This window comes from Pyxidicoccus trucidator (genome assembly GCF_010894435.1).
In the GTDB taxonomy this organism is placed as follows: domain Bacteria; phylum Myxococcota; class Myxococcia; order Myxococcales; family Myxococcaceae; genus Myxococcus; species Myxococcus trucidator.
Map to the genome: position 1 here is coordinate 115,343 of NZ_JAAIXZ010000003.1, position 115,343 is coordinate 230,685.

Below are 115,343 nucleotides of genomic sequence, written 5' to 3' on the forward strand. Positions count from 1 at the left end.
GCCTGGCGGCATCAAGTCCGTGCGCGGGGGCATGACGTCGGACCAGGTGGTGGCCCTGCTGGGGCGCCCGATTACCCTGGAGCGCGCTGACGACGGGGCGGAGTGCTACCGCTACGGCCAGCCCAACTTCATCAACCCGCAGTTCCTCATCTACAAGGTCTGCTACGAGGGCGGAAAGCTGCGGGACGTGACGCAGCACAAGTTCTCCGCCTGGTCGGTGGACCCGGAGACGGGCACCTTCGCGGCGCCCGAGGATGGGGCTCCGGCGGCCTCGCCTTCGCAGGGCGGGTAGCGCGGGCCCGAAGTGGCGCGCTCGCGCGCTACCGGCAGTCCGAATCCGCCGCATCCGCCATGCCGTCCGCGTCGTTGTCCGCGCCATCCGCGCAGCGCTCTGCCTCCGTGGCCGCGGCCTCGCTGACGTGCAGCGTGTAGCGGATGGGTGTGTCCTGGTCGGGGTGGGCCATGCCGTCCACCACCACCAGCACCGTCTGCCCCTGCTCCAGCGTCACCTTCACCGCGGGCGAGGCACGGGCATTCGCACCCGGGTTGGACGCGCAGCCCAGCTCCGTGCCCCGGCAGCCGGTGAGCACGTAGAGCGCGTTGCCCCAGCCTCCGGGAGAGGTGTCGAAGACGAAGGTGCCCGCGCGAGGCGCCGTCCACAGGTGCGCGCGGTCCTGCTGCAGCAGCGCGCCGCAGGTGCCCTGGAAGCCATCTCCGCTGCCCGCCGTCTCACCATGGAAGGTGACGGGGAGCGCGCTGCCCAGGTCATGGTGCGCGCAGCCCCGGCCGCCACAGCCCGGCGCCTCGTGGCAGTCCGTGTCCGCGCAGTCCACCCAGCGGTCGCCGTCATTGTCCATGTCGTCGAAGCAGGCACTCGCCTCGCTCGCGCGCAGCTCGTCGATGTGCAGCTCGAAGTGGCCCGCGCTGAAGCGGTCTCCGCTCGCCGAGTCCACCACCACCAGCACCGCCTGCCCCTGCGTCAGCGGCACCGTCACCCGCGCGCCGCCGCCGTAGCTGATGCCGTCCGTGGCGCACGCCAGCTCCGCGCCGCCGCACCCGTCGCGCCGCACCGACACCAGTGAGCGCAGCGCCGAGCGCGCCGTGTCGAAGGTGAAGGTGCCGCTCCTCGGCGCCGTCCAGCGAAAGCCCCGGTCCGGCGCGGGCCGCCCTCCGCACGACGCCACGTGGTCATCCCCCGCGTACGCCGTGGAGCCCTTCACCTTCACCGGCAGCGCGCTGCCCAAATCCCTGTCCACGCACACGGGGGCCGTCGCCGCGCAGACGTTGGGCACGCCGGCCGCGCCGCAGGACTCGGGCGCCGTGCAGGTGCCACAGCCCAGCGTCCCGCCGCACCCGTCCGGCACGGGCCCGCAGTTCTTCCCCAGCAGGCCACAGGTGTACGGCCGGCACGCGGGGGCACCGCAGACATTGGGCGCTCCGCCACCGCCGCACGTCCGGCCCACCGCGCACGTGCCGCAGTCTAGCTCGCCACCGCACCCGTCCGGCACGGTGCCGCAGTCCTTCCCCCGCGCCTCGCACGTCGTCGGAGTGCAGGGCGGCAGGCCACACACGCCCGGCTCTCCTCCACCGCCGCACGTCTCGGGCGCGGTGCACGCGCCGCACTCGAGCACTCCGCCGCACCCATCCGGCACCGGGCCGCAGCCCTTCCCCAGGGACTCACAGGTGGCCGGCGTGCACGCACCCCCGCCGCACACGTTGGGCTCGCCGCCCCCGCCACACGTCTGCCCCTCCGCGCAGGTGCCACACCCGAGCAGTCCGCCGCAGCCATCCGGCAGGCTGCCGCAGTCCTTGCCGAGAGACTCACAGGTGGCCGGGGTGCACGCACCGCTGCCGCAGACGTTGGGCACCGCGTCGCCGCCGCACGTCTGTCCTTCCGGGCACGCGCCGCAGTCGAGCATCCCCCCGCACCCGTCCGACATCGGCCCGCAGTTCTTTCCCCGCGCCGCGCACGTCACCGGCCCGCAGGCGCCCGCGCCGCACACGTTGGGCAGGCCTCCACCGCCGCACGTCTCTCCCCAGTCGCAGGTGCCACACTCCAGCGTCCCGCCGCACCCGTCCGGCACGGTGCCGCAGTCCTTCGCCAGCGACTCGCAGGTGTCGGGCACGCAGTGGGGCTGGCCGCAGAGGTTGGGGGTGCCGCCGCCTCCGCACGTCTCGGGCGCGGCACACGTCCCGCAGGCGAGCAGCCCCCCGCACCCGTCGGGCACCTGGCCGCAGTCGCTCCCCAGCGCCTCGCACGTCGTGGCCACGCAGCGCCCGACGTCGCACACGTTGTGCCGCCCACCGCCGCCGCACGTCTCACCGGCGGGGCAGGTGCCGCAGTCCAGCGTGCCGCCGCAGCCGTCGAGGGCGATGCCGCAGTCCATCTCCTGCGACGCGCACGTCATCGGCTGGCAGTCGGACGTCCGCCGCGCGTCCAGCCGCTCCGGTGAAGGCGTCGTGTCGGTACACGCGACCCATAGCGCCAGGAGACACACCTGGCACCCCGCCCACAGCCACCCCTCGCCTCGCATGTCCGCCCGCCGCACCGTGTCCCGCCGCCCGCGTCACAACGTGGTGTCGCGCCCTGTCCCTGCCCAGCGGAGCCCCGCCCGTGCGCGCGCCTTCTGGCGCCCGGTGGACAGTCGGGCAGCCCGGTTCCCGACGGAGCCCCTCCCGGCCGCACGGCTGGTCCGCGGTGCCGTGTCCCTCCACCTTGCCCGGGCAGGGCCAGGGGTGGCGTGAGCCAGGGGGGGCGGAGTGGGGCGTCCGTGGACGTTCGCGCGGCGGGTCGGCGCCGGCTTCATCGCCTCGTTGCTGGTGGCGCTCGTGCTGGCGGGGACGTCGGTGGTGGCGCTGATGTCCGTGCGCACCAGCAACAAGGCGCGCATCCTGGACCTCTCCATGGACCTGCTGGAGGTGGAGCGGCTGCGCCGGGCCTTCAGCGACAAGGTCTCCAGCGGGCGGGGCTATGCGCTGTCGAGGGACCCGCTCTTCGCGCAGGACATGTCGGTGTCGCGCCAGCGCTTCATCGCCACGTACGAGCGGCTGAAGCCCCGGCTCGAGAGCGAGCCCGTGGCCACGCTGCTGGAGTCCGCCATCCACGCGGAGCTGGAGCACGAGGACGCCGTGCGCGCCCTGGAGACGGCCGACGTCACCGGCGTCAGCCGCGCGCGGCTGGAGAAGATTTTCGAGACCCGCGTGAGGGATACCCGCCAGCGCACCTACGATGCGCTGCAGCTGCTCGCGGAGCGCAGCGAGGAGCGGCTGGCGCTGGGCATCCAGGGGGCGGTGGAGGCGGACCGGCGGGTGCTCGCGCTCGTCCTCCTGGCGGCGGGGCTGGGGCTGACGGTGGCGGGGGTGCTGGCCTGGGTGCTGACGCGGCGGCTGCGGCCGCTCCAGCAGGAGGCCGAGGCCAGCGCGAGGCGCTTCCAGTTCCTGGTGGAGGGCGTGCAGGACTACGGCATCGACCTGCTGGACACGCAGGGCCGCGTGGCGAGCTGGAACCCGGGCGCGGAGCGCATGACGGGCTACCACGAGAGCGAGGTGCTGGGGCGCCCGGACTCCCTCTTCTACCCGCCCGAGGCGGTGGCGGCGGGAGTGCCGGAGAGGGATTTGGAGCGGGCGCGGCGGGACGGGCGGCTGCGCGTGGAGGGGTGGCGCGTGCGCAAGGACGGCACGCAGTTCCTGGCGGAGGTCGCCATCACCGCGCTGCATGACGAGCACGGCGGGCCGCAGGGCTTCGCCACGGTGTGGCGAGACATCACCGAGCGCCGCAGGGCCGAGCGCACGCAGCGGCTGCTCGCGGAGGCCGGGCGTCTGTTCCACCAGTTCCTGGACCCGGACCTGACGGTGGCGGAGCTGGCCCGGATGATGGTCCCCGAGGTGGCGGACGCGTGCGTCCTGTATCTGATGGAACCCTCGGGAGAGCTTCGGCCCCGGGCGGCGAAGCACTCGGTACCGGAGCGGGAGCCGTGGGTCTGGGAGATGTTGCGCCGCTACCCGCCATCGTCCGAGGAGCCCTATGGCATCTGGCAGGTGCTGCGCACGGGGCGCTCGGAGCTGGTGAGCGACGTGTCCCCCGAGGCGCTGGCAAACAGGGCCTCGGACCCGGGGCACCTGGCGTTGATGGAGAAGGTGGGCGTCCGCTCGTACCTGGCGGTACCGCTGCGGGTGGGGCAGGAGATGCGGGGGGTGTTCGTCCTGGTGTCGTCCACGTGGGACCGGCGGCTGACGCTGACGGACCAGGTGTTCGTGGAGGAGCTGGCGGGACGGGCGGCGCTCGCGCTGGACAACGCGAGGCTGTTCCGCGAGGCGCAGGAGGCGGTGGAGCTCATCGGCGTGGCGGCCCACGATTTGGGCAACCCGCTGAACACGCTGCAGTTCCTGCTGCGCAAGCTGCACCGGACGGACCTGTCGGAGGCGAGCCGGGAGAAGGTGCGCGAGGGGCTGGGCACCGCGCTGAAGCAGACGCAGCGGCTGGGGCAGCTGCTGCACAACCTGCTGGACTTGTCGCGGCTGTCGTCCGGGAAGCTGGTGCTGGACGTGGCGCCGGTGGACCTGGCCGAGCTGACGCACGAGGTGGTGGAGCGCTTCGCCGAGCAGGCGGACGAGGCGGGCTGCAAGCTGATGTTCGACGCGGAGCTGGGGCTGGTGGGGCGGTGGGACCGGATACGGCTGGACCGGGTGGTGACGAACCTCCTCTCCAACGCGCTGAAGTTCGGCAAGGGGCACCCCGTGGAGGTGCACGTGGAGCGCCTGGGCGCGCTGCGGGCGCGGCTGCAGGTGAAGGACCAGGGCGAGGGCATTGCCCCGGAGTCCCAGCGGCGCATCTTCGACCGCTTCGAGCGCGAGCCCTCCGCCAGCAAGCACGTGGGCTTCGGCCTGGGGCTCTACATCGTGCGGCAGCTGGTGGAGGCGCACGGCGGGCTCGTCCGCGTGGACAGCGCGCCCGGCGAGGGCGCCGTCTTCACGGTGGAGCTGCCGCTGATGCACCTGGGCGCGGAGGTGGAGCCCCCGGGCGCGGTGCCGCCCGCGTGAGCCACGGGGGGACTCACGCGTGCAGCGTGGGCTCCGTCGCGGGCGAGAGGAAGCTGCGCAGCGGGGACTCGCTGGGGGCCTTCTCGAGCTCCTCGAGCAGCTCGAACTCCAGCGAGTCATGCGCGCAGAACACGGTGACTTCGCGGCCGTGGCGCCGCACCAGCTCGCGCAGCCGGCGCAGGTTGTGCCAGCGCAGGTACCCGTCCGTCTGCATGAGCTTCTGGTAGATGCGCAGGCCCGGCGTGCAGCGGTAGCGGTCCGGGTCCAGCTCCCCGTGGTAGAAGTACGCGTCGCCGGCATGCAGCAACCAGCCGCTGTCCGACTGGATGGCCACGCCCGCGTGCCCCAGCGTGTGCCCCACCAGCGGCACCAGCAGGATTTCCGGCGGCAGGCCCTTCATGTCGCGCACGCACTCGAAGCCGAACCAGCGGTCTCCCGCGCCGTCCGGGGTGGGGTACGTCACCCAGTTCTCCTCGTGAATCCACTGCAAGGGGCGGAAGCGCCCCCGGTCCAGCGCAGTGGCCTGCGCGGTGGCCTGGAGGTACTCGTCCGCGAGCAGGTGCACCCGCGCGTGCGGGAAGTCGTCGAGCCCGCCGGCATGGTCGAAGTCGAGGTGGGTGAGGACGATGTCGCGCACGTCCTCGGGCTTGAAGCCGAGCCGCTCGATTTGCCGGATGGCCGTCGACTCCTCGGCCAGCTGGGGCCGGCAGAGCACGTCGAGGAACACGGGGGCCAGGCGCTCGCGCGGGTGGAGGACGTCCTGCAGGCCGAAGCCCGTGTCCACGAGGATGAGGCCGCGCGAGCCCTCCACCAGCAGGCAGTGACACGTGAGTGCCGCCGGCCCGATGAAGCCCTTCCGCCCGTCCATCAGCCGGCGTCCAGGCGGGCACATGGTGGTGCAGTTCAGGTGGTGGATGCGCATCGCTCCCGCTCCTCGGCGTGGGGCCCGGGTGGGGCCGCTCGGAGCAAAGGTGCGCTGTGAGGGGCTGGTGAGGAATCCACCGACACGGGGCGCGTGGGTGCTCGCCTGCTCGGGTGACGCCCGGGCGACGGTGGATTCGCCTGGGGTTGCGCGGGCTTAGAGGCGCTGGAGCTGCTCGACGGTCCGCTCGCCGCGGGTGTTGCCGGTGTTGAGGGTGGAGGCGGGCTCGAAGAGGAGCACGTGGACCTCCTCCTCGGCGACGGGGCGGTGCTCGACGCCGCGGGGGATGATGATGAACTCGCCCGGCTTCACGTCCACGGTGCGGTCCTTCAGCTCCATGCGGAGGTGGCCCTGGAGGACGAGGAACAGCTCGTCCTCGGCTTCGTGGTGGTGCCAGACGAAGGGGCCCTGGAGCTTCACCACCTTCACCTGCTGGCCGTTCAGCTCTCCGACGATTCGGGGCGACCAGTGCTCGGAGAAGAGGGCGAGCTTCTCCGCGAGGTTGACCTTGTCCACGGTGGGCGGTGCGGCGGGCTCTGGCGCGGCGGCCGTGTTGTCCGAGCCCTCGGCGCGGCGGCGGGAGTCCCAGCGCGGAGGCCGGACGACGGTGACGGTGGAGCTCCGGGGAGGCGTGCTCATGCCGGGTTCGTCTCCTGGTGGGGCGTTGCCGCAATGGCTCGCGCCAGGGCTGCCCCTTGGATTGTCTGTCTTTTGCTCAGGATAATCCCGCACGTCAGGGTTGTGGAGCGGGAAGCGGTCGAATACCGGACGGATGTGCCGGGTCGCCGCGCCCGGACTCAGTCCGGGAAGAACATCGGGTCTCTCGTGGTGACGAACGAGGTGATGGCGTTGGCCACCTCGTGGGCGAGCCCGGTGAACTGCACGCCCACGCCGGGCATCAGCTCCGGGGTGCGGGCATTGGACTCGCGCACCCAGCGCACCACGCCGGTAACCTTCATGGGCCGGCCGCCGGGCAGCGTGAAGTCCAGCTCCACCTGCGTGCCGCGCGCCACCGGCTCCACCGTGGCGATGAAGACGCCGCCCTCGCTGATGTCCATCGAGAAGCCGGTGAAGAAGTTCGAGTCGCTGCGCATGTCGATGGACGTGTGCATCCGCACCCGCCCGTTGCGCCGGGCTTCCAGCGCCTCCGCGGACTCCGCGGCCCTCGCCGCCGGCATGGGAGCCGCCGGCATGGGAGCCCCCTGCGCCTTCGCGGTGCCCGCCGCCCGGGCCTGCTCGGCCTGACGCGCTCGCGCCGCCTCCTGCTGCGCCCGCGCCGTGGCCTCCTGCTTCGCGCGGACTCGGGCCGCCGCCGCCTCGACGTGGTGCTTCACCACCGTCTCCGCGTCGGCCACCGTGCGAGCCACCTGCGCGGCCCGCTCCTGGTGCGCCCGCAGCGCGGCCTGCATCTCCTGCCCCGCCTTGCGCCGGGCATCCAGCGCCGCCAGGCGGGCCGCCAGGGCCTTCTCGCGCGGCGCGTCCACGTCCAGCCCGGGCACCCCGGTCTCCTGGAGCAGGGCCGCCTGTTGCTCCAGCGTCGGGGCCGCGTCGGGGCCGGCCTGGACGCGCTCCAGCGCGGCGCGCGTTTGAGTCAGCCGGGTGGCGAGCGCGGACGCCTCGGCGGTGGCGCGGGCGAGCTGCTCGGCGAGCCGGGCCTCATGGGCGGACAGCTCAGTCTCGGCGCGAGTCAGCTCCGCCTCGCGGGAAGGCCCCGGAGGTGGACGGGCAGCAGGGGACGGCGAGGTCATTCTCGGAGACTCCAAGGCCGCGCACTGTAGCGCCCCCGGGTCGCCCCCACGAGTCCCACGTACCCTCCCCCGCGTTCAACCACCCTCGAAAAGGGAGCGGGCAGGCGTCGTAAGCCCCCGGATTCCCGGGGCTTACAGCGCCCACCTCAGTCCGCGCCCTTGATGCAGGCCACGGGCTTGAGGCGGTGGGCCACCTTGGCGAGCCCGGCCATCTCCACCGTCTCCAGCACGTCGTCCAGGTTCTTGTAGCAGGGCCCGGACTCGTCGAGCGGGGTGGTGCGGGTGTTGAGGAGGATGCCCGCCTCGGCCATGCGCTTGTCGGTGACGTCCTGCTTCAGCACGCGCCGGGCCTCGCCGCGCGACAGGCGGCGGCCGGAGCCGTGGTTCACCGAGTAGATGGACTTCTCCGCACCGGACTCCGCGAAGAGGATGGCGCTGCCCGTCTCCATGGAGCCGGGGATGAGGATGGGGTGGCCCGTCTTCTCCCACGGGGTGCGCTTGAGCGCGGGGTGGTTGGCGGGGAAGGCGCGCGTGGCGCCCTTGCGCGCGACGAACTTCCCGGCCTCCTTCTGGATGAGGTTGTGGGAGATTTCGTAATAGACGCTGGCGGTGCCGCCGAAGACCTCCTCGAGCGCGGCGCACACGGCCTCGCCGATGATGAGCCGGTTGGCCACGGCGAAGTTGGCGGCCATGTTGTGGAGGTTCCAGTACTCGCGGCCCAGGGCGCTCTCCGCGTCCAGCCAGACGAAGTCCTCGCTGTGGCGCTTGAGGCCGAGCTGCGCGGCGCCCTCCACGAAGAAGTGCTTGGCGATGTTCCACCCGAAGCCGCGGCTGCCGGTGTGGAGCATCACCCAGACGCGCCCGTCCTGGTCCACCTGCATCTCGGTGAAGTGGTTGCCGCCGCCCAGGCTGCCCAACTGGTCCCTCTTGCCGAAGGCGCGCTCGGGGATGTCCACCCGGTCGTCCTCGACGGGGATGAAGTCGCGCTCCGTAATCGAGGAGCCGCGGCCCAGGGCCTTGGCGCCGTGGCGCACGACCTCGGAGAAGGTGCGGTCCGTCACCTTGCGCTGCTTCTGGACGCGGCTGGCGCCCACGCCGACGGCGATGCGCTTCGTCACCTCGTCAATCCAGCGGCGGCGCAGCGCGGGGTCGGCGACGTCCTCGGCCATGAGGGACGTCTGCAACTGCACCATGCCGCAGCCGATGTCGTAGCCGGCGGCGGTGGGCAGGAGGATGCCGTCCGTCTCGACGACGGTGCCGATGGGCACGCCGTAGCCCACGTGACAGTCGGGCGTGACGGCGACGCGGGTGACGCCCGGGAAGGACGCGGCGTTGACCACCTGGTCGAACACGGCGTCCTCCAGGCCGGGCGCCTCGGGGCCCTCGCCCCAGAGCAGCTTGTCGGACAGGAACAGGTCCGCGTCGACCTTCATGCTCTTGGTCTTCGGCAGGACGTAGTGGCCCTCGGAGGCCTTTTCGAGATGTTGCTTCCAGCTCATGGCTTGAATCCCCCCGATAGGGGTGAACACGCGGCAGTGACGGGAGCGTCCGAAGGAGGCTGACCGGCAGCACCCGAAAACCCGGTCCGAAACGAGGATGCTGGGAGAGCAGGCGGGAAGGCGAGCGATTTCGCGGGGCTCCAGAGCCGCCACGAAGCAGGGCGGACCCTCCACGAAGCCGTGCACGGACGCGTCAGCCGAGCCCCGCACGGGCCACGGATGTTGCCGCGACGACGTCGATGTCCCACCTTGGGATGAGACGGGCAGCGCGCCCGCGCGTGGAGCCGGCCGAGCGAGAGTCGGCTCGCGTGCGAAGGACGCGATTCCGATCGCCGTGGGACTTGCGGTGTTCCGCCCTCATTCCCATCCATTGCTCAGCATCCAGGTAGGGGGTTGGGCGATGGGCTTTCTTGGTGGGGTTTTCCTGGCGGTGGCGCTGAACACGGCGCCGGTGGAACAGAATCAGTCGCAGGCGGAGCAGAAGCCGGAGCTGGTGGCGGCCCCGGTGTTCAATCCGTCCATCTGCGCGAAGAAGCGCGTGGACCCCTGCGGATGCCACCACGTGTACGGCATCCGGCACTGCCACCCGAATCGGAAGGGTGAGCACTGCGAGGCTCCGGTGAAGGCACAACTGCCCGCCGAGAGCACCCAGGCCCCGGAGCCGGCGAAGACCGAGGCTCCCAAGCAGAAGAAGCAGATCGACCCGAAGAAGTCCGTGTCGATGTAGGCCCACGGGCGCGCCTTGGAAGGCAAGGCGCGCCCCGCGAAGGAACGCGTCGACCTCGCGCGCGAGCAGGTCCGGCGCTGTTCGGTGACTTCCTGGCACAGCTCCTCGCCGAGGTGTCGTGAGGCTCGGTGCGTGACGGACGTCAGGCTCGCGAAGGAACCATCGTTCCAGCGGGCATGCGCCCCGGGGGCGAAGGTGGAAGGAACCGTCGTTCCAGCCGTCACCCGTCAGGGCGGAGTCCGCGCAGTCTCTTCCCGTGTCATGAGACTCAGTGCGTGACGGAGGTCGGGCCCGTGGAACGCGGCTCGGAGGCGTACGCCGCGCCAGGCTGTTGCTCGACGGGCAAGGGGAGCGTCTCCGCGCGGCTCACCTCCAGCGGGCTGTCCGAGCGGATGATGACCCAGCGCGCCTGCGGTGACACCCGGAGCGCCACGGCATTCGGACCCAGGCGGCGCAGCTCGGGACGGTACGGCATCGTCTGTGTGGGCGTGCGCGCGTCTCCGCCAGAGGCAGTGGCCGCATGAGGCATGGGCACCATCGTCAGTGAGGTCGCACCGGAGCTCACGGCCTGTCCGGGCATGGCCACGCCGCGAAGAGGGGGTGCTCCAGCGGGGCGGCCCGATGGGGGCACCGGCGCCATCGTGGCACCAGCGGGCCGAGCGGAGTGCGGCACCGGCGCCATCGTGGCACCAGCGGGCCGAGCGGCGTGTAGAACGGGTGCCATCGTCGCGCCAGTGGGCCGTCCCGCCGAAGGCAGCGGCGGAATCGCCCCAGCGGGCCGTGCAGGGAGCACTCCCGCGGGCCGCGCAGCCGAAGGCACGGGCGCCATCGTGGCCCCGGTGGGGCGCGCGGACGCAGACCCCGTTCGCGCGAGAGGAAGGTTCGGAGGCACCGGCGTCTCGCTGATGAGCTGTCCCTGAACGACCGGAACGAGGCTCGGGAACTCACGTGCCGTGCGTCCCGGAGTCACCGGCTGCGTCAGCGGAATCGGTGCCATCGTCCGCCCGGAAGTGCGCAGCGCGTCCAGGTTCACCGGGGTGATGGTGGGCACGATGGAGGGAAGCGGCCCAGGCACCGGCGTCGCCTCGGCCGCGCGAAGGACATACGGAGGCGGCGGCGGAGGCGGCGCGGCCTGGCCTGGTGGGGCTCGCGGCGTCGTGGAGCCCGCGCCTTGCGCGGAGGCGGCACCGGGCCGCTCGAAGAAGCCAGTGGCGCCGCTGTAGAGCCGCGCGTCCTCCAGCGCGGTGGAGGGCGTGGCCTGGTACCCCATCCGCGCGAGGTCCGCGTGAATCTGCGGGTCCCTCGGGTCGAGCTCGAGCGCGGCGCGCAGCGCACCCCGTGCGCGCGACTCGCAGCCCTCCGCCAGCAGCAGCTCCGCGGCGGCCCGGTACGAGCCGATGGCCGACTGACGGTCCCCCGCGCGGCGACAGGCCTCCGCGTGGCGCACGCGGACGTTCGGGTCCTTCGGGGCCAGCCGGAGGATGCGCTCATAGGTCTCCGCGCACTGGGCGTAGCGGCCTCGAGCGAAGAGGGCGTGCGCGGCTTCCTTCAGCTCCCTCAACTTCATCAGCTCCCGCTCGCCCATCTCCCTGCCCCCATTGCCATTTCGAGCAGCAGGAAGCAGGGCGCGTGCCGCTGGGTGCAGGGCCGCTGAAAGGTCCAATGTCTGGCGGAATCTCCACCTGTGGCCGCAGTCGCCTGTCACACATCGCGCAGCGCTCACGCCCGAAGTGCGAGCCGGCACGCCCCCCGGTCCGCCCCACCCGTTGCCGGACCCTGTAGAAATGGGGAAGGGCGCTGTAACAAGGAAAGTCCCCGTGGCGGCCCGAGGGTCGGGTTCGCTCCAGACCGAGGCGTGCATGCAAACGCGGCAGAGCCTGTCGCTCCTGTTCATTCCGTACCTGCGTCCCGACTCGCGGGCGTATGCGGACATGCCCGACCTGGAGGACGTGCTGGCGTCGCTGTACGCCTCGGGCCGACAGGCCTGGCCCACGGTGCCGCTGTCCGAGGAAGGCTTCCTGCGCCACCTCGCCGAGCGACTGGCACCGGAACGCACGCTCGCGGAGGTCCACGCGGCGGACCTGTACCTGGCCTGTGCGTGTGCGCGAGGCGTGCCGTCCGCGCACGCCGCGCTGGAGCGTCACGTCCTGCCGAAGACGGCCGCGTCGGTGGCGAGGGTGCGTGGCGCGGGAGTGGAGTCGGCGGAGGTGCTCCAGCGCCTGCGCGAGCGGCTCCTGGTGTCGGAGGGAGGCCGCCCGCCGCGAGTGGCGGATTACGAGGGAGGCGGGCCGCTCGTGGCGTGGCTGCGAGCCGCGGCGGTGCGCACGGCCCTCAACCTCCAGCGGGCGGAAGGCCGCAGGGCGAGGCTGGAGGAGGACGCGGAGGCGGGGCCGCTGGCGGAAGTGGCGGGAGCGGATGTCGAGCTGGGCTACCTGCGCCAGCGCCACCGTGAGGACTTCCAGGCAGCGTTCTCCGAGGCGCTCGCGGCGCTGCCCGCGCGGGAGCGCACGGCACTGCGCCTGCACGTGGTGGAGGGGCTGAGCCTGGAGCGCATCGGCACCATGTACCGCACGCACAAGTCCACCGTGTCGCGCTGGGTGTCACGGGCTCGGGAGGAGGTGCTGGCCGGAGCGCGCCAGCGGCTGGCGGAGCGGCTCCGGCTGTCCTCGGGCGAGCTGCACAGCCTGATGCGCGCGGTGGACGGTGAGCTGGACCTGAGCCTGCCCTCGTTGCTGCGCGAGCCCGGGTAGCCGCGGGGCGGGAAACTATTTTCGAGCCCGCGTGCAACACCGCGAGGTGGCCGGTGTCACCCCGATGAAGGCGGAAGCACATCCCCATCCAGGAGGACACACCCATGCGGTACGGCCTTGGCATCACCCTGTTCGCGCTGGCACTGGCCAGCATGCCCGCGAGGGCGGAGGAGCGCATCGAGCTGAAGGTGGGCGAGCAGCGACTCCTCACGGTGGGAGCGCTGACCCGCCTCGCGCTCGGGGAGATGGAGTTCGCGGAGGTGCGGACGGTGGGCACCACGCAGGTGGAGGTGACGGGGTTGGCACCCGGGAGCACGAAGCTGCTCGTGTGGAAGCGCTCGGGAGAGCGGGTGGACTACACGCTGGAGGTGACGGGCGAGGCGGCGAAGGCGCCCGGGGTCGTCTCTCCTCCGGAAGAGACGGTGACGCTGAAGAAGGGAGCCACGCGCGACGTGCACGTGAAGGGGCTGATGCGTGTCGCGGTGGGAGACCCCAAGGTGGCCGACATCTCCGTGAGCGGGACGGACGTGGTGCGAGTCACCGCGAGCAAGGTCGGGGAGACGACGCTGCTCGTGTGGAGCGGAGACGGCAAGGAGCGCCGCGCGTATCGCATCACCGTGAAGGAGTGATTCACGACGGGGAGGCGTCGGGCCGGCGAGCCTTCCTGAGAACCGGGAGGAGCGCGGGCCCGGCTCCGCCCCGCGCCTTTCCGCCACCCGCCGAGGCCGCGATGGCGCGATGCACGCCATGAAGCCACGGCTCCGCCCCGCGCCTTTCCGCCACCTGACGGGACTGCGATGATGCAAGGCACTCCATGACCCCTCCGCCCCGCCCCGAGCACGGTGCATGCCCGGATGAGAACGTGCTCGCGAGCTTCGCCACGGGTGCGTTGCCCGCCACCGTTGTGCCCAAGGTGGAAGCCCACCTGGACGGCTGCGCGGACTGCCGGGAGCTGGTGGGCGCGGTGGCGGCCGAGTCCTCCGTGCCCGATACACGCTGTGCCGACGCACCCACGCGGCTGGACACCGGAGTGCCAACACTCACCGAGGCCGGAACGGAGCCCGTGCTCCCGGAGGGGACACGCCTGGGCCCCTACGTGCTGCGCGAGCTGCTGGGCGCGGGAGGCATGGGCGTGGTGTACGCGGCCGAGGACCCGAAGCTGGGGCGTCGCGTGGCGCTCAAGCTGCTGCGTCCGCTGCGAGACGGCGCGGAGGGCGAGGGCCGCGAGCGACTGCTGCGCGAGGCCCAGGCCATGGCGCGCCTGTCCCATCCCAACGTGCTGCCCGTCTTCGAGCTGGGCACGGCGGACGGGAGGGACTTCCTGGCCATGGAGTGGGTGGAGGGAACGACGCTGGGAGGCTGGCTGCGAGCCCGCGAGCGCCCCTGGCGCGAGGTGCTGGAGCTGTTCCTCGCGGCGGGAGCGGGGCTGGCCGCGGCGCACCGTGCCGGGCTGGTGCATCGCGACTTCAAGCCCGCCAACGTGCTCGTCGGCTTGGACGGCCGCCCGCGAGTCACCGACTTCGGGCTCGCGAGGCACGGCATGTCGGACCGCGCCCTCGCGGCAACGCCTGCCGTCTCCAACGAGCCCGCGCTCACCCGGGCCGGAGCGGTGGCGGGCACGCCCGCGTACATGTCTCCCGAGCAGCGCGCGGGTCGTCCCGTGGACGCACGCAGCGACCAGTACAGCTTCTGCGTCGCGCTCCACGAGGCCCTCCACGGTGAGCGCCCCTCCGGACCTGAGGGCCGCGCCCGAGGCGCCACCGTCACTTCCTCTCGGATACCGAAGCACGTCCGAGCCGCACTGGCCCGAGGGCTCGCGGCGGCACCGGAGGACCGGTTCCCCTCGATGGACGGGTTGCTCGCGGCGCTCTCGCGCCCAAGACGCTCTCCCTTCCCGGCGGTCTCCCTCCGGCTCGCGGTAGCCCTGCTGCTCCTGGGCACCGGACTCGTGGTCTCGCTCTGGCGCCAGGTCGCACCCGAGCCTCCCGTCACGGCGCCACGGGTGTCCACGGAGGCGCCGGGGAAGGAAGCCCCGGGCAATCAGCTCATCGAGCTGCGAGTGGCGGAGGTGCGTGAGGTTCGTGTTCCCCAGCTCGAGCGCATTGCCGTGGGAGCCCTGGGCGTCGTGGAGGTCCACGCGGGCTCGGAGGGAATGCGACTGACGGCGCTCGCTCACGGGACGACGCACCTGGTGGCGTGGTCCCGGAACGGCGAGCGCCGTCTCTACACCGTGTCGGTCACCTCGCTCTGAGCGGGTGCCAGCTCAGCGGCTCGGCGGAGTCGGGCGGGCCTGGCGCGGCTTCTCCTGGCCCAGCAGGCGATAGGCCTCATCGCGGTGCTTCTTCAGCGTGGGCAGCAGGCCGTCGAGCTGACCCTTCAGCTCGGCGTTGCTGGCGAACTGCTGCTGGCCGGCCATCACCTTGGCGATGTCCGAGTCATGGTGGCCCACCATGTGCGCGAGGAAGGCGCGGTCGAAGGCGGGGCCCTGGAGCGACTGGAGCTTCGCCATCGCGGCATCCGAGGCGTTCCGCATCGTCTTCTTGAAGTCGGTGTCCACCTTCGGCTCGCCGAGCTCGATGTTCTTCGTCGTCGCGTACGTCATGACCTTCTGGTCCGCGGCCTGGTGGTCCTTCACGAGCCGCGCGCCGAAGTCCTTCACGCCCTTCGAGACGCCCTTCTGCTGCGCGAGCTGGCCGAGCTGCACCTCCATCTGGTTGGCGCGGTGGAGCATCTCCAGATAGGCCTTCTCGTCGGTGGGAATGGGGAGCAGGCCCTGGTCCATCAGCTTCGCGCCCGCCGCGTCGGGCTGAGCACCTTGCGCCTGCATCCCGGAGCCACCCGTGCCCTGCACGCCGCCCGTGGCGTCCTTCACCCCTTCGCCCTGGTCGATGGCCTCCGCCTCGCCCATGCGGAACATGCCCTGGGTGTCATCCGTCCCGTTCTGCGTCCCGGTCTCCTTCTGTCCGCTACGCTCCTCCGAGGGCTGCTGCTCGTCGTCCTGCGCGACAGCCGAGCCACCCACTGCCAGCGAGCCCACCAGCATCCATCCCATCCATCGCTTCATTGCCTGCCTCCTTCAGTCAGAAAGTCCCGACGGGAAGGTGGAGACGGTGAAGCCCCCGAGGCCAGGGGAGGGCGGGCGGCGGAGCAGGCGTTCCCAGCCAGGAGCGCCGAGCGACATGGCGAGGCCCGGAGGACGGAGCGCCGGAGCGCCATCCCTCGTGGGAGTCATCGCGAACGAAGGTGCGCCGGCTTCCCGGCGTGCGTCAGTCGCTCGGGTTGTGGCGTTGCTTCTTGCGGACGGCGAGGGTGCCGAAGAAGCCCAGCGCGAACAGCCCCGCCATGACCTGGACGCCGAGGCCGTGGGACTCGACGGCTTCGACGAGGTCGGCGACGAGCTTGACCAGCCCTCCGCTCATGGCGAGGGCCTCACGGCTCCGCGAGGAGGAACAGCGCGTGCGCGCTGGTGATGGGGCGGGTGCGGTCTTCCTGCCAGGCCTCCACGCGCACGTTGGCGACGCGCCGGCCCTGGCGGGTGATGAGGGCCTTGGCGAAGGTGTCCTGCGCCTTGCCCGAGCGCAGGAAGTCCACGGTGAGGGAGATGATTTTCGGCACGCGCTCCGTCTCCGTCTGGAGGAGGAGCTCGAAGACGGCGGCGGACTCCAGCAGCGCGCCCAGGGTGCCGCCGTGCAGTGCCGGCAGCATGCTGTTGCCGATGAGCTTGGGCGTGTACGTCATCCGGCAGAGCATCTCTCCGGCGACGTCCTCCACGCCGATGCCCAGGTACCGCGTGTAGGGGATGGCGTCGGTGAGCTTGCGGTACTCGCGCGTCTTGCGCACCTGGCGCACCAGGTCGGCGAGGGGCAGCGGGTTCGGTTTCGTGTCGCTCATGGCCGTCAGCCTTCCGTGCTCATGAAGGTGCCCTGCGCGGAGGCCACCGGATTGCTCTTGTCACCCTGGTGCACGAGCGCCCGGACGAAGGCGACCTGTCGGGTGAGCCGGTAGCACTCGGCCACGGAGATGAGGGAGATGCCGGGGCGCGCGGGGCGCAGGTAGTCGATGCGCAGGTCCAGGGTGACGAGCGGCGCGAAGCGGCCCATCTTCAGGAACACGGCGGAGCCGCAAGAGGCGTCGATGAGCGTGGTGACGGCGCCGCCGGCCAGCACGCCCGTCTCCGGGTTGCCGACGAGGAAGTCCGCGTAGGGCAGCTCGACGGTGGCCTCGGCGGGGCCGATGTCCACCAGCTTCAGACCGAGCGCGTGGTTGTGCGGCACGACGTCCGTGTAGAACACCGAGCAGCGTTCCAGACGCCCTGCCTTGTCCTCGGGAAGCGTGAAGTCCGACATGGGCCAGCGATAGCAGAATCAAGGACGCATGGCGCGCTGCGTCTTACCGGACCCCCGGAGGTGAACGCTCGCGGGCTCGCGAGTGTCCACCCGTCCCACACGGCCCGTGCCGTCCGCTTCGCTCACCGTCCGCGAGCCCGTGGCAACGTCGCGGATTCCCGGTTTCCTTCCGGAGTCGAAAGAGCGCCACAGGGCCTGCGCCCGCCTGCCCACGGCCTGGGTCCCCGCAGCTCGGGCGAGCCACGAGGCCCCTCACCCGCTCCTCATCGGGAGGGGGCGTCAGGCCGCGGGGCTGGGAGGGCCCGAGTCCGCGGCACTCCGTGCTCTCGCTGACAGCAGGAACAGCCCAAGGCCGAGCATGATGGCCACGTCCGCGACGTTGAAGACGCCGGTGCGCACGGGGCCCACGCCGACAATGATGAAGTCCACCACGCGCCCGTCGTTCAGCACGCGGTCCAACCAGTTGCTCAGCCCCCCGCCGACGCCCAGCGCGAGCGCGAGGGAGTGGAGACGCCCGAGCCTGCCGCTCGTCACGAGATAGACGAGCATCCCGAGCAGCAACGCCCCGACTCCCGCCGTGAGCAGCCAGAACCGCGCGGGGCCCGCGAGCCCTCCAAAGAGGCTCAGGAACGCGCCAGGGTTCTCCGCGTAGCTGAGCCGGAGGAGCCCGCCCAGGAAGGACTGGCCCGGCTCTCCCCGGAGCCCGGAGATGGCCAGCTGCTTCGTGGCCTGGTCACAGCCCACGGTTCCGGCGAGGACCAGCGAGATGAGCGTCAGTCGATACCAGGGACTCATGGGCAGTCTCATGAGGTCGAAGACTATCACCTCGCCGCGTTCCGGCGCTGGCCCGAGCCGCGCGCTACGCCGCGACGGTGGGTGTCACCCCGAGCTGCCTCCACGCCTCCGCGAGCGACTGGCCGATGGGCTCCATCACCGAGTCATCGGACCAGTAGAAGGGGTGCACCAGCGGAGTCCACGAGAACAGCGGCCCGGCGAGGCGCACGGCGTGGTCCTTCACGGCCTCGCGGTACGCGGCGCTGAGCGGCTGGAGCGGCCACGCGAAGACGTCATCGTCGTCGTGGAAGTTGATCCACTCGCCGCCCAGGCCGGGGTGGTGGCGCTCCAGCTCCGGTGCGGGGACGTGGACGGGCTTGTCCAGCTCGGCGCGCGGGTAGCGCAGGCTCCACAGCGCCATCGGCGTGCCCAGCGTGTAGAAGCGGCTGAGCGTCTCGCCGCGCTCCAGCGGTGAGTTGCCCTGCGCCGCGGCCACCGTCGTCTCGATGATGTCGCGCCCGTGCAGCCGCTGCGCCTGCAAGTCGTAGAAGTAGTTGCTCGCGATGACGCTGCCCAGGCTGTGCGAGATGACGCACAGGGGCGCGGTGTCTCCGGCCCGGGCGCGCAGCCGGCCGAGCGCCTCGGCGACCTTCCGGTGGATGCCCGTGTACACGTCCGGGTCGGACGGGTTGCTCTGGTAGGCGATGATGTCGCCCACGAAGTGCACCACCAGCCAGCGCAGGCCGGGGTAGTGCAGGTCCATGCCGCGCACGGACGGCCGCATCATGCGGAGCATCAGCGGCACCAGCGCGGACTCGCGGCCCTGGTTCACCGCGCGCACGCCGTCGTAGAGGGACTTCCAGTAGCCCTCCGCGTCGGGAGTGCCCTGCCGGGCGAGGAAGTCCTTCTCGGCGCCCTCCAGCACGGAGGCCCAGTTCACGGTCTCCACCACCAGTGCGTCCTCGGGCGCGGAGCGGACGGACGCGCCGAAGTGTTCGTGGAGCTTGTGAAGGGCGGTATCGAAGAGACCCGGGTCATCCACTTCGATGCCATGGATGACGAGGACGGCGAGCTTCTTCATGGCCGGACCTCCCGGCCAGGGAATGGGCCGGTGGCCCGGACGGCGCTGCCTGGCTGCATGGTGTTCCCCCCTGGGTACACGCGTCGCTTGCTGGGCGGAGTGACGCGAGGCCCGCTGTGACGGCCGGGCCGCCCGTCGCTTCACCCACGGCGAACGCTACATCTTCAGGAACACGCCCGCCCGCCTGCCTGTTCACGGCCGGCAGTCACCGGCCCCGCGGGGCCGGTTAGTCTCACCTACCTGACACACCCCCGCCTTTCCCGAGGACTCCTGGTGAACCGACTCATCTCCGCCCTCTGTGCGGCGCTGCTCCTGCCCGGCGCACTGCTGGCCGCGCAGCCCACGACGCCTCCTCCGGCCCCCCGGCAGGACCAACCCCCGCCGCCGCCACAGCAGAAGCAGAAGGATGACGCCGCGCGCGAGGCCGCCCGCGCCGCCGAGGTGGACGCCGGCACCCCCGCTGCCACCGCCGAGGCCGACAAGGACGCGGCGAAGGAGGGCAAGGACAAGGACGCGTGGAAGGTGGACGCGCCGGGCTTCCCCGCCGCCCAGGTGAGCATCGACGTCACCGAGGGCACGTGGATGAACGTGGACATCAGCCCGGGTGGGGACGAGCTCGTCTTCGACCTGCTGGGCGACCTCTACACGCTGCCCATCGGTGGCGGCGAGGCGAAGCCGCTGACGTCCGGCGTCGCGTGGGACATGCAGCCGCGCTACAGCCCGGACGGGAAGTCCATTGCCTTCACCAGTGACCGCGGCGGCGGCGACAACATCTGGGTGGTGAAGCGGAGCGGTGGGGAAGCGCAGGCGGTGACGCAGGAGAAGTTCCGCCTGCTCAACAGCCCCGCGTGGAGCCCGGACGGCAACTTCATCGTCGCGCGCAAGCACTTCACCGCGCGCCGCTCGCTGGGCGCGGGCGAGGTGTGGATGTACCACCGCTCCGGCGGTGACGGCGTGCAGCTCACCGAGCGCGGCAACGACCAGAAGGATTTGGGCGAGCCCGCGTTCTCCCCCGACGGCCGCTACGTCTACTTCAGCCAGGACGTCACGCCGGGGAAGACGTTCGAATACAACAAGGACCCCAACGGGGAGATCTACGCAATCCAACGGCTGGACCTGGAGACGAAGGAAATCGACCCCTTCGTCACCGGCCCGGGGGGCTCCATCCGCCCCACGCCTTCGAGAGACGGGACGCAGCTCGCGTTCATCCGCCGCGTGCGCAACAAGAGCGTCCTCTACGTCACCGACGTGGCCTCGGGCGCCGAGCGCCCGCTGTATGACGGGCTCGACCGCGACATGCAGGAGACGTGGGCCATCCACGGCGTGTACCCGAGCATGGCGTGGGTGCCGGGCAACAAGTCGATTGTCTTCTGGGCGGGCGGCAAGCTGCAGCGCATCGACGTGGCGTCGAAGAAGGTGACGCCCATTCCCTTCCACGTGAAGGACACGCGCACGGTGTTCCAGGCGGTGCGCACGCCGCAGTCAGTAATGCCCGAGCGCTTCCAGCCGAAGATGCTGCGCTGGGTGCAGGTGTCTCCGGACGGGAAGCGCGTGGTGTACCAGGCGCTGGGCAAGCTCTACGTGAAGGAGCTGCCGGCCGGCACGCCGAAGCGGCTGACGAAGCAGGAGGACCACTTTGAGTTCTACCCGTCGTTCTCCCGCGACGGGCAGTCCATCGTCTACACGACGTGGGACGACGAGAAGCTGGGCAGCATCCGCGTGGTGTCGGCGAAGGGCGGCGAGGGCAAGGTGCTGACGTCGAAGCCGGGCTACTACGTGGAGCCCACTCTGAGCCCGGACGGTAGGGCGCTCGTGTACCGCGCGTCGGGGGATGGCTACCTGATGCCCGGGCAGTGGAGCCGGGAGACGGGCCTGTTCGTCATGCCGGTGGCGGGAGGCACGCCGAAGCGGCTGTCGCGCGACGGCGAGCAGCCGCACTTCGGCGCGCGCGTGGACCGCGTGTACTTCCTGCACGTGGAGTCGAAGGAGAAGGAGGACGTGCGCTCGCTGAAGAGCGTGGCGCTGGACGGCAGCCAGGAGCGCACGCACCTGACGAGCGCGGAGGCGACGGAGCTGCACGTGTCTCCGGACGAGCAGTGGGTGGCGTTCCGGGAGAACTTCAACGCGTTCCTGATGCCCTTCCCCCGTGGGGCGAAGGCGGCGTCGGTGGGGCCGGAGGCGAAGGCGCTGCCGGTGGCGAAGGTGACGAAGGACGCGGGCGAGTACCTGCACTGGTCCGGCGACAGCAAGCGCCTGCACTGGGCGCTGGGGCCTGAGCTCTTCACGCGCGAGCTGAAGGACAGCTTCCGCTTCATCGACGGCGCGCCGGAGAAGCTGCCCACGGCGCCGGAGAAGGGCGTGGACCTCTCGTTCCAGGTGAAGTCGGACGTGCCGGAAGGCACCCTGGCGCTGGTGGGCGGGCGCGTCATCACCATGAAGGGTGACGAAGTCCTGGAGCAGGGCGTGGTGGTGGTGCGGGGCAACCGCATCGTCGCGGTGGGGCCGGTGGGGAAGGTGCAGGTGCCGGCCGGAGCGAAGGTGGTGGACGTGAAGGGCAAGACGCTGATGCCGGGCCTGGTGGACGTGCACTGGCACGGCGCCATGGGCGTGGACGGGCTGATGCCGGAGCAGAGCTGGGTGCATGCGGCGTCGCTGGCGTTCGGCGTGACGACGCTGCATGACCCGTCCAACTCCTCGGAGCAGGTGTTCGCCGCGAGCGAGCTGGGGAAGACGGGCGCGCTGCTCGCGCCGCGCATCTTCTCCACGGGGACGATTCTCTACGGAGCGTCGGGAGCGGGCTACAAGGCGCCGATTGAGTCGGTGGACGACGCGCGCTCACACATGCGGCGGATGAAGGCCATCGGCGCGTTCAGCGTGAAGAGCTACAACCAGCCGCGCAGAGACCAGCGGCAGAAGGTGCTCCAGGCGGCGCGCGAGCTGGGGATGCTGGTGGTGCCGGAGGGTGGCTCGTTGCTCCAGCACAACCTGAGCATGGTGGTGGACGGGCACACGGGCGTGGAGCACGCGATTCCGGTGGCGCGCATCTACGCGGACGTGAAGCAGCTCTGGGGGAGCACGGGCACGGGCTACACGCCGACGCTGGGCGTGGCGTACGGCGGCAACTGGGGTGAGAACTACTGGTACCAGAAGACGAACGTCTGGGAGGACGAGCGGCTGTTGTCCTTCGTGCCCCGGCGGGTGGTGGACGGGCGGAGCCGTCGCCGCGAGCAGGTGCCGGACGACGAGTTCAACCACATCGACGCGGCGAAGGTGGCGCGGGAGCTGAATGACGCGGGCGTGAGCATCCAGCTGGGGGCGCACGGCCAGCGCGAGGGGCTCGCGGCGCACTGGGAGCTGTGGATGTTCGGCCAGGGCGGGATGAAGCCGTTGCAGGCGCTGCGCGCGGGGACGCTGAATGGCGCGCGGTACCTGGGGATGGACAGGGAAGTGGGCTCGCTCGAGGCGGGGAAGCTGGCGGACCTCATCGTCCTGGACAAGAACCCGCTGGAGCAGCTCCAGAACAGCCGCACGGTGCGCTACACGATGGTGAACGGGCACCTGTACGACGCGGCCACGCTCAACGAGGTGGGGACGCGGCAGCGCCAGCGCGCGAAGTTCTTCTTCGAGAAGGACGGCAACGAAGGCTGGAGCCCGAAGGCCACGGCGCATACGCACACGCACGAGTGCGACTGAGCAGCACGTGAAGGACGGGGCCTCCTGGCGCGTGCGTCAGGCGGTCCCTGCTCGGTGGACGTAGGGCCGGCCGGTGGGCGCCCCGGGCACTGTGGACGGCCGGGGCACTGCTCCGTCACACGCCCGCGCGCCGATACATGAGGTCGGTGCGCAGCGCGTACTTGATGCCTGCGGTGACCTCCGCGCCTTCGTGAAGCAGGTGGTGATTGAAGAGCAGGGCGGTGCCCATGCTCGGCGTCACGGAGTACCCGAGCGCGAAGAAGTTCGTCGCGCCTCCATGCGGGCAGTCATTCAGATACACCATGAAGGTGAGCAGGCTGCGCTCATCGCTGTGTCGCACGAAGGCGCCGTCGAAGTGCGGAGCGAAGTACTGGCCCGCCTCGTAGCGATAGCAGCGGAGCCGCTCGTTCGCCCCGCACGCCACCCACTCGCGCTCGAGCCGGTGCGGCACGTGCGGTGAGATGCGCTCGAACAACGTGGCCGCCAGCGCGACGTCGTCGAACATCACCCGGGTGTTGTTGCGGATGTCGGGCCGCATCACGAAGCCCTTTGCCGTGGTGATGGGCGCCGCCGTCGGCCCCTCGCTCTCGATTCGCTCAACCAGCGCGCGGCACTCCTCCGCGCTGAGCAGGTTGGCGACGGTGATGAGGAGCGGGTTGCCTGTATCCAGCTCCTCATCGGGATTCGGAAGGATGGTCATCGCTCAGGGCTTCGAGACCGCCGAAGCCGAGCCTCCGCACTTCGCCTGGTAGCTCTGGAGCCGCTCCTTCAGCACCGTGCGCATCGAGTCCGAGGCCTTCTCGTGCAGCATGTCCATGGCGCGCCGCTGCAGCCCCAGCGCCTCCGGGCAGCGGTCCAGCTGGAACAGCAGCGCCGCGTGCGTGTCCAGGATGGCCGAGTCCCCCGGCGCCAGCGCCACCGCCTTCTGCGCCGCCGCGAGCCCCTTCGCCGGCTCGTGCACCTGGACGTAGTGCCACGCCAAACTGTTCAGGATGTTCGCATCGTGCGGCAGCAGCTCCGCCGCCCGCTTCCGCGCCTCCTCCGCCTCCTTCACCTCGCCCTTCGGCCCCAGCTGGTCCGCCAGCAAGTCCCACGCGCGGCCATTGTCCGGGTTCGCCTTCACCACCGCCCGCACCGCATCCAGTGACACCGCTTCCTTGTCCAGCTGCGTCGCCAGAATCGTGGCGTTGACGTTGTTCGGCCCTTCCTTGAGTCCCTGCGCCACCTCGCGCTTCGCGTGCTCCAGCCGCTGCTCGCGCTTCAGCTCACCCGGCGCCCGCAGGTACAGCATCGCCCGGACGGCGTGCACGTCCGCGGCCTCCATCGGCCGCACGTCCACCTTCGTGGGCACCGGCGGCAGCGGCAGGGTGAAGACGCTGCCGCGCCCGCTCGTGACGTACGTGCGCAGCTCGCCCGCCAGGTCCTGCACGCCCCGGAACGAAGCCTCCCACGCCTTCTTCGGGTCCTCCGCGTTGGCCAGCCGCGTCTGGAAGTCCTCCATGCGCTCCGTGTGGACGTTGTACAGGTAGTGCACCCACAGCCACGAGGACGCGTAGTGCCGCTGCTGCTCGCTCTGGCTCAGCAGGCCCCGCTGGTCCCACGCCCACAGCTCGTCGATGTCCAGCCAGCCGTGCGCCTTCACGTAGCCCAGGTTCCACCCGTTCACCCGGCCCAGCACCACCTCGTTGGTGCTCGGCTTGATGTGAATCGTCTCCAGGTACTGCGCCAGTCCCTCCGCCACCCACCGGGGCTGGCGCAGCAGCACGAAGTTGCTCAGGTAGTGCGCCAGCTCGTGCGTCTGCAGGCGCAGGTCCGGCGAGTCCTCCAGCACATAGCCATTGCCGCCCATCACCAGCAGCGGGCCGCGCTCGGTGGTGCCCGCGAAGCCGGCCGCGTGGCCCTGGGTGAACTCGGACAGCTCGTTCAGGTTGCGCAGGAGGATGACCTCCACGGTGCCGGGCGGGTCGAAGTCCGCGCCCCAGGACAGCAGCAGCGCGCGCCGGTGCTTCTCCAGCTCCAGCGCCGTGGTCGTCGCGGCCTCGGGGGACAGGTTCGTCTGGATGCGGAAGTGGGTGCTCTGGACCTCGGACCAGGGCCGCCCGCCCTCCTGGGGGCACAGGGCCCGAGTCCCCGCGCAGCCCGTGGCAGCCACCAATGACAGACACACCAGTGCCATCTGCAATTTCATGCGCGGCGTTCTTGCACGGATGCATGGGCCTTGAACAGAGGCCATCGGTCGCAATCCAAAACACCCCGCGGGCCCGGGAAGCCAGGGTTACACTGACGCCATGCCCGTCCACATCGTCGAGGGAGACCTGCTCGCACAGCCGGTGGAGGCCATCGTCAATGCGTGGAACCGCAACATCATCCCCTGGTGGCTGCTGCTGCCGCAGGGCGTCTCCGGGGCTATCAAGCGCCAGGCGGGGCTGGCCCCGTTCCGCGAGCTGGCGCGGGTGGGGCCGATGCCGCTCGGCACGGCGGTGGTGACCTCGGCCGGCCGGCTCACCTACAAGGCCATCATCCACGTGGCCGGCATCAACATGCTGTGGCGCGCGTCGGAGCGCTCCATCCAGGACTCCGTCCGCAATGCCCTGGCCCGCGCCCGGGAGCGGAGCTTCGCCTCCCTGGCATTCCCTCTCATCGGCGCCGGCTCGGGCGGCTTCAACGAAGCGCGGGCGCTGGAGGTGATGCGCCACGTCCTGGACGCCGAGGTCGGCGCCCTGGAGGTGCGCGTGGTCCGCTTCCGGCCCGGCTGACTGCCCGCCCTCCCGGCCCCGCCCTCCAATCGAGCCATGGAAATCACGTATGCTCCCGGAGCGCGGCCCCGCCGCCCGGGAGACATCGTTTGAGTGATACATCCGCCCCCCCGTCACGCCTTGTGACGCTGCGCCCCTCCGTCCACCGTCCGAGCCGCCGCCTCCGCGCCAGGGCCACCCTGTGCGGCGCCTGGCTCGCCCTGGGCCTGGGCCTCGCGGGCTGTCCCGCGGACCCGGAGGGGCCGGAGCTTCCCTTCGAGGTGGGCACGGGTCGCATGTTCACTCCGCTGGAGGAGGGCGACACGGTGGAGCTCATCCAGGGCGGCCAGGGCGGCCAGCATGTCTTCGTGTCCATGCGCGCCTGGGATTTGACGAACATCCGCGCCCGGGTGGAGATGTCCATGGAGCGCACCTCGGACGGCGAGCGGGTGTCGTCCCCGTACAGCGTCGACCTGCGCTTCACCCAGAGCGCCCAGGAGGGCGCGCCTGCCCTGCTGGAGGGCCTGCTGCTGCTGGTGCCCGACCCGGCGGAGGCCGTGGACCGCGAGGTCCGCCTCACCGCGTCCTTCGAGTCCGAAGGCGGCGAGCACGGCACCGACACGCGCACCGTCCACCTCCAGTGGGCCTCCGAGCTGCAACAGCCGTAGCCACTGGCCTCCTCTCCACCCCCCGAACTGAACCCGCGACCCCGCAGGAGCCGCTTCATGCCGCAGCACCTCTTCGCTTCCTCTCCGCCCCGGGCCCGCGTGCTCCTATCCCTGCTGCTGGGGGCGCTGCTCACCGGCTGCCCGGACGACCCCGAGCCCGAGCCCACGCCGGACCCCATCCCCTGGGCCGCCGTGGCGCGGACCCGGCCGGAGGCGCTGCTCTCCATCTCCGGCCGCTCGGCGACGGACGTGTGGGCGGTGGGCGCGGACCGGGGCCGGGGGCCCACGGTGCTGCACTTCGACGGGAGCGCCTGGAGCGAGCTGGCCACCGGCCTGCGCGGTGACTTGTGGTGGGTGCACGCCTTCCGGGACGGCCCGGTGCTGATGGCCGGAGGCAGCGCCACCATCCTCCGTTACGAGAATGGCGCCTTCACCCGCATGCGCACGCCGGGCCTGGCGCGGCACACGGTGTATGGCGTGTGGGGCTCGCGCCCGGATGACGTGTACGCCGTGGGCAGCGTGGCGGGCCGCAGCGGCTTCGTCTGGCACTACGACGGCACGGCGTGGAGTGAGCTGTCCCTGCCGCTCGCGGCCCTGCCGCGCACGGTTGACGGAGACATCCCCGGCTTCTTCAAGGTGTGGGGCACTGGCGGTGACGTGTACGTGGTGGGCGCGCAGGGCGTGGTGATGCGCTCGCGCGGGGGCGGCGCCTTCGCGGTGGTGCCCACGGGCACCACCAGCCGCCTCTTCACGGTGCACGGCGGCGGCGGCACGGTGGTGGTGGTGGGCGGCGAGGGCCAGGGCGAAATCCTGGAGCTGGACGAGGCGGCAGGCCGCTTCGTGAGCCGCGCTCCCGAGGGCTGCCCGCTGCTGCAAGGGGTGTCCATCTCCGGGGACGGCAGCGGCTGGGCCTCGGGCTCCCGGGGTGAGCTGTACCAGCGCGCGGGTGGACGGTGGACGCGCGTGGAGCAGGACGCTCCGGTGCAGGTGGAGTCGCTGCACGCGACGTGGACGGACCCCGAGGGCGGGGTGTGGGCGGTGGGTGGCAACGTGCTATCGGGCACGCTGGACTCCGGCGTGCTGCTGCACCGGGGCGTGGAAGTGGCCCTGGTGCCCGAGGTGGTCGTCACGCCTCCGGCCCCCGCCACCTGTCCCGCGGCGGCGGTGGACCCGAAGCAGACGGGCACCATCGCCCGCCGGTGGAACGAGCAGATTCTGGGCGCCATCCGCCGCGACGTCCCCCGGCCGACGGTGCACGCGCGCAACCTGTACCACCTGTCCGCGGCCATGTGGGACGCGTGGGCCGCGTATGACGCGACGGCGGACGGCGTCTTCCTGCGTGAGAAGCACACCGCCACGGACGTGGCGGCGGCGCGCGCGGAGGCCGTCAGCTACGCCGCCTATCGCGTGCTCGCGCACCGCTACACCAAGGCCATTGGCGGGCCCACCTCCGCGGCGTGCTTCCGTGCCTTCATGGAGCGGCTGGGCTACGCGCCGGACGACACCGTCACCACGGGCGACAGCGCGCGCGCGCTGGGCAACCGCATCGGCCAGGCCATCATCGACGCGGGCGCGGCCGACGGGGCCAACGAGCAGAACGACTACAAGGACACCACGGGCTTCACGTTCGTCAACACGCCGCTGGTGGTGGACTCGCCGACGCTGACGTTGGAGAACCCCTCCGTGTGGCAGCCGCTCAACCTGGCGGTGTCCGTCACGCAGAACGGCATCATCACCTCCTCGGGTGTGCAGGGCTACATCGGCGCGCACTGGCGCCAGGTGACGCCGTTCGCCCTCACGCGGCCGCAGGGCGGAGGCATCTACCTGGACCCGGGCGCGCCGCCGGTGTTCGGCGCGGAGCTGCGCGCGCACGCGGTGGAGATTCTGCGCAAGGAGAGCTGGCTGGGCAGTGAAGAGCTGATGGACACGTCGCCCGGCATCGGCGGCCTGGGCAACAACAGCCTGGGCACCAACGACGGCAACGGCCACCCCGTCAACCCCATCACCGGCCAGCCCTACGTGCCCCAGCTCGTGAAGCGCGGCGACTTCGGGCGCGTGCTGGCGGAGTTCTGGGCGGACGGCCCCAAGTCCGAGACGCCGCCGGGGCACTGGAACGTGCTCGCCAACGCCGTGTCGGACACGCCCGGCTACTCGCGGCGCCTGTTCGGCGCGGGCGCCGAGGTGGACCCGCTGGAGTGGGACGTGAAGGTGTACCTCGCGCTCAACGGCGCCGAGCATGACGCGGCCATCGTCGCCTGGGAGGTGAAGCGCGAGTTCCTCGGCGCGCGGCCCCTCACCCTCATCCGGTACATGGGCAAGCTGGGCCAGTCCACGGAGCCCGGTGGCCCGTCGTACCACGCGGACGGCCTGCCGCTGGTGTCGGGGCTCATCGAGGTGGTGACGGCGGAGAGCTCCGCGCCGGGCCAGCGGCACGCGCACCTGGCCCGCTTCCTGGGACAGGTGGTGGTGCACGCGTGGCGGGGTGAGCCGGGAGACCGCCGCAACGAGGTGGGAGGCTCCGGGTGGATTCGCGCGGTGGAGTGGATGCCCTACCAGCTGCGCACCTTCGTGACGCCCGCCTTCCCGGGCTTCATCTCCGGACACAGCACCTTCAGCCGCGCCGGCGCCGAGGTGCTCGCCGGCATCACCGGCAGCGCGTACTTCCCCGGCGGCCTGGGCGAGTTCGTCGCGGGCCGCGACGCCTACCTCACCTTCGAGCGCGGCCCGTCCACCGACGTGCGCCTGCAGTGGGCCACGTACTACGACGCCGCGGACCAGGCCGGGCAGTCCCGGCTGTGGGGCGGCATCCACGTGACGCCGGATGACTTCGTCGGCCGCCGGCTGGGCAGCACGGTGGGGCAGACGGCCACGGCCCGGGCGCGGCGCTTCTTCGAGGGCACCGAGGTCCCCTGAAAAAGCAAAGGGCCCCGGCGGTGAAGCCGGGGCCCTCGGGTGCTTCAAGTCACTTCGAGACTAGACGGGGTTGCCGCAGAGGCACGTCCAGCTGCCGTTCGGCTCGCGCTCGGAGTCGCAGTAGTTGCCCGCGTCGTCGATACAGATGGGCGCGGGCTTCTGGATGCCCTCGCTGCCCTCCGAGCCCGCCATGAACGGGAACATGGTGATGCCCTTGGCATAGTCCGAGGGCGCCTTGCCCGTCTGGGACGCCGCTTCGACCAGCAGCGCGTCCAGGCTCATCACCCGGCTGCTCGGGCAGATGATGGTGATGGCGTTGAGGTCCAGGCCCTTCTCCACGCGGAAGCCCAGGTTGCTGTTCCGCATGTCCACCGTCACCTTGCCGTCCGGCGAGCCCGCCACCATCTCACCGATGGAGACCACCTCGCGGCCGTCCATGGTGACTTCCGGGGGCTGCTCGGTCGACTCGGTGCCACCACAGGCGATGAGGCCGACGCACGCAGCGGCCAGGGCGAGGTGCTTGAACATGCTGTTTCTCCAGTCCCCTTCACAGGGGGTGATACACGAAGGGGTGTCTCACTTATCTTTCAGGGAAGGATAAGAAAGCAAGACCGTGGGGCGGGAAACTCCCGCTCGCGTGGGAACCTGTCCACCACCGTGCGCGGCGCCTGAGACGCGGCGGGCCTTGGCGGTGAAGCCGGGGCCCGGATGACTCAGGCCATGTAGGCCCTACTCCTTGGATTCGCCGCCGAGGATGCGCGGCGCCGTCGCGCGGTGGAACCCCTCGTAAGGCTTGGAGGCGGTGGACTCGTCGAGCGGGTAGATCTTCGTGTTGCAGGACGCGCCACCGTCAATCTTGATGACGTCCCCGGTAATGAAGGCGGCGGCGTCGGTGAGCAGGAAGACGATGGCGGCGCTCACCTCGGACTCGGTGGCGAGCCGCTGGAGGGGCACCTCCTTCTTGAGGAGGGGGATGAGCGCCTTGACGCCCTCGTCCTGGTAGCTGTCCATCCCACTCGAGGCCACCCAGCCGGGGGCCACGGCGTTGACGCGCACGGCGGAGGCGGCCCACTCGACGGCGGCCGTCTGGGTGAGGTTGAGCATGCCCATGCGCGCCGCGCCCGAGTGCCCCATGCCCGGCATGCCGCCCCACGAATCCGCGAGCATGTTGACGATGGAGCCACCGTGGCTGCTCATCGACTGGAGGTAGACTTCCCGCGCCATCAGGAAGCCGCCGGTGAGGTTGGTGGAGACGACGGCGTCGAAGCCCTTCTTGGAGATGGCGGCGAGGGGCGAGGGGAACTGCCCGCCGGCGTTGTTGACCAGGCCGTGGATGCGGCCGCGCGCGGCGACGATGCGGGCGACGGTGGCCTTCACGCCCTCCTCGTCGCGGATGTCGAGCACCTCCAGCGAGCACTCGCCGCCGTCCTCGCGCAGCTCCGCCGCGACGGCCTCCAGCTTGTCCTTCTTCCGGCCCACCAGGACGACGTGCGCGCCCAGCGAGGCCAGCTCGTGCGCGGTGCAGCGGCCGATGCCACTGCCGCCGCCCGTCACGACGATGGTGCGGTCCTTGAAACAGCCCGGTGCGAAGAGAGAGCGGTAGCCCATGTCAGCTCCAGAAGCGGCCACGGTGTGCACCGGGCCCGTGTTGGCGTGTTGAAGTGTGTCAGCTCCCGGCCTTGCGAGGCCGGCGTGCATCGAGCGCGGCGTCCAGCGTGAGCGCCCAGCGGTGGAGGACCTTCTTGCGTCGGGCGCTGTCGTCCCGCAGCAGGTTCGCCAGTGCGAGGCCGCGGATGAGGTCCAGCGTGCCCTGAATCAGCTCGCGCACCTCGGCGTCTCCGTCATCCACGTCGAGCAGCTTCACCGTCAGCCGGTGGAACTCCCGGCCGGTGCGGGCCTCCAGGGGCTGGAGCTGTGCGCGCAGCTCCGGGTCCGCCACGGCGGCGACCCAGAGCTGCACGGCGGCGGTGAAGAGGGGGCTGGTGTAGATGCCCGCGAGCATGTGGAGGATGGCCTCCGTCCGCCGCTCGTCCGTCGGGAGCCGGGCCGCGCGGCGGAGCACCTCCTCCACCTGCTGGCTGCCCACGTACTCCACGGCCGCCGCCACCAGGTCGGCGCGGGTGGGGAAGTGGTGCTGGCAGGCCCCGCGCGAGACGCCCGCGCGCTCGGCGATGACGGTCATGGTGGCGCCTGCCCACCCGAGCTCCGAGAGGGCGCTCAGGGCGGCCTCCATCAGACGCTGGCGCGTGACGCGGCTGCGCTCCTGCTCCTGCCTGCCCGTCGCGCCGGAGGACTCACTCACGGGGGCAGGATGGAAGTCGCGGGCGAAAAAAGCAAGCACGCTTGCTTTTTTATGGGGTGGCGCCGACACTGCCTGGAGCTGGCTGGCGGCGTGGAGGGTCATGCCGCGGCTGGATGGAGAGTGCATGAGCGCGTCCCCCCTGCGTGTTGGCAATGCCTCGGGCTTCTACGGAGACCGCTTCTCGGCGGTGAAGGAGATGCTGGAGGGCGGGCAGCTCGACGTCCTCACCGGCGACTACCTGGCCGAGCTGACGATGCTGATTCTCGGCCGGGACAGGATGAAGGACCCGGCCACGGGCTTCGCGAAGACGTTCCTCCGGCAGATGGAGCAGTGTCTGGCGCTCGCGGTGGAGAAGCGGGTCAAGGTCGTCACCAACGCGGGTGGGCTGAACCCGGCGGGGCTCGCCGCCGCGCTGCGGGAGCTGGCCACCCGCCTGGGCGTGAAGGCCCAGATTGCGCACGTCGAGGGGGATGACCTCTCCGGCAGCGCGGACGCGCTGGGGCTGGGCAGCCCGCTCACGGCCAACGCGTACCTGGGCGCATGGGGCATCGCCGAGTGCCTGCGCGCGGGCGCGGACATCGTCGTCACCGGGCGGGTGACGGACGCGTCGCTGGTGGTGGGCCCGGCGGCGGCGCACTTCGGCTGGAAGACGGACGACTGGGACCGGCTGGCCGGGGCCATGGTCGCCGGCCACGTGCTGGAGTGCGGGACGCAGGCCACGGGCGGCAACTACTCCTTCTTCACGGAGGTGGACGTCCGCCGTCCCGGCTTCCCTCTGGCTGAAATCCACGCGGACGGAAGCTCCGTCATCACCAAGCACGCGGGCACGGGCGGCGCGGTGACGGTGGACACGGTGCTCGCGCAGCTCGTCTATGAAATCACCGGAGCCCGGTACGCGGGGCCGGACGCGACGGCGCGCTTCGACAGCATCTCCCTGACGGAGGAGGGGAAGGACCGAGTCCGGATTTCGGGCGTGCGCGGCGAGCCGCCGCCTCCCACGGTGAAAGTGTGCCTCAACAACCTGGGCGGCTACCGCAACGAGGCGACGTTCGTCCTGGTGGGGCTCGACATCGAGGAGAAGGCCCGCCTCGTCCGTGAGCAGCTCTCCGCCGCCATGGTCCGCAAGCCGAAGGAAGTCCAGTGGACGCTGGTCCGCACGGACCGCGAGGACGCGGCCACGGAGGAGCAGGCCGCCGCCTTCCTGCGCGTGGTGGTGAAGGACGCGGACGCGAAGCTGGTGGGGCGCGGCTTCAGTGGCGCGGCCGTGGAGCTGGCGCTGGGCAGCTACCCGGGCTTCACCATGACGGCGCCGCCGTCGGATGGCGCTCCGTATGGCGTCTACACGCCGGCCTATGTGGAGGCGGCAAAGGTCGAGCACGTCGCCGTGCTCCCCGACGGCACGCGCACCGTGATTGCGCCGCTGGCGCCGGAGAAGACGCTGGCGCTCGCGCCGGTGGAGCCGCCCGCGCTGCCGGCACCGCTGCCCTCGTCAGGCCCCACGCGCCGCGTGCCGCTGGGGCGCATCGTCGCCGCGCGCAGTGGTGACAAGGGCGGCACCGCGAACATCGGCGTCTGGGCGAGGTCGGACGAGGCGTGGCGCTGGCTGGTGCATGCGCTCACTCCGGAGAAGCTCCGCGAGCTGCTCCCCGAGGCGGCGGCCTTCCCCATGGAACGGCACGTCTTCCCGCACCTCCGGGGGCTGAACTTCGTCATCGACGGCCTGCTGGGCGAGGGCGTGTCGTCCTCGACGCGCTTCGACCCGCAGGGCAAGGCGCTGGGTGAGTGGCTCCGCTCGCGCCACATGGACATTCCCGAGTCGCTGCTCGGCGAAGGGCAGGGGTGAGACAGATGCCGAGAATCACGTCGCGAATCGATTCGGCTTCCGAGGCCTTCAAGGCGCACCGCGCGGACATGCTCGCGCGAGTCGCCGAGCTGCGCGAGGTGGAGGCGAAGGTCCGCAATACGGAGCTCAAGGCGCGCGAGAAGTTCCACAAGCGCGGCCAGTTGTTACCTCGTGAGCGGCTGATGCTCCTGCTGGACAGGGGCTCGCCGTTCCTGGAGCTGTCCACGCTGTGTGGCTTCGGCTACCACGACGACAGCGACGGCTCGCTGGCCGGAGGCAACAGCATCATCGGCATCGGCTACGTGTCCGGTGTGCGGTGCATGGTGTTCGTGAACAACTCCGCCATCAAGGGAGGTACAGCGTCGCCGTGGGGTGTGCAGAAGGCGCTGCGGGCGCAGGAGCTGGCGCTGGAGAACAAGCTGCCCATGGTGTCGCTGGTGGAGAGCGGCGGCGCCAACCTCATGTATCAGCAGGAAATCTTCATCCCCGGCGGGGAGACCTTCTACAACCAGTCGAAGCTGTCGGCGGCGGGCATTCCCCAGGTGACGGTGGTGCATGGCTCGAGCACCGCGGGCGGTGCGTACCTGCCGGGCCTGTCCGACTACGTGGTCATGGTGAAGAAGAAGGCCAAGGTCTTCCTGGCGGGCCCGCCGCTGCTCAAGGCCGCGACGGGCGAGATTGCCACCGACGAGGAGCTGGGCGGCGCGGAGATGCACGCCACGGTGGCGGGGACGGCGGACTACCTCGCCGAGGACGACGCGGACGCCATCCGCCTGGCGCGCGAAATCGTGGCGAAGCTCGGGTGGAACGCGCAGCTGGCTCGCGAGGAGCGGGCGCCATACGCGGAGCCCCTCTACTCCCCCGAGGAGCTGTGCGGCGCCGTCCCGGTGGACTACCGGAAGCCCTATGACTGCCGCGAGGTCATCGCGCGCATCGTCGACGGCTCCGAGTTCACCGGCTTCAAGGACGAGTACGACCCGCACACCGTCTGCGGACGCGCGAGCATCTTCGGGATGCCCATTGGCATCATCGGCAACAACGGTCCGATTACGCCGAAGGGCGCGACGAAGGCGGCGCAGTTCATCCAGCTCTGCTGCCAGTCGGACACGCCCATCCTGTATCTACAAAACACCACGGGCTACATGGTGGGCACGCAGCCGGAGCAGGCCGGAATCGTGAAGCACGGCGCGAAGATGATTCAGGCGGTGGCGAACGCGACGGTGCCGCAGCTCACGGTGCTCATCGGCGGCGGGTTCGGCGCGGGCAACTACGGCATGTGCGGCCGGCCCTTCCACCCGCGCTTCATCTTCGCGTGGCCGAATGCGCGCACCGCCGTCATGGGCGGCGAGCAGGCGGCGAAGGTGATGTCGATTGTCTTCGGCGAGAAGCTCGCGAGGCAGGGTGAGGTCGTGGACGAGGAGGGGATTCGAGCGTTCTGCCAGCCCATCATCGACCAGTTCGACAAGGAGTCGCACCCGTTCAACTGCAGCGCGCGGCTGTTCGACGACGGGCTCATCGACCCGCGCGACACGCGGCGGGTCCTCGGATTCTCGCTGGCCGTGTGCCGCGAGGCGAAGCGGCGTGAGCTCAAGCCCAACACCTTCGGCGTGGCACGCCTGTGAGGACGGACCGCATGGAGCGATTCAAGAAGGTCCTCGTCGCCAACCGTGGCGAGATTGCCGTCCGAGTGATTCGGACCTGCAAGAAGCTCGGCTATCGGACCGTGGCGGTGTTCTCCGAGGCGGACCGCTCGGCGCCGCACGTGCTCGCGGCGGACGAGGCGGTGCCCATCGGCCCGTCGCCCGCGAAGGAGTCCTATCTCGTCATCGAGAAGCTCATCGCCGCGGCGAAGGCCTCCGGTGCGGACGCGATTCACCCCGGCTATGGCTTCCTCTCGGAGAACGCCGGGTTTGCTCGCGCGTGCCGGGACGCGGACGTGGTGTTCATCGGCCCCGGTGCGGAGGCCATCTCGCTGATGGGGAACAAGCGGCAGGCGAAGCTGCGGATGCTCGCGGCGGGCGTGCCCTGCATCCCTGGCTACGAGGCCACCGACGCGAATGACGAGGCGCTGGCCGCGGAAGGCGAGCGCATCGGCTTCCCGCTGATGGTCAAGGCGGCGGCGGGTGGCGGTGGGCGTGGCATGCGGCTCGTCCACGAGCCGGCGCAATTGCGTGACGCGCTTCGCTCCGCGCGCTCGGAGGCCACCAACGCCTTCGGGAGCGGAGAGCTCATCCTGGAGAAGGCCGTTATCGGCGCACGCCACGTGGAGCTGCAGGTCTTCGCGGACGAGCACGGCAACGTGGTCCACCTGGGCGAGCGCGACTGCTCCGTCCAGCGCCGGCATCAGAAGATTGTCGAGGAGAGCCCGTCACCCGCCGTGAGCCCCGCGCTGCGCTCGCGCATGGGCGAGGTCGCCGTGGCGGCGGCGAAGGCCATCGGCTACCGGGGAGCGGGGACCATCGAGTTCCTGCTCGCGCCGAGCGGCGAGTTCTACTTCATGGAGATGAACACCCGCCTCCAGGTGGAGCACCCGGTGACGGAGGCGATTACCGGGTTGGACCTGGTGGAGTGGCAGCTGCGCGTCGCGGCGGGTGAGCGGCTTCCCCTCACGCAGGAGCAGGTGTCGTGGTCGGGGCACGCGATTGAAGTCCGTCTCTGCGCGGAGGACCCTGCGAACAACTACGCGCCCCAGGCGGGCCGGCTGCTGGCGTGGAGGCTGCCGTCGCGGGAGGGCGTGCGCATCGACCACGGCGTGCGGGAGGGGCAGGACATCCCGCCCTTCTACGACTCGATGCAGGCGAAGGTGATTGTGCATGGTCCGGACCGCGAGACGGCGCGCAGGCGGCTGGTGGAAGCACTGCACGAGCTGACCGTGTTCGGCGTCACCACGAACAAGAGCCTGTTGCTGTTCGTGCTCGGGCACGTGGCGTTCCAGACGGGTGAGTACGACACGGGCTTCATCGGGAAGTACGCGGACGGTGTGACGCTGGAGGCGCTGTACCGGACGCATGCGAAGGACCTGGCCCTGGCGGGGGCAGCGCTCTTCCATGGCGAGGCGCTGAGGCTCGCGCGCGAGTCGGGCCTGGACGCGTCGCTGGTCAACTGGAACAGCCCGAACTCGTCGCATCCGGTGCGGCTGAAGCTCGCGAGCCGGGAGCGTGAGGAACCCGTCACGGTGCGCCCGGTGTCGGCGGAGCGGTACGAGGTGGAGGTGGGGAGCGAGACGTTCAACGTAGCGGTGCTCGGGATGTCGGAGGGGGTGCTGGACTTCGCGCTCTCGGGGACTCGTGGGCGCGCGCGGTACTCGCGGGAGGGAGACACGCTCTGGCTGGACGTGGGGCATGGAGCGCATGCCGTGTCCGACGTGACGTTCCGGCCTCCGTCGAAGACGGAAGGCGCGGGAAGTGGCCGGCTCATGGCGCCGATGGACGGGCGCATCCTGCGCGTGGACGCCAAGCCCGGTGCCTCGGTGAAGGCGGGAGAGGTGCTCGCCGTCCTGGAGGCGATGAAGATGGAGTTCCAAGTGGTGGCGGACGTGGCGGGTACGGTGGAGGCGGTGAACGTCTCCGTGGGCAGCCAGGTTGCCGCGCGGCAGCTCCTGGTCCTGCTGACGCCGGAAGGGAAGCAGCCGCCCGCAGCGAGCTGAGCCGGCCGCGGCTGGGGTGCCGAGTGGAACGAACGTTCCGTCCACGCTCACTCCCCTCCGGGCAGGGGCTGAGGTGGAACGAACGTTCCTTCCGGGCCCGACCCATTCCGGCCGGGGGCTGCCGTGGAACGAACGTTCCTTCCTGGCTCGACCCGTCCCAGGCGGGGGCTGCCGTGGAACGAACGCTCCTTCCGGCTCGTCCGCCTCGCCCGGGGGCTGCCGTGGAACGAACGTTCCTTCCGGGCTCGACCCGTCCCGTCCCGGGCCGGTCGTCGGGCCATGGACGCTTGGCCTCTCGCGGCATTGCCCGTCCCGGTGAGCCCGGTTAATCCCGCGCCCTATGCGAGCCATGGTCCTTCCCCGCTTCGGCGGGCCCGAGCTGTTCGAAGTCCGCGACGTTCCGACTCCTACTGCCGGCCCCGGGCAGGTGCTCGTCCGGGTCCTCGTCTCCGGTACGAACCCGGTGGACGCCAAGCTGCGCCAGGACGGCACGTGGGCCGGCATCCAGCTTCCCGCCGTCATCGGCTACGACGTCTCGGGAGTCATCGAGCAGGTGGGCCCGGGTGTCACCGACTTCAAGCCCGGTGACGAGGTCTTCTACACGCCGGAAATCTTCGGCAACCCGCATGGCAGCTACGCGGAGTTCAACGTCGTCCCCGTAAGCATCATCGCGAAGAAGCCCGCGAGCCTCACGCACGAGGAGGCCGCCGCCATCCCCCTGGCCGGAGGCACCGCGTGGGAGGCCCTGGTGCGGCGGCTCCAGCTCCGCGTCGGGGAGACGGTGCTCATCCACGGTGGCGCGGGTGGCGTGGGCTCGTTCGCGGTGCAGATTGCGAAGGCCCTGGGCGCCCGAGTCCTGGCCACCTCCGGGCCGGACAACCTGGAGACGCTGCGCAAGCTCGGCGCGGACGTGGCCATTAACTACCGGAGCGAGGACCCGGCGCAGGTCGCACTGCGCGAGACGGGCGGGCAGGGTGTGGACGCGGTGTTCGACACCGTGGGCAAGAACATGATTGCCAGCATGCCCGCGACGCGGCCCTTCGGACGGCTCGCGACCATCCTCGGCTTCAACGGGGACGTGTCCGCCTTCTACCCGCGCAACCAGACGCTGCACGGCGTCTTCCTCACCCGCGAGCGCCGTCGCCTGGAGGAGATGTCCGTCCTCGTCGAGCGCAAGCAACTGAAGCCGCTCGTGGAGCGCGTGCTCCCGCTGGAGCAGGTGGCGGAGGCGCACCGGGCCCTCGACTCGGGGCACGGGCGCGGCAAGGTGGTGCTGACCGTGGCGAAGAAGTAGCCGCGGCTCGCAGGCCGTCCCTGCTACGGACCGGAGCACGGCTTGTTCGCAGGCACGCGTACGGCACACGCGGTAGCCTGGGCGGTGTCTCGACGCCGCCCGGAGCCGGTTTCCAGCGGCGCCGGGCCGTAAGAGACGCGGGAGGCAGCTCGGAATGGCAGCAGGGCGTCAGAAGGTGGCGCGCGTCACACGGCGCATTCTCGTCCGGGGGCCTCGCATCGTCCTGCGCGCGCCCCATGCGCAGGACCGCGAGGACTTCCTCGCGGCCACCCGGGCCAGTCGCGCCTTCCACCGGCCCTGGGTCGCACCGCCCACCACGCCCGCCGCCTTCCAGGCCTATCTCCAGCGCAACGCACAGGACGACTTCGAAGCGCTCCTCGCCTGCGAGCGCGAGTCGGGCCACTTCATCGGCGCCTTCAACTTGAGTCAGATATTCCGGGGCGGCTTCCAGAATGCCTACCTGGGCTACTGGGCCATCCACGGCTTCCAGGGACGCGGACTCATGTCCGAGGCCCTGCAGCTGGTGCTCGCGTACACCTTCCGGACGCTGAAGCTTCACCGGGTGGAGGCCAACATCCAACCCGGCAATGCCGCGTCCCGGGCGCTGGCGTCACGGGCCGGCTTCCGGATGGAGGGGTTCTCCCCCCGCTACCTCAAGGTGGGCGGCCGGTGGAGAGACCACGAGCGCTGGGCGCTCTGCCGCGAGGACTGGCGCCCCACAAACAGCCAGACTCCCGGTCCTGACCAGACCCCTGCTCAGGATTCCCGAGCGCGAGGGTCTGGCCGCCAGGTGTGAGCTGAAAGGGAAGGAGCGGCGGGTGTATTGCCTCGACCCCTGGATGGGCGCCATGCAGGCGTCGCCGTACGCAATGCGCCGTGCCCAGCCCGGCCTGCGTCAGGCCCTACCGCGGCCCGCTGTCCATTCAGCTTCCGGTACGTCACACAGCCACATGTCCCGCCGGCCATTCAATGAGGTGGACACGTCATGGGTGCTCGGCAGTTTGCGAGGCTGGTCTTCGATGGCGGCTTTTCCGAGCGCGACGCAATGGAGACCCCGATGCGAGGGTACCGGAGCCACGTGTGGGCGGAGTTCGACGATGGCACGCATTGCAGGTTGACGTTCTTCGACGTCACCCGACTGGCTCAGACGCTTGAAGACGAGCGCCGAGCAGGTCGGCCGTTCTTGATAGAGCCCGGGCTCATCATCCTCACGGAGGTGACGCTGGCCAACATGGAGGCCGCCGCTCGTGCGCTCACCTCCGAGGGGTTCTTCGGCCCTGCCACCTGAGCTGGCTGCCCACCTGCTGCTCGGCATGAGGCCCGTGTTCCATCAGCGTGTCCGTGTGTTCAGGCCCGCGGTGCCTCACCTTCAGCTCCGCGCTGGCTCCTGTGCCGGACTCGACGCGCTCCGCCACAGCACCAGCAGGGCCACGACACACAGCGCGGCACCCGCGGCGCACACGCCCGTCCAGCCCGCGTGCGTCCACGCCGTCGTGCCCAGCCACGAGCCCGCCGCGCCGCCCGCGAAGTACGTCACCATGTAGAGGGTGTTGAGCCGGCTGCGCGCCTCGGGCTTCAGGGCGTACACGCGTGTCTGGTTGGAAATCTGGTTCGCCTGCGTCCCCAGGTCCAGCAGCACCACGCCCAGGGCCATGCCCCACAGCCAGCGCCCCAGCGGCCACATCACCACGAAGGACAACAGCAGCACTGCGATGCCCAGCGCGTTGATGCGCCGGTCTCCCCGCGCGTCGGCATAGCGCCCCACCAGCGGAGCCACCAGCGCGCCCACCACCCCCACCACGCCGAAGAGCCCCGCCACCTGTGGCCCGTACTGCTCCGGCAGGCTCTGGAGATACAGCGCCAGCGTGGACCAGAAGACGCTGAACGCACCAAACGTGAGCGCGCCCAGCAGCGCGTGGAGCCGCAGCACAGGCTCGGTGCGCGCCAGGTGCCCCAGGGAGCGCAGCAGCGCCAGATAGGGCATCTCCGCCATGGGCGGCTGCGCCGGCAGGACGAAGCGCAGCACCCCGCCCAGCGCGAGCATCAGCCCGGCCGCCATCCAGAACATGGCCCGCCACCCCAGGTGCGTGCCCACGAAGCCCGCCGCCGTGCGCGACAGCAGGATGCCGATGAGCAGCCCGCTCATCACCGTGCCCACCACCCGCCCGCGCTGCGCCGCCGGCGCCAGGTGCGCGGCGAAGGGGATCAGCAGCTGGGGAATCACCGTGGTGGCGCCCACCGCGAAGCTGGCCAGCACCAGCAGGGGCAGCGTGGGCGCCAGCGCCACGCCCACCAGGGCCAGCGTCACCAGCGCGGACATGGTGACGATGACCCGCCGCCGCTCCAGGCTGTCGCCGAGCGGGACGATGAAGAGCATCCCCGCCGCGTAGCCCACCTGCGTCAGCGTGGGCACCAGCCCGAGCGCGCTGCCCGAGGCGCCCAGCTCGCGGCCGATGTCTCCGAGCAGCGGCTGGTTGTAATAGAGATTCGCCGCGGTGGCGCCCGAGGCGGCGGCCATGAACCACACCAGCCCGGGACTCAGGACGGCGTGCGGGGACTCCGGAGTCGGTTGCGTCTGCATGGGGGCGCGCGGCGCACTCTGGCGCCGGCCTCCCCCCGGGTCCAGACCTGTGTAGGCTCACGGCATGGCCGGATCCGATACCGCCCCTGGTGGCTTGCCCGTCATCGACATGACGTCCCTGTTCGACTCCACCCGCACCGCCGAGCGGGCGGGCGTCGCGCGCGAAATCGAGCGGGCCTGTCGCGACAGCGGCTTCTTCTACGTCACCGGCCACGGTGTGTCGGACGCCGTCCTCACGCGGCTCGAGCGCGAGAGCCACCGCTTCTTCGCCCTGCCCCGGGCCGCGAAGGAGGCCATCTCCATGGCTCACGGAGGCGCCGCGTGGCGGGGCTGGTTCCCGCTCGGCGGAGAGCTGACCTCCGGACGCCCGGACCGGAAGGAGGGCCTCTACCTGGGCACCGAGCTGGGCCCCGAGCACCCGAGGGTGCGGGACGGCTGGCCGCTGCACGGCGCCAACCTGTGGCCGGCCGAGGTTCCGGAGTTGCGCGAGGCCGCGCTCGACTACATGAACGGTGTCACCCGCGCCGCGCACGCGCTGATGGAGGGCGTGGCGCTGAGCCTGGGCCTGGAGGCGGACTGGTTCCGGCGGCACTACACCGCCGAGCCCACCGTGCTCTTCCGCATCTTCCACTACCCCGCGGAGCCCGAGCCCGAGCTCGGAACCGGCGAGGAGCACTGGGGCGTGGGCGAGCACACCGACTACGGCCTGCTCACGCTGCTGGCCCAGGACGTCCACGGGGGCTTGCAGGTGAAGACGCCGCGCGGCTGGACTCCGGCGCCGCCGCTGCCCGGGACGCTGGTGTGCAACATCGGCGACATGCTCGACCGGATGACGGGGGGCTGGTACCGCTCCACGCCCCACCGCGTGAAGAACGTCAGCGGAAGGGACAGGCTGTCCTTCCCGCTCTTCTTCGACCCGGACTTCGCCGCGGAGGTGCGACCCCTGCCCCGGTCCGCCAGCGCCGACGTGGACGAGGACCGCGCGCGCCGCTGGGATGGCGCCAGCGTGCACGCCATCCAGGGCACCTACGGCGACTACCTGCTCGGCAAGGTGTCCAAGGTGTTCCCGCAGCTGGTGCGGCGGGTGCTGTAGCTCACCGCGCTTCCAGCTCCTCGGGGTGGAACACGCGTGAGGCCACGCGGTCCAGCACCTCGTCGCCCCACTTGATGCTGGCCTTCATCAGCCGGCGCATGTCCTTGGCGAAGGCGCGCTCCGTGGGCATCCGCGTGTACAGGCGGCTGAGGAACAGGCCCCGGTTCTCCGGCTCGTAGTCCACCGAGCCGCCGCCCGTGTCGACGCCCTCGCGCTCCTCCGCCCGGAAGCCGTCGATGACGCCCGGCTTCGGCACCTCGCGGAAGCGGTACACCAGGGCGCTGCACTCCAGCGCCCCGGCTTCCTCATTCCACTCGAAGTAGAGACTCGCTCCTCCGGCGGAGATGCCGCCGAAGCCCTGGGGGTTGATGCCCTGGCTGGGCGCGGTGCCTTCCTCGCCGAGGTAACCCTGCACCAGCCGCTGCGCGGACTCGCGCGTCAGCGGGGTGTTCTCAGGAGCGGCCGGGGCCAGGACGGAGACCCAGGACCGCAGCAGGCCGGCGAGGCCACTGCGCGGAGCGGTCGCCATGGCCTAGCGCTCGAAGTTGCCCGCGCGCGCCTGGTCGAACGGAACGCGCTGGTTGAGGTAGATGGACTCGAAGCCGTGCGCGTCGATGGGGTTGAGGCGGAACTCGTTGAAGTGCCGCACCTGCGAGCCCTTGCCGCCGTCGGCGATGGGGTTCCACTTGTCGGCCACCGGGCCGAGGCCGAAGAGGCCCGGCACCGGGTCGCCGCGGTTGACGTAGTGCACGTAGTTCGGGCCGTCCGGGTAGCGGGTCGCCGCGGCGCCGAAGGTCTCCACGTTGATGCGGCTCATCATCTGCTGCGTCTGCTCCGTGGACATCCCGTCTTCAATGCGCAGCCGCCTCTGGACGTCTCCCAGCGCGCGGCTGGAGATGAGGCCTCCCTGGCTGTGCGCCATCAGGTGCACTTCCCGGCCCGCCTTGATTTCGTTGTAGAGCGTGTCCGCCAGCGTATCCACGGCGGGGTTGTGGCCCTTGTCCAGCTTGTCCTTCACGCACTGGGTCAGGTCCGCGGCCATGCCCTCGGTGGCGTTGTGGATGCCGATGACGCGCGCGCCCGTGGTGTCCGCGATGGACTGGAGGCTGTTGGACTGCGCCTCCTTCGACGTCTGGATGCCGTTGACGTAGAGGATGGTCTGCGTCGCGTTGGGGTTGTTGCGCGGCGTGACGGCGGGGATGTCGCTCAGCGCGGTGTCCGGCCCGAAGGTCTGCCCGCCAGCGCCCACGAACTTCCCGTCATGCACGCGGTCCGGCTGGTTGCCGAAGCCGAACACGCCGGCCACGGCCTGGGTGGCCTGCGCCGCCTTGGTCTCGAAGCCGTCCACCACCTGGCCTACCCGACGGCCGCCCGCGACGGCGACGTCCTTCACACCCTCGGCGACGTTGCCCACCGCCTCCGTCGCGTTGTTCACGACGCGCCCGGCAGTGTTGGCGACCTGGGTGACGACCTGACGTGCTCGCTGAAGGGGATTCATGGGGGCTCCGAGGGAAGTTTGGGGGAGGGTATAAAACGCCCGTGTAGATCATTGTCGCAAGGGCGCACGGGGAGTTGCGTCTCCCTGTGCGATTCCTGGCGCCAACTTCCCTACACGCCTGAATCCGAGGGGTTGCGGGCTCACGCGTCGCGGGTGCGGGCCTCGTCGCGAGGCATCAACCGGCCTCCGAGCATGGTGATCCGCTTCGCCGCCAGCCGCGCGCGGGCGTCCGGGTGGATGTCCCCGGGCGTCCACTGGAGGTCCTGGTCGAACTCCACGTGGACCGACGCGACGCCCTCCTGGCCGGTGAGGCGCTGCTCGATTTCGCGCATGAAGTACGCGGCCATCATGCACATGGGAGAGGTGATGTGCAGGCGCACCGTCACCCGGCCCTCCGTGCAGTCCAGGGACTGAATCAGCCCCATCTCACCGATTCCCAGCGGCACGCCGGTGGCCAGGCTGCACGGATCCGGGATGTCCTGGATGCGTGCCCGCGCCTCTTGCGCGTTCACGGCTGGCCCTCCTGGAAGCTGTAGGGCGTGGCGTCGCCGCGAGCCCGGGCCTTGGAGAAGGCGTCGTTGGCGATGCGCGCCTTGACGGCCTCGACGTCCACTCCCGCGTAGCGGGCGTAGTTCTCGCCGAGAATCATCCGCTTCACCTCGGGCGTCACCTGCATGCCCGCCACGCTCACCAGGTCGTCCGGCAGCTGGAAGTCGTTCCAGAACTTCTGGAGCGCCGGCTCCGGGTGGCAGAACACCGTCCCCGAGCCCCACATGATTTTCGCCGGGCCCGCCCACTTGAGCAGCGCGGCCAGGGACTCGGCGAACCAGCGCTCGCGCTTCACGATGAGCGCGCCCGTGACTTCCAGATTCACATACACGTTGGGGAACAGCGACAGCTGCATCCCCGTCTCGTCCAGGAAGGCCATGCCGCCGTGGACGATTTCGAAGTTCAAATCAGGGAACGCGTCCGCCGCGCCGCCGATGTCGTCCACCTTGTAGGGCTCAATCGGCACCGCGCCCATCGGCAGTCCCTTGTGGACGGCGATGTTCTTGATGCCCAGCTTTTGCGCCCGCTCGAAGAGGGGGAAGGCGATGCTCGGGTCATCCATGCGCCAGCCGGTGTGGCGGAACGAGTCCCCCAGCCACGCCGCGGGGTAGAGCTTCAGGCCGCTCGGCTTCAGCTCCTCGGCCTGCTTCTCCAAGTCTTCCAGCGCCGCGGTGCCGCGCAGCGGGTCCACGCCGGCATAGACGAGGAAGCGGTCCGGGTAGCGCCTCTTGATTTCGAGCGTCTTCTCATACGAGCAGAGCCCGTCCGTGTAGAGCGTCTGGAGCGGCAGCACGTGGTGCACGGCCAGGTCGATGCCGCTCTCCACGAAGAGGATGTGGGCCAGCTCCCGGACGGACCAGTTCTTGAGGAAGAGCCTCTCCTCGGGAACGCGGTGCGAGTCTCCGGACAGGCCGCTGTGCAGGCCCCAGATGAGCTGGGCGAGCGACGCGGCATACTTGCCGGCGCGGTAGTTGGACGGATGGAGGTTGTACGCGTGCGTTACCGCATCGATGACGAAGTTGCCGCCAATCACCAGGGCACTCCTTTGGAATGACTGTCCATTGCTGCTGGGAGCTCAGTGCGTGTCCAGCACTTCTCCCAGGAACTGATGAATCAACTGCACGTCGAAGGGCTTCTCCAGCTGTCGGTTGGGGACTCCCTCGAGGAACTGGCGCGCGCGCGCGGTGTAGGAGCCGCCGGTGATGAAGATGAAGCGCCGTGAGAGCTCCGGTGAGGAGACCCGGATTTTCTCGTAGAGGTCCATCCCGGAGAGGCCGGGCATCATCAAGTCACAGAAGACGGCGTCGTAGGACTTGCCCGCGCTGAACGCCGCGAGGGCCTCCTCGCCGCTGCCCATGAGGGTCACCTGGTGGCGCGGGCCGATGATGCGCGCGAGGGAGCGCCCCACGGGCGGCTCGTCGTCAATCACCAGCACCTGGCCCTTGCGCTCCGTGGGGGGCGCGGGTGCCGGGGCCACGGGGGTCGCCACGACGGGCTTCTCGGGGGCGGGGGGCAGGATGACTGTGAAGGTCGTCCCCCGGCCGACCTCGCTCTGGACGGTGATGTCGCCGCCGAGGTTGCGGATGAGGCTGTGGCAGATGGCCAGCCCCAGCCCGGTGCCCTGGCCCACGGGCTTGGTGGTGAAGAACGGGTCGAAGATGCGCGGCAGCACGTTGGCGGGGATGCCACCGCCGGAGTCAGTCACCTCCACGGCCACGCACCCGGCCGGCGCGGGGTGGACGCGGACGGTGACGTGGTGGGCCTCGGAGTTGCCCTCGGGAATGGCCTGCGCGGCGTTCACCAGCAGGTTGAGGAAGACCTGCCCCAGCCGGCTCGCGTCGGCGTGGATGAGGGGCACGGGCTCGTACTGCTTGATGAGCCGGGCGCGGTGGCGCAGCGCGCTGGAGGCCATGTTGATGGAGAAGTCGAGCGGCTCGCGCACGTCCACCGCCTCGAGCCGCTCCTCGTCCTGGCGGGAGATGAAGCGTAGGTCACGCACGATGTTGCGCACGCGCGAGGCGCCCTCCTGGGCCTCCTTGAGCAGGCCCTCCGTCTCGCGCAGGGTGGTGCTCCAGGCCACGGTGCCGGGGCCGTCAGGCACGGCCTCGGAGAGCGCGCCGCCGAGCCGGGCCAGGGCCTCCATGGCCGAGTCCAGGTTGGCCATGACGTAGGTGAGCGGGTTGTTGATTTCGTGGCCCACGCCGGCGGCCAGCGTGCCCGCCAGCACCATGCGGTCGTTCTGGAGGAGCTGCGTCTGGGCGCGCTTTCGCTCGGTGACGTCGCGGGACATCACCACGACGGACTTCTCGCCATCGAACTCGACGGGGAGCCCCACGCTCTCCGCGTCGTACCAGGTGCCGTCGCGGCGCAGGTAGCGAATCTCCTTCAGCGGGGCCAGCTCGCCGCTGACGGCGTCACGGACGCGCTGCCGGACGACGTCCAGGTCATCCGGATGGACGATGGACCAGATGGGCTGGCCGATCAGCTCGCTCGCGTCGTCGTAGCCCAGCGCCTTGAGGAGGGTGGGGTTGGCGTAGACGAAGCGCGAGTTGCTGTGGACGAAGATGCCCTCGGGCGCGGTGTCGATGAGCCTGCGGAAGTTCTGCTCCGAGCGCTGGAGGGCCTGCTCGACAGTGGGGGTCGGCAGGCGGACGGCGCAGTAGAACTCGTCCGCATCGGGGGCGGCGGCCACGGCCCAGAAAAAGGGCTTCCAGGTGCCGTCCTGCCCGCGCCACCGGAAGGTGAAGTCGCTGTGTCCTCCCGGGCCCGCCAGCGCCTTCAGCTGGGCGTCCACCAGCGGCAGGTCCTCGGGGTGTACGAAGTCACGAAAAGCCGAGTGCCGCGTCGCTTCGAGGGGCCAGCCCACCAGGCGGCACCAGGCGGCGTTGGCCTGGCGAATCTGCCCGTCCACGCTCAGGACGACGAGGGCCTCGGGGGCGAGCTCGAAGAAGCGGTGCGCCCAATGCTCTATCAACATACTTCCCTTGGGGGGGCCGGGCGTCGCCTGGACCGGCGGGAGGGAGGGCCGGTTCAGGGCAGGCGAGGTGTTCTGGGGTGCCATCTGTCCTTTTCAGGACATAGACACCATTTCAGGAAGAATTGCATGTCCTGAATTCATGGCGCCACTGTCGAGCGGGGCTGTGTGTCGGGGAGCGTCCGCGCACCACATGGACAGACTGCGGGAAAGCCGCACGGAGAGTCGTAGTGATGAGACACCTGCGAGCCCACTGAAACGCGTGGGGATGTGGAAAGCCCTGACGTCTAGGGATGCTAGCGCGCCGCGCCGGCGGTCTGGCGAAGGTTGCCTTGGCGCACATGCGTGGGCACGGTGGCAGGAGAGGCCCGCGGGTGGTGGTGGCCCGTGCCCACGGAATCGGTCTCCGTGAGGCGCTGAGGCGCGCGCTCAGGGCTCGCGGAGGCGCAGCAGGTAGAACACGTAGCCGTAGCTATCGCCGTGGCGGCGGAAAAGGTCGGTTTCCCCCTCGGCAGCCGCGAAGGCCTCACGCAACTCCGCGTCCGCCGAGGGACGCAGGCGCTCGAGGCGCTCAAGCAGTGGCGAGTAGTAGTCGTCCCACCAGGCGGAGTGGGGCAGGGCGAAGGTTTCGACCACCTCGTAGCCCTCGGCCTCCGCGCTGGAGCGGTTCTCCGGGATATTGGCCATGGTGGGGTAGCCCTCGGCCCAGAAGCGGACGGCCTCGGCGGGGCGCGCGTCGGTGAGCCAGGTGCACTCGGTGACGGCGACCTGTCCGCCTCGCGCGAGCAGCGGGCGCCAGCGGCGCAGGCCCGGGCCGAAGCCAAGGTGGTAGATGGCGCCCTCGGACCAGAGCAGGTCCACCGAGCCGGCGGGAAGGTCCAGCGCGCCCATGTCCGCCTGTCGCGTCTCGATGAGCGCGTCCAGGTGCCGCGCACGGGCCTCGCGTTCGAGCTGGTCGAGATAGGGACGGTGCAGGTCCACCGCGAGAATGCGCGTGCGCAATGCCTCCGCGAGCACGAGTGTCTGTCTTCCGGTGCCGCACCCCAGGTCCACCACGCGCGGCGCGGAAGGCAGTGCCGTGAGTCGCTTCAAGGCTTCACGGGTGCAGGCGTCACTGCCGGGCCCGAGCCGGGGCAAGTCACTGTAGAGAGTGAAGAAGGCTTCGGAGCTCATGGCTTGCCCTTGAGGAGAGGCACCCGCTTCCAGTGGGCCTCGATGCGCTGACGGCTCTCCGCGGAGAGGGGGAGGTCGGGGTGGAGGGACGACCACGTGTCGAGCGTGGCGCTTACCGCGGCCTTCACGACGGGCAGCACGTCATCGGGGGACAGCTCCAGCTTCCGGGCGAGCCGCTCGAAGCTGTCGAGGGACACATCCTCGAAGCGCTTGGACTTCGCGAGGTTCAACGCGAGCGTGTCCCCGGTCATGTACTGGATGGTGGAGACCAGGTCGTACGCGGGGGACAGCGCCGCGTGTGTGCCGTCGGGGTAGAGCAGCGACCAGTTCTTGTGGTGCGCGTCGCCGTTGCCGATGGCGGTGATGAACACGAGGCGGCGCAGGAACTCGTGCAGCGCATCCAGACCCGCGACCTTGAGGATGACGTTGGCGACGGTCTCGTAGTTGTACTTCTTGTACTTCTCGTCCGAGTACAGCCCGAGCACCTGGGCCATGTCCTCCATGTGGATGCGCCGGCCGGGCTCGGGACGGTCGAAGCGGCGGATGGCATAGGCCAGGTCCTCGCGGAGGGTGATTCCCGCGGGGAGCCCCTCGACGTCGGCGACCTTGACCAGCGTCACCTCCGGCACGGCGATGCCCGCGGCGCGGGCCCAGGTCATCATGGAGAATTCATTCTCCGGGACATGGTCGTAGCGGTTGTCCGGGAGCTTGACGATCCAGTCGCCCCCACGGCCCGCCGAGGGGAGCGTCATTCCCCGGTCCTTGCGCAGCATGGAGAACTTGAGCTGCACACCCGCGAGCGAGAAGCGGAGGGGCTCCTGTTCCTGGTCAGTGCTGGCGGGCCGGGGCTCCTCGATGGGCCCTGGCTCACCGAGGGACAGCACTCCAGAGGGACGGACGACGATGGCACCGGGGAGGTCTTCACCGAGCCGGGCGATGAGGAAGAACTCGCGCTGGCGGGACACCTGCTCCCGCTCGGCGATGAGCTCGCGCAGGGGGCCTTCCGGCAGGAGGTTGGAGAAGAAGTGCGGCAGCCGCATCCGGCTGACGTGACGGCGGGTGAGGTCGTCCTCGAAAGACTGGCTCAGCACGGGGCGCGGATGGCGCTGCCGGTATTCCTCCGAGATGATGAACTCGATGCGCTCGTCCGCGAGCAGCGTCAGCGTACCGACGTGGAGGTCACCGAGGCGGACGTCGAGAACTCCGGCCATGGTGCTCGCGGGTTCCAAGTCAGTCCTCCTCGTCGTCGACGATGAGCGATTGGAGCGAGGGGCGGTCTGATTCGTCCCAGCGAGTGCGTGCTTTCAGGAACCTGATGGTCAGGTCGTTCAGCGCGAGCGTTCTCTGCTTCAAGAACTCCACGTGCTCGCCGCCTTGTAGAAGCGCTAACCCTGTTGGGAGAATGGCATGGCTCTCAAGAGCCTCGGACGCAGCATGCCCCGGTGTGACGAGGACTTCGAAGAGGCTCCTGTCTGATAGCGGCGGATGGAAGAGCCTGTTCGCCACGATCCACATCAGACTGCGCACGCTCAGCGTCAGTCGTGACAGTGACTTGGGAGTGACGATGGGGCGGAACGCCACGGGCCCCAGTTCGTCGACCAGGGACGCCACATCTAGCGGTGTGCCGGTAAGCAGGTGCCGAGGGCGCAGTGAGAGCAAGGCATTCGCTTCGAGCCGGCTGACCGGCTCTTCAAGATTGAAGTGCCTGATGCGCGAGTTGGGCATGCCCCAGTTGGGGTTTGGTGCAGGAAGGTCGGCAAGCAGTGCCTGGACCGCTTGCTCCTCATCAACTTGGAGGCAGGCCAGAAGCTCTTTCGGCTCCGAAAGCCAGGCGGTGAGGTCCATGAGGGTGCCGGCAACAGCTCGCCGCCAGAGCCAGCGTGACAGCAATTCCCGAGAGCGTGGGGACGGTTCCGGGTGCAGGTAGAAGAACCGTACAAGGACGTGGAGAGAGAACGGCTTGGGCAGAAGCCTGAGGTGGGCGAGGCCCGCATCGCGCTTCAGGAAGATGATGGTGTCCCTCAAGGCCCGCTGGGTTGCCTGAAGGGTTTCCGAGAGGTCGTCTTCTTCCCTGAGCTGGCGCTGAAAGCTCTGGGTGAAGTCGAGCCCCCGCACGGCGAGAACCAACTCAAGCAGGGTGGACTCATCCAGGGTTCCAAAGCTCAGCGCCTTCAGGTCTTCGGCAAGCGCCCCGAGACTGGCGGGCCGTGAGCCCGCGACTCCTCCATAGAGCGCATTGAAGACCTCGGTCTCGATGAGAGGGTTTCCCGCCGTGTTCAGCCGCTTGAAGATGATGCGGAGTGTCTTCTCCTCCGCCGCCTCGACGACATAGGCCGGCACCTGATACTCGCGGATGGCCTTCCCGAAGCGGATGGCCCGTCGTGTGTGCTCCAGGTGCTGTGCGCGCCCGGGATAGCGGTTCAGCCACTCCAGCAGCAGCTCACTGTCCAGCACGACCCGCAGGGGCAGCCAGTGTTGCGGCGGAGTCGCGTCGCTGGCGGAGGAGACGACCTCTTCCGTCTCCAGGTCGAAGAAGAGGCTGAAGTCATCACGTTCCCCGTCCTCGGGATGGAGCAGCACGCCCGTCAGCGCGGTGATGCGCTGCTGTCCGTCCACCACCCAGAGCGCCTGGCTCGTCGAGGGCGCGTCGATGCGCACCGGACCCAAAGTGACGCTCGCGGCGGGCGCCTCGCGCTTCCAGAAGAGCAGCGTGCCAATGGGATATCCCCGGTACACGCTGTCGAACAGGTCGCGTACATCCTCGGCCGTCCAGCGCAGCGGGCGCTGGAACTCGGGGATGCGCACCTCTCCACGCCGGACACTGTCCAACAGGTCCTCGATGCTGAAGGCCGTCGCTTGGGGCCGCCGGGTCAGGGTCGCGGGCATGGCTTACCTATGGACGGGCTGTAACACGGCCCCGGACAGCGCTCCGCTTTCAGGTCTCCCCTCATCCATAGGGTCCAGAGTCTCTTTTGAACCCCCTGGGAGTGGGGCTCGGCGAACACTGTTAGTGTAAAGTTGCGTCCATTTGGAACCGTGAATGTTTGTTTGTGTGCTCGGAGGGGAAGGGTGCTTGACGGTCGCTTGAAGGGCCTTCAGAGTGCCTCCCACGTTTCCTCTTCGGAGTGAGACGCGGCGGCGGTGAATGCCTCCCCCAAAAGCGTCACCGCCGTGGAAGTCCCAGTTGAGCCCCGCGCGCCGCGTTCCCCCTCTCGGCGCGCGGTGGCCCCTGGGATTTCTCCCCACCTCCTCGCACCCACGCCCTACGAGCAACCGTCCTCCGCGCGCCTCATGCGCGTCGTCCATCGCGCTTGCGAGCACCGGGTGACTTGCGGAGAGTGGGCGCCTCCCTCGGAGGACCCCTTGCCCGTCGCCACCTTCGTCCTGCCTGCCTCCCTCGCGCTCCAGCTTCTGTCGGGCGCCGCGCCCGCGAAGCCCGCTGCTCCCGCTGCCACCGCAGTGAGCGCCACCGGCGCGAAGGCCGCGGCGCCCGCCACTGGCGCGAAGGCCGCGGCCCCCGCGTACTCGCAGGCTGTCGCGGAGAAGCTCATCGGTCCCGCACTCACGGAAGGCCAGGCCTACGCGCGCCTCGCCGAGCTGACCGACGGCATCGGCCCGCGCCTGTCCGGCAGCGAGGCCGCCGAGGCCGCCGTGCAGTGGGCCCTGCGCAGCTTCAAGGCCGACGGCGTCAAGGCGTGGACGGAGCCCGTCAAGGTGCCGCGCTGGGTGCGCGGTGAGGAGCGCGGCGAGGTGCTCGCCTCCGAGCGCACGCGCGGGCACCCGCTCTCGCTGCTCGCCCTGGGCGGCAGCCCGCCCACCGCGCCCGAGGGACTCACCGCCGAGGTGGTGGAGGTGACGTCGCTGGAGGAGCTGGCGGCGCTCGGCGGGGCGGTGAAGGGGAAGATTGTCTTCTTCAACCACACCATGTCCGTGGCCGCCGACTACGGTCGCTTCGCCGGGCTGCGCGGGCGTGGGCCGGCTGTCGCGGCGAAGGCCGGAGCGGTGGGTGCGCTGGTGCGCTCGCTGGCCACCGCCTCGCTGCGCACGCCGCACACCGGCTCCACGCGCTTCGAGGACGGAGGCCCGCGCATCCCCGCCGCCTCCATCGCCACCGAGGACGCGGACCTGCTCCACCGGATGCTCGCCGGTGGCGCGGTGCGCGTGAAGGTGGTGCTCGGCTCCTCGGAGCTGCCGGACGCGGACTCCCACAACGTCATCGCCGAGGTGCGCGGCCGGGAGAAGCCGCAGGAAATCGTGCTCATCAGCGCGCACCTGGACTCGTGGGACGTGGGCACGGGCGCGCATGACGACGGCGCCGGCGTGGTCATGGTGATGGAGGCCGCGCGGCTCATCGCGAAGCTGCCGCAGGCGCCCCGGCGCACCGTGCGCGTGGTGCTCTTCATGAATGAGGAGAACGGCCTGCGCGGCGCGCGTGCGTACGCGGAGGCCCATGCCGCCGAGCTGCCCCGGCACGTGGCCGCGATGGAGATGGACGCGGGCGGCGGGCGGCCCCTCGGCGTCAGCCTGCGCGCGGGCGCGGGCGGGCAGGAACTGGTGCGCCCGTGGCTGAAGCCGCTGGTGGCGCTGGGCGCGGGCACCTTCTCCGCGCGCGAGGCGGGCGGCGCGGACCTGAGCCCCATGGTCTCCGCGCGCGTGCCCTTCTTCGGCGTGGAGGTGGACAGCAGCCGCTACTTCGACGTGCACCACACCATGGCGGACACGCTGGACAAGGTGGATCCGCAGGACCTGGCGCGCAGCACCGCCGCGACGGCTTGGGCGACGTACGCGCTCGCGGAGATGCCGGGCCTGCTCGTGCGGCCGGAGCCGCCCCCGGTGCCTTCCGGGCCTCCCGCGGTGTCACCGGCGAAGGCCTCGGGGCACTGAGGGTTGGCGGAGTAGGGCGTCGATGACGAGCAGGTGGAGGACTGCCATGAAGCGGAACACGCGGCTCCCGGTGCTGATGGCGGTCCTCTGCGTCTTCGTGGGCTGTGCGTCCGCGCCGGAGACGAGCGCTGGGCTGGAGGAGAGCAAGCTGTCGCTGCGCGACGGCGCGGTGCTCGAAGGGCCCGCGTGTGGGCTGGAGTCGCCCGAGTGCCCTGAGGGCCTCACGTGCGCGAGCCTGGACCTGGACACGGGACGGAGCTTCCAGTGCGTACGCGCCCAGGAGGTCTGCGACCGTCTGCAGTGCGGCCAGGGCCGCGAGTGCGTCATCCTGGAGAGCTACCCCGCGCAGATCCGCTGTGGCCCTGAGCGGTGCGCGCCGCCCGGGAGCAGGGACGCAGCGTCCAGTCAAACCTGTCGATAGCGGCCGGCTCCGGGGCACGTGCGGGCAGCACACCCGAATTGGCGGCGTTGAGCGGCGGTGGACCTGTTCTCCGAGCTGGGATGAGTGCCGGGTTCAGGGTGCCAGCGCCCAGGCAGGCCCGTGAGGCCCCTGCCTGCCTGGCTCCCCTGGCTCGGCTTGCGTCGCTCGCACCGGGCCCGGTTCGGTGAAACAATGAGATACCCCTGGCAGCGGCTCCCCGCCGGGAAGAGCAGAGCACCGTGACAGTGAACGCCCCAGACTCACGGATGATGCGTGGACAGCAGGCCAGCACCGGCCCTGACGTCGCGGGCTGGCTCGTGTCCGAGGCGCGGAGCCTGGAGGGCCCGGCCCCGCTGCTCGACGCCCTCTGCCAGCGCTTGGTGGCTCAGGGTGTCCCTCTCGCCCGCGCGTCCATCGTCCTCTTCACCCTGCACCCGCTGCTGCACGGCCGCAGCTTCCGCTGGCGCCCCGGGCAGCGGGTCTCCACCGAGGTCCACCCGCACGGCCTCCAGCACCTGCCCGGCTTCGCGCTCAGCCCCTTCAAGGCGCTGCTCGACGGCTCTCCCGGCCTCCACCGCCGCCTGGAGGAGCCGCCCGCGCCGGACGACTTCCCCATGTACGCCGAGCTGCGCGCGGACGGCCTCACCGACTACGTGGCGCTGCCGCTGTGCTTCAGCGACGGCGCGCGCCATGCCGTCTCTTGGGCCACCTCCGCTCCGGGTGGCTTCACGGATGCGCACCTCGCGCTGCTCCATGGCTTGCACCCGTTGCTGCAGCTCGTGCTGGAGGTCCTCGCGCGCAAGGACATGACGGGCGTGCTGCTGGACACGTACCTGGGCAAGGACACGGGCCGGCGCATCCTTCAGGGACAGATTCGACGGGGCGACGGAGAGACGACCTCCGCCGTCATCTGCCTGAGTGACTTGCGCAGCTTCACCGCGCTGTCGGACGCGCTCCCGCGTGACTCGCTGCTGGAGCTGCTCAACGCGTACTTCGAGACCATGGTGACAGCCTTCCACGCGCACGGCGCGGAGGTGCTCAAGTTCATGGGCGACGCGGTGCTCGCCATCTTCCGCATCGACGCGGAGTCGCCGGTGGAGGAGCGCTGCGCGGCCGCCGCCCGCACCATCCGCGAGGCCGTGGCCGCCAGTTCGCGCGACAACGCCGAGCGCCGCCGCAAGGGCCTGCCCACGTACGAGTTCGGCGCCGCGCTCCACGTGGGCGACGTCATGTACGGCAACATCGGCGCGTCGGACCGGCTGGACTTCACCGTCATCGGCCCGGCCGTCAACCTCGCCAGCCGCATCGGCGGGCTGTGCGCCGCGCTCAATGAGCCCGTGCTCCTGTCGGAGGCCTTTGCCTCCCACTTCCGTGGCGGCACGCGAGACCTGGGCGAGCACGTGCTCAAGGGCGTGGGCCTGCCCGTGCGCATCCACACGCTCGAAGCCGAGGCCGCTGTCGACTCCAATTCGCTCACCGCCGCCTGAGCCGGGACGGGCTTGACCCGTATCCGTGCGCGGCGGCTCGCCTCTCCCTCGCCGGCAGCCTGGAAGGAACGCTCATTCCGCCGAGGCTCGCCCCTCTCGCGACGGCTTGGGTGGAAGGAACGCTCATTCCGCCGAGGCCTGCCTTTGTTGCCCCTGCCGCCTGGAAGGAACGCTCATTCCGCCGAGGCTCGTCCCTCCCGCGACGGCTTGGGTGGAAGGAACGCTCATTCCGCCGAAGCTCGTCCCTCCCGCCCCTCCGCGTCGTGCCGGCTTGGGTGGAAGGAACGCTCATTCCGCTGGCGCGGGCCCGCGTCCTCGCCGCAGCGGTTGCTCCGGCAGGAAGCACGTCACCCCCAGCGCCAGCAGCGCGATGAGGATGGCCACGCGGTACACCGCCGACACGCCGCTCGTGAAGGACGCCTTCAACGCCTGCCAGGCCTGGTCCACTGACTCCAGCGCGCGCTGCTCCTCCGCGTCCACCCGCGCGCGCTCCGTTGCACCCACCCGGCGGCGCTCGGCGTCGAACTCCGTGCGCAGCCGCGCCTTCACCTCTCCGGCCTGGAAGCTCCCGCCCGCCGGGGCTCCTTCACCGCTCGTCCCGGGCGTCGCCACCGCCACCTGGGCCCGCACCGACTCTGGGAGTCCGGCGGTGGCCGCGGGCATGCGTGCCCCCAGCTCGCTCGACAGCGTGGCCGCGAACACCGTGCCCAGCAGCGCCACGCCCATGGTCATCCCGAGCTGCCGGAAGAAGGTGGCCGCTGACGTGGCCACGCCAATCCGCTGAGGCGGCACGGCGTTCTGGATGGCCATCGTGAACAGCGGAATCGACGGCCCCAGGCCCAGGCCCACCAGCACCATCTTCGCCGTCACCTCGGCCTGGGTGGAGTCGGGCGTCAGCGTGAAGCCCATCACCGCGAAGCCCACCACCAGCAGCACGAGCGAGCCCAGCAGCAGCACCTTGTATCGGCCCAGCTTCGACACCAGCTGCCCGCTGAGCACGTTGCCCGCCACCACGCCCAGCGTCAGCGGCGTAATCGTCAGCCCCGAGCGCGTCGCCGACAGTCCCACCACGTTCACCATGAACAGCGGCAGGAAGACGACGCCCGACAGGAACACCGCACCGATGATGAACACCGCCGCGTTCCCCGTGCTGAAGGCGCGCAGGCGGAACAGCTTCAGGTCCAGCAGCGGCTCCTTCGCGTGCGCCTCCAGCCGCAGGAACATCGCCGTGCCCACCACGGCCAACGCGAACAGCCCCAGGATGCGCCACGAACTCCAGGCCCACGCGCCGCCGTCACTTCGCCCCATGCTGAGCGCCAGCAGCAGTGGCACCACCGCCATCGCGAGCGCCCCTGCGCCGGGCAGGTCCAGTCCTCCCTGTCCCGCGCCCTCGGGCCGCAGCTTCGGCATGCGCAGCAGGACGAGCGCCAGCGCCACCGCGCCCACCGGCAGGTTGATGAAGAACACCCAGTGCCAGCCCAGGTGGTCGGTGATGAAGCCGCCCACCAGCGGGCCCACCACGCTCGACAGGCCGAACACCGCGCCGAAGAGGCCCTGGTACTTTCCTCGCTCGCGAGGCTCGAAGAGGTCCGCCACCACCGCCAGCGCCGCGGTGAAGAGCGCCGCGCTGCCCAGCCCCTGCACCGCGCGGAAGAGGATGAGCGCCAGCGTGGACCGGGCCACTCCGCACAGGAAGCTGCCCGCGAGGAAGATGAGGATGCCCACCGCCAGCACCGTCCGCCGGCCCAGCAGGTCGGACAGCTTCCCCCACACCGGCACCATCATCGTGGACGCCACCATGTACGACGTGGTGAGCCACGCGTAGTGCGACGCGGGGATGCGCAGGTCTGCCTGGATGGCCGGCCCCGCGGTCGCGACGATTGTCTGATCCAGCGCCGCGAGCAGCAGCCCCAGCAGCGCCCCCAGCATCGTGAAGACCTTCTGTGCGCGAGTGAACGCGGGGAACGCGGCGGGCAGGAGGTCGGCGGAGGCTGGAGCGGCGGACGAGGCCATGGGTCGCGAACGTCGCCCACGACGCGGGCGCCGGACGAAAGGTGGGGCCGCTCCAGGTGGACGGCCAGCCATCCAGGCCGGACGGCTGCCCGGCGAACGTCCACCGCCCGGCGCTTTCGTCTGGGAGCGACGAGCGGAGAACACCTCCAGAATGCAACCGTGTCGCGGCGCTCCCGTAGGTCGAGAACGCAACGACAGTGTCATGGCAAGGATCCACCGGCTGTCCGCCGGTGGATCTCCTCATGCCGCAAGCATCTGGAGGGGGGATGTCAGCCCTGCGCGTAACCTCCGGAGCGCGCCACTTCTCCACGCCTGGGCCGGACGTGGCGCCTCTTCGCGTGGCTTTCGAGGACCGACGGCATGCAACAGTTTCGAGCGCTGACCCTCTCCACCCTGCTGGCGTTGTCGCTATGCGCCTGTCCCGGAGACCCCGACCCCATCCCCGATGCCGGAGCGGATGCCGGCGAGCCAGACGCCGGTGGCCCCGACGCAGGCGAACCTGACGCCGGTGAGCCAGACGCGGGCGAACCCGATGCGGGCGAGCCGGACGCGGGGCCCGGGGATGCGGGGCCGGTGCTCTCCGACGTGCCGGTGTGGGAGGTGAAGCACGACCCCGAATACACCGCGGGCTGCTTTGGCCGCTCCATCGCCATGGGCGACCTGAATGGCGATGGGCAGAAGGACCTGGTCGTCGCCGCCCCGCCGTGCCTCACCACCACGCGAGACCCGGGCCGCTTGTCCATCTTCACCGGCGAGGCTCCCTACTTCACCAAGCAACCCCTCTCCACGGTGATGAACTGGCGGAACGCCTCCACGCGCACCAACGGCAACCAGATGGTGGTGTCCACGGGCAACGTGGACGGGGACGCGTACGCGGACGTGCTCGTCTCCGGCCAGTACGGCCTGCTGGTCTTCAAGGGCCGGACAGACCTGGGCCAGCTGTTCGCGGAGCCGCTGTTCCTGGTGCCGGGAGGCGGCGTCTACAACAACGCCGTGCTCGCGGACGTCGACGGGGATGGGCTGGATGACCTGGTCAGCGTGAAGGGGACCCAGGTGTCCGTGTACCGGGCCACGCCGGGCGCGGAGGGCGGGCCCTTCACCCTCGTGCCTCGCACCCAGGCGCTCTTCACCAACAGCGTGCGGCGCGCGGGTGACTTCAACGGCGACGGCGCGCAGGACCTCGTGGTGAACAACGGGTCGTCCTTCGGCCTCTTCCTGGGGTGCAAGGCGGGTGGCACCCTGGAGTGTGATGGGCTCCTGGCGCGGAGCGCCACCTGGGGAGTGGCTTCGCGCACCCTGGCCCTGCTGCCGGACCTGAATGGGGACGGGACGTCGGAGAGCTTCCAGGGCCCGGGCGGGGGAACGCAGCAGCTGCACCTGTCGGACGCACAGTCGCCGACGGGCTTCTCCGCCACGCCCGTGTGGACCGCCATGGCCGATCCGGTCTTCTCCCTGTTCGGCAACGTCATCGTCTCGGCGGGAGACGTGGACGGAGACGGCCAGCGCAACGACTTCATCGTGGGCTCGGATGGCCGGCTCTACGTCTACTCCCCGGCACAGGGCGTCTCCGCCGAGCTGAAGCCCGTCTGGGCCTGGCCGCGCGCGGACAGGCTCCGCGCCGGGTTCGAGGGCTTCCACCGCTTCTCCGTGCTGGCGCCGGGCGACCTGGACGACAACGGCTTCGACGACGTGGTGGTGGGCATGGCCCCGCCGCCCGGGCTCGTCTCCGGACCCGGCGGGCGCGTGGTCATCTACGGCGGTGGCGCGGTGCCCGACGAACCCACGGCCCCGCCCCACCTGCCCGCGGTGGCCGCGTGTGGCCTGCAGTTGGACCCGGTGAACGGCAAGCCCGACCTCACCGTGGACGCGGACGTGCTGGCCCGCTCGCTGTATGTGGAGACCCGCACCTTCGCTCCCGATTCCTGCGAGGTCATCGAAGGCTGCGTGCCCGCCGGCGGCCAGCGGCGCCTGCTGCGCTTCAACACCTCCATCGTCAACCTGGGCACCGCCGCGGCCACCGTGCCCGACGTGCAGGAGCGTCCGGACCTCTACGTCTGGGACGAGTGCCACGGGCACGACCACCTGACGAACTTCGCTGGGTACGCGCTGCGCGACGCGCAGGGCCAGGACGTCGTCCTGGGACGCAAGCAGGGCTTCTACCTCGTGGACTACCACCGCCAGTGCTCGGACGCGGCGCCGTTCTTCCTCTACGCCGAGCGCATGGGCATCTCCGCCGGCTGGTCGGACATCTACTTCGCGGACATCCCCTGCCAGTGGGTCGACATCACCGACCTCTCCGACGGCACGTACACCCTGCGCGTGGGCGTGGACGAGCAGGACATCATCGAGGAGGAGACAGTCCACCCCAACGAAGTGTCTGTGCGCCTGGTGCTGGAGGGCGACACGGCCACCGTCCTTCCGTAATCCTGTGGGGGCATGAGCCCTACCGAGCGCCCCCTGTACCTGGACCACAACGCCACCACCCCCATCGACCCGGAGGTGGTGGACGCGATGCTGCCGTACCTCCGCGAGGAGTTCGGCAACCCCTCCAGCGGGCACCCGTATGGCAGGCGGGCCCGCGCCGCGCTGGAGGAGGCCCGCGCGAAGGTGGCGGCCCTCATCGGCGCGGGGCCCGGGGACATCCTCTTCACCTCCGGCGGCACCGAGGCCAACAACCTCGCCATCCGCGGCACCACGGAGGCTCGCGCGGAGCGACGCCATGTCCTCACCTCCGTGATTGAGCACCCGGCGACGAAGCTGCCCTGCGACTCGCTGGAGTGGCGGGGCTGGCGCGTGACGTGGCTGCCGGTGGACGCGGAGGGCCGCGTGCGGGTGGAGGACGCGGCGCAGGCGCTGGACGCGGCGGGCGCGGACACCGCGCTGGTGACGCTGATGCACGCCAACAACGAGACGGGCGTCCTCCAGCCGGTGGCTGAAGTCGCGGCGCTGGCCCACCGGCACGGCGCCACCGTGCACACGGACGCGGCGCAGTCGGTGGGCAAGGTGCCGGTGGACGTGGGCGTGCTCGGCGTGGACCTGCTGACGCTGGTGGGGCACAAGCTGCGCGCGCCCAAGGGCGTGGGCGCGCTGTACGTGCGCCCCGGCACGCCGCTGCGGCCCTTCGTGCTGGGCGGCGGCCAGGAGCGGGGCCTGCGGCCGGGGACGGAGAACGTGCCCTACGCCGTGGCCCTGGGCACCGCGTGCGACCTGGCGCGCGCGAGGCTGGCGCGGGGGACGGCGGCCGGGGTGGCCCTGCGCGAGCGGCTGTGGGAGCGGCTGCGGGCGGAGGTGCCCGGGCTGGCGCTGAATGGCCACGCCACCGAGCGGCTGCCCAACACCCTCAACGTGCGCTTCCCGGGCGTGAAGGGCAGCGACGTGCTGGCGGCGGCGCCGGAGGTGGCGGCGTCCACCGGCTCGGCCTGCCACGAGGGCGGCGAGTCCGCCTCCGCGGTGCTGCGCGCCATGGGCCTCCCCGAGGCCGAGGCCCTGGGCGCGGTGCGGCTGTCCCTGGGGCCGGACACCACCGAGGCCCAGGTGGACCGGGCGGCGGCGGCGCTGGCGGCGGCCTGGCGGAAGGCAGGCGGGCGCTGACGTCCCGGCCGTCCCGGAGGTGGGATATGGCCCGAGGCCGGCCGCTCCGTGAAGAAGATCCGGACGGAGCGCGGTTGCCCTGGGGAAGGTCGCGTGCAATCACCCGTTCTCTGATGCGTAGTCAGGGTGCCTGCCGGGATTCCGCGCTCGGGGCGCGACGCCGTACCGGCGGAGAGGTCATCACGTGAGCTTCCGGGTCGATGTGTGGGAGGGAGCGCGCATCGCGCTGTTCTCACTCCGTTCCAACCGCCTGCGGACCGTGCTGACGACGGTGGGCATCGGCGTGGGGGTGTGCACCCTGCTGGCCATCGTCGGCATCATCCAGGGCATCAACCGCTCCTTCGAGGAGCAGCTCTCCGAGATTGGCGCCAACACCATCCAGGTCTCCAAGTTCCCATGGACGATGCGGGGGGACTGGTGGGAGTACCGCAACCGCAAGGACCTGTCCGCGGACCTGGTGGGGCCCATCCTCAAGTCGTCCGAGCACGTGCTGGCCGTCGCCCCCATCTACTTCGAGCGCGTGGAAGGCCGCTTCCTGGACCGGAAGATGGCCGCGGTGACGATTGTCGGCACTACGCCGGACTACGCCACCGTGTCCTCCTTCGTCGTCGACAGCGGGCGCTTCCTCACGGACTCGGACGTGGACCAGCGTGCGTCGGTGGTCGTCATCGGCGCGGAGCTGGTGCGCTCGCTCTTCCCCGGCATCAACCCGCTGGGGCACCGCATCCTCCTGGAGGGCCGGCCCTACCGCGTGGTGGGGACGCTCGAGCCCAAGGGCACCATCCTCGGAGAGAACCAGGACGTCGTGGTGATGGTGCCCTACCGCACCTTCCTGTCGCACTTCGGCAAGCGGCGCTCGCCCAACATCGCGGTGGCGGTGGACTCGCCGGAGAACGTCCTCAAGGTGCAGGACGCGATGACGCCCGTGCTGCGCCGGGAGCGGAACACGCCGCCGGGAATCCCGGACGACTTCGCCATCAACCGCCCCGAGCAGCTCGCCAACATGTACGCCCAGCTCACCGGGGCGCTCTACGGCGCGGCCACGGGCGTAGGCTTCATCACCCTGCTGGTGGGCGGCATCGGCATCATGAACATCATGCTGGTGTCGGTGCGCGAGCGGACGCGCGAGATTGGCGTGCGGCGGGCGCTGGGAGCGAAGAAGCGCACCATCATCATCCAGTTCCTCATGGAGGCCTCCAGCGTGTCCGCGCTGGGCGGCACCATGGGCACGCTGGCGGGGTTGGGGCTGGCGCGCACGGTGTCGCTGGTAACACCGCTGGCGGCGGCGGTGGAGCCGCTGACGGTGGTGTTCGGCGTGGGCTTCGCGGCCATGGTGGGGCTGCTGTTCGGCATCTGGCCGGCGGCGCGTGCGGCGAACCTGGACCCGGTGGAAGCCCTCCGCCATGAGTGACGGGAGCGTCCAGCGATGATGGCACTGTGGGACACCCTGCGGCTGGCGTTCGGGACGTTCATCTCCAACCCGCTGCGCTCCTTCCTGACGTTGCTGGGCATCGTCATCGGCGCCACCACGGTGGTGTCGATGATGGGGCTCATCCAGGGGCTGCGGAACCAGGTCAACGAGAGCCTGTCCGAGCTGGGCACCAACTGCTTCCAGGTGCAGCGGCTGCCCTTCGGCGGCGAGCTGTCGCTGGCGGAGCTGTCGCGGCGGCCCCGGCTGAACGAGGGTGACTTGGAGGCCATCCGCGAGCAGCCGTCGGTGCTGACGGCGGCGGCGGAGGACTCCAAGGGTGGCTTCAAGGTGTCCACGTCCCTGCGCGAGTCGCGGCCCAACGTGTCCATCTGGGCGGGCACGCCGGAGTACTTCCAGACGAACTCGGTGCAGGTGCAGGAGGGGCGGGCCTTCACGGATACGGAGTACCTGGACGGGCGGCGTGTGGTGGTGATTGGCCTGGACCTGGCGGACACGCTCTTCCCGGGGTTGGACCCGCTGGGGCAGACGCTTCGCATCCAGGGCCGGAGCTTCCAGGTGGTGGGCACGCTCAAGCGCAAGGGCGGCTTCCTGGGCGGAGGCAGCCAGGACAACCAGGTGATGATGCCGCTGTCGGTGTTCCGCCAGCTGTTCGGCGTGAGGGACTACCGGGTGAGCATCCAGGCGCGCACGTCGGAGCTGGTGCCGCGGGCGCAGGACGAGGTGACGCTGCTGATGCGGCGGCGGCACGCGCTGAAGCCGATGGAGCCGGACGACTTCTTCGTGTTCTCCAACGAGAGCGCCGCGGAGACGTTCAACAAAATCTCCCAGGTCATCTCCGTGGCCAGCTTCGGGGTGTGCCTGCTGTCGCTGCTGGTGGGCGGCATCGGCATCCTGAACATCATGCTGGTGGCCGTGACGGAGCGGACGCGGGAGATTGGCATCCGCAAGGCGCTGGGCGCGAAGAAGCGCCGCATCCTGGCGCAGTTCGCCACCGAGGCGGTGGTGCTGTCGCTGACGGGTGGCGTGCTGGGCGTGGCCCTGGGCGTGGCCCTGGCGCACCTGGCGCGGTGGGTGATGGGGCTGCCCACGGAGGTGCCCGCGTGGGCGGTGGGCCTGTCGCTGGCGATGAGCTGCGGCGTGGGGCTGGCCTTCGGCATCTACCCCGCTGCGCGCGCGGCGAAGCTGGACCCGGTGGAGGCGATGCGCACGGAGTGAGCGCCGCTGAGGCCCCCTCCGCGCGAGCGGAAGAGGCCTCGGTGCTTCAGCGTCCGGACGGGGCGCTTACGGACACGGCGGCGTGCAGATGCGCTCGCCGGTGATGGGGTGCTTGTAGCAGGTCACCGTGCACTCGGCGGACGCGGTGGCGGGAGCCATGGCAACGCCCAGTCCGAACATGGCGGCGGCGGCGGTGAGGGCGACGGCGATACGGAGGTTCTTCCGAGCAGACATGCGTGGCTCCAGAGATGGGGGGTCCGTACTGCGGCTCGCAGCCTGAAGCTGGTGCCGCCTGATGGCAACAGCCGCCGCGTCGAGCTTCATTTCGGTGCGCTGGGCTCGTAACTATTGCGTGTGTTCGTCTGGACGAGGACCACCGCCGGCCCACTGGTAGCCCACTGTCGCTCCCGCTCCGATGAAGCCGAGACCGATGAGCTGACGCACGGACTTGAGGCGGGCGCTCGGGCCGGCCAGCTTCATCATCACTCCGTGTGCGGCCACGCCGAGCAGCGCGCCCACCGCGGCGCCTCCGAGCGCTCCGAGGTACGCATTCCCGCGGTCCTTGCTCCCGCCGAAGGCCAGCTCTCCCAGGCCCCACGTGCCGAGCGCCGCCAGCGGTGGGGTCAGCACGAGGCCCCCGCCGAACGCCACCACCTCCAGCTCCGTCCAGCGCCCGCCGTTGGGCGTCGCTGGGCGGAAGAAGAGGAGCCGCGCGGGCATGGAGCCCAGGAGCATGCCCGCCGCCGTCTCCGAGGCGGTGGAGGTCAGGCGCGTGTCACCGCCCACGCGGCTCGCGGCCCAGACGCCTCCGAGCGGGAGCAGCGTCAGCCCGCCATGCGCCACCCAGGCCTCGGGGCTGAGCGGCAGGTCCTCTCCGTTGGACTGCACGGGCACGCCGCTCATCCCCGGCAGCCGCGTGCCGCCTCTTCCCGAGGACGGGGGCTCCGGAGTCGTGCTCGAGGCCCCGGTCGCGGGGGATGGCTCATGTGCTGGAGCGTCAGTGCCGCGTGCCTCGTCCGTGACGGGCTCCGGAGTCATGGCCGTATCCGAAGGAGACTCCTGCTCCTGGAGACGCAGCGCCTGTCCCCGTCGCAGCGGCGCGTCGGAGGCCGCGTGGGCCACGGGCGCCAGCAGGCACCCGAGCAGCAGCAGGGACACGGCAGTGGAGGCTCTCGGTGGAGACTGGGACATGGGCACACAGGGCCACCCGTCCTCCGGCCTGGAGCGCGGTGGCGGGGAAGGGTGTGCATCCGCCTCGCGTGCTTCCACCCCTCCACGGGCGCGCGCCCTCCAGCACACAGTCACGAGGGGTTGGGATGTTCGCGGCTGGACGCTCTCACCCGACCTCGGAGTGATGGAGGGCAGGTGCGCGCCGGACGGTGCGCCACTAACTTCCGGGAGTGAAGCTGGTCTGGCTCGTGCTTGGCGCGCTGCTCGTCGCCGGGTGCCCGTATCCCAACCACCGGCATGACCTGCGCCTGCGCGCGCTGCCCGAGGGCGGCGCCGAGGCGCGCTCGCTCGCGTTCTACCAGTCGCTCGGCGTGGAGCTGGCCCCCGGGCACCGCGTGGAGCTGGTGGAGAACGGCCACATCTTCGACGCCATCGAGCAGGAGGCGCGCGCCGCCCGCTCCAGCATCCACATCGCCAGCTACATCTGGCGCCCGGGCGAGCCGTCGGACCGGCTGGTGCGCGCCCTCCAGCAGCGCCAGCCCGGCGTCGCCTGCCGCGTGCTCGTGGACCCGCTGGGCAGCGTCAACTTCGAGTCCGTGTCGCCGGCTCTCGCGGAGGCCGGCTGCGAGGTGCGCATCTTCCGTCCCATCCAGGGCGCCATGTCCTCGTTCGACGCAGACCGCATGAAGGGGCGCATGCACCGCAAGCTGGTGGTGCGCGACGGCGAGGTGGGACTCACCGGCGGGTGGGGCATCTGGAAGAGCTGGCTCGGCAACGCGGACGGGCCGGACTCGTGGCGCGACATGAATGTGCGCGTGGAGGGGCCCGCCGCGCGAGAGATGCAGCTGGCCTTCGCCCAGAACTGGCAGGAGGCCGGCGGCGACTTCCTCCCCGCCAGCGACTTCCCACATCCCCAGGCCGTGGGCGAGGCCCGCGCCGGCTTCGTCGCCAGCAGCGACCACCGCTTCCTCTCCGACGGGCGGCGGATGATGCTGCTCACCATCGCCGCGGCGCGCACGCGGCTCTGGATTGCCAACTCGTACTTCATTCCCTCCGACGCCATCAGCGACATGCTCATCGAGAAGGTGAAGCAGGGGGTGGACGTGCGGGTGCTGGTGCCCGGGAGGCACCATGACATCGCCCCGGTCCACGCGGCGCAGCGCGCCTCCTACGCGCGGCTGCTCGAAGGGGGCGTGCGCATCTGGGAGTACGAGCTGTCCATGATGCACGCCAAGACGATGGTCGTGGACGACTCGCTGTCCGTCATCGGCTCCACCAATCTGGACCCGCTGTCGCTGAGTACGTCTGAAGAGGGCTCGGTGGTGGTGGACGACGCGGAGCTGGCCGCACGGCTCGCGGCGGCCTTCGAGAAGGACCTGGGCCACTCCTACGAAATCCACTGGAGCGGGTGGCGCAAGCGGGGGCTGCTCCAGAAGTTGGGCGAGCAGCTTCCCTGGCTCATCGGCAACTTCCTCTGAGGTCTTCGAGCCAGGGCGGGGTCGTCCAGGCTCGCACCGGACCCGGCGTGAGGGCAGGACGGTGCTCCGGGCGATGTCCACGCTTCATCCGTGCGGCGGGGACCAAGGCCGCGTGTTAGAGGGCCGGGCATGGACCTGAAGGAAGTCGTGGGGCGGGCCGTCATCCGCGAGGCGCGGCCCGAGGATGACGCGGCCGTGGGCGACCTGCTGGTGGAGGCGTTCATCACGCAGTACGCGAAGAAGCTGCCGGAGGTCGTCTACACGGAGGAGCGCAAGCGGGAGCTGCGCGACGTGGCCTCGCGCAGGAAGGTGGCCACGGTGCTGGTGGCGGAGGTGGACGGCGGGGTGTGCGGTACGGTGGCCCTGTTTCCACCGGGAGCGCCGGGCTCGGAGGCGTGGCTGCCGAAGGCGGCGGACCTGCGCGGGCTGGCCACGGCGGTGCGCTTCCATGGCAGCGGGCTGGCCCGGCCGCTGCTCGACGCGGCCGAGGCCCTGGCGCGGCGCTGGGACGTGGACGCGGTGTGCCTCCACGTGCGCAGGGGCGCGGAGGGCGTCGCGCGCATGTACATGAACCGCGGCTTCGTGCGGGAGCCGGCGGGGGACATGGCGCTGCCCACGGTGTACCTCGAAGCGTACGTGATGCGCCTCAAGGGCTGAGGCCGCGTCCGTGAGGCGCGGCCCGTCGGGAATCACAGGCCCAGCGCGCTCATCGGCACCCGGTAGATGTCGCCCGTGCCGTTGCCGATGCCCTGGAGGGCACCGTCGTTCCTGGGGGCGTCGAACCGCGCTCCCAGGGCTCCGGTGAACGGCCGGGTGCTGCTGAAGTACAGCCACTCCCCATCCGGCGAGACGCTCTGGTTGTAGTCGCTGGCCTGGGTGCTGATGCCATTCCCGAGCAGGCGTGCCTTCTCCCAGCCTCCGTCCGGGAGCCTGCGGCTGAGGTAGAGGTCATAGCCGCCGAGGCCATCCGCGCGACGCAGGGCGCTGAAGAGGAGGTAGCGCTCGTCCGGGGCAATCCAGGGTTCGACTTCGGCGGAGGGTGTGTTGATGGCGTCGCCCAGGTTCTCGGGAGGTTGATACACGCCGCCCACGAGTCGGGAGACCCAGAGGTCACTGCCGCCACGAGTCCCGGGGCGTTCGGCCCCGAAGTACAGGTTGCCGTTGGCGGCGACGGCGGGAGACCACTCGTCGAGGTTCGCATCGTTCACCGGCGCGGGGAGGCGCGTGGCCTCGCCCCACTCTCCGTCGGTCTGCAGCGCCGCCATCCAGATGTCGTGCGTCGCCCGTTGGGCAGCCTCTCCAGGATGGGGGCGGTTGGAGATGAAGAACACGGTCCGCCCATCCGGCGAGATGTGCGGGTCGGCATTGCTCCACTTCGTTGCGAAGCGTGGCTTCACGGGCGGGGACCAGTGCCCGTCGTCACCGAGCCGTGTCTCGAAGATTTCGTAGTGCTCGAAGCGGTCGTCCGCGCGGCCGAAGAGCACGCGCTGCTGGTTCGGGGAGAACGCCATGAAGAAGTCCCAGGCGCCGGTGGTGAAGAGGCCGGCCCCGTAGAGCTCGGGAGCCTGCGCTCCTCGGGTGGGCGCGGTCTGGCTGGAGGGTGCGCGGCACCCGGTCAGCAGGGCGCTCAGGAGGAGCACGGTGAGCAGCGAGCGCGTTCCTCGGAAGCGCGGTGGGAGTTCGAGGGTGCGGGGAGCCTGCTTCAGTTCGAGCATGCGTCGATGCAGTAGCATCGCGGTGTGGCGCGAAACTTTGGGAATGTTGCGGCAGCCGTGGCACCGGGTCCGGGCTCCTTCCCCGTGAGGCCGTGTGGCCTGCATGTGCTCGGGCATGGCGAGACGTTCCGCGCCTGGGACTGTGTCTGCCAGCAGGGCACGTGCAGTCCCGTCTCCGAAGGTGAGCACTCGCGCGTCCACATCAGCGTGATGCTGGCGGGGACTTTTCACGCCCGGTCGGAGCAGGGTGAGGTGCTCGTGAGCCCGGGGGCCCTGCTGCTCGGCAACGCCCTGGGCGCGTACGCGTACCGCCATGTCGATGAGGGTGGGGACCGCTCCGTCGTCTTCGACTACGCGGAGGCCTTCCTCGACGACGTGAGCCGCTCCCTGGGGCGCCGGCTCCATGAGAGGCGAGCCTTTGGCAGTGCGTGCATTCCGGCCTCGGCGGCCTCGGCGGATGCGGTGGTCCTCGCGCACCAGGCCATGCGCACCGGCGAGCCGGAGACCGTGAAGGAGGCCGCGCTGACGGTGGCGGCGGTGGCGCTGACGGCGGACCCGGGCGGTGCCAGCGCGGTGAAGGCGCCCACGTCAGGGCAGGCGCACCGCGTCGCCAGGACGCTGCGGTATGTCGAAGCGCACAGCGCCGGGGACTGCTCCCTCGACACGCTGGCCGCGCACGCGGGCCTGAGCAGCTTCCACTACCTGCGCGTCTTCCGGGTGATGACGGGACAGACTCCGCGTCAGTTCGTCATCGCCACCCGGCTGCGCGCGGCCGCGACGCTGCTGCGCGCGACCCGCATGCCCATCACCGAGGTCGCGATGGAGGCGGGTTTCGGGGACCTGGCTCACTTCACGACGAGCTTCACGCGGGCGTTCGGTGTCTCATCGCGCGCGTATCGCAAGCGGCACGGGCCCTCAGCCGTGTGAGTCGGTGTCGAGCCTGGCCTCCAGCGCGCGCACCGCCGCGTCGGACACCTCGGCGCTTCCCCCGCCCGCGCCCTTCCCTCAGCCGCGCAGGGGCAGGACGAAGGCGAGCTGGAAGCGGGTGCCGGCATGCTCCGGCCGGACGGTGGCGCTGACGTGGACGCCCTTGCCGTTGTCGGTGGAGACGAGCTCCGCGCGGACCTGGCCGTTGTCGGTGGCGCCCCGGAAGAGGAACACCTCGGCGGCCTGCGAGAAGATGGAGGAGACGTCTTCGTTGCCGGAGCCGGGCGGGAGCTGATCTCGCACCCAGGTGGCGAAGCGGACGATGCGGCCGGTGAGCAGCTGCGCGGGCAGCGGCACAGCGTAGCCTCCGCCGAACACCGTGGGCGCGGCGGCCAGCAGCACCGCGTCCGCGTTGCGCCCGCTGCCGAGCCCGAGGATGCCCCGCAACTCCAGGCGCGACTGCGCGCGGATGGGGAGGAACAGCTCGGTGGGAATGCCCAGGCCTTTGTCGCGGCCCGAGGGCAGCTCCCAGGTGGACGGCGCGCGCAGGCCGCCGGGCTGGCCCATGATGCGCGCGAAGGCCGTGGTGTCGCGGAAGCTGGCCGCGAGCATCGCCGCCACCGCGAGCGCGGGGCTGGTGAAGGCCGTGCGCTTCGCCACGCCGCGGCCCTCGCTGATGACCACCGCGCGGTTGAGGACGGCGCACAGCCAGCGCGAGGACTCGTCCTGGCGCAGCTCCGTCCAGGCCTCGGAGACGCTCTCGCGCTCCTCTTCCAGGGCCACGGACAGCTCGCCCGGAGCCACGCCCAGGAGAGTCGGAGACACGGCGGCCACCACGGGCACCTGCGCGCGCTCACCGAGCGCCGCGAGCTTCCCGAGCAGGCCGACGTCATCGCTCGCCTCCACGACGAAGGCGGCATCGGGACGCTCGAACGGCTCGGCCGCGAGCGCGTCCTGGAGCGACTCCAGGAGGGCGGGACGGGCCACGTCGAGCACCTCCACGGCGAGGCCCGAGGACTTGGGGCACTGGTCCAGCAGCCACTTCAGGCCGCGCCACGCGGACTCGAGGCGGGCGACGGGCTCGGAGGCGAGGATGTCCTTCGCGGTGAGGAGCATGGCCTCCTCGACGAGGTCCCGGGCCGTCTTGCGCGAGGTGGAGGGCGAAGCCGGCGCGGAGGACGTGGAGGCGGGGGCCTTCGGGTTGACGGCGCGCAGGAAGGCGTCCACGACGCGCGAGGCCGCCGCGGGGGAGCCCGCGTCGGCGCGGTTGAGCATCGCCTCCACCAGCTCCTCTCCGGACGTCTCGGGAGGCGGCGGCACGGTGGGGAGGGGCGTCACGGTGGCGCGGAGGGCCTCGGCGACGGCGTCGGGGAGGCGGCCGGGGCCGGTGATGGTGGCGACGCGGGTGGCGGCCTCTTCAGCGGAGAGCGGACGCAGCGGGTCGCCGCCGGACAGCTCGCCGTGGAGCGCGTGGAGGGCGCGCAGCTCCGGGACGGTGGAGACGAGGTCGGCGAGGCCGAAGGAGCGGAGCCGGTCGAAGGACAGCTCGAAGGTGCGGGTGTCACCGGCGCCGAGCCGGTCGGCCACGGTGATGCGCAGGCCGGTGGCGGCGCGCGCGAGCTCGGTGCCGAAGGACTCGGGGGTGAGGTGGAAGCGCCGGCCGGAGGGAGCGGGGGAGAAGGCTCCCGCCACCAGCCACCGCACGCGCGCACCCTCTGCACTGCTTCCGCTCTGACTCATGAACCGTTCCCGCCTGTGTCGTGGAGGCCCCTACGTTAGCGCGCCGGGCCGGGGTTTCAGAGGGGGGGCGGCACTTGTTGCGCATTCAGTCCCCGTGACGCGCCGGGCCCTGGCTCCCCGTTCGTCTGTGTCCTGGAGGACCGTGCGTCGGCGTGCCCGGCCCGAGTTGCCGGCGCGAGGTGGCATCATGTCCTGACGGTGGGTGCGGGGTGGGAGCCACCGAAGGAGCACCTCCGTGCGGACGGACCTACCGGCGTTCACGCTGCGGGTTGGGGCGCTCGGAGCCGAGGTGCTGGCCGTCTCAGAGGTTTCCGGCACGGAGGGCGTCAGCCGGCTGTTCGACTTCCAGGTCGACTTTTTCACGAAGGACGGCGAGCCGCTGGGGCTGGCGGACTTCATCGGCAAGGACGCGCTGCTGACGCTGGCGGTGCGCGAAGGCAGCCCGCGCTATGTGCACGGCCAGGTGCGTGAGGTGGAGTCGCTGGGGGTGAAGACGGGCCGGCGCCGCTACCGGGCCCACGTGGTGCCGAAGCTGTGGCGCCTGTCGCGGGTGCACAGGAGCCGCATCTTCCAGAACCAGAGCGTGCCCGACATCCTCAAGGCCGTGCTGGGCGAGGGAGGGGTGGAGGTGCGGCTGGCGCTGTCCGCGAGCTACGCGCCGCGCGAGTACTGCGTGCAGTACCGCGAGAGTGACTTCGCCTTCGTCAGCCGCCTCATGGAGTGGGAGGGCATCTTCTACTTCTTCGAGCACACGGACGCGGGCCACACGCTGGTGCTGGGCGACAAGCCCAGCGCGCACGTGCCGCTGCCGCAGGGCCAGGCGCTGCCCTTGCGCCCGCGCATGGGCAAGGAAGCGGTGGACGGCGAGTTCGTCTACGCGCTGGAGGTGGTGCACCGGCTGCGGCCCGGCGCGGTGCACCTGAAGGACTTCGACTTCGAGAAGCCCGCCCTGGACATCTCCGGCAGGGGCAAGGCGCCCGAGGGCATGAGGGCGCTCGAAATCTACGACTACCCGGCCGGCTACGTGGCCCCGGGCGTGGGCAGGTCCGCGGCGGGAGTGCGCGTGGAAGCGGTGGCCATGAGTGGACGAACCCTATCGGGAGATGCCATCGCGCCACGTCTGACACCTGGCTACGTGCTGGAGCTGGACGCGCCGGAGGACGGCACCTTCGCGGGCGAGTACCTCATCACCGAGGTGGTGCACTCGGGCGTGCAGCCGGACGTGTCGGGCGGCAGCGAGTCCCTGCAGGGGCTCTATCGCAGCCAGTTCCACCTGCTGCCCAAGGCGGTGCCCTTCCGGCCGCGCCGGCTGACGCCGCTGCCTCAAATCGCCGGCCCGCAGACGGCCACGGTGACGGGCCCGGCGGGCGAGGAAATCCACACCGACGCGCACGGCCGCATCAAGGTGCGGTTCCACTGGGACCGGGAGGGCAAGGGGGACGAGAAGTCCTCGTGCTGGGTGCGCGTGGGCCAGCCGTGGGGCGGTCCGGCCTGGGGCGACGTGTGGCTGCCGCGCATCGGCCAGGAAGTGATTGTGCGCTTCCTGGAGGGAGACCCGGACCGGCCGCTGGTGGCGGGGGCCGTCTACAACGGCACCAACACGACGCCGTACGCGCTGCCGGACGAGAAGACGAAGTCCACGCGCAAGAGCGCCTCCAGCCTGGGCAGCAACGGCTTCAACGAGGTGCGGATTGAAGACTCCGCGAGCGAGGAGGCGGTCTTCACCCACGCGCAGAAGGACGAGGACCTGCTCACGGAGAACGACAAGGACCAGCGGGTGCGCGGGTACGAGGACCTGCGGGTGAAGAAGGACCGCAAGCGCACGGTAGAGGGGAACCATGAGTTGCGCGTCGAGACGGACGACATGGGCGCGGTGGAGGGGAATCATACGTTCCGGGTGCGGAAGCACCGGGACACCATGACGCAGGGCAGCCACGACGAGTCGGTCGAAGGTAACCAGGCCATGACGGTGGGGAAGGGGCTCACGACGAGTATTGCCCAGGGTGCCATGGAGAACGTGGCCCTGGCGAAGGCCACCACCATTGGCGGGGCCTACAGCGTCAACGTGGCACTGGCCTGCAACGAGGCCACGGGCGGGGCGAAGACGGAGCAGGTGGGGGGACTCAAGGCGGTGGACGTGGTGGGCTTCCAGCAGGAAACCGTCGCGGGAGACAAGCAACTCCAGGTGGGCGGCAACGACTGGGTGGAAGGGGATGGCTCCGCCACGTTGACCATCGGTGAGGACTGGGAGGTTCACGCCGATGAGGGCATGCACCTGCGTATCGACGGTGCGCAGTCCTTGCAGGCGAAGTCCTTCGAGTTGAAGGCAGAGAAGCTCACCATCGTCGTCAACGATAGGGTGGCGCTCCAGGTGGAGCAGTCCGGTCGGGTCCAGCTCTTCGGTCGCACCATCCTCGTCGAGGAGAAGTAGGAGCGAGCCAATGGCCAGGTTCAAGGGAAGGCAGGTGCTGAAGATTCATGGCGGCGGCGAGCTACCGTTTGCGCGGCCCATGGTGGAAAATCCCTGTCCTCCTGGTGAGCATGCCGAGCGCATCTACTTCCCGGACGTGGACCCTGCTGAAGCCAGCCCTCTCAATCGCATCGAGAAGATGAGGGAGGCAGGGAACGACCCGTTCGAGATTGCCGCAGCCGAATACAATGTCCGGCTCGGGCACATCACCCATGGCCGGCAGATTTCGCGGGGAGCCACACCTGACGAAGAATCCGCCGGAGCCAAGGGCGACCATCAGCACATCAAAGCTGTGTGCATCAAGTGCGGTCAGCTTCGAGAGCTCGACCATGCTCCCGACAAGCGGGTCATCACCGAGTGCAAGAATCAAGGAGGCTCTTACGGAGGCTCCACCCAGTTCCGCAACAATCAGGGACTCGCGCAGCGTGGCTTCAGGGTTTCCTACAAGGTGCCGGAGTCACAGCGTGGGGACAGGCGGCTCGAATCGCTACAGGATGCCGGGTTCGAAGTGATTTTCGTTCGCTTTTCCTGACTGCCGGGGCGTGTTCCATGGGTGTGCCGAGCTGGTTCCTGCTATCCCCTGTGCGTTCATCGGTCGAAGAAGTCTTCGTGAAGACGGGGAACCTTCGTGGGCTCCACCAGTTCGAGGCCAGGGAGCTCGCACGATTGGGGCGGGACGAGCGCTCCGGACGGCTGGAGTTCCAGGACGACTCGGTGCGCCCCCTTCGCACGGGTGAAGACCCGCTGAGGATTGCGAGCGCGTGGGATGGGCTGGTGGTGGACTACTTCAGCAAGTCCATTCGAGCGTCTCTCTACCTCTACTTCTGGAAGTGGGGCGACTCCACGGGGCTTGGAGTGGAGATCGACGACCAGGTGCCCTTCGTGGAGCCCGGTGGAATGGCTCAGGGAGAGTGGCTCGAGCGATTCATGTGCTCCTACGTCCAGGCCTGTGGCGCCGCCGCTTGTGCGAATGGGCGGGAGTGGCCCTATGCACTCGAGCCCTTGGAACCAGTTCAGCTCGTTTCCAGATGGCAGGAGGAGGGCTTGCCGCAGCCACCGTCGCGGGGCTTCTACATGGTGACGGCGGAGACGCTGAGAGCCGACGACATCACGTTGCTGCGGCAGCGGAACGACGCGAGGGCCAACCGCTGGTTGCGCTACTTCCAAACGCCCCCGAACTACCATGTACTCTCCACCTGGTCCCGCCGCGACTGGTGGGCTGCCTGAGTCAGCCTCACGTCCCATGTCCATCCGCAAGGACTACATCGAGCGCCTCATCGAGGAGTTCGCCGCCGCGCTGGCCCGCATCATCAAGGCCCGCCAGGAGCAGCGGCTCGCGGACGCGCAGCGCCTCATCCAGGACACGGCGCTCTTCGCGCTCGGCATGGAGTACGGCGCCCTATTGCTCGCGGACCCCGCGTCCACCGCGCGGCTGCTCGGCGACCCTTCGCGCGTGAAGGTCCTCGCCCGGCTGGTCGCCGAGGATGGCGAGGTGCTCCAGCAGCAGGGTGACACCGCCACCGCGACGGCCCGCTTCCAGTACGCGCTCGGGCTGTACGACGAGGCCCGGAGCCAGGGTCTCCCACCCGACGCGGACGACACCGCCACCCTCACCCGGCTTCGCGCGGCGCTCGGCCTGTCCGCCTGACCTCGCGCTCCACCCCGCGCGTCCACCGTCCGGCAGGCCCTTCGCGGACACCCACCGTGACAGGTCCCCACGCCTGGGATGATCCGCCCGGCTCGCTCCCTCGCCCGCGGGTTCCACGTCGGCTTGCGTCATTTGACGCTCTGCATTGGTCACCTTTCCAGCACTCCGGCTGCCTGCCTGCGTGACAGTCAACCGATTCATGAATGACCCGCTCGGGGCTTGGGTTGCCGGGTTGTCCACGCTCGCGGTTAAGATGGATCGCACCTCATCACGCTCCGCCTGGGGGGTGCGCGTGTCCTTCATCCAGCTACCTGAGAGCGTTGTTCCTTGTCGAAATCTGGTGGGAGGCGAGTGGCAGGTGCCACATGGCGCGCCCTTGCTCGACGTACGCAGCCCGTACACGGGCACCGTCATCGGCCGAGTGCCACTGACGCCCGCGGCCGGAGTCGCCCAGGCCGTGGAGGCCGCCCGGCCCGCCGCTGCCCTGTGGCGCTCCACGCCGCTGCGTGAGCGCACCCAGCATCTCCTCCGCTTCCGCCAGCTCCTGGAGCGCGACCTCGACCGGCTGGCGAATCTCGCTGCCAGCGAGGCCGGCAAGACGGTGGCGGAGGGGCGCGCCGGCCTGCTCAAGGGCATGGAGGTCTGCGACTTCGCGCTGTCCCTGCAGAACCTCGACACCGGCGGCCACATGGAGGTCAGCCGCGGCGTCACCTGCGAGCTGCGCCGCGAGCCGCTCGGCATCGTCGCCGGAATCACTCCGTTCAACTTCCCGGCCATGGTTCCGATGTGGATGTTCCCCATCGCCGTCACGCTGGGCAACGCCTTCATCCTCAAGCCCTCCGAGAAGGTGCCGCTCACGGCGACCGCGCTCGGCGAGCTGATGTGCGAGGCCGGCTTCCCGCCCGGTGTCTTCTCCGTCGTGCACGGCGGGAAGGAGGCGGTGGACGCGCTGGTGGCCCACCCGGACGTGCAGGCCATTGCCTTCGTGGGCTCGTCCGCCGTCGCGCGGCACCTGTACGCGGAGGGCTGCAAGCGCGGCAAGCGCGTGCTCGCCCTGGGCAGCGCGAAGAACCACGTCATCGTCGTCCCCGACGCGGACCCGGAGCTCACCCCGCAGTCCGTCGTCGACTCCTTCACCGGCTGCGCGGGCCAGCGCTGCATGGCCGCCAGCGTGCTGCTGGCCGTCGGTGACGTGGAGCCGCTGCTGAAGGAAATCATCCGCCGCGCCGAGCGGCTCGCGCCAGGCCCCGGCATGGGCGCCCTCATCGACCGGGGCGCGGTGGACCGGCTGGAGACGGCCATCGCCCGCGCGGAGGCCGAGGGGGCGAAGGTGGTGCTCGACGGGCGAGGCAAGCGGCCCTCCGGCGAGGTGTGGGTCGGCGGCAACTGGCTGGGGCCCACCGTCATCGACGGCGTGCGCCCGGAGATGGAGGCCGCGAAGCGCGAGCTGTTCGGCCCGGTGCTGTCCATCATCCGCGTGCCGACGCTGTCCGCCGCGCTGGAACTCGAGAACGCGTCGCCCTACGGCAACGCGGCGTCCATCTTCACCACCAACGGCGCGGTGGCGCAGGCGGTGGTGGAGGGCGTGCGCGCCGGCATGGTGGGCGTCAACGTGGGCGTCCCGGTGCCGCGTGAGCCCTTCTCGTTTGGCGGTACCGGTGACTCGCGCTTCGGCCATGGCGACATCACCGGTCCGTCCAGCCTCGATTTCTGGACGCAGCTGAAGAAGGTCACCCGCAAGTGGTCGGCTCGCACCGACGGCTCGTGGATGAGCTGACCCTTTCGCTTCGACTCCTCGCGCTCGACACACCCCCGCGCCCGCAAGGAGGGCGCTCCCATGGCAGACAAGAAGCCCGTCAACCATATCCGTCTCACCTCGCACCCGGATGGGGACAGCGTCGCCATCCGCTGGGGAGACGCCGAGCCGCTGCGCCGCGGCCCCGTGGTGGCCACCCTCACCGAGCCCGCGCACCGCAACGTCATCGGCACCCACTCCGGGGCGTACTCCGTCTACCGCGCGCTCGCCGTGGCCGCCGGCCAGCTCCCGCAGGACCACAAGGCGGACCTCAAGAACACCGCGCCCGCCGCGCAGGTGGGGCCGTACCCGTCCTGGAGCAACCCCGAGCGCATCGTCTCGCTGGACCCGTGGGGCGCGATTGCGCCGCAGGTCTTCCGCGCCTTCTCGGAGCAGGACGTCGACTTCCGGCCCACCATCGCCGTCACCAAGGCGCACATCAACCTGCCGGAGATTCGCGACGCGATTGAGGCGGGGCGCCTGAAGCCGGATGGCGACCTGCTCGCGGCCAATGGCGACGTCAAGGTGACGAAGGCCGCGGTGGAGCCGGTGTGGTACCTGCCGGGCATCGCGAAGCGCTTCGGGCTGACGGAGAGCGCGCTGCGCCGCGGCCTCTTCGAGCAGACGGGCGGCATGTTCCCGGAGCTGATTACCCGCCCGGACCTGCACGTCTTCCTGCCGCCCATCGGCGGGCTCACGCTGTATGTCTTTGGCGAAATCGCGACGCTGGCGGACAAGGAAGTCCCGCTGGCGGTGCGCGTGCATGACGAGTGCAACGGCTCGGACGTGTTCGGCAGCGACATCTGCACGTGCCGGCCGTACCTGGCGCACGGAATCGAGGAGTGCGTGCGCTCCGCGCAGAACGGCGGCGCGGGCCTCATCGTCTACCTGCGCAAGGAGGGCCGCGCGCTGGGCGAGGTGACGAAGTTCCTCGTCTACAACGCGCGCAAGCGGCAGGAGGGCGGCGACTCGGCGGCCACCTACTTCCATCGCACCGAGTGCGTGGCCGGCGTCCAGGACATGCGCTTCCAGGAGCTGATGCCGGACGTGCTGCACTGGCTGGGCATCACCCGCATCCACCGCTTCGTGTCCATGAGCGACATGAAGCACGACGCGATTACCCGCTCGGGCATCGAAATCCTGGAGCGCGTGCCGATTCCGGAGGACCTCATCCCCGCCGACGCCAAGGTGGAGATGGAGGCGAAGAAGGCGGCGGGCTACTTCACCAAGGGTCCCGTCGCGGACGCGGCCACGCTGGCGCAGGTGAAGGGACGGGGGCTCGATGTCTGACAACTCGCTGGCGAGGGCGGACGTCTCTCCGGCCGTGGCGTGGCTGCGCACGCCGGCCGCCATCCGCGAGCGGTGCCACCAGTTGCTCGACTTGGGGCTCGCCGGCCGGCTGGCGCACTTCCGCGTGGAGCCCGCGCGGCTGCCGGCGGTGGTGGACCGGGTGCTGGAGGTGACGCGGGAGCTGTACCCGAACCTGGACATTCCCCTGCACAGCCGCTGGGGCCACTTCGACGCGGGCGGCGTGAAGCGCGTGGAGGAGCTGGATGAGCGGCTGAAGGACGCGTCGCCGCAGGAGCGGGCCCGGGCGAAGCTGGACCTGGTGGTGGTGAGCGTGCTGCTGGACGCGGGCAGCGGGCCGAAGTGGCGCTACCGCGAGCGCGGCGGCGGCACGTGGGCGCGCTCCGAGGGCCTGGCGGTGGCCAGCTTCCGCATGTTCATGGACGGCGTCTTCTCCTCGGACCCGGACCGGCCGCTGCGCGCGGACGCGGAGGCGCTGGGCCGGCTCACCCGCGAGTCGCTCGCGCAGGGGATGCAGGTATCGGAGTCCAACCCGCTGGACGGGCTGGAGGGACGGCTGCACCTGCTGCACGGGCTGGCGAAGGTGCTGCCCCGGCCGGGCGCGCTGTTCGACATCATCACCGCGCAGCGGCGCGGCGTGCGGGCCTCGGAGCTGCTGGGGCTGGTGCTGGAGGTGCTGGGCCCCATCTGGCCGGGCCGCGTCATGGTGGACGCGGTGAACCTGGGCGACGTGTGGCCGCACTCGGCGCTGGGCCCGGTGGAGAGCGTGGACGCGCTGGTGCCCTTCCACAAGCTGTCGCAGTGGCTGACGTACTCGCTGGTGGAGCCGCTGGCGGAGGCCGGCGTGGTGGTGTCGGAGCTGGACGGCCTCACCGGCCTGCCCGAGTACCGCAACGGGGGCCTCTTCGTGGACCTGGGGGTGCTGGTGCCCCGGGACACGAAAATCACCACGGTGGCGCTGCACCCGGGCGACGAGCCGATTGTGGAGTGGCGCGCGCTGACGGTGGCGCTGCTCGACAGGGTGGCGGCGCTGGTGCGCGGCCGGCTGGGGATGAACGCCGAGGAGCTGCCGCTGGCGAAGGTGCTCCAGGGCGGGACGTGGACGGCGGGACGGCGGGTGGCGGCGGAGCTGCGGCCTGGCGGTGTGCCGCCCATCCGCGTGGACAGTGACGGCACGGTGTTCTGAAGACGGGTTTACCGAGGGAGCACGCAATGCAATTCCCGAACTGCACGGTGGTGGACCATCCGCTGGTGAAGCACAAGCTGACGCTGATGCGGCGGGCGGAGACGAGCACTGCCTCCTTCCGCGCCCTGCTCCAGGAAATCTCGCTGCTGCTGGCCTACGAGGCCTTCCGGGACTTGAAGCTGCGCGATGAGGAAATCCAGACGCCGATGGCGACGATGATGGCGCCGGTGCTGGATGGGAAGAAGCTGGTGCTGGTGGCCATCATGCGCGCGGGGCAGGGCATCCTGGACGGGATGCTGCAGCTGGTGCCGTCCGCGCGCGTGGGGCACATCGGCCTGTACCGAGACCCGGAGACGCTGGCGGCGGTGGAGTACTACTACCGGGTGCCGGGCCAGCTGGCGGACCGCGACGTGGTGGTGTGCGACCCGATGCTGGCCACGGGCAACTCGGCGGTGGCGGCGCTCCAGCGGCTGAAGAAGAGCAAGCCCGGCTCGGTGCGCTTCGTGTGTCTGCTGGCGAGCCCGGAAGGGCTGATGAACCTGCGCGAGCACCACCCGGACGTGCACGTGTACACGGCCGCGGTGGACGAGAAGCTCGACGAGCACGGGTACATCATCCCGGGCCTCGGTGACGCGGGCGACCGGCTGTTCGGGACGAAGTAGCGCGGAGGCGGTGGCTCCCTCTCCTGGCAGCAAGCCCCTGGGCTCCGGAACGGAGTCGGGGCAGAATGCACGTTCCGCGAGGGCCGGCGCGCCAGGAGCAGGGAGTCTGTGAATGCGTCGGATGTGTCTTCAGGCCCGGGGTGTAGCGGCGTGGCTCGGGTTCGTGGGAGTGCTGGGGTTCTCGGGAGCGGCGTGGGCGAAGGAGCCGCTTGGCTGCTTCGTGCAGAACCCGCGCCTGAGTCCCGCTGACTCGTGCCTCACCGTCACCTCCAGTGAGAACCGCCAGGCCGTCTTGGTAGGGAACAACTGCGATGTGCCCGTGACGCTGACGGAGGTGCCGCTTCAGGATGACGCGTGCCGGCTGACGGGCTGCACTGCGCAGCTCGAGTCCGGGCAACAGGCCTTCTTCTCCTACAGCGAAGTCCAGCGGCTGAGCCAGGATGTCTCCATGCAGGACTCCTACCGCGTGAAGATTGGCGACGGTGAGGAGCAGACCCTGACCCTGTTCGCGGACATCCGGTGTTCGACCTTCCCGTCGGATGACGAGGGCTGTGCCGCGGCTCCCGGCGCGCTGGCCGCGCTGGGGGTGATGCTCCTGGCGGTGCCGGTGGTGCGCAGGCGGCGGCGCGGCTGAGACGTCGGCTCTTCAGGACGGCGGGCGGTTATCGAACGCGAGGCGCTTGTCGTTCCGTGGATGGGTGAACGCCAACGCCTTGTCAGAACGGCGGGCGGCTCTCGAATTCGAGGCGCTCGCCGGTGCGTGGATGGGCGAACGCCAACGCCTCGGCGTGGAGCATCAGCCGTGTGTCATCGCGGCCGTACAGCGTGTCACCGATGATGGGAGCGTCGAGGCCGAGCGGATGCGCAACGTGGGCTCGGAGTTGGTGAGTGAGTCGGGTCCGCGGCAGGAGCGTGACGCGGGTCCGGGCGTCGGCCCGCTGGGTGACGCGCCACTCCGTCACCGCGCGCTTGCCGTGGGCCGGGTCCACGAGGTGCCGGAGTTGCTCATCCACGTCCGAACGGAGCAGTAGCTCGATGACGCCGTGGTCTCCGGTCACCGCTCCGTCGAGCCAGGCCACGTGGCGCAGGTCCGCCTCACGGCGCGCCAGTTGCCGGCGCAGTGCCGCCAGTGTCTCCGCGTCCTTCGCCAGGAGCAGGATCCCGGAGGCTTCGGTGTCGAGCGCATGCACGACCGCGAGCTTCGACGCCTCCGGCGCCCGCTGCTGGAAGCGGACGAGCACCGAGTCCCGCTGCGGCGCATGGCGGCCGGGCGCGGAGGGCAGCCCGGCCGGCTTGTCCACCACGAGCAGCCACGCGTCCTCGAACACGAGCCGTGGCTCCTCCAGCGGCATGGGGCCCGTGCTCCCGGGCGGCGCCGGGTCCACGGCCAGCCCTTCCAGCATGTACGGCAACACCTTCCCGCACTTGCCCTGACAGGCCGGGTAGTACCCACCCGTGAGTCGCTCGCCCTTCACTGGCAGCGCACCCCACCAGAACTCCGCGAGCGCTACGGGCCTCAGGCGATGCTGATACGCCCAGGCGAAGAGCTTGGGCGCGGCGCAGTCTCCCGCTCCGCCTGGAGGCGCCTCGGGCTCGAACAGGGCCGTGAGGGATTGGCGTTCCCCCCGCGCGTTCGGGAGGACGTAGCTGTCCGTGAGCCGCCGCCAGAGCTGGCGCGAGCGCTCCGCGCGCAGGTGCTCGACTTCCGCACGGCCCGCGTCGGGCTCCCTCGGGTCCGCGCGGCGCAATTCCAGCTCGCGCAGCTCCGCCTGCCCTTCAGGCCAGAACGTGTCGCGCGACACGGGGTCGAACAGCGGCGGCGCGAAGCCCTCGACGTGCCAGCTTCCACCGAGCATGCCGGAGAACGCGCACAGGTAGCCGAGGCGGCCGTCCCCCGCCGCGACGACCAGCACCCCGAACATCTTCCCGCCACCGGGTGCGTCGAGGACTCCCACGTCGAAGCCTGTGAGGTCTCCCCTCAGTAGCCGCGCTTGCAGCGCCTCGGCGGCACGGCGCGCGAGTGGATGCGGAGGGCTCGGGTCGAACGGACTCGCGAGCCGTGCCGGCAGCTCGGACAGAGCGGGCCGGGGCTCGAAGTACGTCAGGCCTGCTGGCGGGGGCGCCTCGCTCACGATGCCTCCCTCTACCAGTCGCACCTTGGGCTCGGATACGGGTGGGAGCGGGCGGGTGCCGGACTGCCTGGCAGGCGCCTCGCTGGCGCACCGCGAATCCACCACCTCTCTCAGATTTCCGAGTACGACGTGGGCTTCTCTCCACTCCAAGTGCGCGAATTGTGGGGCCGCGTCCCCTGGTCCGCGCCTTGCTCCTCGGGTCGCGATGTCACTCTCCGAAGGAGCACCGATGCGTTGGAAGCTGATGCTGGGATGTTGCCTCGCGGTGATGGGCTTCGCGGCCTGTGGCTCGGAGGACTCGGATGAGAACCAGTGGAGGAAGGGGCGGCTGACCCTGAGGGAGGGGAAGTCGTTCGACCAGGCGCAGGCGTGTGGCGTGGACCTGCCCCAGTGCCCGCAGGGCCTCGGCTGCATCGCCTTCACGCTGGATGGCGTGTCCCAGGCACGCTGCGTGAACGAGTCCACCGTCTGTTCGGACCTGCTCTCCTGCACCGGCGGCACCGAGTGCGTCGTCCTCGACTCGTATCCCGGCCAGGTGACGTGCTCCGGTCGGTGCACCTCGGACTGTGACTCGTCCGTGTCCGTGTCCAACCCCTAGCTCCCGGACGGGAGCAACCCGAGGTGCAGTCCCCATGAAGGGCAGCCACTGTTGATGTCTGCCATTCCATGGCAGTCTGCGCGCCGCATGGTGAACCCTGTCGGAGTCGTGGTGCAGCGCGGGATGCGCGTCCTGCTGTTGTGTGTGCTGGCCCTGGTGTCCGCCGCCTGTGGCGATGACAAGTGCGACGGTGGCGGGATGCCCGCCTTCGGATGCCCCTTCTTCGCGGAGGACGGGACGGTGCTTCCGGAGCGGATGGAGCACGTCCGGCGCGTCGCCACTCCGGTGGAGGTGAACGGGGACTTCTCCGAGGCCGAGCTGGTCCGTCCGACAGCGCCGGTGATGAGTGCCGTCTTCCTCTCCTTTCCCGTCGAGCAGGACCAGCGCTACCGCTTCAGCTGCCAGGGCATCACGCTCGCGGGCTGCGCCGTCCACATCCTGGATGGGGCCGGGCGGGTCATCGCCTCACCACCGCGCTTCGGCTCCGGGGGCCCGGAGGGCCGCCTCGCTTTCAGGGCCACCGAGGAGGGAACCTGGTACGCGATGGTCACGTTGTCCTCCACCTTCCTTTCGGACTCCGGCACGTTCCGCTACCGGCTCCAGGGGTTTGGCCTGGATGCGCACGGTGACAGCCCCGAGGAGGCGAGCCTGCTCAGCCCTTCGCCCGAGCCGTTTCCGGGCGGCCTGCAGGGGCCGGGCGACCAGGACGTCTTCGCGTTCGCCGCCACGGCGGGGAATGTCTACGCCCTGACCTGCGAGGGACCGGGTGACTCCATCCCCTGGCGCCTGTCCCTGGCGGGAGGCGAGCTGCACGCGTTCCCCGCGCAGGGGCAGGCCCGCCTGGCCTTCGAGGCGGAGACGTCGGGCACGATGTTCGTCTCCATCTCGTATGACGAGGCGTTTCTTTCACCCGAGGAGGAGGAGCCCGAGTACCCGGCGCCCGGCTATACCTGCCGCTTCGAGGCGCTGGGGCCGGATGACCACGGCGACGCGAATGACCGGGCCACGGCGCTGGACCTGCCCGTGAGCGAGCTGGCCGGCAACCTCGAGGCGCAGGGAGACCGGGACGTCTTCTCGCTCCAGCTCGTGGCCTCGCACTACTACCAGGTGAGCTGCGTTCCGGTGGGCTCGGGGCGCTGCGAGGTCCTGCTCGCGGCGGAGGCAGGTGCGCAGCCGTGGCAGGCCTTCGGCGGCTCCTCGTGGAAGCCCCGCTCCACCGGCACCCACTTCCTGCGGGTCTCCGGAGACGGCGCGTACCGCCTGTCGGTGGAGGACCGGGGACTGGATGCCCACGGCGAAACGAAGGAGGAGGCCACCCTGCTCACCGTCTCGGAGACGCCGGGCCAGGGCAGCTTCCAGGTGCGCGACGACGTGGACGCCTTCGCCTTCGACGCGCAGCCAGACGGCATCTACGAGCTGACCTGTGAGTGGGCCGCCACGGGGCCGCAGGACGTGCTCCGGATGGAGTGGAGCGGGGGAGATGCGACGGGCGGAGGGTTCTCGAGCGCTTCGCGGAGCTTCCTGGCCGTGGAGCCTCGGGTCGCGACCCGAATCACGGTCCTGCTCTCCGGCCCGAGCGCGAGCACGCCGCGGCCCTACACCTGCGTCCTGCGGACGCGGCAGGATGACCATGGAGACAGCCTCGCGGACGCGGCCGCGCTGTCCTTCCCCGCCTCGTTCACCACCCGCACCGACCTCCCGCTGGACACGGACTTCCTCCGGTTCGCCGTGGAGGCGGACCATGTCTATCGCTTCACGTGCGCAGACGCGGCCGCCCCCTGCGCGTTCCGCCTGTTCAATGAGAACTCGTGGCCCATGCACTCCAGCCAGGCTCCGGACAGGATGTTCATCGAGCACGCTCCGGCGCAGGCGGGCGTCGTCTACCTGGAGGTGCGCGGGCCCCTGGGCGTCGTGCTCTCCGTGACGGCCACGGACCTGGGGCCGGATGACCATGGGGATGACCGGGCCACGGCCACTCCCATCTCCATTGGCGTGCCCGTCCGCGTGTATGTGCCCTTCGAGGACCCGGATGTGCTCCGGTTCGAAGCGGCCCCCCTGCGGTACTACCGCGTCCGGTGCGTGCGGCCGGACGGGACGCTCTCGCGCTTCTGCTCCGTGTCCTCCCCCTCGGACCCGTTCTTCACCGGCACCCGGACGGAGCAGGGGGTCCTGGTGAAGATGCCGGAGGCAGGCCCGCTCTTCATCACCATCCATGGCCGCAACGAGCCGGGCGAGCACACCGTCACCGTCGAGGACCTGGGCCCGGATGACCATGGCGACCGCGCCACCGAGGCCACGCCGCTGACGCTCGGCGTCCCCATGGAGGGAGCCCTGGAGATGACCGGGGACAAGGACGTGGTCTCCGTGGAGCTCGCCGCCAACGAGCCGCGGCAGGCGCTCTTCCCCGCGGGCGTGTTCGTCCTGGTGATGGGGCCTGGTGAGCACACGCGCTCGCTCGACGCGGAGGGGCGCTTCACGACCTGGACGGCCGGGCGCTACACCCTCCACGTGACGGCCAACTCCGCCAACGGGTACCCCATGCACTACCAACTGGAGCTTCGCTAGCTCCCGGACGGGAGCCCTCCCGAATGGTTTCCCCATGGAGGGCAGTCTTTGTTGAAGCCTGCCATTCCATGACAGGCTTCGCACCTCATGGCAGACCTTTTCGGAATCCTGGGGCAGCGCGGCGCTCGCGGCCTCGTCCTTTGCATGATGGCCCTGCTGTCCGTCGCCTGCGGCGACGACTACACGTGCGAGGGCCGTGAGGGCACCGTCCCCGAGTGCCCCTTCTTCGCGGAGGACGGGACCCTCACCCCGAAGCAACTGGAGTTCATCCAGCGCGTCGCCACCCCGGTGACGGTGAACGGGGGCTTCTCCGAGGCCGAGCTCGTCGAGCCCAGGGAGCCGGCGGTGAATGCCGCCTTCTTCTCCTTCCCCGTCGAGCAGGGCCACCGCTACCGCTTCGCCTGCCTGGGCCGCACGCTCGAAAGCTGCACCGTGCGAATCCTGAACGGGGAGGGGCGGCGCGTCGGGCTTCCCATCAACGGCGCGACGGGCAAGGAGCTCGGCGTCGCCTTCAAGGTCCGCGAGCGTGGCACGTACTACGCGATGGTGGTGCCGCTGTTGCCCCAGCCTGGCGCGCGGTTCGGCACGTTCCGCTACCGGCTCCAGGGCTTCGGCGTGGACGAGCACGGCGACCGGCCCGAGGAGGCCAGCGGCCTGGGCCCCTCGTCCGAGCCGTTCTCCGGGACGCTGCAGGGGCCGGGTGACCATGACGTCTTCTCGTTCTCCGCCGTCGAGGGGGGCATCTACGGCTTCACCTGTGAGGGACCTGGAGATCGCCTCGCCTGGCGCCTGTCCACGTCCGCGAGCACGCTGAACAACACCGCGAGCCCCTTGGAGGGGCAGGCCCGCCTGGTCTTCAAGGCCGAGGCCACGGGCACGAGGCTCCTCTCCATCGAGTACGCGCACCCGGACTTCGCGCCACCGGGGGAGACGCCCGAGGACCTCACGCCCGGCTACACGTGCCGCTTCGAGTGGCTGGGCTCGGACGACCATGGCGACACGAATGCCCGGGCGACGGTGCTGGGCCTGCCCGTGAGCAGCGCGGCCGGCGCCCTCGAGTCCCCGGGGGACTCGGACGTCTTCTCGCTCACGCTCGAGGCCGCGCACTACTACCGCGTGCGCTGTGTCACGGTGGGCTCGGGAAGCTGCAACGTCCTGTTCCTGCCGGAGGCGGGGACGCCGCCGCAGCAGTCCTCGGTCGCGGACCTGTGGAGGACGCGCTCCGCCGGCACCCACTTCGTTCGGTTGTGGGGATGGGGGGCGTACCTCCTGACGGTGGAGGGCCTGGGGCCGGACGCGCACGGCAACACGGCGGAGGACGCCACCGTGCTCACCGTCTCGGAGACGCCCGTCCAGGGGGCCATCGAGCTTCGCGAGGACGTTGACGTCTTCGTCTTCGACGCGCAGCCCGGGGCCGTCTACGAGCTGACGTGTGAGTGGGTCGCCACGAGCCTGGACGACCAGCTCCGGCTGTCGTGGAGGGACGACCCGGGCAGGAGCGCGGGCCTGACGGGCAGCTTCGCCCCGGCCCCTTCACGCTCCGTCCTGACCTTCGAGCCGCTGAGCCCCACGCGCTACACGGTGTGGGTGTCCAGTGAGCGCCTGCGCGCGCCGATACCCTACACCTGCGTCCTGCGGAGCCTGCGGGACGACCATTGAGACAGGCCCGTTGACGCCACCGCCAGGGTCTTCCCGGCGACGTTCACCAGCAATAGCGAAACCCCACTGGACCGGGACGTCCTCCGCTTCTCCCTGGAGGCGGGGCGCCGGTGACGGGGGGGTACTCGCTAGCGCGGCCCGCGCGGAAGGCGTAGGCCCGGGGTCATCCACACCCGGGACCCCTCGTGACGGAGGGGCTTCCTTCCGAGTCGGGTGGCTGGACTAATGTCACGCAGGTGACTCTTCCCGCGCTGCTGCTCCTGCCCGTGCTGTGCGCCGCCACGCCCACCCGCGTGGAGCTCGTGTTCGGCGGGGACGTGATTCCGCACGGCGAGGTGAAGCGGGTGGCCACGCTGCACGCGCGCTCGGGCGCGAAGCCGGCGGAGGGTGGCGCGGCGCCCTCGCTCAACCACGACGGGTGGGACCACGTCTTTGGGCCCGTCACCGACGTGCTGCGCACCGCGGACGTGGGCGTCGTCAATCTGGAGACGCCCGTCACCGACAACAAGAAGGCCGTCACGCGTGAGCTGCTCTTCAACGCTCCGTCGGCCATGGCGCAGGCGCTCGCCTCCGCCGGGGTGAAGGTGGTGTCCACCGCCAACAACCACGCGAGGGACCAGCACCCCACGGGCCTGCTGGAGACGCTGCGCCACCTGGACGCGGCCGGCATCCGCCACGCGGGCACCGGGCCGTCGAAGTCCGCCGCGTGGGAGCCCGTCTTCATGGACGTGCGCGGGGTGCGGCTGGGCTTCCTGTCCTTCACGCGCTGGCTCAACGGCTTCAGCAACCCGAAGGACGAGGTGGGGGCCCACGTCGCCTTCGTGCCCTACCCGGAGCACCGGCACCTGCGGGGCCTCAAGCCCGACGAGGCCGAGGCCGCCGTGCGCGCCGCGGCGGCGAAGTGCGACGCGCTCATCGTCCTGGTGCACTGGGGCCTGGAGTACAAGGACGCGCCGCACCCGGATGACCGCAAGCTGGGCCGCGCGCTGCTGGAGGCGGGCGCGAAGGCCGTCATCGGCCACCACCCGCATGTGCTCCAGCCGCTGGAGGCGTACCCCACGGCGGACGGGCGGCGCGGGCTCATCGCGTACTCGCTGGGCAACCTGGTGGCGAACCAGGACCGCTTCTACCGCCACGTGCCCGGCGGCAAGGGCTCGGCCGGGGACAAGCGCGACTCCATGCTGCTCCGTGTCTCGCTGGTGCGGCCCGAGCCGGGCGCGCCCGTGACGCTGGAGGACGTGGCCGTGCTGCCCGTCTGGATTGAGAACAACGCCGTGGGCCGCGCGCGCAAGGAAGCGCGCAACATCCAGCCGGTGCTCATCGACCGGGAGCTGGAGGCGGTGGCGGAGCGGCTCGCCGCGCTGGCGGCCCGGCCCGCGCCGCTGGACAAGGCGGCTCGCGCGGAGAAGGCGCAACTGGAGCGCAGGCAGGCCAGCTCCCAGCACCGGCGTGAGCGCATCCTCCGCATGCTGCCCATGGGCTTCGCCGTGGCCTCGCCCGCGTTGCGCCAGCGCGAGGCGAGCGTCCTGCCCCAGGCGTCCGGAGCCGGCGGCCGGGTGGCCTCGCAGTCCGCGCCCTGAGGACCTTCGGGCCTCCGCGCTTCCGAGCTGGGGCTCGGGGTTTCGGCGACGGGTGCACGCTCCGACGCGGCACGGCTTGAACTCGGGGTGCGTGCTGTCACTAAGTGGCGGGTTCCACCTTGAAGGGAGCCCCCGTGTCCCATCTCCGCCTCTGGAGACGCTGTTCCGCTGTCGCCCTGTCGCTGGCCCTGGCGTGTACCCCCGCGCAGGAGGAGCCCGCCGAGGCGGCTCGGCTCGAGCCGACGTCCGCCACCGCGCAGGAGCTGGGGGTGGGAGGCTTCGCCGAGCTGCACCACCACATGTTCGCGGAGGAGGCCTTCGGCGGCGGCTGGTTCCACGGCACCGTCACGGACGCGCTCTCGCGGTGTGACGGCGGGTGGCCGGAGAGCGACCACGCGCGCGTCCGCATGGACTTGAGCGGGCTGCTCAACCTGTGCCCCAACTCCGGCGGCGTGGACCTGAGCGGAGTGCCCATTCTCGCGGGCCTGTTCGGCATCGGCGGCGCGGTGGGCTCGGAGTTCCTCGGGAAGATTGAGGGCACGCAGGGCGACACCGGCCTGCATGACGGCCGGCGCAACCCCAATACGCAGTGGCCCCGCTGGGACACGATTGCGCACCAGCAGTCGTGGGAGGGCTGGCTGCGGCAGGCGCACCAGGGCGGCATGTCGCTGGTGGTGGTGTCGGCGGTGAGCAACAAGTTCCTCTGCGAGGCGCTGCCGCCGCAGAACCGCACGCGCCCGTGTGACGAGATGGTGGACGTGGAGGTGCAGCTCCAGAAGGCGCGCGACTTCGCCACCACCCGCGACTGGGTGGACCTGGCGCTGACGCCCGCGGACGCCCGGCGCATCATCTCCGAGGGCAAGCTGGCGATGGTGCTGTCGATTGAGTCGAGCCGCCTGTTCGGCGTCGCCGACTGGCAGGCCGAGCTGAACCGCTTCCACGCGCTGGGCGTGCGCACGCTGCAGCCGGTGCACCAGCTGGACAACCGCTTCGGTGGCGCGGCGCCGCACAACGCCATCTTCCAGGCGGCGCAGTTCCTGGAGAACTGTCACATCGACTCGGACTGCGGGCTCACCGTGGGCGGGCTCACCCTGGGCTTCGACGTGGACTCGCAGTGCCGCAACGTGCGCGGCCTCACCGCCGAGGGCCAGCAGCTCATCCAGGCGATGATGAACAAGGGGATGCTCATCGACCTGGCGCACCTGTCCGAGAAGGGCATCCGCGACGCGTACGCGGTGGCCGAGCGGAACCAGTACTACCCGCTCTATGTGAGCCACGGCCACTTCCGCGAGGTGATGAACGGCAAGCTGGCGGACGACGAGAAGACGACGCCCGCGTGGGTGGCGCAGCTGCTGCGGCGCACGGGCGGCATGTTCGGCCTGCGCACGGCGCATGACGAGACGCGCACGTATACGAAGTCCGGCATCGCCAACAACTGCCAGGGCTCCAGCCGCTCCCTCGCGCAGGCGTACGAGTACGGCCGGCAGGGGCTCAAGTTGCCGATGGCGTTCGGCGCGGATTTCAATGGCTTCATCCAGCAGACGCGGCCGCGCTTCGGGCCGAACGGCGCGTGCTCGGCGGGCTTCCAGGCGGAGGCGGATGCGCAGGCGCGCGAGCAGGAGCTGCAAGGCCCGGGGCGGCTGGGCACGGCGTTCGACGAGCAGGGGCTGGCGCACGTGGGCCTGCTGCCGGATTTGCTGCGGGACATGCGCAACCTGGGGGCGAACACCGCGCCGCTGGAGAGCTCGGCGGAGACGTTCATCCGGATGTGGGAGCGGGCCGCGGGTCCGCGCGGCGGCATGGTGGACGCGGCGCTGGACATCGACACCAGCGGCGTGGCGCCGTGGGTGAAGCCGGAGGACCGGGAGAATGCGTACCCCACGGTGTGCGGCGCGCACTACGCGCCGGACAGCAAGGTGCTGAACCAGGGCTGCCGCTTCGACGCCGAGTGCATCAGCGACCAGTGCACCTCCGTGCTGTGCAACACGTTCGACGGGCGCTGCGTGTGCAACGACGACGGGGACTGCGGCCAGGCGGCGTACTGCCAGGACGAGATTCCGGGCAACCCGGGGGACAACGACTGCGTGGCGAAGAAGGCGGACCACGTGTCGTGCAGCCGGGATGGGCAGTGCCAGTCCGGTGAGTGCGGCGGCTGCGCGGACGCGGTGGGCTGGTGCTTCACGCCGAGGTCCAAGGCGTATGGGCAGACGTGCAAGTCCGACAACGAGTGCACCACGGACCGGTGCAGCGCGGACTGCTACGTGAATCCCACGGGGAGCTGCCTGTGCGACAGCGACTCGCACTGCGGCGGCGGGCAGTACTGCGGCTGGGGCTTCAACTCGGGCAAGTGCCAGAACAAGAAGGGCCGCGGGGCGGCGTGCTCGGCGGACCGCGAGTGCCAGTCCGGGACGTGCCGGTGGTCGTTCACCTGTAAGTGACGTGGCTCCGGGGTGCGGACCCCGGGACTGTAATTTTGGCCACTGACTCCGGGATTTCCCGGCAGCCCGGGTGGAGGGACGCCTGCTCCTTTCACCCGGGCTGTGAGATGTCGGCAGGACGGCAAACAGGGGCGCTTGGGGGAGGGCTGACAAGCAGGCTTCGGACGGGGTGCTGCGGTAGAGTCCGCCCCATGCGTCACGTCGCCATTTCTGCCCTGTGCGTGCTGTTCCTGGCCTGTAACAAAAAAGAAGAGCAGGCCGGGGTCCAGGTCCTGGTCAACTACACAGCCAGCTTCAAGAAGGGCTGCTTCGTCGTGCAGGTCTTGGATGCGGCGAACCAGGAACTGGACAGGCACGAGCTCACCGAGCTGGAGAACAAGGAGTCTCCGCTGAAGTTCGCGGTTCTCCGCAGGGAGGGCTGGCCGGAGAAGGTCCAGTTCATCGTGACCGCGCGTGAGCAGAAATGCGATGGCGCGCAGGTCGACAATGGCACGGAGGAGCTGGACCTGAGCGGGACGGGGGTTCAGACCCAGAAGACGCTGACGCTGGTGACGCCCGATGCGGACGGCGACGGCTTCGTGCCTACCGCGAACGGCGGCACGGACTGCAACGACGGGAGCAACGCCGCCAGGCCCGACCGGACGGATGAGGCCTGCGATGGCCTGGACAACAACTGCAACGGGCAGCTGGATGAGGGGCTGTCGCCCCGGACGGAGTTCTTCGTCGACGGGGACAAAGACGGCGTGGGCGCGGGGGCTCCGGTCCTGGCGTGTGCGGCGCCTCCGACGCTCGTGGCCACCGGTGGCGATTGCGACGATACGAATCCCGACCGGGCGCCCAACAAGCAGGAGCAGTGCAACGAAGTCGACGACGACTGCGACGGGGCGACGGACGAGGGCTTCAACAAGGAGTGGTACGGCGATGGGGACAGCGACACTTTCGGAGCGCAGAGCAAGCTCAGGCTGAGCTGCGCTGACCAGGTCGCCGGGCACGTGCGCGTGATTGGCAACAACTTCGACTGTGACGACGGGGATGCGGAGGTCAAGCCTGGCGCGGTGGAGAAGTGCAACAACCGGGATGACAACTGCGTCGGCGGTGCGGATGAGACCTTCCTGACGGGTGCCCAGCCGAAGGGTGGCAGCTGCCTCAACGATACTTGTGGTGGGATCTACGTCTGCGACACGTCGAATGACACCCAGACGGCCTGTAATGCGCAGCCGCCGACGCTGTACTACCCGGACGTGGACGACGACGAGCAGGGGGCTTCGGACGGTGTGGCGCAGAAGGTCTGCGCCAATGACCCCATTCCCACCGACAAGGTGGCGAATGCCCTGGATTGCGATGACGCGGACAACGGCACGAAGTCGATGGGGATGGAGGTCTGCGACGCCATCGACAACAACTGCAATGGACAGTTGGACGAAGGCTTGACCTGTGGCGGAGTCCTGGGCCGCCTTGGGCGGGTCTACGACAGTGCTACCGGCGGCGACGGCCATGACTGGAGGACGGTGGCGGTGCACCCCACTGCCGGGTATCCGCTGTGGGTCGCGGGCCTGGGCGGCAAGCTGGTCAGGAAGGCGGCGGCTGCGACGGCCTTCGAAAACCATAGCTTTGGTGAGACGCCGCCCACCAGCACCCACTGCGGCGATTGGGATTGGTATGCAGCCTGGGTGAGGCCGTCCGACGGCCACGTGTTCCTGGGGGGCGAAGGTGGCCGTGTGGCCGAGCACACGGGGACTGCCTGCATCAACTCGGAGGACGCTCCTGGCGGGGGCAATGTGACGAGCATGGTGGGCTTCGAGGTGAATGGAGTGACCACGCTCTATCTCGCCAATACCGATGCGCGTCTATCCACCTGGGTGCCCGGGAGCCCCCCCGTTCAACAACGGGATGCCGGTGGTGCCTATTACGCCATCCATGCCGTGGACCCGAACCTTCTCCTCGTCGCAGGCACGGTCGGAGGGGGGGCTGGGACTCAATCCATTGTCGAGTATGCCAATGGTGTCCTGGGCACAGATGTCGCGCATACGCTTGGCAGCACGGTGTCAGGCGGTGTGAATGCATTGTGGATGGGGTCTTCCAATCTTGCCTATGCGGTGGGAGATGGAGGCGCCCTCTGGAGGTGGAACGGGACGCAGGGCTGGAACCTCCAGCCTGCGGCACCTGGGACAGCGGTGAGCTTCTCTAGCGTGGTGACGCCGCCGGGCCTCGACGTCATCTACGTCGTCGACAAGGGCAGCCCCGGCAGACTCCGTCGAAAGACTCAGTTCGGCTGGGCCCGCGCTCCGGTGATTACGCCGGCTGACCAGGCGGACCCGCCCAATGTGGACAAGCCGCTGTACGACATCGCGATGACGTCGGTGGGCGAGTTCTGGATGGTGGGCGACGACGGGCGCGTCTACCACTACCCTCAGTAGCCTCTTCCGTTGCTCCGCTCCCGAGCCGTGGTGGACGGGAGCGGTGGTGGAGAGTGGCAGGCAGCAGGCTTCCAGCCCTGTCTCCGCCGGGGCATGGGCTCCTCACCCGGACTCGACCTGGAGCGTGCAGCCGTTTCTTCCCGGTCTGGAGGAATGCCTTAGAATCCAGGCATGTCCAAGGCCTGTCTGTGGGGGAAATGCCTGACGCTCGCCGTGTGCCTGTGGTTCGTTCCACTGAGCGCGGCACGAGCCGAAGGTGGGTTCGAACGTCACATCTCCGAGGCCGTGCGCCTCTACGAGGACCTTGAGTACGAGCTGGCGCTCGAAGAACTCGAACGCGCCAGCAAGGTGCCACACGGCGTGGAAGAGGAGGTCACCTGCTCTCTCTACCAGGGCATCATCAGCGCCGACCTGGGTAGAGCCGAGGCGGCCCGCGCAGCGTTCTGGTCCGCGCTCGTGCTCAAGCCTGACGCGAAGCTGCCCCTCCGCGTCTCTCCCAAGGTGGCGCGCGAGTTCGAGTCCCAGCGCACGAAGGTCCAGGCGGAGCTGGCCCGGAAGCGGAAGGACTCGCCGAGGCTCGCGGAGTCGCGGCCCGTGGATCCGGGACCGGAGGCCGGGACTGCTGTGGAGCCCACGCCGGTCCAGCCGTTGACGCCGGAGCCTCGGGAGGTGGCGCGGCCGGAGCTGGTGCCGTCCCACCCCGAGGAGCTTGCGACGCAGACGGAGGCTCGGGCGTCGTGGACGCGCCGGGTGCCCGTGGTGAGCATGGTGCTGCTGGGGGCCGGAGTTGCCGCCGGAGGCGCGGGGACTGTGTTCGGGCTGTCGTCCCGGAGCCAGTTGGAGTCCGCGCGAGGGGCGCAGTTCTACGATGACCTGGAGGTGCATCACGGTCAGGCGCAGCGCAGCGCGAAGACGGCCAACGTCCTCTTCGGCACGGCGGGCGCGGCGGTGGCCGGAGCGGTGGTGACGTGGCTCCTGATGGGTGAGTCGGGAACGGCCACGGCAGAGGGAGGTGCGCGATGAAGCGCCTGGGTTCGTGGAGCGTGGTGCTGGGACTGGGGCTTGCCGCGTGCACCGTGCCGAGCCTGGAGGAACTCGAACAGGAGCAGCCGCGCGCCTGCAACGCGCAGCACGCGTGCGGTGAGGGGCAGACGTGTATCAGTGGCTTCTGTGAGGAGTTCGTCTGCGATGCAGGCGCTCCGACGTTGGGCTACGTGGACGCAGACCAGGACGGACACGCGGCGCCGGATGCCGTGGCGAGGCCCTTCTGCGGAACGGTGCCGACCGGCTACGCCACCGTGAAGGACGACTGTGATGATTCGGTGGCCTCGGTTTATCCGGGCAGCCCCGAGCTCTGCGATGGCCTGGACAACGACTGCAAGGACGGCATCGACAATGGGCTGCCCCGGTCGGAGTTCTATCGTGACGGAGACGGTGACGGTGTGGGGGCGGGCCCAACCGTCCTGGCTTGCACGGCGCCCTCGGGGCATGTGGCCCGTCAGGGCGACTGCGACGACGGGAATGCCAACGCCTCACCGGACAAGACGGAGGCGTGCAACGACGTCGACGACAACTGCAACAGTCAGACGGACGAGGGCTTCAACAAGGAATGGTACGGAGACGAGGACGGCGACACTTTCGGAGCGCAGAGCAAGCTCAGGCTGAGCTGCGCTGACCAGATCGCCGGGCACGTGCGCGTGACTGGCAACAACTTCGACTGTGACGACGGGAATGCGGAGGTCAAGCCTGGCGCGGTGGAGAAGTGCAACAACCGGGATGACAACTGCGTCGGCGGTGCGGATGAAACCTTCCTGACGGGTGCCCAGCCGAAGGGTGGCAGCTGCCTTACCGACACTTGCGGTGGGATCTACGTCTGCGACACGTCGAATGACACCCAGACGGCCTGCAATGCGCAGCCGCCGACGCTGTACTACCCGGACGTGGACGACGACGAGCAGGGGGCTTCGGACGGTGTGGCGCAGAAGGTCTGCGCTGGTGATGCCATCCCCACCGACAAGGTGGCGAACGCCCTGGATTGCGATGACGCGGACAACGGCACGAAGTCGATGGGGACGGAGGTCTGTGACGCCATCGACAACAACTGCAATGGACTGCTGGACGACGGCTTGACGACCTGTGGTGGCTTCGGTCGCCTTGGGCGGGTCTACAACAGTGCTACCGGCGGCGACGGCCATGACTGGAGGACGGTGGCGGTGGACCCCACCGACGGGTATCCGGTGTGGATCGCGGGCTTGGGCGGCAAGTTGGCCAGGAAGGCGACGGCTGCCGCTGCATTCGAAAGCCATAGCTTTGGTGAGGTGCCGGCCAACCCGACTCACTGCGGTGACTGGGATTGGTATGCGGCCTGGGTAAGGCCGTCGGACGGCCACGTGTTCCTGGCAGGCGAAGGTGGCCGTGTGGCCGAGCACACGGGGACTGCCTGCATCAACTCGGAGGACGCTCCTGGCTCGGGCAATGTGACAGGCATGGTGGGCTTCGAGGTGGGCGGGGTGACCACGCTCTACCTCGTCAGTACCGATGCGCGTCTATTCACCTGGGTGCCCGGGAGCCCCCCCGTCGAACGACGGGATACTATTGGTGCCTATAACGCCATTCATGCCGTGGACCCGAACCTTCTTCTCGTTGCAGGCAAGGCCGGAGGGGGAGCTGGGACTCAATTCATCGCCGAGTATGCCAATGGAGCCCCTTCGACGGAGGTGGCGCATACGCTCAGTCCCACAACCGCAGGCGGTGTGAATGCACTGTGGATGGGGTCTTCCAGTCTGGCCTATGCGGCGGGAGATGGGAGCGCCCTCTGGAGGTGGAACGGAGCGCAGGCCTGGAGTCGCCTGCCCGTGCCACCTGGGCCCGCGACAGACTTCAGCAGCGTGGTGACGCCGCCGGGCCTCGACGTCGTGTATGTCGTCGACAAGGGCAGCCCCGGCAAGCTCCGTCGAAGGACGACGGCTGGCTGGGCCCGCGCTCCGATGATTACGCCGATTGATTCAGGCGATCCGTCCGAGGTGGACGTGCCGCTGTATGACATCGCGATGACCTCGGTGAGCGACTTCTGGATGGTGGGCGACAACGGCCGCGTCTACCACTACCCGCAGTAGCCCTCAGCCTCCGCTTCGCTCCCCGGGCTCTCGTGGTCCGGGGGGCTCGCGGTCCACGGGGTCCTCCCCGGGCAGTTCGCGCAGTGGCACCAGTCTCCGCAGCAGCGGGCCGCCGTGCTTCAGCCTCGCAATCCGCTGCGCGGGGTAGATGCCCCGGTGCCCCGTGAGCAGGTACGCCACCGTGGACACAATCGCCACGTGGGGCAGCACGCTCGCTCCCAGCAGCTCCACCGCCATGATGGACAACGCCAGCGGCGTGTTCGCCGCCGCCGCGAACAGCGCCGCCATGCCCACCGCCGCGCCCAGGTCCACCGGCAACCCCAGCAACCTCGCTAGCACGTTCCCCAGCGCGGCACCGATGAAGAACAGCGGCGTCACCTCTCCACCGAGGAACCCCGCTCCCAGCGTCACCGCCGTGAAGACCAGCTTCCACGCGAAGGCCGACACCGGCAGCGCCGGGTCTTCGAACGCTCGCAGAATCCCCGGCACTCCGAGGCCCAGGTAGTCGCTCGTCCCCGACAGCTTCCACAGCCCCACCACCGCCACGCCCCCCAGTGCCATCCGCAGCGGCAGCCACGGCACCCTCTGCTCCGACACCTTCTTCAGCCGGTGCGTGAGCTCCACGAACACCACCGCCACCGCCGCCACCGCCACCGCGAACACCAGCCACTTCGCCAGCACCCACGCCGTCAGCGGCAACGCCCCCGGCACCGGATACACCGTGTGGCCGATTCCCAGCCCCCGCGTCACCAGGTCCCCCACCACCGCGGAGACCAGCGCCGGCAGCAGCGCCTCGTACCCCATCCGCCCCACCACGACGACTTCCAGCCCGAACACCGCCCCCGCCACCGGCGTGCCGAATACCGAGCCGAACCCTCCCGCGATTCCCGCCGCCAGCAATTCGCGCCGCGTCTCAGGCCCCACCCGGAACCGCCGTGCCAGCGCGTCCGCGAGGCTGCCGCCCATCTGCACCGCCGTGCCCTCGCGGCCCGCGCTGCCTCCGAACAGGTGCGTCAGCACCGTGCCCACCAACACCATCGGCGCCAGCCGCAGCGGCACCTGCGTGTCGCCCTCGTGCACCGCGTCGAGGACCAGGTTGTTGCCGCCGCGGATGGGGGCTCCCCACCGCCCGTACAGCGCCCCCAGCGCCAGCCCCGCCAGCGGCAGCGCGTACACCAGCGCCTCGTGGGACTCGCGGAAGCGCGTGGCCTCGTCCAGCAGGTACAGGAACACCGCCGACGCCACGCCGCACACCGCTCCCACCAGCCCTCCCAGGAGCAGCCACTGCGCCAACGCTCGGACTCCTTGGGATTGCTTCACGCCGCGCACTCCAGGGCTCCGTGAGACACCATGAAACACCGCGTCAAACATTGCGCCGCGTCAGAAATGCGACACCGCACTGCGGCAAGGCCTGGGCGTAATGTTGCCCAATATTTCTGACATGACGCGTTATTCCGGAATCGGAGTGATTTGCGAATCAACTGCGTGTACCTTGCCGCTCCCCCAACAACCCCCACGGGTAGAAAAAGGAGCGGGGCATGTCCTTCCGTCTCAGCGGGCAGTCCATCGTTGCCATGTGCGCGGCCTTCACGGTCGGCGGTAGCGCGATGGCCAGCACCATCAACCAGAACACGTCGTGGACCATCGACCGGTCCACCGCCACGACGAAGTATCGCGTGGTGGCCTACGGCGACTCCATCTATGCCGGCTACAACGGCGGCATTGGCAGCGTGGGTCGTCGCGCGGCGCCGGTGGTGCAGGGCGAGTACCTCGCTCAGAAGTGGAACACGGACATCGAGGTCATCCGCCGCACCAAGTCTGGCGCGAAGGCGGACGACATCTACAACAACAAGATTGTCTCCGAGCGCTCGTACATGCAGGCGGCCACCACGCGCGCGGTGATGTTCGAGATGTGCGGCAACGACTTCCTGCAGGCCCGCAGCGCCTTCACGGACCAGTCGGGCACGTGCAGCTACGCCGGCCTGGAGAGCGCGCTGGCCGCCTGCACGACGTACACCGAGCGGGCCATGCAGGCCATCAACCAGTACGCCACCACCGCGAAGGTGAAGATCGTCTCCAACATCTACTACCCGGGCTTTGCCGCGGACAACGTGCTGACCAACTGCACGGACTCGGCCACGGGGCAGAAGATCAACAAGCAGACCAAGTTCCTGCCGCTGCTGGCGCGCAGCAACTGGCGGACCTGCAACCTGGCGGCGCGCTACGGCTTCCAGTGCGCGGACTCGTTCGCGGAGATGATGGGCGCGGAGTACGACTCCAACGGCGACGGCCAGGTTGACTCGGACGCCCTGCGCTACCGCGCCGGTGAGACCGAGGACGCGTACGTCACCCGCATCAGCTCCACGCTGCGCGGCACGCTGCGCGACGCGAACACGCACTTCGTCAACGCGAGCACCAGCTACGACTACATCCAGTCGGACAACACGCACCCGACCTACCTGGGCAGCACCATCAGCGTGAGCATCTTCTCGGGCTCGGGCTCCGGCACGGGCGCGCCGCAGTTCACCGACGCCCAGATGCCGGGCGGCAAGAACCCCGACTGGAACAAGAACGGCCACGACAAGATGGGCTGGGAGTCCGCGAAGTTCAATCCCGCCACGCCGTGATGCCCGCACCCGCGCACCGCGGGTGAGCGCAACACCAGGGCCTCCGACCTCCACACGGGTCGGGGGCCTTGTTGTTTCCAGGGTCAGCTCAGGAGTCGCGCGGCGAGGAGCGCCAGCAGGCCCACGTAGTAGGTGAGCCGGCCGAGCCACTCGGCGCCGCGTCGCGCGCCTCGCGCCCGGGACGGCGTGAGCCACGCCGCCAGGAGCGACACCGCCTCCACCAGCACGCGGAAGAGGCAGGCGGCCAGCAGGAAGAAGGGGGCCACCTGGAGGAAGTCGCGACCGAAGGCGCGCAGGTACGCCGCGAGCCCGAAGTACTGGTACTCGCCGAAGGGGCTGCCGAAGGTGATGCGCTGGTTCAGCTGGAAGATGATGGCCGTGGGCAGCAGGGGGTACACGAGGTGCTTGCCCACCACGTGGTACCAGCGCCGGCGCCACAGCGCATGTCGCTCCTGGGCGTAGCGCACCAGCGCGTGGGAACCGGCCTCTCCCAGCGTCGCGTGCCGGCCGAGCGCCTCGAGCAACGGCGCCGCGTCCTCGGTCTCCAGGCCGTACGCGAAGGCGCGGCCCGACTTCATGCGCAGCGAGAGCCCGGGGCCCGGCAGCGGCAGCTTCCAGGGGCGCACGGACTCCATTGCGTCGTAGGGAAGCTCCATCCGCGCGCCGCTGCGCAGGGCGAGCACGAGCTGGGTGGCCTCCACCTCCGCCGTCGCGTGGGCGCTCCACCGCAGCACCGTGGCGAGGACCCACGGCAGGGCCACTCCGAGTCCCAGGCCGCGCAGCGGCAACGCGGACGGCAGGCCGGCCGTGAGGATGTCCATGACGAGCCAGCCGCTGAACAAGGGCAGGCAGCCCAGCGCCACGAGACGCGCCGCCAGTGCGAGTCCCCTCAGGGGCTGGGACCAGGCGTGCACCGTGAAGCGCTCGGGGTCGGGAGCGCTGGCGGCACTGGGATACTTCAGGGGCTCGGCGGGGAGGGGGGACGAAGAGCTCATGGGGGGCGAGCGAGAGGGGCGGGACCGGAGGGGGCCGGATTGCCTCGGCGGGGGTGGCTCCGTAGCATACGCAGCCCGGAGGTCCGCGGGCGAGCATGAGGCCGCAACACCCAGCTCCAGAACGACGCGTCGACAAGGACGGCGTCACGCATGTCGCGCCCGCCCGCTCCAGCAGCGGCGTGGGTCTGTGGCTCGTGGGCGGTGCGCTCGTCTTCACCGTCCTGTGCGTCGCGCTGAGCGTCTGGCTGCTCTCCTCGGACGTGGAGGTGGAGGCGCCGCCGCTCGTCGAGGCGCCCGCTCCTTCCGAGCCACCGATGGTGGCCCAGGCTCCGACGCCGAGGCCGCGTCCCGTCGCCCGGCCCGCGCAGCCGGTGGTGGCCCCCGGCGTGGAGGAGCCCGCGCCCCTTCCCGAGCCGGAGCAGCTGTATACCGGCCCCACGGGGACGCAGCTCTACCGGCCGGGGACCAAGCCGATGAAGCGCGGCATCGTCGTCCCTGAAGACTTCGAGCTGCCGCCCGGCTTCGTGCGCCACTACCAGTCCACCGACGACGGCGAGCGCGTGTCCGCCATCCTGATGTTCCATCCCGACTACGCGCCGACGGACGAGACGGGCGAGCCGATTCCGCTGCCGGAGAACCGCGTGGTGCCCGAGGAGATGGCGCCTCCGGGGCTGCCCATCCAGATGCTCCAGTTGCCCGCGGGCTCCGAGGCCGGGGCCGCACCGTGATGGATTTGGCAGTGGGTGCGGACTGCTCGCGGCTGGGAGCCGCACCGTGAGGGATTCGGGAGCGGGCTGCTCGCGGCGACTGGGAGCCGCACAGTGATGGACTCGGCAGTGAGCGCGGGCCGTTCTTGGCGGCTGGGAGCCGCGCCGTGAGGGATTCGGGCGTGGTTGCGGGCCGCTCTCGGCGGCTGGCCGTGGCGCTGCTCGGCATCGTGGCGACCACCGCGATGCTGGCGCTGTTCTCCGGACTGCGGATGCCGTGGACGCTGCTCGGGTGGGTGGCGCTGGTACCGTGGCTGGCGGGGGTGGACCGGGCCCGCTCGGCGCGTGAAGCGCTGGGGCTCGGGCTGGCGCTGGGGGCGATGTTCTCCGCGGCGGTGTTTGGCTGGTTCGCGGGCTCGGTGCAGGCGTACTCGCAGGCCCCGCTGTGGGTGTGCTGGCTCGCGCTGCTGTTGATGTCGCCCGTGGTGCAGCTCCAGTTCCCGCTCGCGGCGCTGGCACGTTACTTCGCTCGGCGGGTGGTGGGCGCGGTGCAGGACGGTGCAGCTGTCATCGGCTCGAGTGTCGGGGCGGGGAAGGGGGCTGGGACGCGGCTGGCGTGGCTGCCTCCCGTGGTGACGGCGCTCGTATACGTGGGCGTGGAGTGGTTCGCGCCGAAGCTCTTCGCGGACACGCTGGGCCTGGGGCTCGTCACCCAGGAGTGGTCGCGGCAGGGCGCGGATGTTGCGGGTGCTCCCGGGCTCACACTGGTGCTCCTGCTCGTCAACGAGTGCGTGCTCGCGGCGCTGCGCTCCCTGCGTCTTCCGGGTGCGCGGCGGCGCGTGGCGGCTCCCGTGGCCCTGGCCGTGGTGCTGGTGTTGTCGCTGACGGGGTATGGGGCGTTCCGGTACTCGCAGGTGACGGCGGCGACGCGCAGCGAGGCCGGGCTCGTGGTGGGCGCGGTGCAGGCCAACATCACCAACTACGAGAAGCTGAAGGCCGAGCGCGGCACGTACGAAGTGGTGCGGATGATTCTCGACACGCACTACGAGCTGTCGGATGGACTGCTGCGCGGCGGCCCGGTGGACCTGCTGGTGTGGCCGGAGACGGTGTACCCCACCACCTTCGGCACTCCCCGCAGCGAGGCGGGCGCGGAACTGGATGCCGAGATTGCCGGCTACGTCGCCCAGCGCGGCGTGCCGCTCGTCTTCGGCTCGTATGACCTGGAGGGCGAGCGCGAGTTCAACGCGGCCATGTTCCTGGGGCCCTCCGCTCGCGGTGACACGCTGGAGCGCACCGCGTACCGGAAGACGATGCTCTTCCCGCTGACGGAGTGGGTGCCAGACGCCATCGACTCGCCCACGCTGCGCGAGTGGCTGCCCTGGACAGGGCGGTGGAAGCGGGGCCCCGGTCCCAAGGCCGTGAGCTTCCGGCTGCGCGACGGGCGCTCGCTCTCCGTGGCGCCGCTCATCTGCTACGAGTCCATCTTCCCCTCGTTCGTCGCCGACGGCGTGCGGCAGGGCGCGGAGCTGCTGCTCACCCTGTCCAATGACTCGTGGTTCTCCGGCACGCCCGCGCCCCGGCTGCACCTGGCGCACGCGGCCTTCCGCAGCATCGAGACGCGCAGGCCCCAGGTGCGCGTGACGAACTCGGGCGTGTCCGCGCTCATCGACGCCACGGGCACGGTGGTGGCCGAGGTGGATGACAACCAGCGCTCGGGGCTCGTGATGCGCGTGCCCGTGACGGCGCCGCTGTCGTCGCTCGCGCTGGCCTGGGGGGACTGGCTCGGGCCGGTGGCGCTGGTGGCGGCCTTCGTGCTGCTCGTGGGTGCGTCGCTCCACGGACTCCGGGCAGTGCGTTAGCGGGTCAGCGCAAGGCTTCTCGACGCGCAGGTGACTGCTGGCGAGGGCTCCGTCTCGGATGACCTTGATTCTCAGGGGCGCGGCCATGACGCATCCCGGGTGATTGCCGGACACGGGTGACGCGTGTCTCCCGGCAGGCAGAGCGTGCCTCCAGGCTGCTCCTGTCAGGCGCTGGACCCTTCAGGGACTTGATACAGAGGAGGGGCGTCTCCACCTTCGCCCCAGTTGGCGGCGGAAGAGGTTGGGATGGTTCGGCGGGCGTGGGTGGCGTCTTTCGGTGTGGCGGTGTTCCTGGGCGCAGCCGGGTGTTCTTCCGAGACGGTGGAGAACACGGGCACGGAGGTGGTGCTCCCTCCTGACGAGGAGACTCCGCCCGACGTGGAGCCCCGGCCCGATGTAGAGCCCCCGCCAGAGGAGCCTGACGACGTCCAGGAGGAGCCGCCGCCCGTCACCGAGGAGGACTCCTGTCCGAAACCTGACCTGGGCCGGATGCCCACCGAAGACCTCTTCGACGAACGGCCCGCGCGCGCCGCCTGCGAGCTGTCACCGGATGGGTGTGATGCCTTTCGTCCCGCACATGCCCGGCGGGAGGTTCCCCGCCCGTGTCAGGTCCGGGACACCGCGTCCCCGGAGGAGGTGGCGTACGTGCTCGGGCACGACGCGTCCGGGCGTCTCACTTCCTTCGATGTGGCCTCCGAAAGGCACGGCAGGTACGACGGGTATACCTACGACGCCTGCCACCGGATTCTGCGGCGTGGGTGGGGCTTCCATGAGGCGTCGAGCTACGCCGTCGCGGATTGGAAGCGAGACCCGAAGGGCCGCCTCGTCGAGCGGGACTTCGTGACGAACTTCTTCAACTCCACCCTGATGCTGGAGCGCGATGAGCGGGACCTGCTGGTCGGCGCGGTGATGGTGCCGAGGTACGGGAAGCAGGACCTGGCGCGCCTGCCGCACCAGTACACCCTGGATGCCGAGGGCCGCATCACCGGCGGGACGGGGACGTCCTTCGACCTGGATGGGCACTGGACGAGCGACTATTCGTGGGAAGAGGAGCGCCGCTACGACGCGGCCGGGGAGCTGACCGAGGTGAAGCGCACCTCGGCCGGACAGCTGCTCTGGCTGAAGGAGCTCTCTCAGGGCCGGCTCGTCCGGTACGTCAGTCAGGGTGGGCTGCTCGAGGAGCGATGGACGTACGGCGTCCGGGGACTGCTGGTGCACTACGAGGTGGATGCCTCCGAGGCGAGCGGCGTGAAGGAGAAGCGCCGGGTGGTGTACTCCTACGGGCCCGACGACCGCCTGCTCGGCGCCGACATGACAACGTGGACGCCGAAGGATGGCGCCTGGACCGAGTCGCAGCGCTTCTCCGCGTACCGGTACGCGGAGGACGGGCGTCTCCTCTCCAGGGTGGACAGCGCCGGCCCCGGGCCCAGTGCTCCGGCGACCACGTACCAGTACGACTACGTTTGCGAGTGAGGCCTCACGAAGCCGTGACGCTCATGGCCTGATGCGACCCGGCATGCGAGCCCGTCGGCCCTGGTCGCCACCGTGAAGCTCATCGCCCGGTGCGACCGGCCCGCGAGCACGGGCTCATCGGGACGCCGTGAGGCGTGAGGCTCACAGCCGTCCGGCCTTGAGCTCGTCGACCATGTAGGCGCAGGCGCGGACGGTGATGGCCATCATCGTCAGCGTCGGGTTCTGCGGGCCCTGCGAGGGGAAGCAGGCGCCGTCCGTGACGAAGAGGTTGGGCACGTCCCAGCTCCGGTTGTGGGCGTTGAGCACGGACGTCTTCGGGTCCGTGCCCATGCGCGCGGTGCCCACCTCGTGGATGGCCATGCCCGGCGTGGAGAGCGTGTCGTTGACCTTCTCCACCGTGAAGCCGGCCTCCTTCATCATCTCCTGGCACGACGCCACCGCGTCCTCGGTCATCTTCAATTCGTTCGCCGAGTGCTTGCAGTCGATGTGCGCGGCGGGGATGCCCCAACGGTCCTTCACCGTGGGGCTCAGCGTCACGCGGTTCTCCGCGCGCGGCACCATCTCCCCGAAGGGAACGAAGTGGCAGCTGTCTCCGAAGGTGAAGACCTGCACGCCGTAGCCGCGCGCGAAGCCCTGCTCCCGCGTGGCCACGTTGCGGAACTGGGGGATGTACGCCCAGCTCTGCTCCTGCCGCTGCTGGTCGGCGGGCAGGTTCATCTTCGCCTCGATGCCCAGCAGGTACGTGTGGTCCATCAGGTTGCGGCCAAGCTGCCCCGAGGAGTTCGCCAGCCCGTCCGGAAAGGCGCTGCTCCGTGAGTTGAGCAGCAGGCGCGTGGACTCAATCGTGCCCGCCGCGAGCACGACGATGCGGCCATGGGCCTCGTATGACTTGCCCGTCTCCGCGTCGAGGTAGCTGACGCCAGTGACGCGGCCCGTCTTCGCGTCGTGGAGGACCTGGTTCACCACCGCGTGCGCGCGCAGCGTGAGGCGGCCCGTCTTCAGTGCGGCCGGAATCGTCACGGGGGCGGTGGAGGTGCGGCGGGCGACGACGCGGCGCTCGGGCCAGCGGCGCTCCACCTGCGACTTCAGCCGCTGCTCCGCGGACGTGAGGGGAATGGACTCGGCGAAGACGGAGTCGGGCAGCGTGTCCAGCCCGTCCGAGTTGCCGCGGATGCCCATCCACCGCTCCACCGTCTCGTAGTGCGGGGCGAGGTCCGCGAGTGACAGCGGCCAGTCCGGCCCGTGCCCGTCATGGCTGCCGGCTTTGAAGTTGAAGTCGGACAGCCGGTAGAACTGGCGGCCATGCGCCTTCACCGAGGTGCGTCCGCCCACCTGCCGCGCGCGAATCCAGGTGAAGGGTTGGCCCTCCGGCGTGGTGTAGGGGTTGTCCACGTCGTCCACGAAGGCGTGCGGGTGGAAGGGCCACGCGAAGGTGGTGGACTGCACGGACTGGCGGGCCTTGCGCTGCGCGTCCGTCTCCGTGCGGTAGCGGAGCAGCTTCTGGCGCAGCCGGTGCCAGAGCCAGAGCATCCGGTCGGCGCGCTCGGTGCGGCCCGCTTCGAGGACGAGGACTCGCAGCCCCGCCTCCGTGAGTTGCTTGGCGGCCCAGCCGCCGCACGCACCCGAGCCCACCACCACCGCATCGAAAGTCGTCTTGGACGTGCCCACCTGGCTCCGGCCCCTGTGAAAGTTCGGGCGGAGTGTAAGCTGAGCCGCCCTGTGGATGTGAGCGGCCGGAGCAGGGCAGACAGGCGGCCGGGCGCCGCTTCGAGGAGGACAGGCGGACATGAAGTGGCGGTGGCTGCTCGGTGGCGTGCTGGCGCTGGGGCTGCTCGCGGCCCTGGCCGTGTTCGGACGGGCGCTGCGGCACTCGGAGGCGTACTTCCACTACCCGAAGCCCGAGGCCGTGAAGCCGGCGGACTTCGCGGAGGCTCGGGACGCGACGCTGCTGACCACGGATGGGCTGGCGCTGCGCGGTTGGTACGTGCCGTCACGCAACCGGGCCGCGGTGGTGATGGCGCATGGGCTGTCCCAGACGCGCGCGGACCTGTTGCCGGAGGCGCGGATTCTGCGGGACGCCGGGTATGGGGTGCTGCTCTTCGACTTGCGCGCGCATGGGGAGAGCGAGGGTGCGACGTCCACGTGGGGGGACAAGGAGCGGCTGGACGTGCGGGCCGCGCTGGACTTCGTGCGGGCGCAGCCGGACGTGGACCCGGAGAGGGTGGGGGCGCTCGGCTTCTCGATTGGCTCCGCGGCGGTGGCGGAGGTGGCGGCGAAGGACTCCGGCGTTCGCGCGGTGGTGCTGCTGTCCCCGTTCAACACGCTGTGGCTGGCGGCGGCGTATGACTTCCGGCGCTTCGGTTTCGTGTCGCAGTCCGGGGCGCTGGTGCCGTTCTGGCGGCGCGGGATTGCCATTGAGGAGGTGCGGACGATTGAGGCGGTGGAGCGCATCCGGCCGAGGCCGCTGCTCATCGTCATGGGGACGGAGGAGTCGGGACAGCCGCTCGCGGATGCGCTGTTCGCCAAGGTGCGCGAGTACGCGCAGACGTGGCGGATTCAGGGCGCGGGGCACGGGGACTTCGCCGCGACGGCGCCCGAGGAGTATCCGCGCCGGCTGCGCGAGTTCCTGGATGGGGCGCTGCTGCGGGGTGGGACGGTCAGCGGCGAGGCGCCTTCCGGGAGCGGGGCGGGGGAACGGCCTTCGGCTCCGGTAGAGTCTGGGCCCTGAGCGTCGCCTCGTGCACTTCGGCCGCGGAGGCGCGCAGCACCAGTCATGGGCGTGTGCTCACGCCGCCGGGGACTGCTCCTTCGCCTCCAGCTTCGCGAGCTGGGCCAGGAAGGCGCGGCCCTTCGCCGGGTCCGTCATGTGGATGAAGGCGGCCATGCCCTTGAGCTGCTCCAGGGACTCGCCCTCGCGGGCCGGCTTGCCCTTCTCGCGGTTGTGGATGGCGGCTCGCAGGCGGCGCACCACGTCTCGCGGCACTCGCGCCGCGGGCTGGCCTTCCTTCGCCTCGTTCACCACCAGCCCCGTCACCCGCTGCCGCGTGCCCTTGCGCGCCACCCGCGTCTTGTCCGGGTGCACGCGGAAGCCCTCGCCCTCCACAATCTCCTGCACCCGCGACAGCAGCACCGAGACCGGCGGGCGCAGCGAGCGCTTCGCCTTGGGCTGCTTCGCCTTCGTCCAGGAGAAGGTCAGGTCGTCCGCGTAGCGCGTGTACGTGAAGCCCAGCCGCTTCGCGAGCGCCGACAGCCGCTTGTCCAGGCGCAGGCACAGCGCATTCGTGATGCCCGGCGACGTGGGCGCGCCCTGCGGCAGCGCGCGCGGGCCCTTCGCCACGTGCAGCAGCTTGCCCCGGAACTGCACCGCCTCGCGCGGCGCTTCCGTCGCCATCAGCGACAGCAGCGTGGAGGTGTTCTCCGGCAGCCCGCCCTTGCGCAGCAGCCCCTTCACCCGCCGCCACGTTACGGAGGGGAAGAAGTCCTTCAGGTCCACCTTCACCACCACGTCCGCGCCCTGGTGGGCCAGCGCGTTGGTGAGGATGGAGCGCCCCGCCACGAAGCCGTGCGCCGCGCCGTGCACCGGCAGCCGCTCGACGACGTTGGACAGCACCCAGCGCTGCGCTTCCTTCAGCTCGGGCTTGGGCGACGTAATCGTGCGCGAGCTGCCGTCGCGCTTCGGAATCTTCCAGCTGGTGTAGTGCGTGCCCGTGTCCACCTCGCGGTGGAACGCGAACCAGCGCAGCTTGGACACGCTCAGCCCCAGCGCCTTCGCCAGCGCCTCCGCCGAGTCCAGCTCCGGCAGGCCGTTCGTCTTCGCGCGCTCCTCGCGGTTCGCGACGTCGAACTTGTCGGCGCCCGCGTCCTCCTCCCAGTGGACGCCCGCGCCCAGGTGGCCCACGTGCGTGGCCTTCCAGGCTTCGTGGGCCTGGCGCTCCAGCGCTCGGCGCTCGGTGGCCTCGGCCTTCTTCTTCTCCTTCCAGGCCGTCTTCTCCTTCTCGGAGGCCTTGGAGAAGTCGATGTCCCCCACGGCGAGGCCGCGGGAGACGAGCTGCCCCTGCACCCAGGAGTCGACGCCACCAGCGTCGTCAATCGCCTTCGCGCGGAGGAGGAGCGCGTCGTGGGCGGCGCGCCGGGCCTCTCGCTGGGAGACGACGTTGGCGGCGGGCGCGGAAGGGGCGGGGGTGGGGACGGCCTGCGGCGAAGCTGCGGGGACGAACGACTCCAGCCTGGCGGTCATGTCAGCACCTTGGGCGGGCGCGGCGGCATCGGACGGGACGTGGCGCGAGCAGTCGAGGGAGGCCGGGAAAGCACCACCATCTTACCTGGGGCACGGTAGCCTCACCGGCTCTCCCCTCCTAGGCACTGCGCCCGGGGTGGGTAAACGGCGTTCGCGTCGTTGGCTCAGCTACCCACCCCGGGCGCAGTGCCTAGGAGGGAGAGAGCCAAGAACAGGCTACCTTGCGGAGAGTGTCCTGCATTCCAACCGGAGCGGCGCAACACCGCTCCCGCGCTCGAGGCGCTCAGGCTGATGCACTCCAGACCTCTCTCGGCTGCTCGCGCGTGAAGCGCATCTCGTCGTCGTTCCGTCGCTCCCGTCCCGCCGGCCGCCGCTGAGGCGGCCGGGCAGTGAGTGAGGGGTTTACACCAAGGCCGAGGCCGCGTCGATGTAGCCTTCAGCCGCCAACTTCTCCAGGCGCGTGAAATATGCCCCGCGCGCCTCCGCATCCGAGTCGAACCAGAGCCGCTGGTGACGCGCCTCGCCCGTGCGCGGACCCCACTCCACCGCCACCACCTGCCCGTCCAGCGACACGCGGTACACTGTCTCCAGGCCGCTCTCCGCGTCCCGGCGCACGTAGGAGCGCGTCTCGGCACGGATGAGCTTGCGCCCTTCCGGCGTCTGACGCAGCGCTTCCTCCTCCGCGCGGCGGCGCGAGTACGCCAGGCGCAGCGCCAGCAGGTGCTCGCAGGGGCCTTCGCGCACTCCGGAGCGGCGGTGGTGTGGGCAACCGCAGTTGGCCTCGCGCAGGCGCCCCTCCACGTCCAGCATGAAGCTGGGGAAGAAGCTGCGCACCGCCTCGCGGTCCACCACCTCTCCGTGGATGCGGGTGCCCTCGCCCACCACCTCGTGCACCTTGGTCAGCTTCACCTCGCCCGCGCCGGGGCTGCCGTCGCCGAGCAGGCGGTGGGCCCGGGCCTCGCGCTCGCTGCCGTAGCGGATGACGGCCTCGTCCACCGGCGTGGCCATCAGCTCGCGGGGACGGTACTCGCCCCGGGCCACGTCGAAGAGGACGCGCCCGCGCAGGCACTCCAGCTGGAGCGCCGCGCGCACGGACTCCTTCGGAACCCCCGCGCTGGCGACGAGCGTCTCGAAGGGGAGGGGCCCTTCCGCGCGCAGGCGGGTGCGGAGCTTCTCCGCCAGCCCGTCCGGCACCGCGCGGGGCATGAGGGCGTCGAAGGCGGCGGCCGAGGACCAGCCGCTCTCCGTCCAGCCCGTGAGGCCCAGGGTCAGCGTGGCCGCGCCCATGTCGATGACCCAGAACACCGGCAGGCCGGGGCCCAGCAGCTGCACCCGCACCGAGTGCGCGTGGGGCAGCAGGCGCGCGAGCGCGGCGAGGCGCTGGCGGCCGAAGGTGCGCACCACCGCGGGGGCGCTGCCCGTGTACGTGCCGCCGTGGGCTTCCAGCACCAGCTCCCAGGGCTCCAGCACCAGCCGGGGCGGGGCGCCGGGGACCAGCTCGAAGCGCAGCGCGCGCGGGGCCTTCTTCGCCTTGCGCGTGCGCAGCGCGAAGAGGAGGTTGTAGAGGTCGATGGGCGCCAGCCGGCAGGTGGTCGCCGGCAGCGTGGCGGCGGACTGCACCTGGAGGAACCCGCGCAGCCAGGCGTGGGGCACCTCCACGTTGCGCGGCTCACGGGCGGGCTGCGCGGGGCGCGCGGGCAGGGCCACGTGGGCCTCCAGCGACACCGGCACATAGGTGCGCAGCCTGTCCACTCGGGCGGGCAAATCCGGGGGCACGTCCAGGAAGGTGGAGCCGTGCGCGGCCTCGCGGCCCTCGAAGAGGGCGTTGTCGAAGGACAGGCGCGCGTAGGCGCTCTCGTCGCGGGAGAAGACCTCCAGGGACACGCTGTCCGGGTCCACGGTGAGGACGGGGTCCAGCACCGCGTCCTTCTTCTCCTCACCCTCCAGCGCGTTGTCGAGGAAGGCCTTCTGCGCCTCCCAGATGAGCGCGCTGGCCCGCTTCCCCTGCTTCATCAGATACGCGAGGTACGCGGTGCGGTCCTTGCCCCGGTAGCGCAAGTCCGAGGAGAGGATGCCGAAGGTGGCGGCGAGCGCGTCGCGGAACAGCGCGGCGTCGCGCACACGGCCGCGTACGCCCACGGTGCCGCGAGAGCCCTCCAGGGCCAGCAGCACGCGCGAGGCGTCCGGCGCGGCCTCGACGTCGCTCGCGGTGGCGTAGCGCAGCTCGACGGGGTGACGTGTGGCGGTCGTCACGACGGGGTCCCTTCCTTCCGGTTCCGGGCGCGCTCGGCGGCGCGACGTGCACGTTTGTGGGCACGCCAGGCGGCTTTGCGCAGCTCCACGGATTGCGAGTTGTCGAAGGCGGCGTCATGCAGCAGCTTCGCCGCGGCGTCTCCGCCCAGCCGGCTCAGCGCGGACCAGGCGTCCTGCTTCGTGTCGGGCTTCGCGCTCCGGGCCAGGGCCAGCAGCGGCTCCTCGGCCTTCGCGCCCAGCAGCGTGGGGACCGCGAGGCGGCGGCCCTCGGAGGTGGTGAGCGCGTCCGGCGCCGTCTTCCCGCCCGTGGGGCCGAGGGCCACCGGGTCGAAGGGCTTCACCTCCAGTGCCCAGGCCGAAGCACGCTCGGGGGCGAGCTTCGCCAGCGCATCCGCTGCCGCCGCGCGCACCCGGGCATCCGGGTCAGCCAGCGACGCGCGGAGCGTCTCCGCCGCCGCCGTGCGCTCTTTGTCGGAGAGGACGGAGGCCTGCTTCGCGCCCTTCAGTTGGAGCGTGCCGTCCACCGTACCCAGCCGGCCCAGGACGCGCGCGGCCTCCTGGCGGACCCGGGCGGGGGCTCCGGCCTCGCCACCTTGGAGGATGGCGCGCGCGGAGTCGAACAGGGCGGCGGCTCCGAGCCGCGAGCCGGCCCACAGCAGTCGCTCCCACGCGGCGGTCAGCGCGGTGCGCTTCGGAGCGGACGTCGCGGACCACTCAGTAGCGGTGCGGCGCTCGGCCGTCACCAACGCGCGGGACAGCGCGGCTACGTCCACCGTGCCCGGCTCGCGCGCCTCGCCCGTCCACGTGCCCACCAGGGACGCGGCCTCTTCGCGGGCCTCCGGCTTGTCGTTGCCGAGCAGCGCCACCACCTCGGGGACGGGCAGGGCGCCCCGCCTCGCGAGTCCCCGCCGCAGCCGCAGGCGCAGCGCCACGTTGGACAGCGTGGCCAGTCGAGGCACCAGCAGCGCGGGGTCTCCCTCGTCGGAGAGGTACGCGGCGGCGGGCTCGGAGATGTCCTCGTGCTGGCTGGCCACCGCGAGGAACTCCACCCGCGTGCGCTCCTTCGGGAAGAGCACGTCCAGCGCCTTGCGCGCCTCCTGGCGCACCTCCTCCTCTTCGTCGTCCAGCGCGGCGGCGAGGGCGGCCTCGGCCTCGGTGTCCTTCAGCTTCGCCAGCTCCTGCGCCGCCGTGGTGCGCACGTCCAGGTCCGTTTCCGGGTCGGTGAGCAGCGCTTCCAGCTTCACGCGGGCGCGCTCTCCGCCAATGGCGCGCAGGCCGCGCATGCCGGCCTGCTGCAGGTCCAGGCTGGCGCCGTCCACCGCGGCGGTCTCCACCTTCTCCTCGACGCGGCGACGGTCCTCTCCGTCCGGCAGCTTCGCGGCGAGGCGGCCCAGGCCCTCGATGGCGGCGGCCACCATCGACGGCTCCGTCGGAGCTTCCGGCGTGCCACCCGCGGCGACAGTCTCCAGCTCCGACAGGGCGCGCGCGTCGCCCAGGGTGCCCAGGGCCAGCAGGGCGCGCTCGCGCTGCCCGTCCTCGCCCGCGCGAGCGTACAGCAGCAGGGGCCGCAGCGCGCTGGCCCGGCCCTTGTGTGCCACGCCCTCGGCGGCCGGGAGCATCAGCTCGCGAGCGCCAGCGCGCAGCACCTCCTCCAGCGGCTCCACGTCGGCGCCGTGCTCGAGGACGCGCTTCGCATAGCGCTCCACCGCGTCCGCGCGCACCGTGACGTCGCGGTCCGCGAAGAGGCCCACCAGCACCTCGGACTGGCCGGCCTCGGCGCCGTGCTCCAGCTCGCGCACGGCGGCCTGCCGCACCAGCACGTCCTGGCTCTTCACCGCGTGCCGCAGGAAGCGCACGGCCAGCGCCGCGTCGCGCTTCTTCACGTCCACGCCGGCCACGCTCATGGCGGCGGTGACGCAGAGGGTGCGCACGGCGGAGGACTCGTCCTCCAGGCACCGGCGGGCCAGCACGTCCAGGGCCTCCGGGCGGCGCGTGTTGCCGAGCGCCACCACCAGCCGCTGCCGCTCGTTGCCATCCGCCGCCGCCTGGAGCCGCGCGGCCAGCGCGCCCACGGCGGCGGGCGTGGCCAGCCGGCCCAGGGCCTCCACCGCGCGCTTCGAGGCGGCCACGTTCTCCGAGCGCAGGAAGGCGGCGAGCACCTCCACCGCGCGGTCATCCCCGCGCCACGCCAGCAGCTCCGAGGCGCGCATGCGCAAATCTTCGTGCTCGCTGGCCATGGCCCGGCCCAGCGCCTCGGTGACGCGCGAGTCGTTGGCGCCGGCCAGCCGCTCAATCACGCCCACGCGCAGGTCGGCGTGCTCGCTGCCCAGCGCGGCCAGCAGCGGCTCCAGGCTGCCGGGCGGGCTGAGCTTCTCCAGCAGCTCGAAGGCGTAGCGGCGCACGTCCGCCAGCGGCGAGTTGAGCGCGGCGGCGATGCGCGGCTTCGCGACGTCGCCCCGCGCGGCCAGCTCGTCCAGCGCGGCGCGGGCCACGTCCGGAGCCAGCGAGGCCAGGGCGAGCGCCAGCGGCTCGTCGCTGCCCGAGGGGAACAGCTCCTTGAGTCCGGCCAGCGCCGCCTTGCGGACGAGCTGGTGCGGGTCCTCCAGGGCGCGCAGCAGGGCGGCCACGGCGGCGGGCGTGCCGGCGTAGCCCTCCTGCGTCAGCTTCACCACGCGGTCCACCGCGTCGCGGCGCACCCGGTGGCCCTCGTCGTCGCCCGCGGACACCTGCCGCAGCAGGCCCACGTAGGCGCCGAAGGCCAGGCGGCGCAGGTGCTGACGCTCGGCGCTGGCGGCGGCCTCGGGCGAGGTCTCCGGTACGCCCGGCTTCACGGCGGAGAAGAGGCGGCGCAGCCAGCTCTTCGCGGGCGTGGCCTGCACGGGCGACACGGTGGGCGCCGTCTCCGGCTTCCACGGGGCCTCCAGCGTGCGCGGGCGGGCCACCTTCTGGGCCTCGCGGAAGTAGTCGAGCGGCTTGTTGCGCAGCAGCAGCACCTGGGCCGCCGCGTAGCGCTGCTCGGGCTGGTCGCTGGAGAGGGCCTCGGCGAGCCCCACCATGCGCTTCGAGCGGTCCTCCTCGGAGGGCCACTCCTTCATGTCGCCGGCCTTCTCCGGGCGGGGCGGCAGCAGGCCCTCCACCAGTTGGGCGCGCGATGCGTCCTGCTCCGTGCGCAGCTCCAGTGCGCGAGCGGCGGCGTAGCGCACCTCTGGCCTTCCGCTGGAGAGGGCGCTGGTGAGCAAATCGGGCGGCTCGCCCCGGCGGTTGGCGCGCAAGTCACGGGCGAGGACGATGGCGAACACCATCTCCTGCACCTCGGCGGCGCGGTCCTCCAGGCCGTGCAGCAGGCCGCCGTCCCCCTCCGGACCCAGGGCCGCGAAGGAGAGGATGGCGCCAAGGCGGATGGGCAGGTGGTCGTTGCGCAGGTTGCCGGTGAGCACCGGCAGCGCGCGCGTGTCACCCAGGCGGGACAGGCCGTCCGCGGCCCACGAGCGCACCGCCACGTTGGCGTGGCCCAGCGCGTCCAGCAGGTAGCCCTCGTCACCCCGGCGGCTGGCCGTCGCGAGGCCGCGACCGCCCTGCTCCTGGATTTCGCTCAACTCATGCGGCACCAGCACGGTGGCGAAGAAGTTCAGCAGCCGCCGCGAGCCCAGCGAGGCCAGCGCGCGCGAGGCGCGGATGCGCAGCGGGTTGAGGAACGCGGGCGGGTAGAGGCGCTCCAGGTCCTTGTCGGTAATCAGGAGCCGCATCGGCTCGATGATGTCCTCGGCGCCGCGCGGGGCCAGCAGCTCCGCGGCGCGCACGCGCACGTGCAGCGAGGCCGAGGCGATGCCCGCCAGCAGGGGCCCATTCTCCTTCGGCACCAGCTCGTCGAGCGCCTCCAGCGCGGCGACGGCGACGTGGATATCCTCGTCCTGCACGAGCTTCAGCAGCGGCGAGCGCAGCGTCTCCACGGGCGCGTGGATGGAGCGCTCCGCCCCCGCGATTCGCAGCGCGGCGTGCGTGGAGGCGAGCGCCGCCAGGTGCGGCTCCGGCTTCTCCTTGCCCACCAGCTTCACCCACGCCTCGTACGCGGCCATGGCCACGCCCGTGTCGCGGTCCTCCACCGTCTTCTTCAGCCGCTCCTGCGCCCAGCCCTCGGTGCCGCGCTGGGAGAGCACCTCCACCGCGCGGGTACGCAGGTCAGGGAAGCGGCCGGACAGCGCGCGGTCCAGCGCCTTCTCGGGCTGCTTCTCGTTCCACGCCCACAGCGTGCGGAAGGCCTCGCTGCGCACCTTGGAGGACTCGTCCTCCAGCGCGTCTCCGAGCAGCGGCTCCGCGCCCTGCGTCGCCGTGCCCAGCTTCACCAGCCGGTCCAGGCCGCGCACGCGCACGTCCTCGTGCCCGGAGCGCAGCGCGGCCTCGGCGGCGGAGAGGGGCGCGTCGGAGTCCAGCGCCACCACTGCGTCCAGCGCGGCGGCGCGCACGTCCGCGTTCGCATCGTCCAGCATCCACACCAGCCGCTCGCGGGCGCGGGCATCCTGGAGCGCCTGGAGCGAGGCGGCGGCCTGCCGGCGGATGGCGGTGTCCGGCTCGCGGGAGAGCTGGAGCAGCGCGCCCAGGGCACGCCCGTCTCCGAGCTGCGCCAGGCCCCGAGCGCCTCGCACCGCCGTGTCCGGCGTGCGGCAGGCCATGGCGGCCAGCAGGGGCTCCAAATCCGACTCGGCCAGTGCGCCCCCGACGGCGCCCTGCGCGGGCAGCGTGTCGCGGGCGGCCTGCACCTCCGCGTCGGTGAGGGGCGGGTTGCCGGCGACGCCCTGGGCGCGGCGCGCGCGCTGGGCCAGCCGGCGGGCCACGTCCTTGGTGGCGCGGGCGAAGTCCTCGTCGCGCGACTCCAGCGCGTGGGCCAGGGCCCGGCGCTCCAGCACGCGCACGGTGAAGGCCACGCGGCGCACGTCGGCGTCCGAGTCGTCCAGCGCGCGTGCCGCCAGCGGCTGCAGCTGCGGGTGGCCCAGCAGCCCGGCTCCGGCGGCGCGGATGAGCACCTCCACCTTGAGGTGCGCGGGGCCGCGCTCGAAGGCGGTGCGCAGGGGCTCGGTGCTTCCGCCCGGCGTCACCTCGGTGAGGGCGTCCAGCGCGGCCAGCCCCACGGCGGCCTCGGTGTCCGCCAGCTTCCCGGCGATGAGGCCCGGCACCAGCGGAGACACGCCGCCCAGCTTCGCCAGGCGCTCCAGCCCCGCCACGCGGATGTCCGCGAAGCGCGAGTCCAGCGCGGCGCGCGGCGCGGACAGGGGCGACTCGGTCTCCAGCGTCTCGAGGGCCTCCAGCGCGGCCTTGCGCACCATGGGGTGGTCGTCGTTGAGGCGCTCGCGCAGCTTCGGACGGGCGGCGGTGCGGCCCTTCGCGGCCAGCTCCTGCGCGGCCAGCCGGCGCACCTCTGCGTCCTTGTCCGAGGCCAGCACCTGGAGGACGAAGTCCAGCGCCTCCACCTCCTCCAGCGCGGCGGCCTCCTTCACGGAGGACTCGCGCTTGGGACGGCCCGCCTTGAGGGACTCGGTCAGCAGGTCGAAGCCGTGCTGGAAGGTGTCGTGGTCGTCCGAGGGCTTGCCGTCCGGGGCGATGCCGAAGCGGTGCGTGCGGCGGTCCTCGCCGGCCGCGAAGACGGAGCCCAGCGTCTGCTTCGCCTGCCGCGCGTTGGCGGGCGGCACGAAGGCGAGCGC

Annotated in this window: 87 protein-coding genes (2 of these 87 running past the window's edge); 49 read left to right on the forward strand and 38 right to left on the reverse strand. The window is 70.7% G+C overall.

From position 1 onward, the window contains the following. Positions 1-292 carry the 3' portion of a hypothetical protein gene (locus G4D85_RS10550; RefSeq protein WP_240359196.1) on the forward strand. 173 nt of this gene lie to the left of the window's left edge, so only the last 292 of its 465 coding nucleotides appear in the window; its start codon lies off the left edge, out of view; its stop codon occupies positions 290-292. 28 nt (positions 293-320) lie between these two features. Here G4D85_RS10550 and G4D85_RS10555 read toward each other — a convergent pair whose 3' ends face one another. After that, the gene (locus G4D85_RS10555) at positions 321-2,534 is read right to left on the reverse strand and encodes a tryptophan synthase alpha chain (protein ID WP_164010748.1); all 2,214 of its coding nucleotides are present in this window, start codon (positions 2,532-2,534) and stop codon (positions 321-323) included. Between the two features lie 226 nt (positions 2,535-2,760). Here G4D85_RS10555 and G4D85_RS10560 point away from each other — a divergent pair, with 226 nt between their 5' ends. After that, positions 2,761-5,040, forward strand: coding sequence for an ATP-binding protein (locus G4D85_RS10560; RefSeq protein ID WP_164010750.1), 2,280 nt, complete (start codon positions 2,761-2,763; stop codon positions 5,038-5,040). Between the two features lie 13 nt (positions 5,041-5,053). Here G4D85_RS10560 and G4D85_RS10565 read toward each other — a convergent pair whose 3' ends face one another. From G4D85_RS10565 to G4D85_RS10580, 4 genes are all read right to left on the reverse strand, one after another. Further along, positions 5,054-5,962, reverse strand: a complete 909-nt coding sequence (locus G4D85_RS10565; protein WP_164010752.1) for an MBL fold metallo-hydrolase — start codon at positions 5,960-5,962, stop codon at positions 5,054-5,056. Between the two features lie 156 nt (positions 5,963-6,118). Beyond that, positions 6,119-6,601 carry a cupin domain-containing protein gene (locus G4D85_RS10570; RefSeq protein ID WP_164010754.1) on the reverse strand — a complete coding sequence of 161 codons (483 nt, stop codon included), beginning with the start codon at positions 6,599-6,601 and terminating at the stop codon, positions 6,119-6,121. A 158-nt stretch (positions 6,602-6,759) separates the two neighbouring features. Beyond that, positions 6,760-7,710 (reverse strand): TIGR02266 family protein, encoded by a 951-nt coding sequence (locus tag G4D85_RS10575; RefSeq protein WP_164010756.1) that lies wholly within the window; start codon positions 7,708-7,710, stop codon positions 6,760-6,762. Between the two features lie 146 nt (positions 7,711-7,856). Next, on the reverse strand, positions 7,857-9,209 hold the full coding sequence (locus G4D85_RS10580; RefSeq protein WP_164010758.1) for an RtcB family protein: 1,353 nt from the start codon (positions 9,207-9,209) through the stop codon (positions 7,857-7,859). A gap of 400 nt (positions 9,210-9,609) precedes the next feature. Here G4D85_RS10580 and G4D85_RS10585 point away from each other — a divergent pair, with 400 nt between their 5' ends. Further along, positions 9,610-9,936 carry a hypothetical protein gene (locus G4D85_RS10585; protein ID WP_164010760.1) on the forward strand — a complete coding sequence of 109 codons (327 nt, stop codon included), beginning with the start codon at positions 9,610-9,612 and terminating at the stop codon, positions 9,934-9,936. Between the two features lie 268 nt (positions 9,937-10,204). Here G4D85_RS10585 and G4D85_RS10590 read toward each other — a convergent pair whose 3' ends face one another. Then, positions 10,205-11,521 carry a tetratricopeptide repeat protein gene (locus tag G4D85_RS10590; protein WP_164010762.1) on the reverse strand — a complete coding sequence of 439 codons (1,317 nt, stop codon included), beginning with the start codon at positions 11,519-11,521 and terminating at the stop codon, positions 10,205-10,207. Between the two features lie 274 nt (positions 11,522-11,795). On the opposite strand from G4D85_RS10590, the gene G4D85_RS10595 reads away from it, so the two are divergent. The 3 genes from G4D85_RS10595 (at position 11,796) to G4D85_RS10605 (ending at position 14,937) form a co-directional block, all read left to right on the forward strand. Next, positions 11,796-12,686 carry a sigma-70 family RNA polymerase sigma factor gene (locus G4D85_RS10595; RefSeq protein ID WP_164010764.1) on the forward strand — a complete coding sequence of 297 codons (891 nt, stop codon included), beginning with the start codon at positions 11,796-11,798 and terminating at the stop codon, positions 12,684-12,686. Positions 12,687-12,790: 104 nt separating this feature from the next. Then, positions 12,791-13,315 (forward strand): pilus assembly protein N-terminal domain-containing protein, encoded by a 525-nt coding sequence (locus G4D85_RS50230; protein WP_164010766.1) that lies wholly within the window; start codon positions 12,791-12,793, stop codon positions 13,313-13,315. 185 nt (positions 13,316-13,500) lie between these two features. Further along, complete coding sequence (locus G4D85_RS10605; protein WP_164010768.1) at positions 13,501-14,937, forward strand: protein kinase domain-containing protein; 1,437 nt, start codon at positions 13,501-13,503, stop codon at positions 14,935-14,937. Between the two features lie 12 nt (positions 14,938-14,949). Here the strand turns inward: G4D85_RS10605 and G4D85_RS10610 are convergent, their stop codons facing one another. The 6 genes from G4D85_RS10610 to G4D85_RS10635 form a co-directional block, all read right to left on the reverse strand. After that, positions 14,950-15,750 (reverse strand): DUF4142 domain-containing protein, encoded by an 801-nt coding sequence (locus tag G4D85_RS10610; RefSeq protein WP_164010769.1) that lies wholly within the window; start codon positions 15,748-15,750, stop codon positions 14,950-14,952. A gap of 202 nt (positions 15,751-15,952) precedes the next feature. Continuing rightward, positions 15,953-16,105 carry a hypothetical protein gene (locus G4D85_RS10615; RefSeq protein ID WP_164010771.1) on the reverse strand — a complete coding sequence of 51 codons (153 nt, stop codon included), beginning with the start codon at positions 16,103-16,105 and terminating at the stop codon, positions 15,953-15,955. Positions 16,106-16,115: 10 nt separating this feature from the next. Next, positions 16,116-16,577: a PaaI family thioesterase gene (locus tag G4D85_RS10620; protein ID WP_205525505.1), complete on the reverse strand. Its 462-nt coding sequence runs from the start codon at positions 16,575-16,577 to the stop codon at positions 16,116-16,118. A 5-nt stretch (positions 16,578-16,582) separates the two neighbouring features. Next, positions 16,583-17,032: a PaaI family thioesterase gene (locus tag G4D85_RS10625; protein ID WP_164010773.1), complete on the reverse strand. Its 450-nt coding sequence runs from the start codon at positions 17,030-17,032 to the stop codon at positions 16,583-16,585. Positions 17,033-17,311: 279 nt separating this feature from the next. Then, complete coding sequence (gene lspA / locus G4D85_RS10630) at positions 17,312-17,827, reverse strand: signal peptidase II (protein ID WP_164010775.1); 516 nt, start codon at positions 17,825-17,827, stop codon at positions 17,312-17,314. Between the two features lie 64 nt (positions 17,828-17,891). Further along, positions 17,892-18,887 (reverse strand): hypothetical protein, encoded by a 996-nt coding sequence (locus G4D85_RS10635; protein ID WP_164010777.1) that lies wholly within the window; start codon positions 18,885-18,887, stop codon positions 17,892-17,894. A gap of 273 nt (positions 18,888-19,160) precedes the next feature. On the opposite strand from G4D85_RS10635, the gene G4D85_RS10640 reads away from it, so the two are divergent. Beyond that, a complete protein-coding gene (locus G4D85_RS10640) occupies positions 19,161-22,580 on the forward strand; it encodes an amidohydrolase family protein (RefSeq protein ID WP_164010778.1) in 3,420 nt (1,139 codons plus the stop codon). A 115-nt stretch (positions 22,581-22,695) separates the two neighbouring features. Here the strand turns inward: G4D85_RS10640 and G4D85_RS10645 are convergent, their stop codons facing one another. Together G4D85_RS10645 and G4D85_RS10650 are read right to left on the reverse strand one after the other, a co-directional pair. Beyond that, positions 22,696-23,280 carry a prolyl hydroxylase family protein gene (locus G4D85_RS10645; protein ID WP_164010780.1) on the reverse strand — a complete coding sequence of 195 codons (585 nt, stop codon included), beginning with the start codon at positions 23,278-23,280 and terminating at the stop codon, positions 22,696-22,698. A 3-nt stretch (positions 23,281-23,283) separates the two neighbouring features. Then, entirely contained in the window at positions 23,284-24,768 is a 1,485-nt protein-coding gene (locus tag G4D85_RS10650; RefSeq protein WP_240359197.1) for a DUF1570 domain-containing protein, read from the reverse strand. Positions 24,769-24,868: 100 nt separating this feature from the next. Here G4D85_RS10650 and G4D85_RS10655 point away from each other — a divergent pair, with 100 nt between their 5' ends. The 3 genes from G4D85_RS10655 to G4D85_RS10665 all read left to right on the forward strand — a co-directional run bounded on the left by G4D85_RS10655 (position 24,869) and on the right by G4D85_RS10665 (position 28,896). After that, on the forward strand, positions 24,869-25,336 hold the full coding sequence (locus G4D85_RS10655) for a macro domain-containing protein (RefSeq protein ID WP_164010782.1): 468 nt from the start codon (positions 24,869-24,871) through the stop codon (positions 25,334-25,336). Positions 25,337-25,425: 89 nt separating this feature from the next. Beyond that, positions 25,426-25,983 (forward strand): hypothetical protein, encoded by a 558-nt coding sequence (locus tag G4D85_RS10660; RefSeq protein WP_205525506.1) that lies wholly within the window; start codon positions 25,426-25,428, stop codon positions 25,981-25,983. Positions 25,984-26,040: 57 nt separating this feature from the next. Further along, positions 26,041-28,896: a vanadium-dependent haloperoxidase gene (locus G4D85_RS10665; RefSeq protein ID WP_164010786.1), complete on the forward strand. Its 2,856-nt coding sequence runs from the start codon at positions 26,041-26,043 to the stop codon at positions 28,894-28,896. A gap of 60 nt (positions 28,897-28,956) precedes the next feature. Here G4D85_RS10665 and G4D85_RS10670 read toward each other — a convergent pair whose 3' ends face one another. The 3 genes from G4D85_RS10670 to G4D85_RS10680 form a co-directional block, all read right to left on the reverse strand. Further along, positions 28,957-29,424: a hypothetical protein gene (locus tag G4D85_RS10670; protein WP_164010789.1), complete on the reverse strand. Its 468-nt coding sequence runs from the start codon at positions 29,422-29,424 to the stop codon at positions 28,957-28,959. Positions 29,425-29,625: 201 nt separating this feature from the next. Then, positions 29,626-30,504, reverse strand: a complete 879-nt coding sequence (locus tag G4D85_RS10675; RefSeq protein ID WP_164010791.1) for an SDR family oxidoreductase — start codon at positions 30,502-30,504, stop codon at positions 29,626-29,628. Positions 30,505-30,562: 58 nt separating this feature from the next. Then, complete coding sequence (locus tag G4D85_RS10680) at positions 30,563-31,324, reverse strand: TetR/AcrR family transcriptional regulator (RefSeq protein ID WP_240359198.1); 762 nt, start codon at positions 31,322-31,324, stop codon at positions 30,563-30,565. Here G4D85_RS10680 and G4D85_RS10685 point away from each other — a divergent pair. From G4D85_RS10685 to G4D85_RS10710, 6 genes are all read left to right on the forward strand, one after another. Next, a complete protein-coding gene (locus G4D85_RS10685; protein ID WP_164010795.1) occupies positions 31,323-33,041 on the forward strand; it encodes an acyclic terpene utilization AtuA family protein in 1,719 nt (572 codons plus the stop codon). The genes G4D85_RS10680 and G4D85_RS10685 overlap by 2 nt on opposite strands. Positions 33,042-33,046: 5 nt before the next feature. Next, positions 33,047-34,663: an acyl-CoA carboxylase subunit beta gene (locus G4D85_RS10690; protein ID WP_164010803.1), complete on the forward strand. Its 1,617-nt coding sequence runs from the start codon at positions 33,047-33,049 to the stop codon at positions 34,661-34,663. Positions 34,664-34,674: 11 nt separating this feature from the next. Then, positions 34,675-36,687, forward strand: coding sequence for an acetyl-CoA carboxylase biotin carboxylase subunit (locus tag G4D85_RS10695; RefSeq protein ID WP_164010806.1), 2,013 nt, complete (start codon positions 34,675-34,677; stop codon positions 36,685-36,687). A 349-nt stretch (positions 36,688-37,036) separates the two neighbouring features. Further along, positions 37,037-37,981, forward strand: coding sequence for a zinc-dependent alcohol dehydrogenase family protein (locus G4D85_RS10700; protein ID WP_240359199.1), 945 nt, complete (start codon positions 37,037-37,039; stop codon positions 37,979-37,981). 154 nt (positions 37,982-38,135) lie between these two features. After that, positions 38,136-38,777 (forward strand): GNAT family N-acetyltransferase, encoded by a 642-nt coding sequence (locus tag G4D85_RS10705; RefSeq protein ID WP_164010810.1) that lies wholly within the window; start codon positions 38,136-38,138, stop codon positions 38,775-38,777. A 261-nt stretch (positions 38,778-39,038) separates the two neighbouring features. Further along, the gene (locus G4D85_RS10710; protein WP_164010812.1) at positions 39,039-39,269 is read left to right on the forward strand and encodes a hypothetical protein; all 231 of its coding nucleotides are present in this window, start codon (positions 39,039-39,041) and stop codon (positions 39,267-39,269) included. An 81-nt stretch (positions 39,270-39,350) separates the two neighbouring features. Here G4D85_RS10710 and G4D85_RS10715 read toward each other — a convergent pair whose 3' ends face one another. Next, a complete protein-coding gene (locus G4D85_RS10715; protein ID WP_164010814.1) occupies positions 39,351-40,562 on the reverse strand; it encodes an MFS transporter in 1,212 nt (403 codons plus the stop codon). Between the two features lie 64 nt (positions 40,563-40,626). Between G4D85_RS10715 and G4D85_RS10720 the strand changes: the two genes are divergently transcribed. Beyond that, positions 40,627-41,655 (forward strand): isopenicillin N synthase family dioxygenase, encoded by a 1,029-nt coding sequence (locus tag G4D85_RS10720; protein WP_164010816.1) that lies wholly within the window; start codon positions 40,627-40,629, stop codon positions 41,653-41,655. 1 nt (position 41,656) lies between these two features. Here the strand turns inward: G4D85_RS10720 and G4D85_RS10725 are convergent, their stop codons facing one another. The 8 genes from G4D85_RS10725 to G4D85_RS10760 form a co-directional block, all read right to left on the reverse strand. Next, positions 41,657-42,184 carry a hypothetical protein gene (locus G4D85_RS10725; protein ID WP_164010818.1) on the reverse strand — a complete coding sequence of 176 codons (528 nt, stop codon included), beginning with the start codon at positions 42,182-42,184 and terminating at the stop codon, positions 41,657-41,659. A gap of 3 nt (positions 42,185-42,187) precedes the next feature. Further along, a complete protein-coding gene (locus G4D85_RS10730) occupies positions 42,188-43,153 on the reverse strand; it encodes a hypothetical protein (protein WP_164010819.1) in 966 nt (321 codons plus the stop codon). A gap of 140 nt (positions 43,154-43,293) precedes the next feature. Next, positions 43,294-43,665 (reverse strand): metal-sulfur cluster assembly factor, encoded by a 372-nt coding sequence (locus G4D85_RS10735; protein WP_164010830.1) that lies wholly within the window; start codon positions 43,663-43,665, stop codon positions 43,294-43,296. Continuing rightward, positions 43,662-44,735, reverse strand: a complete 1,074-nt coding sequence (locus G4D85_RS10740; RefSeq protein WP_164010832.1) for an amidohydrolase family protein — start codon at positions 44,733-44,735, stop codon at positions 43,662-43,664. Before G4D85_RS10740 ends, G4D85_RS10735 begins: the two co-directional genes overlap by 4 nt. 42 nt (positions 44,736-44,777) lie before the next feature. Beyond that, positions 44,778-46,679: a hybrid sensor histidine kinase/response regulator gene (locus G4D85_RS10745; protein WP_164010834.1), complete on the reverse strand. Its 1,902-nt coding sequence runs from the start codon at positions 46,677-46,679 to the stop codon at positions 44,778-44,780. A 426-nt stretch (positions 46,680-47,105) separates the two neighbouring features. Next, entirely contained in the window at positions 47,106-47,849 is a 744-nt protein-coding gene (locus tag G4D85_RS10750; RefSeq protein ID WP_164010836.1) for a class I SAM-dependent methyltransferase, read from the reverse strand. Next, positions 47,846-49,060 carry a type II toxin-antitoxin system HipA family toxin gene (locus G4D85_RS10755; protein WP_240359200.1) on the reverse strand — a complete coding sequence of 405 codons (1,215 nt, stop codon included), beginning with the start codon at positions 49,058-49,060 and terminating at the stop codon, positions 47,846-47,848. The genes G4D85_RS10750 and G4D85_RS10755 overlap by 4 nt, the downstream gene beginning before the upstream one ends. 19 nt (positions 49,061-49,079) lie before the next feature. Continuing rightward, positions 49,080-50,735, reverse strand: a complete 1,656-nt coding sequence (locus tag G4D85_RS10760; RefSeq protein ID WP_164010840.1) for a DUF262 domain-containing protein — start codon at positions 50,733-50,735, stop codon at positions 49,080-49,082. Between the two features lie 477 nt (positions 50,736-51,212). Between G4D85_RS10760 and G4D85_RS10765 the strand changes: the two genes are divergently transcribed. The 3 genes from G4D85_RS10765 to G4D85_RS10775 all read left to right on the forward strand — a co-directional run bounded on the left by G4D85_RS10765 (position 51,213) and on the right by G4D85_RS10775 (position 54,641). Beyond that, entirely contained in the window at positions 51,213-52,733 is a 1,521-nt protein-coding gene (locus tag G4D85_RS10765) for a M20/M25/M40 family metallo-hydrolase (protein ID WP_164010842.1), read from the forward strand. Positions 52,734-52,779: 46 nt separating this feature from the next. After that, positions 52,780-53,154 carry a hypothetical protein gene (locus G4D85_RS10770; RefSeq protein WP_164010844.1) on the forward strand — a complete coding sequence of 125 codons (375 nt, stop codon included), beginning with the start codon at positions 52,780-52,782 and terminating at the stop codon, positions 53,152-53,154. Between the two features lie 266 nt (positions 53,155-53,420). After that, positions 53,421-54,641 carry an adenylate/guanylate cyclase domain-containing protein gene (locus tag G4D85_RS10775; RefSeq protein ID WP_164010846.1) on the forward strand — a complete coding sequence of 407 codons (1,221 nt, stop codon included), beginning with the start codon at positions 53,421-53,423 and terminating at the stop codon, positions 54,639-54,641. Positions 54,642-54,929: 288 nt separating this feature from the next. Here the strand turns inward: G4D85_RS10775 and G4D85_RS10780 are convergent, their stop codons facing one another. Beyond that, on the reverse strand, positions 54,930-56,654 hold the full coding sequence (locus G4D85_RS10780; RefSeq protein WP_164010848.1) for an MDR family MFS transporter: 1,725 nt from the start codon (positions 56,652-56,654) through the stop codon (positions 54,930-54,932). 360 nt (positions 56,655-57,014) lie between these two features. On the opposite strand from G4D85_RS10780, the gene G4D85_RS10785 reads away from it, so the two are divergent. The 4 genes from G4D85_RS10785 (at position 57,015) to G4D85_RS10800 (ending at position 62,892) form a co-directional block, all read left to right on the forward strand. Further along, complete coding sequence (locus G4D85_RS10785) at positions 57,015-59,078, forward strand: lysyl oxidase family protein (protein WP_164010850.1); 2,064 nt, start codon at positions 57,015-57,017, stop codon at positions 59,076-59,078. A 12-nt stretch (positions 59,079-59,090) separates the two neighbouring features. Next, entirely contained in the window at positions 59,091-60,245 is a 1,155-nt protein-coding gene (locus G4D85_RS10790) for a cysteine desulfurase family protein (RefSeq protein ID WP_164010851.1), read from the forward strand. Positions 60,246-60,429: 184 nt separating this feature from the next. Continuing rightward, complete coding sequence (locus tag G4D85_RS10795; RefSeq protein ID WP_164010853.1) at positions 60,430-61,656, forward strand: ABC transporter permease; 1,227 nt, start codon at positions 60,430-60,432, stop codon at positions 61,654-61,656. A gap of 15 nt (positions 61,657-61,671) precedes the next feature. Continuing rightward, the gene (locus G4D85_RS10800) at positions 61,672-62,892 is read left to right on the forward strand and encodes an ABC transporter permease (RefSeq protein ID WP_164010855.1); all 1,221 of its coding nucleotides are present in this window, start codon (positions 61,672-61,674) and stop codon (positions 62,890-62,892) included. A gap of 66 nt (positions 62,893-62,958) precedes the next feature. On the opposite strand, the gene G4D85_RS48835 is transcribed toward G4D85_RS10800, so the two are convergent. Next, positions 62,959-63,126, reverse strand: a complete 168-nt coding sequence (locus tag G4D85_RS48835; protein WP_205525507.1) for a hypothetical protein — start codon at positions 63,124-63,126, stop codon at positions 62,959-62,961. 111 nt (positions 63,127-63,237) lie between these two features. After that, positions 63,238-64,083 (reverse strand): hypothetical protein, encoded by an 846-nt coding sequence (locus G4D85_RS49290; protein ID WP_240359201.1) that lies wholly within the window; start codon positions 64,081-64,083, stop codon positions 63,238-63,240. Positions 64,084-64,292: 209 nt separating this feature from the next. Between G4D85_RS49290 and G4D85_RS10810 the strand changes: the two genes are divergently transcribed. Both G4D85_RS10810 and G4D85_RS10815 read left to right on the forward strand, forming a co-directional pair. Next, positions 64,293-65,540, forward strand: coding sequence for a phospholipase D-like domain-containing protein (locus G4D85_RS10810; protein WP_164010857.1), 1,248 nt, complete (start codon positions 64,293-64,295; stop codon positions 65,538-65,540). 129 nt (positions 65,541-65,669) lie between these two features. After that, the gene (locus G4D85_RS10815; RefSeq protein WP_164010859.1) at positions 65,670-66,197 is read left to right on the forward strand and encodes a GNAT family N-acetyltransferase; all 528 of its coding nucleotides are present in this window, start codon (positions 65,670-65,672) and stop codon (positions 66,195-66,197) included. 32 nt (positions 66,198-66,229) lie between these two features. On the opposite strand, the gene G4D85_RS10820 is transcribed toward G4D85_RS10815, so the two are convergent. After that, positions 66,230-67,255 carry a TolB family protein gene (locus G4D85_RS10820; protein WP_164010861.1) on the reverse strand — a complete coding sequence of 342 codons (1,026 nt, stop codon included), beginning with the start codon at positions 67,253-67,255 and terminating at the stop codon, positions 66,230-66,232. A 57-nt stretch (positions 67,256-67,312) separates the two neighbouring features. On the opposite strand from G4D85_RS10820, the gene G4D85_RS10825 reads away from it, so the two are divergent. Then, positions 67,313-68,182, forward strand: coding sequence for a helix-turn-helix domain-containing protein (locus G4D85_RS10825; protein WP_164010863.1), 870 nt, complete (start codon positions 67,313-67,315; stop codon positions 68,180-68,182). A gap of 78 nt (positions 68,183-68,260) precedes the next feature. Here the strand turns inward: G4D85_RS10825 and G4D85_RS10830 are convergent, their stop codons facing one another. After that, positions 68,261-69,922 (reverse strand): type VI secretion system contractile sheath domain-containing protein, encoded by a 1,662-nt coding sequence (locus G4D85_RS10830; protein ID WP_164010866.1) that lies wholly within the window; start codon positions 69,920-69,922, stop codon positions 68,261-68,263. Between the two features lie 235 nt (positions 69,923-70,157). Between G4D85_RS10830 and G4D85_RS10835 the strand changes: the two genes are divergently transcribed. From G4D85_RS10835 to G4D85_RS10875, 9 genes are all read left to right on the forward strand, one after another. Next, positions 70,158-72,353, forward strand: coding sequence for a type VI secretion system Vgr family protein (locus G4D85_RS10835; protein WP_240359202.1), 2,196 nt, complete (start codon positions 70,158-70,160; stop codon positions 72,351-72,353). Between the two features lie 10 nt (positions 72,354-72,363). Then, positions 72,364-72,924 carry a hypothetical protein gene (locus G4D85_RS10840; protein WP_164010869.1) on the forward strand — a complete coding sequence of 187 codons (561 nt, stop codon included), beginning with the start codon at positions 72,364-72,366 and terminating at the stop codon, positions 72,922-72,924. A 77-nt stretch (positions 72,925-73,001) separates the two neighbouring features. Further along, positions 73,002-73,619, forward strand: coding sequence for a hypothetical protein (locus G4D85_RS10845; protein ID WP_164010871.1), 618 nt, complete (start codon positions 73,002-73,004; stop codon positions 73,617-73,619). 16 nt (positions 73,620-73,635) lie between these two features. Then, positions 73,636-74,040, forward strand: a complete 405-nt coding sequence (locus G4D85_RS10850) for a hypothetical protein (protein ID WP_164010873.1) — start codon at positions 73,636-73,638, stop codon at positions 74,038-74,040. A 253-nt stretch (positions 74,041-74,293) separates the two neighbouring features. Then, on the forward strand, positions 74,294-75,817 hold the full coding sequence (mmsA, locus tag G4D85_RS10855; RefSeq protein ID WP_164010875.1) for a CoA-acylating methylmalonate-semialdehyde dehydrogenase: 1,524 nt from the start codon (positions 74,294-74,296) through the stop codon (positions 75,815-75,817). 60 nt (positions 75,818-75,877) lie between these two features. Then, positions 75,878-77,125, forward strand: a complete 1,248-nt coding sequence (locus tag G4D85_RS10860; protein ID WP_164010877.1) for a GTP cyclohydrolase II — start codon at positions 75,878-75,880, stop codon at positions 77,123-77,125. Then, complete coding sequence (locus G4D85_RS10865; protein ID WP_164010879.1) at positions 77,118-78,329, forward strand: DUF1688 family protein; 1,212 nt, start codon at positions 77,118-77,120, stop codon at positions 78,327-78,329. Before G4D85_RS10860 ends, G4D85_RS10865 begins: the two co-directional genes overlap by 8 nt. A 26-nt stretch (positions 78,330-78,355) precedes the next feature. Continuing rightward, positions 78,356-78,991 carry a uracil phosphoribosyltransferase gene (gene upp, locus G4D85_RS10870; RefSeq protein WP_164010880.1) on the forward strand — a complete coding sequence of 212 codons (636 nt, stop codon included), beginning with the start codon at positions 78,356-78,358 and terminating at the stop codon, positions 78,989-78,991. A gap of 112 nt (positions 78,992-79,103) precedes the next feature. Next, positions 79,104-79,625 (forward strand): MXAN_0125 family MYXO-CTERM protein, encoded by a 522-nt coding sequence (locus G4D85_RS10875; protein ID WP_164010882.1) that lies wholly within the window; start codon positions 79,104-79,106, stop codon positions 79,623-79,625. Between the two features lie 82 nt (positions 79,626-79,707). Here G4D85_RS10875 and G4D85_RS10880 read toward each other — a convergent pair whose 3' ends face one another. Further along, a complete protein-coding gene (locus tag G4D85_RS10880) occupies positions 79,708-81,123 on the reverse strand; it encodes an RluA family pseudouridine synthase (RefSeq protein WP_240359203.1) in 1,416 nt (471 codons plus the stop codon). A gap of 229 nt (positions 81,124-81,352) precedes the next feature. On the opposite strand from G4D85_RS10880, the gene G4D85_RS10885 reads away from it, so the two are divergent. The 8 genes from G4D85_RS10885 to G4D85_RS10920 all read left to right on the forward strand — a co-directional run bounded on the left by G4D85_RS10885 (position 81,353) and on the right by G4D85_RS10920 (position 95,496). Beyond that, complete coding sequence (locus G4D85_RS10885) at positions 81,353-81,721, forward strand: hypothetical protein (RefSeq protein ID WP_164010884.1); 369 nt, start codon at positions 81,353-81,355, stop codon at positions 81,719-81,721. Positions 81,722-81,808: 87 nt separating this feature from the next. Further along, a complete protein-coding gene (locus G4D85_RS10890) occupies positions 81,809-84,286 on the forward strand; it encodes a hypothetical protein (protein WP_164010887.1) in 2,478 nt (825 codons plus the stop codon). Between the two features lie 87 nt (positions 84,287-84,373). Further along, positions 84,374-85,945 (forward strand): hypothetical protein, encoded by a 1,572-nt coding sequence (locus G4D85_RS10895; protein WP_164010889.1) that lies wholly within the window; start codon positions 84,374-84,376, stop codon positions 85,943-85,945. Positions 85,946-86,181: 236 nt separating this feature from the next. After that, positions 86,182-87,525, forward strand: a complete 1,344-nt coding sequence (locus tag G4D85_RS10900) for a CapA family protein (RefSeq protein ID WP_164010891.1) — start codon at positions 86,182-86,184, stop codon at positions 87,523-87,525. A 134-nt stretch (positions 87,526-87,659) separates the two neighbouring features. Further along, entirely contained in the window at positions 87,660-89,963 is a 2,304-nt protein-coding gene (locus tag G4D85_RS10905; RefSeq protein WP_164010893.1) for a membrane dipeptidase, read from the forward strand. Positions 89,964-90,154: 191 nt separating this feature from the next. Next, positions 90,155-92,380: a putative metal-binding motif-containing protein gene (locus tag G4D85_RS10910; RefSeq protein WP_164010895.1), complete on the forward strand. Its 2,226-nt coding sequence runs from the start codon at positions 90,155-90,157 to the stop codon at positions 92,378-92,380. A gap of 171 nt (positions 92,381-92,551) precedes the next feature. Next, the gene (locus G4D85_RS10915) at positions 92,552-93,403 is read left to right on the forward strand and encodes a hypothetical protein (RefSeq protein WP_164010897.1); all 852 of its coding nucleotides are present in this window, start codon (positions 92,552-92,554) and stop codon (positions 93,401-93,403) included. Then, positions 93,400-95,496, forward strand: a complete 2,097-nt coding sequence (locus G4D85_RS10920) for a putative metal-binding motif-containing protein (RefSeq protein ID WP_164010898.1) — start codon at positions 93,400-93,402, stop codon at positions 95,494-95,496. Before G4D85_RS10915 ends, G4D85_RS10920 begins: the two co-directional genes overlap by 4 nt. Positions 95,497-95,499: 3 nt before the next feature. On the opposite strand, the gene G4D85_RS10925 is transcribed toward G4D85_RS10920, so the two are convergent. Then, positions 95,500-96,816, reverse strand: a complete 1,317-nt coding sequence (locus G4D85_RS10925) for a chloride channel protein (protein WP_164010900.1) — start codon at positions 96,814-96,816, stop codon at positions 95,500-95,502. A 218-nt stretch (positions 96,817-97,034) separates the two neighbouring features. Here G4D85_RS10925 and G4D85_RS10930 point away from each other — a divergent pair, with 218 nt between their 5' ends. Continuing rightward, positions 97,035-98,123 (forward strand): SGNH/GDSL hydrolase family protein, encoded by a 1,089-nt coding sequence (locus G4D85_RS10930; RefSeq protein ID WP_164010902.1) that lies wholly within the window; start codon positions 97,035-97,037, stop codon positions 98,121-98,123. Between the two features lie 83 nt (positions 98,124-98,206). Here G4D85_RS10930 and G4D85_RS10935 read toward each other — a convergent pair whose 3' ends face one another. Then, the gene (locus G4D85_RS10935) at positions 98,207-99,118 is read right to left on the reverse strand and encodes a hypothetical protein (protein ID WP_240359204.1); all 912 of its coding nucleotides are present in this window, start codon (positions 99,116-99,118) and stop codon (positions 98,207-98,209) included. A gap of 95 nt (positions 99,119-99,213) precedes the next feature. Here G4D85_RS10935 and G4D85_RS10940 point away from each other — a divergent pair, with 95 nt between their 5' ends. The 3 genes from G4D85_RS10940 (at position 99,214) to G4D85_RS10950 (ending at position 103,157) form a co-directional block, all read left to right on the forward strand. Further along, positions 99,214-99,846: a hypothetical protein gene (locus G4D85_RS10940; RefSeq protein ID WP_164010905.1), complete on the forward strand. Its 633-nt coding sequence runs from the start codon at positions 99,214-99,216 to the stop codon at positions 99,844-99,846. 146 nt (positions 99,847-99,992) lie between these two features. Further along, the gene (gene lnt, locus G4D85_RS10945) at positions 99,993-101,684 is read left to right on the forward strand and encodes an apolipoprotein N-acyltransferase (protein WP_240359205.1); all 1,692 of its coding nucleotides are present in this window, start codon (positions 99,993-99,995) and stop codon (positions 101,682-101,684) included. A gap of 246 nt (positions 101,685-101,930) precedes the next feature. After that, the gene (locus G4D85_RS10950; protein WP_164010907.1) at positions 101,931-103,157 is read left to right on the forward strand and encodes an RHS repeat domain-containing protein; all 1,227 of its coding nucleotides are present in this window, start codon (positions 101,931-101,933) and stop codon (positions 103,155-103,157) included. A gap of 141 nt (positions 103,158-103,298) precedes the next feature. On the opposite strand, the gene G4D85_RS10955 is transcribed toward G4D85_RS10950, so the two are convergent. Then, entirely contained in the window at positions 103,299-104,825 is a 1,527-nt protein-coding gene (locus G4D85_RS10955) for a GMC oxidoreductase (protein ID WP_164010909.1), read from the reverse strand. A 118-nt stretch (positions 104,826-104,943) separates the two neighbouring features. Here G4D85_RS10955 and G4D85_RS10960 point away from each other — a divergent pair, with 118 nt between their 5' ends. Further along, entirely contained in the window at positions 104,944-105,885 is a 942-nt protein-coding gene (locus tag G4D85_RS10960) for an alpha/beta hydrolase (protein WP_164010911.1), read from the forward strand. A 57-nt stretch (positions 105,886-105,942) separates the two neighbouring features. On the opposite strand, the gene G4D85_RS10965 is transcribed toward G4D85_RS10960, so the two are convergent. The 3 genes from G4D85_RS10965 to G4D85_RS10975 all read right to left on the reverse strand — a co-directional run. Next, complete coding sequence (locus G4D85_RS10965) at positions 105,943-107,394, reverse strand: reverse transcriptase family protein (RefSeq protein WP_164010913.1); 1,452 nt, start codon at positions 107,392-107,394, stop codon at positions 105,943-105,945. Between the two features lie 402 nt (positions 107,395-107,796). Then, positions 107,797-109,647, reverse strand: a complete 1,851-nt coding sequence (locus G4D85_RS10970) for an SWIM zinc finger family protein (RefSeq protein WP_164010915.1) — start codon at positions 109,645-109,647, stop codon at positions 107,797-107,799. Next, positions 109,644-115,343, reverse strand: the 3' portion of a protein-coding gene (locus G4D85_RS10975) for a HEAT repeat domain-containing protein (RefSeq protein WP_164010917.1). Its footprint extends 834 nt past the window's final position; only the last 5,700 of its 6,534 coding nucleotides appear in the window; the start codon falls outside the window, past its right edge; the stop codon is at positions 109,644-109,646. Before G4D85_RS10975 ends, G4D85_RS10970 begins: the two co-directional genes overlap by 4 nt.

Excerpts from the sequence above, each read along its gene's own strand:
- G4D85_RS10950 (WP_164010907.1), top strand. The coding sequence starts at position 101,931 with ATGGTTCGGCGGGCGTGGGTGGCGTCTTTCGGTGTGGCGGTGTTCCTG.
- G4D85_RS10555 (WP_164010748.1), bottom strand. The coding sequence starts at position 2,534 with ATGCGAGGCGAGGGGTGGCTGTGGGCGGGGTGCCAGGTGTGTCTCCTG.
- G4D85_RS10605 (WP_164010768.1), top strand. The coding sequence starts at position 13,501 with ATGACCCCTCCGCCCCGCCCCGAGCACGGTGCATGCCCGGATGAGAAC.
- G4D85_RS10585 (WP_164010760.1), top strand. The coding sequence starts at position 9,610 with ATGGGCTTTCTTGGTGGGGTTTTCCTGGCGGTGGCGCTGAACACGGCG.
- G4D85_RS10755 (WP_240359200.1), bottom strand. The coding sequence starts at position 49,060 with ATGGCCGGAGTTCTCGACGTCCGCCTCGGTGACCTCCACGTCGGTACG.
- G4D85_RS50230 (WP_164010766.1), top strand. The coding sequence starts at position 12,791 with ATGCGGTACGGCCTTGGCATCACCCTGTTCGCGCTGGCACTGGCCAGC.
- G4D85_RS10930 (WP_164010902.1), top strand. The coding sequence starts at position 97,035 with ATGTCCTTCCGTCTCAGCGGGCAGTCCATCGTTGCCATGTGCGCGGCC.
- G4D85_RS10700 (WP_240359199.1), top strand. The coding sequence starts at position 37,037 with ATGGTCCTTCCCCGCTTCGGCGGGCCCGAGCTGTTCGAAGTCCGCGAC.
- G4D85_RS10760 (WP_164010840.1), bottom strand. The coding sequence starts at position 50,735 with ATGCCCGCGACCCTGACCCGGCGGCCCCAAGCGACGGCCTTCAGCATC.
- G4D85_RS10770 (WP_164010844.1), top strand. The coding sequence starts at position 52,780 with ATGAAGCGGAACACGCGGCTCCCGGTGCTGATGGCGGTCCTCTGCGTC.
- G4D85_RS10860 (WP_164010877.1), top strand. The coding sequence starts at position 75,878 with ATGGCAGACAAGAAGCCCGTCAACCATATCCGTCTCACCTCGCACCCG.
- G4D85_RS10960 (WP_164010911.1), top strand. The coding sequence starts at position 104,944 with ATGAAGTGGCGGTGGCTGCTCGGTGGCGTGCTGGCGCTGGGGCTGCTC.
- G4D85_RS10625 (WP_164010773.1), bottom strand. The coding sequence starts at position 17,032 with ATGTCGGACTTCACGCTTCCCGAGGACAAGGCAGGGCGTCTGGAACGC.
- G4D85_RS10685 (WP_164010795.1), top strand. The coding sequence starts at position 31,323 with ATGAGCGCGTCCCCCCTGCGTGTTGGCAATGCCTCGGGCTTCTACGGA.
- lspA (WP_164010775.1), bottom strand. The coding sequence starts at position 17,827 with ATGAGTCCCTGGTATCGACTGACGCTCATCTCGCTGGTCCTCGCCGGA.
- G4D85_RS10635 (WP_164010777.1), bottom strand. The coding sequence starts at position 18,887 with ATGAAGAAGCTCGCCGTCCTCGTCATCCATGGCATCGAAGTGGATGAC.
- G4D85_RS10815 (WP_164010859.1), top strand. The coding sequence starts at position 65,670 with ATGGACCTGAAGGAAGTCGTGGGGCGGGCCGTCATCCGCGAGGCGCGG.
- G4D85_RS10580 (WP_164010758.1), bottom strand. The coding sequence starts at position 9,209 with ATGAGCTGGAAGCAACATCTCGAAAAGGCCTCCGAGGGCCACTACGTC.
- G4D85_RS10850 (WP_164010873.1), top strand. The coding sequence starts at position 73,636 with ATGTCCATCCGCAAGGACTACATCGAGCGCCTCATCGAGGAGTTCGCC.
- G4D85_RS10730 (WP_164010819.1), bottom strand. The coding sequence starts at position 43,153 with ATGAATCCCCTTCAGCGAGCACGTCAGGTCGTCACCCAGGTCGCCAAC.
- G4D85_RS10885 (WP_164010884.1), top strand. The coding sequence starts at position 81,353 with ATGCGTTGGAAGCTGATGCTGGGATGTTGCCTCGCGGTGATGGGCTTC.
- G4D85_RS10575 (WP_164010756.1), bottom strand. The coding sequence starts at position 7,710 with ATGACCTCGCCGTCCCCTGCTGCCCGTCCACCTCCGGGGCCTTCCCGC.
- G4D85_RS10715 (WP_164010814.1), bottom strand. The coding sequence starts at position 40,562 with ATGCAGACGCAACCGACTCCGGAGTCCCCGCACGCCGTCCTGAGTCCC.
- G4D85_RS10665 (WP_164010786.1), top strand. The coding sequence starts at position 26,041 with ATGCCGCAGCACCTCTTCGCTTCCTCTCCGCCCCGGGCCCGCGTGCTC.
- G4D85_RS10790 (WP_164010851.1), top strand. The coding sequence starts at position 59,091 with ATGAGCCCTACCGAGCGCCCCCTGTACCTGGACCACAACGCCACCACC.
- G4D85_RS10785 (WP_164010850.1), top strand. The coding sequence starts at position 57,015 with ATGCAACAGTTTCGAGCGCTGACCCTCTCCACCCTGCTGGCGTTGTCG.
- G4D85_RS10705 (WP_164010810.1), top strand. The coding sequence starts at position 38,136 with ATGGCAGCAGGGCGTCAGAAGGTGGCGCGCGTCACACGGCGCATTCTC.
- G4D85_RS10830 (WP_164010866.1), bottom strand. The coding sequence starts at position 69,922 with ATGAGTCAGAGCGGAAGCAGTGCAGAGGGTGCGCGCGTGCGGTGGCTG.
- G4D85_RS10800 (WP_164010855.1), top strand. The coding sequence starts at position 61,672 with ATGATGGCACTGTGGGACACCCTGCGGCTGGCGTTCGGGACGTTCATC.
- G4D85_RS10775 (WP_164010846.1), top strand. The coding sequence starts at position 53,421 with ATGATGCGTGGACAGCAGGCCAGCACCGGCCCTGACGTCGCGGGCTGG.
- G4D85_RS10965 (WP_164010913.1), bottom strand. The coding sequence starts at position 107,394 with ATGACCGCCAGGCTGGAGTCGTTCGTCCCCGCAGCTTCGCCGCAGGCC.
- G4D85_RS10595 (WP_164010764.1), top strand. The coding sequence starts at position 11,796 with ATGCAAACGCGGCAGAGCCTGTCGCTCCTGTTCATTCCGTACCTGCGT.
- G4D85_RS10610 (WP_164010769.1), bottom strand. The coding sequence starts at position 15,750 with ATGAAGCGATGGATGGGATGGATGCTGGTGGGCTCGCTGGCAGTGGGT.
- G4D85_RS10620 (WP_205525505.1), bottom strand. The coding sequence starts at position 16,577 with ATGAGCGACACGAAACCGAACCCGCTGCCCCTCGCCGACCTGGTGCGC.
- G4D85_RS10890 (WP_164010887.1), top strand. The coding sequence starts at position 81,809 with ATGGTGAACCCTGTCGGAGTCGTGGTGCAGCGCGGGATGCGCGTCCTG.
- G4D85_RS48835 (WP_205525507.1), bottom strand. The coding sequence starts at position 63,126 with ATGTCTGCTCGGAAGAACCTCCGTATCGCCGTCGCCCTCACCGCCGCC.
- G4D85_RS10875 (WP_164010882.1), top strand. The coding sequence starts at position 79,104 with ATGCGTCGGATGTGTCTTCAGGCCCGGGGTGTAGCGGCGTGGCTCGGG.
- G4D85_RS10645 (WP_164010780.1), bottom strand. The coding sequence starts at position 23,280 with ATGACCATCCTTCCGAATCCCGATGAGGAGCTGGATACAGGCAACCCG.
- G4D85_RS10670 (WP_164010789.1), bottom strand. The coding sequence starts at position 29,424 with ATGTTCAAGCACCTCGCCCTGGCCGCTGCGTGCGTCGGCCTCATCGCC.
- G4D85_RS10840 (WP_164010869.1), top strand. The coding sequence starts at position 72,364 with ATGGCCAGGTTCAAGGGAAGGCAGGTGCTGAAGATTCATGGCGGCGGC.
- G4D85_RS10895 (WP_164010889.1), top strand. The coding sequence starts at position 84,374 with ATGGCAGACCTTTTCGGAATCCTGGGGCAGCGCGGCGCTCGCGGCCTC.
- upp (WP_164010880.1), top strand. The coding sequence starts at position 78,356 with ATGCAATTCCCGAACTGCACGGTGGTGGACCATCCGCTGGTGAAGCAC.
- G4D85_RS10780 (WP_164010848.1), bottom strand. The coding sequence starts at position 56,654 with ATGGCCTCGTCCGCCGCTCCAGCCTCCGCCGACCTCCTGCCCGCCGCG.
- G4D85_RS10615 (WP_164010771.1), bottom strand. The coding sequence starts at position 16,105 with ATGAGCGGAGGGCTGGTCAAGCTCGTCGCCGACCTCGTCGAAGCCGTC.
- G4D85_RS10680 (WP_240359198.1), bottom strand. The coding sequence starts at position 31,324 with ATGCACTCTCCATCCAGCCGCGGCATGACCCTCCACGCCGCCAGCCAG.
- G4D85_RS10745 (WP_164010834.1), bottom strand. The coding sequence starts at position 46,679 with ATGTTGATAGAGCATTGGGCGCACCGCTTCTTCGAGCTCGCCCCCGAG.
- G4D85_RS10725 (WP_164010818.1), bottom strand. The coding sequence starts at position 42,184 with ATGGCGACCGCTCCGCGCAGTGGCCTCGCCGGCCTGCTGCGGTCCTGG.
- G4D85_RS10820 (WP_164010861.1), bottom strand. The coding sequence starts at position 67,255 with ATGCTCGAACTGAAGCAGGCTCCCCGCACCCTCGAACTCCCACCGCGC.
- G4D85_RS10720 (WP_164010816.1), top strand. The coding sequence starts at position 40,627 with ATGGCCGGATCCGATACCGCCCCTGGTGGCTTGCCCGTCATCGACATG.
- G4D85_RS10565 (WP_164010752.1), bottom strand. The coding sequence starts at position 5,962 with ATGCGCATCCACCACCTGAACTGCACCACCATGTGCCCGCCTGGACGC.
- G4D85_RS10570 (WP_164010754.1), bottom strand. The coding sequence starts at position 6,601 with ATGAGCACGCCTCCCCGGAGCTCCACCGTCACCGTCGTCCGGCCTCCG.
- G4D85_RS10910 (WP_164010895.1), top strand. The coding sequence starts at position 90,155 with ATGCGTCACGTCGCCATTTCTGCCCTGTGCGTGCTGTTCCTGGCCTGT.
- G4D85_RS10750 (WP_164010836.1), bottom strand. The coding sequence starts at position 47,849 with ATGAGCTCCGAAGCCTTCTTCACTCTCTACAGTGACTTGCCCCGGCTC.
- G4D85_RS10650 (WP_240359197.1), bottom strand. The coding sequence starts at position 24,768 with ATGAAATTGCAGATGGCACTGGTGTGTCTGTCATTGGTGGCTGCCACG.
- G4D85_RS10655 (WP_164010782.1), top strand. The coding sequence starts at position 24,869 with ATGCCCGTCCACATCGTCGAGGGAGACCTGCTCGCACAGCCGGTGGAG.
- G4D85_RS10940 (WP_164010905.1), top strand. The coding sequence starts at position 99,214 with ATGAGGCCGCAACACCCAGCTCCAGAACGACGCGTCGACAAGGACGGC.
- G4D85_RS10690 (WP_164010803.1), top strand. The coding sequence starts at position 33,047 with ATGCCGAGAATCACGTCGCGAATCGATTCGGCTTCCGAGGCCTTCAAG.
- G4D85_RS10590 (WP_164010762.1), bottom strand. The coding sequence starts at position 11,521 with ATGGGCGAGCGGGAGCTGATGAAGTTGAGGGAGCTGAAGGAAGCCGCG.
- G4D85_RS10935 (WP_240359204.1), bottom strand. The coding sequence starts at position 99,118 with ATGAGCTCTTCGTCCCCCCTCCCCGCCGAGCCCCTGAAGTATCCCAGT.
- mmsA (WP_164010875.1), top strand. The coding sequence starts at position 74,294 with ATGGATCGCACCTCATCACGCTCCGCCTGGGGGGTGCGCGTGTCCTTC.
- G4D85_RS10675 (WP_164010791.1), bottom strand. The coding sequence starts at position 30,504 with ATGGGCTACCGCTCTCTCTTCGCACCGGGCTGTTTCAAGGACCGCACC.
- G4D85_RS10915 (WP_164010897.1), top strand. The coding sequence starts at position 92,552 with ATGTCCAAGGCCTGTCTGTGGGGGAAATGCCTGACGCTCGCCGTGTGC.
- G4D85_RS10920 (WP_164010898.1), top strand. The coding sequence starts at position 93,400 with ATGAAGCGCCTGGGTTCGTGGAGCGTGGTGCTGGGACTGGGGCTTGCC.
- G4D85_RS10710 (WP_164010812.1), top strand. The coding sequence starts at position 39,039 with ATGCGAGGGTACCGGAGCCACGTGTGGGCGGAGTTCGACGATGGCACG.
- G4D85_RS10865 (WP_164010879.1), top strand. The coding sequence starts at position 77,118 with ATGTCTGACAACTCGCTGGCGAGGGCGGACGTCTCTCCGGCCGTGGCG.
- G4D85_RS49290 (WP_240359201.1), bottom strand. The coding sequence starts at position 64,083 with ATGTCCCAGTCTCCACCGAGAGCCTCCACTGCCGTGTCCCTGCTGCTG.
- G4D85_RS10695 (WP_164010806.1), top strand. The coding sequence starts at position 34,675 with ATGGAGCGATTCAAGAAGGTCCTCGTCGCCAACCGTGGCGAGATTGCC.